Source organism: Blautia fusiformis, from assembly GCF_020686995.1.
GTDB classification, from domain to species: Bacteria; Bacillota; Clostridia; order Lachnospirales; family Lachnospiraceae; genus Blautia_A; species Blautia_A fusiformis.
This window is the reverse complement of sequence record NZ_JAJEPT010000005.1, coordinates 1-115343: the sequence shown is the minus strand read 5'-3', so window position 1 is coordinate 115343 and position 115343 is coordinate 1. Positions and strand designations below refer to the sequence as shown.

102 protein-coding genes, 1 tRNA gene and 1 other annotated feature (1 of these 104 running past the window's edge) are annotated in these 115343 nt (G+C 45.2%); of the genes, 16 read left to right on the top strand and 87 right to left on the bottom strand.

Annotation, left to right across the window (positions count from 1 at the left end):
* A protein-coding gene (locus LKD46_RS06205) for a phosphatase (protein WP_015525208.1) crosses the window boundary here: on the bottom strand, positions 1-55 show its 5' end (the start). The gene continues 668 nt to the left of window position 1, outside the view; 55 of the gene's 723 nt are visible here — the first part of the coding sequence; the start codon lies at positions 53-55; the stop codon falls past the left edge of the window.
* Positions 56-374: 319 nt separating this feature from the next.
* On the opposite strand from LKD46_RS06205, the gene LKD46_RS06200 reads away from it, so the two are divergent.
* The 3 genes from LKD46_RS06200 to LKD46_RS06190 all read left to right on the top strand — a co-directional run bounded on the left by LKD46_RS06200 (position 375) and on the right by LKD46_RS06190 (position 4039).
* Positions 375-1466 carry a prephenate dehydrogenase gene (locus tag LKD46_RS06200; protein WP_015525209.1) on the top strand — a complete coding sequence of 364 codons (1092 nt, stop codon included), beginning with the start codon at positions 375-377 and terminating at the stop codon, positions 1464-1466.
* Positions 1467-1537: 71 nt separating this feature from the next.
* Positions 1538-2812, top strand: a complete 1275-nt coding sequence (gene aroA, locus LKD46_RS06195) for a 3-phosphoshikimate 1-carboxyvinyltransferase (RefSeq protein ID WP_227573936.1) — start codon at positions 1538-1540, stop codon at positions 2810-2812.
* A gap of 240 nt (positions 2813-3052) precedes the next feature.
* Positions 3053-4039 (top strand): 2-hydroxyacid dehydrogenase, encoded by a 987-nt coding sequence (locus LKD46_RS06190; protein ID WP_227573935.1) that lies wholly within the window; start codon positions 3053-3055, stop codon positions 4037-4039.
* An 82-nt stretch (positions 4040-4121) separates the two neighbouring features.
* Here LKD46_RS06190 and LKD46_RS06185 read toward each other — a convergent pair whose 3' ends face one another.
* Together LKD46_RS06185 and LKD46_RS06180 are read right to left on the bottom strand one after the other, a co-directional pair.
* On the bottom strand, positions 4122-4658 hold the full coding sequence (locus LKD46_RS06185) for a ribonuclease domain-containing protein (RefSeq protein ID WP_173722150.1): 537 nt from the start codon (positions 4656-4658) through the stop codon (positions 4122-4124).
* Positions 4659-4661: 3 nt separating this feature from the next.
* On the bottom strand, positions 4662-5507 hold the full coding sequence (locus tag LKD46_RS06180) for a deoxyribonuclease IV (protein ID WP_173760463.1): 846 nt from the start codon (positions 5505-5507) through the stop codon (positions 4662-4664).
* Positions 5508-5855: 348 nt separating this feature from the next.
* Between LKD46_RS06180 and LKD46_RS06175 the strand changes: the two genes are divergently transcribed.
* Entirely contained in the window at positions 5856-6980 is a 1125-nt protein-coding gene (locus LKD46_RS06175; protein ID WP_431833221.1) for a CapA family protein, read from the top strand.
* 102 nt (positions 6981-7082) lie between these two features.
* On the opposite strand, the gene queA is transcribed toward LKD46_RS06175, so the two are convergent.
* The 8 genes from queA to LKD46_RS06135 all read right to left on the bottom strand — a co-directional run bounded on the left by queA (position 7083) and on the right by LKD46_RS06135 (position 12865).
* Positions 7083-8108, bottom strand: a complete 1026-nt coding sequence (gene queA / locus LKD46_RS06170; RefSeq protein WP_015525215.1) for a tRNA preQ1(34) S-adenosylmethionine ribosyltransferase-isomerase QueA — start codon at positions 8106-8108, stop codon at positions 7083-7085.
* A 2-nt stretch (positions 8109-8110) separates the two neighbouring features.
* Positions 8111-8863 (bottom strand): tRNA (guanosine(37)-N1)-methyltransferase TrmD, encoded by a 753-nt coding sequence (trmD, locus tag LKD46_RS06165; protein ID WP_015525216.1) that lies wholly within the window; start codon positions 8861-8863, stop codon positions 8111-8113.
* Positions 8864-9370: a ribosome maturation factor RimM gene (gene rimM / locus LKD46_RS06160; protein ID WP_021652567.1), complete on the bottom strand. Its 507-nt coding sequence runs from the start codon at positions 9368-9370 to the stop codon at positions 8864-8866. It abuts the gene before it with no gap.
* Positions 9371-9429: 59 nt separating this feature from the next.
* On the bottom strand, positions 9430-9660 hold the full coding sequence (locus tag LKD46_RS06155; protein ID WP_021652566.1) for a KH domain-containing protein: 231 nt from the start codon (positions 9658-9660) through the stop codon (positions 9430-9432).
* Positions 9661-9715: 55 nt separating this feature from the next.
* Positions 9716-9961 carry a 30S ribosomal protein S16 gene (gene rpsP, locus LKD46_RS06150; RefSeq protein ID WP_015525220.1) on the bottom strand — a complete coding sequence of 82 codons (246 nt, stop codon included), beginning with the start codon at positions 9959-9961 and terminating at the stop codon, positions 9716-9718.
* A gap of 45 nt (positions 9962-10006) precedes the next feature.
* Entirely contained in the window at positions 10007-11359 is a 1353-nt protein-coding gene (ffh, locus tag LKD46_RS06145; protein ID WP_021652565.1) for a signal recognition particle protein, read from the bottom strand.
* 3 nt (positions 11360-11362) lie between these two features.
* The gene (gene ylxM, locus LKD46_RS06140) at positions 11363-11686 is read right to left on the bottom strand and encodes a YlxM family DNA-binding protein (RefSeq protein ID WP_015525222.1); all 324 of its coding nucleotides are present in this window, start codon (positions 11684-11686) and stop codon (positions 11363-11365) included.
* A gap of 183 nt (positions 11687-11869) precedes the next feature.
* Entirely contained in the window at positions 11870-12865 is a 996-nt protein-coding gene (locus LKD46_RS06135) for a uroporphyrinogen decarboxylase family protein (protein WP_021652564.1), read from the bottom strand.
* A 200-nt stretch (positions 12866-13065) separates the two neighbouring features.
* Here LKD46_RS06135 and LKD46_RS06130 point away from each other — a divergent pair, with 200 nt between their 5' ends.
* The gene (locus LKD46_RS06130; protein ID WP_110104265.1) at positions 13066-14604 is read left to right on the top strand and encodes a PucR family transcriptional regulator; all 1539 of its coding nucleotides are present in this window, start codon (positions 13066-13068) and stop codon (positions 14602-14604) included.
* Positions 14605-14627: 23 nt separating this feature from the next.
* On the opposite strand, the gene LKD46_RS06125 is transcribed toward LKD46_RS06130, so the two are convergent.
* The 12 genes from LKD46_RS06125 to LKD46_RS06070 form a co-directional block, all read right to left on the bottom strand.
* Positions 14628-15452, bottom strand: coding sequence for a TrmH family RNA methyltransferase (locus LKD46_RS06125; RefSeq protein ID WP_015525223.1), 825 nt, complete (start codon positions 15450-15452; stop codon positions 14628-14630).
* 131 nt (positions 15453-15583) lie between these two features.
* Entirely contained in the window at positions 15584-16390 is an 807-nt protein-coding gene (locus LKD46_RS06120) for an alpha/beta hydrolase (protein ID WP_015525224.1), read from the bottom strand.
* 315 nt (positions 16391-16705) lie between these two features.
* Positions 16706-18514 (bottom strand): Na/Pi cotransporter family protein, encoded by a 1809-nt coding sequence (locus LKD46_RS06115; RefSeq protein WP_044962146.1) that lies wholly within the window; start codon positions 18512-18514, stop codon positions 16706-16708.
* Between the two features lie 387 nt (positions 18515-18901).
* The gene (locus LKD46_RS06110) at positions 18902-20620 is read right to left on the bottom strand and encodes a DNA cytosine methyltransferase (protein WP_227573933.1); all 1719 of its coding nucleotides are present in this window, start codon (positions 20618-20620) and stop codon (positions 18902-18904) included.
* 383 nt (positions 20621-21003) lie between these two features.
* Complete coding sequence (glmS, locus tag LKD46_RS06105; protein ID WP_022427034.1) at positions 21004-22842, bottom strand: glutamine--fructose-6-phosphate transaminase (isomerizing); 1839 nt, start codon at positions 22840-22842, stop codon at positions 21004-21006.
* A 107-nt stretch (positions 22843-22949) separates the two neighbouring features.
* The gene (ilvA, locus tag LKD46_RS06100; protein ID WP_015525229.1) at positions 22950-24161 is read right to left on the bottom strand and encodes a threonine ammonia-lyase; all 1212 of its coding nucleotides are present in this window, start codon (positions 24159-24161) and stop codon (positions 22950-22952) included.
* Positions 24162-24167: 6 nt separating this feature from the next.
* Positions 24168-25106 carry a signal recognition particle-docking protein FtsY gene (ftsY, locus tag LKD46_RS06095; protein WP_015525230.1) on the bottom strand — a complete coding sequence of 313 codons (939 nt, stop codon included), beginning with the start codon at positions 25104-25106 and terminating at the stop codon, positions 24168-24170.
* A gap of 18 nt (positions 25107-25124) precedes the next feature.
* Positions 25125-28685 (bottom strand): chromosome segregation protein SMC, encoded by a 3561-nt coding sequence (gene smc, locus LKD46_RS06090; RefSeq protein ID WP_110103256.1) that lies wholly within the window; start codon positions 28683-28685, stop codon positions 25125-25127.
* Positions 28686-28698: 13 nt separating this feature from the next.
* Positions 28699-29379 (bottom strand): ribonuclease III, encoded by a 681-nt coding sequence (gene rnc / locus LKD46_RS06085; protein ID WP_021652555.1) that lies wholly within the window; start codon positions 29377-29379, stop codon positions 28699-28701.
* Complete coding sequence (locus LKD46_RS06080) at positions 29369-29617, bottom strand: acyl carrier protein (protein WP_110103257.1); 249 nt, start codon at positions 29615-29617, stop codon at positions 29369-29371. The genes rnc and LKD46_RS06080 overlap by 11 nt, the downstream gene beginning before the upstream one ends.
* 48 nt (positions 29618-29665) lie before the next feature.
* A complete protein-coding gene (plsX, locus tag LKD46_RS06075; protein ID WP_059085900.1) occupies positions 29666-30712 on the bottom strand; it encodes a phosphate acyltransferase PlsX in 1047 nt (348 codons plus the stop codon).
* A gap of 230 nt (positions 30713-30942) precedes the next feature.
* Positions 30943-32778 carry an ABC-F family ATP-binding cassette domain-containing protein gene (locus LKD46_RS06070; protein ID WP_022427037.1) on the bottom strand — a complete coding sequence of 612 codons (1836 nt, stop codon included), beginning with the start codon at positions 32776-32778 and terminating at the stop codon, positions 30943-30945.
* A gap of 456 nt (positions 32779-33234) precedes the next feature.
* Here LKD46_RS06070 and LKD46_RS06065 point away from each other — a divergent pair, with 456 nt between their 5' ends.
* Entirely contained in the window at positions 33235-33963 is a 729-nt protein-coding gene (locus LKD46_RS06065; RefSeq protein ID WP_110103258.1) for a LytR/AlgR family response regulator transcription factor, read from the top strand.
* On the opposite strand, the gene LKD46_RS06060 is transcribed toward LKD46_RS06065, so the two are convergent.
* From LKD46_RS06060 to pta, 7 genes are all read right to left on the bottom strand, one after another.
* Positions 33902-35770: a GHKL domain-containing protein gene (locus tag LKD46_RS06060; protein WP_110103259.1), complete on the bottom strand. Its 1869-nt coding sequence runs from the start codon at positions 35768-35770 to the stop codon at positions 33902-33904. The two genes, LKD46_RS06065 and LKD46_RS06060, sit on opposite strands and share 62 nt — an antisense overlap.
* 40 nt (positions 35771-35810) lie before the next feature.
* A complete protein-coding gene (locus LKD46_RS06055) occupies positions 35811-36413 on the bottom strand; it encodes a hypothetical protein (protein ID WP_146207149.1) in 603 nt (200 codons plus the stop codon).
* A 235-nt stretch (positions 36414-36648) separates the two neighbouring features.
* Positions 36649-38016: an MATE family efflux transporter gene (locus tag LKD46_RS06050; protein WP_110103261.1), complete on the bottom strand. Its 1368-nt coding sequence runs from the start codon at positions 38014-38016 to the stop codon at positions 36649-36651.
* A gap of 96 nt (positions 38017-38112) precedes the next feature.
* Positions 38113-38295 (bottom strand): 50S ribosomal protein L32, encoded by a 183-nt coding sequence (gene rpmF, locus LKD46_RS06045; protein ID WP_015525241.1) that lies wholly within the window; start codon positions 38293-38295, stop codon positions 38113-38115.
* A gap of 3 nt (positions 38296-38298) precedes the next feature.
* Complete coding sequence (locus LKD46_RS06040) at positions 38299-38826, bottom strand: YceD family protein (protein WP_110103262.1); 528 nt, start codon at positions 38824-38826, stop codon at positions 38299-38301.
* A 251-nt stretch (positions 38827-39077) separates the two neighbouring features.
* Complete coding sequence (locus tag LKD46_RS06035) at positions 39078-40268, bottom strand: acetate/propionate family kinase (RefSeq protein WP_021652542.1); 1191 nt, start codon at positions 40266-40268, stop codon at positions 39078-39080.
* A 27-nt stretch (positions 40269-40295) separates the two neighbouring features.
* Positions 40296-41303 (bottom strand): phosphate acetyltransferase, encoded by a 1008-nt coding sequence (pta, locus tag LKD46_RS06030; protein WP_015525244.1) that lies wholly within the window; start codon positions 41301-41303, stop codon positions 40296-40298.
* Positions 41304-41702: 399 nt separating this feature from the next.
* On the opposite strand from pta, the gene LKD46_RS06025 reads away from it, so the two are divergent.
* Positions 41703-42977: a tRNA(Met) cytidine acetate ligase gene (locus LKD46_RS06025; protein WP_110103263.1), complete on the top strand. Its 1275-nt coding sequence runs from the start codon at positions 41703-41705 to the stop codon at positions 42975-42977.
* Positions 42978-43052: 75 nt separating this feature from the next.
* On the opposite strand, the gene LKD46_RS06020 is transcribed toward LKD46_RS06025, so the two are convergent.
* The 10 genes from LKD46_RS06020 to LKD46_RS05975 form a co-directional block, all read right to left on the bottom strand.
* Positions 43053-44213, bottom strand: a complete 1161-nt coding sequence (locus LKD46_RS06020; RefSeq protein WP_110103264.1) for a pyridoxal phosphate-dependent aminotransferase — start codon at positions 44211-44213, stop codon at positions 43053-43055.
* Between the two features lie 218 nt (positions 44214-44431).
* A complete protein-coding gene (locus tag LKD46_RS06015; RefSeq protein ID WP_015525247.1) occupies positions 44432-45220 on the bottom strand; it encodes an ABC transporter ATP-binding protein in 789 nt (262 codons plus the stop codon).
* A 3-nt stretch (positions 45221-45223) separates the two neighbouring features.
* Positions 45224-46135 (bottom strand): ABC transporter permease, encoded by a 912-nt coding sequence (locus LKD46_RS06010; protein ID WP_138277755.1) that lies wholly within the window; start codon positions 46133-46135, stop codon positions 45224-45226.
* Between the two features lie 72 nt (positions 46136-46207).
* Positions 46208-47236: an ABC transporter substrate-binding protein gene (locus tag LKD46_RS06005; protein ID WP_227573932.1), complete on the bottom strand. Its 1029-nt coding sequence runs from the start codon at positions 47234-47236 to the stop codon at positions 46208-46210.
* 132 nt (positions 47237-47368) lie between these two features.
* Positions 47369-47619 (bottom strand) — a binding site (T-box leader).
* A 58-nt stretch (positions 47620-47677) separates the two neighbouring features.
* On the bottom strand, positions 47678-49042 hold the full coding sequence (locus LKD46_RS06000) for a PFL family protein (protein ID WP_227573931.1): 1365 nt from the start codon (positions 49040-49042) through the stop codon (positions 47678-47680).
* 70 nt (positions 49043-49112) lie between these two features.
* Positions 49113-49385, bottom strand: a complete 273-nt coding sequence (locus LKD46_RS05995; protein ID WP_118514417.1) for an ACT domain-containing protein — start codon at positions 49383-49385, stop codon at positions 49113-49115.
* Between the two features lie 13 nt (positions 49386-49398).
* Positions 49399-50196 (bottom strand): MBL fold metallo-hydrolase, encoded by a 798-nt coding sequence (locus LKD46_RS05990; RefSeq protein WP_022427103.1) that lies wholly within the window; start codon positions 50194-50196, stop codon positions 49399-49401.
* Positions 50183-50782 carry a dephospho-CoA kinase gene (gene coaE, locus LKD46_RS05985; RefSeq protein ID WP_118514421.1) on the bottom strand — a complete coding sequence of 200 codons (600 nt, stop codon included), beginning with the start codon at positions 50780-50782 and terminating at the stop codon, positions 50183-50185. The genes LKD46_RS05990 and coaE overlap by 14 nt, the downstream gene beginning before the upstream one ends.
* Positions 50783-53422, bottom strand: coding sequence for a DNA polymerase I (gene polA / locus LKD46_RS05980; protein ID WP_227573930.1), 2640 nt, complete (start codon positions 53420-53422; stop codon positions 50783-50785). It abuts the gene before it with no gap.
* A 2-nt stretch (positions 53423-53424) separates the two neighbouring features.
* A complete protein-coding gene (locus LKD46_RS05975; RefSeq protein WP_227573929.1) occupies positions 53425-53814 on the bottom strand; it encodes an anti-sigma factor family protein in 390 nt (129 codons plus the stop codon).
* A gap of 186 nt (positions 53815-54000) precedes the next feature.
* Between LKD46_RS05975 and LKD46_RS05970 the strand changes: the two genes are divergently transcribed.
* Entirely contained in the window at positions 54001-54870 is an 870-nt protein-coding gene (locus LKD46_RS05970; protein ID WP_118514427.1) for a DegV family protein, read from the top strand.
* Between the two features lie 73 nt (positions 54871-54943).
* Here LKD46_RS05970 and ftsH read toward each other — a convergent pair whose 3' ends face one another.
* Positions 54944-56809 (bottom strand): ATP-dependent zinc metalloprotease FtsH, encoded by a 1866-nt coding sequence (gene ftsH, locus LKD46_RS05965; protein WP_118514429.1) that lies wholly within the window; start codon positions 56807-56809, stop codon positions 54944-54946.
* Positions 56810-57030: 221 nt separating this feature from the next.
* Between ftsH and LKD46_RS05960 the strand changes: the two genes are divergently transcribed.
* Together LKD46_RS05960 and LKD46_RS05955 are read left to right on the top strand one after the other, a co-directional pair.
* Positions 57031-57112, top strand: a tRNA-Leu gene (locus LKD46_RS05960).
* Between the two features lie 78 nt (positions 57113-57190).
* On the top strand, positions 57191-58567 hold the full coding sequence (locus LKD46_RS05955; RefSeq protein WP_118514431.1) for an MATE family efflux transporter: 1377 nt from the start codon (positions 57191-57193) through the stop codon (positions 58565-58567).
* Positions 58568-58701: 134 nt separating this feature from the next.
* Here the strand turns inward: LKD46_RS05955 and LKD46_RS05950 are convergent, their stop codons facing one another.
* Genes LKD46_RS05950 through LKD46_RS05935 form a run of 4 tightly spaced genes read right to left on the bottom strand, consistent with a single transcriptional unit; the run spans position 58702 to position 63370 of the window.
* A complete protein-coding gene (locus LKD46_RS05950; protein WP_227573928.1) occupies positions 58702-59991 on the bottom strand; it encodes a diaminopimelate decarboxylase in 1290 nt (429 codons plus the stop codon).
* 52 nt (positions 59992-60043) lie between these two features.
* Positions 60044-61480, bottom strand: coding sequence for a pyruvate kinase (gene pyk, locus LKD46_RS05945; protein WP_227573927.1), 1437 nt, complete (start codon positions 61478-61480; stop codon positions 60044-60046).
* A gap of 27 nt (positions 61481-61507) precedes the next feature.
* The gene (locus LKD46_RS05940) at positions 61508-62398 is read right to left on the bottom strand and encodes a DUF1751 domain-containing protein (RefSeq protein ID WP_118514435.1); all 891 of its coding nucleotides are present in this window, start codon (positions 62396-62398) and stop codon (positions 61508-61510) included.
* Between the two features lie 30 nt (positions 62399-62428).
* A complete protein-coding gene (locus LKD46_RS05935; RefSeq protein ID WP_022426904.1) occupies positions 62429-63370 on the bottom strand; it encodes a magnesium transporter CorA family protein in 942 nt (313 codons plus the stop codon).
* A gap of 226 nt (positions 63371-63596) precedes the next feature.
* On the opposite strand from LKD46_RS05935, the gene aroC reads away from it, so the two are divergent.
* Positions 63597-64691, top strand: a complete 1095-nt coding sequence (gene aroC, locus LKD46_RS05930) for a chorismate synthase (RefSeq protein ID WP_227573926.1) — start codon at positions 63597-63599, stop codon at positions 64689-64691.
* 150 nt (positions 64692-64841) lie between these two features.
* On the opposite strand, the gene LKD46_RS05925 is transcribed toward aroC, so the two are convergent.
* The 7 genes from LKD46_RS05925 to hemA all read right to left on the bottom strand — a co-directional run bounded on the left by LKD46_RS05925 (position 64842) and on the right by hemA (position 72474).
* The gene (locus LKD46_RS05925; protein ID WP_227573925.1) at positions 64842-65927 is read right to left on the bottom strand and encodes a lactonase family protein; all 1086 of its coding nucleotides are present in this window, start codon (positions 65925-65927) and stop codon (positions 64842-64844) included.
* Positions 65928-66115: 188 nt separating this feature from the next.
* Positions 66116-67396: a glutamate-1-semialdehyde 2,1-aminomutase gene (hemL, locus tag LKD46_RS05920; protein WP_015525262.1), complete on the bottom strand. Its 1281-nt coding sequence runs from the start codon at positions 67394-67396 to the stop codon at positions 66116-66118.
* Positions 67396-68379, bottom strand: a complete 984-nt coding sequence (gene hemB, locus LKD46_RS05915) for a porphobilinogen synthase (RefSeq protein ID WP_227573924.1) — start codon at positions 68377-68379, stop codon at positions 67396-67398. The genes hemL and hemB overlap by 1 nt, the downstream gene beginning before the upstream one ends.
* A gap of 2 nt (positions 68380-68381) precedes the next feature.
* Complete coding sequence (gene cobA, locus LKD46_RS05910; RefSeq protein ID WP_227573923.1) at positions 68382-69887, bottom strand: uroporphyrinogen-III C-methyltransferase; 1506 nt, start codon at positions 69885-69887, stop codon at positions 68382-68384.
* Positions 69884-70777, bottom strand: coding sequence for a hydroxymethylbilane synthase (gene hemC, locus LKD46_RS05905; RefSeq protein WP_334303262.1), 894 nt, complete (start codon positions 70775-70777; stop codon positions 69884-69886). The genes cobA and hemC overlap by 4 nt, the downstream gene beginning before the upstream one ends.
* Positions 70764-71255: a precorrin-2 dehydrogenase/sirohydrochlorin ferrochelatase family protein gene (locus tag LKD46_RS05900; protein WP_118514445.1), complete on the bottom strand. Its 492-nt coding sequence runs from the start codon at positions 71253-71255 to the stop codon at positions 70764-70766. Before LKD46_RS05900 ends, hemC begins: the two co-directional genes overlap by 14 nt.
* The gene (gene hemA / locus LKD46_RS05895) at positions 71245-72474 is read right to left on the bottom strand and encodes a glutamyl-tRNA reductase (protein ID WP_118514447.1); all 1230 of its coding nucleotides are present in this window, start codon (positions 72472-72474) and stop codon (positions 71245-71247) included. The genes LKD46_RS05900 and hemA overlap by 11 nt, the downstream gene beginning before the upstream one ends.
* A 201-nt stretch (positions 72475-72675) precedes the next feature.
* Here hemA and LKD46_RS05890 point away from each other — a divergent pair, with 201 nt between their 5' ends.
* The gene (locus LKD46_RS05890) at positions 72676-73473 is read left to right on the top strand and encodes a sirohydrochlorin cobaltochelatase (RefSeq protein WP_227573921.1); all 798 of its coding nucleotides are present in this window, start codon (positions 72676-72678) and stop codon (positions 73471-73473) included.
* 121 nt (positions 73474-73594) lie between these two features.
* Here LKD46_RS05890 and LKD46_RS05885 read toward each other — a convergent pair whose 3' ends face one another.
* The 3 genes from LKD46_RS05885 to LKD46_RS05875 form a co-directional block, all read right to left on the bottom strand.
* Complete coding sequence (locus LKD46_RS05885) at positions 73595-74806, bottom strand: NADP-dependent isocitrate dehydrogenase (RefSeq protein ID WP_059085918.1); 1212 nt, start codon at positions 74804-74806, stop codon at positions 73595-73597.
* A gap of 163 nt (positions 74807-74969) precedes the next feature.
* Positions 74970-75794: a S8 family peptidase gene (locus tag LKD46_RS05880; protein ID WP_227573920.1), complete on the bottom strand. Its 825-nt coding sequence runs from the start codon at positions 75792-75794 to the stop codon at positions 74970-74972.
* 148 nt (positions 75795-75942) lie between these two features.
* Positions 75943-76215, bottom strand: a complete 273-nt coding sequence (locus LKD46_RS05875) for a hypothetical protein (protein ID WP_227573919.1) — start codon at positions 76213-76215, stop codon at positions 75943-75945.
* A gap of 128 nt (positions 76216-76343) precedes the next feature.
* Between LKD46_RS05875 and LKD46_RS05870 the strand changes: the two genes are divergently transcribed.
* The gene (locus tag LKD46_RS05870) at positions 76344-76505 is read left to right on the top strand and encodes a hypothetical protein (RefSeq protein ID WP_015525281.1); all 162 of its coding nucleotides are present in this window, start codon (positions 76344-76346) and stop codon (positions 76503-76505) included.
* 36 nt (positions 76506-76541) lie between these two features.
* Here the strand turns inward: LKD46_RS05870 and spoIVA are convergent, their stop codons facing one another.
* The 4 genes from spoIVA to LKD46_RS05850 form a co-directional block, all read right to left on the bottom strand.
* Positions 76542-78011: a stage IV sporulation protein A gene (gene spoIVA / locus LKD46_RS05865; RefSeq protein WP_118514457.1), complete on the bottom strand. Its 1470-nt coding sequence runs from the start codon at positions 78009-78011 to the stop codon at positions 76542-76544.
* Between the two features lie 144 nt (positions 78012-78155).
* Complete coding sequence (locus LKD46_RS05860; RefSeq protein WP_118514459.1) at positions 78156-79853, bottom strand: [FeFe] hydrogenase, group A; 1698 nt, start codon at positions 79851-79853, stop codon at positions 78156-78158.
* 15 nt (positions 79854-79868) lie between these two features.
* The gene (locus LKD46_RS05855; protein WP_118514461.1) at positions 79869-81740 is read right to left on the bottom strand and encodes an NADH-quinone oxidoreductase subunit NuoF; all 1872 of its coding nucleotides are present in this window, start codon (positions 81738-81740) and stop codon (positions 79869-79871) included.
* Positions 81737-82216 carry a complex I 24 kDa subunit family protein gene (locus LKD46_RS05850; protein ID WP_015525285.1) on the bottom strand — a complete coding sequence of 160 codons (480 nt, stop codon included), beginning with the start codon at positions 82214-82216 and terminating at the stop codon, positions 81737-81739. The genes LKD46_RS05855 and LKD46_RS05850 overlap by 4 nt, the downstream gene beginning before the upstream one ends.
* 399 nt (positions 82217-82615) lie before the next feature.
* Here LKD46_RS05850 and LKD46_RS05845 point away from each other — a divergent pair, with 399 nt between their 5' ends.
* On the top strand, positions 82616-84124 hold the full coding sequence (locus LKD46_RS05845; RefSeq protein WP_138277588.1) for a 4Fe-4S dicluster domain-containing protein: 1509 nt from the start codon (positions 82616-82618) through the stop codon (positions 84122-84124).
* Between the two features lie 60 nt (positions 84125-84184).
* Here the strand turns inward: LKD46_RS05845 and LKD46_RS05840 are convergent, their stop codons facing one another.
* The 16 genes from LKD46_RS05840 to LKD46_RS05765 form a co-directional block, all read right to left on the bottom strand.
* Positions 84185-84946 (bottom strand): glucosaminidase domain-containing protein, encoded by a 762-nt coding sequence (locus LKD46_RS05840; protein WP_330575498.1) that lies wholly within the window; start codon positions 84944-84946, stop codon positions 84185-84187.
* Between the two features lie 21 nt (positions 84947-84967).
* Positions 84968-85819 carry a bifunctional 5,10-methylenetetrahydrofolate dehydrogenase/5,10-methenyltetrahydrofolate cyclohydrolase gene (locus LKD46_RS05835; RefSeq protein ID WP_015525289.1) on the bottom strand — a complete coding sequence of 284 codons (852 nt, stop codon included), beginning with the start codon at positions 85817-85819 and terminating at the stop codon, positions 84968-84970.
* 14 nt (positions 85820-85833) lie between these two features.
* Positions 85834-86463 carry a cyclodeaminase/cyclohydrolase family protein gene (locus LKD46_RS05830; protein WP_021651423.1) on the bottom strand — a complete coding sequence of 210 codons (630 nt, stop codon included), beginning with the start codon at positions 86461-86463 and terminating at the stop codon, positions 85834-85836.
* A 98-nt stretch (positions 86464-86561) separates the two neighbouring features.
* Positions 86562-88247, bottom strand: coding sequence for a formate--tetrahydrofolate ligase (locus LKD46_RS05825; protein ID WP_118514465.1), 1686 nt, complete (start codon positions 88245-88247; stop codon positions 86562-86564).
* A 98-nt stretch (positions 88248-88345) separates the two neighbouring features.
* On the bottom strand, positions 88346-89008 hold the full coding sequence (locus LKD46_RS05820; RefSeq protein WP_118514467.1) for a DUF3786 domain-containing protein: 663 nt from the start codon (positions 89006-89008) through the stop codon (positions 88346-88348).
* Between the two features lie 27 nt (positions 89009-89035).
* Positions 89036-90976, bottom strand: coding sequence for a corrinoid activation/regeneration protein AcsV (acsV, locus tag LKD46_RS05815; RefSeq protein WP_118624900.1), 1941 nt, complete (start codon positions 90974-90976; stop codon positions 89036-89038).
* A 148-nt stretch (positions 90977-91124) separates the two neighbouring features.
* The gene (gene acsE, locus LKD46_RS05810; protein ID WP_015525295.1) at positions 91125-91910 is read right to left on the bottom strand and encodes a carbon monoxide dehydrogenase/acetyl-CoA synthase methytransferase subunit; all 786 of its coding nucleotides are present in this window, start codon (positions 91908-91910) and stop codon (positions 91125-91127) included.
* Between the two features lie 110 nt (positions 91911-92020).
* The gene (gene acsC, locus LKD46_RS05805) at positions 92021-93367 is read right to left on the bottom strand and encodes an acetyl-CoA decarbonylase/synthase complex subunit gamma (RefSeq protein ID WP_015525296.1); all 1347 of its coding nucleotides are present in this window, start codon (positions 93365-93367) and stop codon (positions 92021-92023) included.
* 21 nt (positions 93368-93388) lie between these two features.
* Positions 93389-94330 (bottom strand): acetyl-CoA decarbonylase/synthase complex subunit delta, encoded by a 942-nt coding sequence (gene acsD / locus LKD46_RS05800; protein ID WP_015525297.1) that lies wholly within the window; start codon positions 94328-94330, stop codon positions 93389-93391.
* 172 nt (positions 94331-94502) lie between these two features.
* Positions 94503-96632 carry an acetyl-CoA decarbonylase/synthase complex subunit alpha/beta gene (gene acsB, locus LKD46_RS05795; protein WP_021650184.1) on the bottom strand — a complete coding sequence of 710 codons (2130 nt, stop codon included), beginning with the start codon at positions 96630-96632 and terminating at the stop codon, positions 94503-94505.
* Positions 96633-96649: 17 nt separating this feature from the next.
* Positions 96650-97423 (bottom strand): ATP-binding protein, encoded by a 774-nt coding sequence (locus LKD46_RS05790; protein WP_015525298.1) that lies wholly within the window; start codon positions 97421-97423, stop codon positions 96650-96652.
* Positions 97424-97467: 44 nt separating this feature from the next.
* Positions 97468-99360, bottom strand: coding sequence for an anaerobic carbon-monoxide dehydrogenase catalytic subunit (cooS, locus tag LKD46_RS05785; RefSeq protein WP_118369151.1), 1893 nt, complete (start codon positions 99358-99360; stop codon positions 97468-97470).
* Positions 99361-99477: 117 nt separating this feature from the next.
* A complete protein-coding gene (locus LKD46_RS05780) occupies positions 99478-100248 on the bottom strand; it encodes an ATP-binding protein (protein WP_044960447.1) in 771 nt (256 codons plus the stop codon).
* Between the two features lie 112 nt (positions 100249-100360).
* Positions 100361-101293 (bottom strand): methylenetetrahydrofolate reductase, encoded by a 933-nt coding sequence (locus LKD46_RS05775; RefSeq protein WP_059085931.1) that lies wholly within the window; start codon positions 101291-101293, stop codon positions 100361-100363.
* 24 nt (positions 101294-101317) lie between these two features.
* The gene (locus LKD46_RS05770; RefSeq protein ID WP_118369144.1) at positions 101318-101500 is read right to left on the bottom strand and encodes a CooT family nickel-binding protein; all 183 of its coding nucleotides are present in this window, start codon (positions 101498-101500) and stop codon (positions 101318-101320) included.
* Between the two features lie 64 nt (positions 101501-101564).
* On the bottom strand, positions 101565-101957 hold the full coding sequence (locus LKD46_RS05765) for a DUF8180 domain-containing protein (RefSeq protein WP_015525305.1): 393 nt from the start codon (positions 101955-101957) through the stop codon (positions 101565-101567).
* A 346-nt stretch (positions 101958-102303) separates the two neighbouring features.
* On the opposite strand from LKD46_RS05765, the gene LKD46_RS05760 reads away from it, so the two are divergent.
* The gene (locus tag LKD46_RS05760) at positions 102304-103131 is read left to right on the top strand and encodes an aldo/keto reductase (protein WP_022426672.1); all 828 of its coding nucleotides are present in this window, start codon (positions 102304-102306) and stop codon (positions 103129-103131) included.
* Between the two features lie 154 nt (positions 103132-103285).
* Here the strand turns inward: LKD46_RS05760 and LKD46_RS05755 are convergent, their stop codons facing one another.
* Genes LKD46_RS05755 through LKD46_RS05740 form a run of 4 tightly spaced genes read right to left on the bottom strand, consistent with a single transcriptional unit; the run spans position 103286 to position 107640 of the window.
* Positions 103286-104302 (bottom strand): NAD(P)H-dependent glycerol-3-phosphate dehydrogenase, encoded by a 1017-nt coding sequence (locus LKD46_RS05755; protein WP_227573918.1) that lies wholly within the window; start codon positions 104300-104302, stop codon positions 103286-103288.
* A gap of 12 nt (positions 104303-104314) precedes the next feature.
* Positions 104315-104962, bottom strand: coding sequence for a glycerol-3-phosphate 1-O-acyltransferase PlsY (plsY, locus tag LKD46_RS05750; protein ID WP_118624902.1), 648 nt, complete (start codon positions 104960-104962; stop codon positions 104315-104317).
* Between the two features lie 4 nt (positions 104963-104966).
* Positions 104967-106292, bottom strand: a complete 1326-nt coding sequence (gene der, locus LKD46_RS05745; protein ID WP_015525309.1) for a ribosome biogenesis GTPase Der — start codon at positions 106290-106292, stop codon at positions 104967-104969.
* Positions 106255-107640, bottom strand: coding sequence for a DUF512 domain-containing protein (locus LKD46_RS05740; protein WP_118514489.1), 1386 nt, complete (start codon positions 107638-107640; stop codon positions 106255-106257). The genes der and LKD46_RS05740 overlap by 38 nt, the downstream gene beginning before the upstream one ends.
* Before the next feature lie 144 nt (positions 107641-107784).
* Here LKD46_RS05740 and LKD46_RS05735 point away from each other — a divergent pair, with 144 nt between their 5' ends.
* Positions 107785-108957, top strand: coding sequence for a ribose-phosphate pyrophosphokinase (locus LKD46_RS05735; RefSeq protein ID WP_059085936.1), 1173 nt, complete (start codon positions 107785-107787; stop codon positions 108955-108957).
* Here LKD46_RS05735 and pgeF read toward each other — a convergent pair.
* The 8 genes from pgeF to LKD46_RS05695 all read right to left on the bottom strand — a co-directional run bounded on the left by pgeF (position 108944) and on the right by LKD46_RS05695 (position 114958).
* Entirely contained in the window at positions 108944-109789 is an 846-nt protein-coding gene (gene pgeF / locus LKD46_RS05730; protein ID WP_118514523.1) for a peptidoglycan editing factor PgeF, read from the bottom strand. The two genes, LKD46_RS05735 and pgeF, sit on opposite strands and share 14 nt — an antisense overlap.
* A gap of 18 nt (positions 109790-109807) precedes the next feature.
* The gene (locus LKD46_RS05725) at positions 109808-110167 is read right to left on the bottom strand and encodes a YraN family protein (RefSeq protein WP_227573945.1); all 360 of its coding nucleotides are present in this window, start codon (positions 110165-110167) and stop codon (positions 109808-109810) included.
* Positions 110168-110212: 45 nt separating this feature from the next.
* Complete coding sequence (locus LKD46_RS05720) at positions 110213-110968, bottom strand: ribonuclease HII (RefSeq protein ID WP_227573917.1); 756 nt, start codon at positions 110966-110968, stop codon at positions 110213-110215.
* Entirely contained in the window at positions 110968-111825 is an 858-nt protein-coding gene (ylqF, locus tag LKD46_RS05715) for a ribosome biogenesis GTPase YlqF (protein WP_227573916.1), read from the bottom strand. Before ylqF ends, LKD46_RS05720 begins: the two co-directional genes overlap by 1 nt.
* A gap of 42 nt (positions 111826-111867) precedes the next feature.
* Positions 111868-112476: a signal peptidase I gene (gene lepB / locus LKD46_RS05710; protein WP_118369132.1), complete on the bottom strand. Its 609-nt coding sequence runs from the start codon at positions 112474-112476 to the stop codon at positions 111868-111870.
* A 96-nt stretch (positions 112477-112572) separates the two neighbouring features.
* A complete protein-coding gene (gene rplS, locus LKD46_RS05705) occupies positions 112573-112920 on the bottom strand; it encodes a 50S ribosomal protein L19 (protein WP_015525316.1) in 348 nt (115 codons plus the stop codon).
* 138 nt (positions 112921-113058) lie between these two features.
* On the bottom strand, positions 113059-113934 hold the full coding sequence (locus LKD46_RS05700) for a methionyl aminopeptidase (protein ID WP_227573915.1): 876 nt from the start codon (positions 113932-113934) through the stop codon (positions 113059-113061).
* A 325-nt stretch (positions 113935-114259) separates the two neighbouring features.
* On the bottom strand, positions 114260-114958 hold the full coding sequence (locus LKD46_RS05695; protein ID WP_227573914.1) for an energy-coupled thiamine transporter ThiT: 699 nt from the start codon (positions 114956-114958) through the stop codon (positions 114260-114262).
* Between the last annotated feature and the right edge of the window lie 385 nt (positions 114959-115343).

Sequence of the window (115343 nt, the reverse complement as noted above, 5' to 3'; positions counted from 1 at the left end):
CATGTCCGCTGGCTACGGTATGTGTGTGAAGATCCATAACTGACTGATATTTCATGATAAATTCTCCTCTGTATCTTATATTGTTTTTTTCTTATTATATTATACGTCCGAAATCTCCGATTTCTCAAGCCTTTTTCTATTGTTACTGTTCACTCCGTTCTCAGCAACACGCTTCGCGGAATATTACCAATGAACAGTAACTTTCTATTACTCTTCCCTGTTCGCAAAACATTACGGTAAACAGCTATAAAAATGGCCTTCCTGTTTCCGCTAACATTTGTTGACATTTTTCACACTTTCTTTTACAATATAGTCGTGATTTACACTATTAAAGAATAAAAGTAAAAAGTAACCTGAAAGGACTCTGAAGTACTATGAAAACCATAGGTTTTATCGGCCTTGGACTGATCGGCGGCTCCATTGCCAGAACCATACGAAAATTTCACCCGGATTATCGCCTGCTTGCCTTTGACAAAGACAGAAGTGCTCTGGCAGAGGCAGTCAGTTTAAACGTGATCAACGGGATCTGTGATATTGACGATGAGCAGTTATATAACTGTGATTATCTTTTTCTCTGTGCACCTGTAGAATTTAATGTGGAATACATGGAAAAGATCAAAGATTCTCTTGGAAAGAACTGTATCCTCACAGATGTAGGCAGTGTAAAAAGCGTTATCCACGAAAAAGTAACCGAGCTCGGACTTGAAGGACGCTTCATCGGCGGTCATCCTATGGCAGGCTCCGAACGCAGCGGTTTTTCCAATTCCAGTGATCATCTTCTGGAAAATGCTTATTATATCATCACTCCGGGAGGAGAAGTTGCTTTGGAAAAGATTTCTGATTTCACAGAGCTGATCTCCTCTCTTGGTGCGATCCCCCTTGTTATCACTGCAGAAGAACATGATTTCATCACGGCAGGAGTCAGCCACCTTCCTCATATCGTAGCCTCCGCTCTTGTAAATCTTGTAAATCTTCTGGATAACGACGCCCAGTATATGAAAATGATCGCAGCCGGCGGTTTCCGTGATATCACACGTATTGCCTCTTCTTCACCGGTTATGTGGGAACAGATCTGTCTGGAAAATCAGAAAAACATTTCCACGGTTCTGGATGAATTTATCCGTATGCTGATCCAGATCCGCTGTTCCATTGACAACAAAGAAGCTGACAACATCTTTGACATGTTTGCAAGCTCCAAGGATTACCGTGACTCCATTGACATTGTAGACAACAGCCTGATTCCCCGCTCTTATGTCCTTTATATCGATGTGGCAGATGAGGCCGGTGCCATTGCAACCATCGCAACCATCCTTGCAACAGAAAAGGTCAGCATCAAAAATATCGGTATTATCCACAACCGAGAATTTGAAGATGGCGTTCTGAAGATCGAATTTTATACAGACGCAGCTCTGGAGCAGGCTAAAGTGCTTCTTACAAAACGTAATTACAAGATCTGCGAACGCTAATATATAAACGGCAGCAGATATCCGATCTGCTGCCATGTATTTCAAAAATAACAATACAGGCAGGTACTAATATGGAAATCAAAAAAGCAAAAAAATTATCCGGCTCTCTTGCCATTCCCGGAGATAAATCCATTTCTCACAGAGCTGTCATGTTCGGCTCTCTTGCAGAAGGCACTACCAAAATCACAAATTTTCTGGAGGGTGCAGACTGTCTCTCTACTATTTCATGTTTCCGGAAAATGGGTATTAACATTGAAAATACAGAAGGAGAGATCCTGGTCCACGGAAAAGGTCTCCATGGTCTCAGTGCTCCGTCAGAGACTCTTGACGTCGGTAACAGCGGTACTACCACCCGCCTCATCTCCGGGATCCTTGCAGGGCAGGACTTTGTATCAGAGCTTACCGGCGATGCTTCCATCCAGAAACGCCCTATGAAACGGATCATGACTCCGCTTTCCCAAATGGGTGCCGATATCATAAGTCTCAACGGAAACGGATGTGCACCGCTTAAGATCTCCGGAAAAAAGCTCCATGCCATCCACTACAATTCTCCGGTAGCATCTGCCCAGGTAAAATCCTGCGTACTTCTTGCCGGAATGTACTCTGACGGCATTACCCGTGTAACAGAGCCGGTCCTTTCCAGAAATCACACGGAGATCATGCTGAATTACTTTGGCGCCAATGTAACCGCAGAGGGAACAACAGCATCCATCAAACCGGACCCATCTCTTTACGGACGTGAGATCCTGGTTCCGGGAGATATCTCTTCTGCAGCTTATTTTATCGCAGCAGGTCTTCTTGTTCCCAACAGTGAGATCCTTCTGAAAAATGTGGGGATCAATCCGACCCGTGACGGCATCCTTCGTGTATGCAGGGCCATGGGAGCAGATATCACTCTTCTCAATGAAACCACAGAGGGCGAACCTACTGCCGATCTTCTGATCCGCTCCTCTGCGCTTCACGGGACCACAATAGAAGGCGCGATCATTCCTACTCTGATCGATGAACTTCCAATGATCGCCGTTATGGCAGCTTTTGCAGAAGGAACCACTGTTATCCGGGATGCACAGGAGCTTCGTGTCAAAGAGTCCGACCGCATCCAGGTTATGACGGAAAATCTTCGGAAAATGGGCGCAGAGATCCAGGAAACCGAAGATGGCATGATCATTCATGGTGGAAAAGCCCTTCATGGCGCAGAGATCGATTCTCATCTGGATCACCGTGTAGCCATGTCTTTTGCAGTAGCAGGACTGCTTTGTGAGGGAACACTTTCCATCAAAAACGGAGAATGTGTCAACATCTCCTATCCGGAATTCTATTCTGATCTTTATAGTCTGGCAGAATAATTATCTTATATCCAGACAGAGAGCATTTTCATGTATCACAGCGTCTGTTCCATCAGATGACAGTGCATAAAATGCTCTCTTTTTTTATATTTCGTATAATTTTTATTTATTATGGATATCATAATTCCAAAATGAAACCATTTTTTTGATAAATTTTATCGTTTTTCCCACTTTCCAAATTCCTACTATTATGGTATTATTTTTTCGGAAAATAATTATTTCCAGAGAGGAGCAACGATTATGAAAATTTTGTTTTATGACACCAAGAGCTACGATAGGGAATTTTTTGAGAAGCTGCTTCCATCTTATCCAGGTATTGAAATTAAATTCATTGAAGCAAATATCCATGAAGAAACCGCAGCTCTTGCCCACGGCTACGATGCCATCTGTGCATTTGTAAATGCAGATCTCGGCGCACCGGTCATTGAAGAACTTCACCGCCAGGGTGTAAAACTGATCCTGATGCGCTGTGCCGGATACAATAATGTTGATCTGGAAACTACAGCAAAATGCGGGATCCAGGTGGCACGTGTTCCCGGTTATTCTCCGGAAGCAGTTGCCGAACACGCCATGGCACTGGCTCTTACCGCCAACCGGCACACCCACAAGGCATATATCAAATGCCGTGAAAATAACTTTGCACTGAACGGTCTCATGGGCGTTAACTTTTATCAGAAAACAGCCGGAATCATCGGCACCGGAAAAATCGGTCAGGCAATGGCAAAAATCTGCCGCGGCTTTGGCATGAAGGTAATTGCTTATGATCTTTTCCCTAATAAAAATCTTGACTTTCTGGAGTATGTTTCATTGGACGAACTCCTTTCCACCAGTGATCTGATCAGTCTGCACTGTCCGATGACTCCGGAAACAGAGCATCTGATCAACTCCGAAACGATTGCAAAAATGAAAGATGGTGTGATCCTTGTAAATACCTCCAGAGGCGGACTGATCAAAACCGATGACCTGATCGCAGGTATCCGTGATCACAAATTCTTCGCCGTTGGTCTGGATGTTTACGAAGAAGAATCTGCATATGTATATGAAGACATGTCAAGCAGCATTCTTCCTACTTCCACGATCCAGCGTCTTCTGTCCTTCCCAAATGTAACCATAACCTCACATCAGGGATTCTTTACGGTAGAAGCACTGACCAATATTGCGGAGACAACCCTGGAAAACGCAAAAACTTTTATGGATGGAGCTGAAATGAAAAATCTGGTCCACTGATCAGTCTCAGACCTGACATGCAAAATCCCCCGGATACTGATCGTTTATCTGTATCCGGGGGTCTTATTTTGTTCTTTTGATTTTAATAGATCTCGTCAAAAGACTGTCCGTCATCGTCTGTGTAATAAATGCGCTTTGCATCCTGAGTGAAGATCAGCTTCTGTTTCCCTGCATCATCAAGGCTGCACTGCTGATAGGTTACGCCATCCTCTACCGGAAGCATACTGTCTGCATTATCATAGTCTGCAGCAGTCAGATTGGAGGGTACATGGCCATACTCATAAATATACTGGGCCACTTCATCTTTATCTGTATAAGTGCCATTTTCATCCAGTTTCTTTTCGCTCTGCGAGTCTGCTGCATCCGATGAATCGGACCCATCTGTATCTCCTGCTCCTGCAGCATTTTCAGAATCCTGCAGCTGCTCCAGGTCGCTTTCATCAGCTACTGCCATCTCATCGTCACCATTCTGGTCCATGGCCTCCACTTCATCCTCACTCAGAGGTTCCAGGTCATCCTGAAAAGCGGATTCGTCGTATTTTTCCTTATCTTTGCAGCCTCCCAGCATCACTGCCGCCACCCCCGTAACCACCAGGATAAAATATCTGAACTTTTTCATGGATCAATCTCCTTTCATGGAATATCGTTCTCGTAAAAGTGCAATTTCTCTTTTCCATCCTTCATCATCATTTGGTGTCTCCAGAATAAAGGGAATTCCCTCAAGAGCCGGATGGCACACCACATTCACAAGTGCATCCAGGCCGATCTGACCTTCACCGATCTTTGCATGACGATCCTTATGACTGCCCAGTCCGTTTATACTGTCGTTAAGATGAACAGCCTTCAATCTGGAAAGGCCGATCACCCGGTCAAACTCATCAAGAACACCATCCAAATCATGGACAATATCATAACCGCCATCCCATACATGACAGGTATCCAGGCAGACACCCAGTTTATTATTTTTTTCCACCCTGTCAATGATATCACGAAGCTCCTGAAACGTTGCTCCTACTTCTGAACCCTTGCCGGACATAGTTTCCAGAAGGACGGTCGTACTCTGTTCTTCTGTAAGGACATCATTGAGAATTTCCGCAATTTTGGTAATTCCCATCTCAGTTCCCTGCCCTACATGACTGCCCGGGTGAAAATTATAATAATTTCCCGGTGTATATTCCATACGTTTCAGATCATCTGCCATGATCTCTCTTGCAAAATCTCTCAGATTTTCTTTTGCGGCACAGGCATTCATGGTATACGGTGCATGTGCCACCAGCTTTCCAAAATGATTTTCCCTGGAAAGCTCCAGAAATCTTTCCACATCTGCGGGATCGATCTCTTTTGCCTTGCCTCCTCTGGGATTTCGGGTAAAAAAAGCGAACGTATTTCCGCCGTTTTTCAGCATCTGACGTCCCATGGCAGCATAGCCTTTGGACGAACTTGTATGATTTCCGATATATAATACCATATCAGCACCATCTCCCTGTAGTTTATATTTCTGCCTTTTGGCCTAATTATTATATCAAAAACTTCTTTTTCTGAAAAGTCCGCGATTCTTTCTTTACAATACTTACCATTCTTTCTATAATAAAGATATCTTTACATACGAAGGAGAAAAAGAATGGCAAACGACAATCGAAGGCGGCCGCCTCATGGCCATGATCCGGAGCAGGCACGCAGAGAAGCCGCCAGAGCACAGGAAGCACGGCGGAAGCATTCTGGTTCTGCATCCCGTAATTCCCGTTCACATTCCACTGGGACTCGCAGGAATGACATCAGCAAAAAATCCAGATATTACCAGGTACGCCGTCAGAAAATGTTTCTTGCAGCTGGCGGGATCCTGATCATACTTGTTCTTGTGATCATTTTTTCCGCACGTGCATGCATTTCTTCCCGGAAAGCTGCAGAAGCCGCCGCTTTGCAGAAGGCACAGGAAGAGGAGGCCGCAAAAAAGGCAAAAGAAGAAGCTGCTGCTGTGAAAGATCCCGTTTCACTGACGCTCAGCGTAGTCGGGGACTGCACGTTGGGTACCGATGAGACCTTTGATTATGACACAAGTCTGAACGCATGCTACGATAACAACGGCAAAGATTATTTCTTTAAGAATGTAAAAAGCATCTTTGAGGCAGATGACCTGACAATTGCCAATTTTGAAGGAACCCTCACCGATTCCGATGCCAGAGAAGATAAAACCTTTGCATTTAAAGCACCTGCCGAATATGCTCAGATACTCACCAGCGGTTCCGTTGAAGCCGTAAACACTGCAAACAATCACAGCCACGATTACGGAGAGCAGAGCTACACGGATACTCTGACTGCTCTGGACAATGCGGGCATTACACACTTCGGTTATGATGATACTGCAGTTATGGACATCAAGGGAATCAAAGTTGGTCTTGTCGGAATTTACGAACTGAAGGATCATCTTGGACGCGAACAGCAGCTGAAAGATAATATCGCAAAGGTCAAAGCAGATGGAGCAGAGCTTATAGTTGTGATCTTCCACTGGGGCAATGAGACCGAAACAGTTCCCGATACCAATCAGATGACCCTTGGCCGTCTTGCTATCGATGAAGGTGCAGATCTGGTATGCGGCCATCATCCGCACGTACTCCAGGGAATCGAAACCTATAAAGGAAAAAACATCGTCTACAGTCTTGGCAATTTCTGTTTTGGAGGAAACAGTTCTCCAAGTGATATGGACACCATGATCTTCCAGCAGACCTTCACTGTCACCTCAGAAGGCGTACAGGCTGATAACGTGACCAATATCATTCCCTGTTCTATTTCTTCCGCAGATGGCTACAACAATTATCAGCCAACTCCTGCATCCGGAGATGAGGCATCCAGGATCAAATCCAAGATAGAGGAACGCAGTGCTGCGATTCCTGCCGCGGATTCTTCATCCGCTACATCGGAAGGCTCTGACAGTGAAGAATAAATAGCATAACAAAAAATAATATCCCAACAGATCCTGTAATAATGCATGTTTCCATGCTGCGATCCGTTGGGATATTATTTATATAAAAAGTAATTTTAAATCTTATTCGATCATCATGGCATCCCCGAAACTGAAGAAACGATATCTTTCCTTCACAGCTTCTTCATAAGCAGCCATAATATGTTCTTTTCCGGCAAGGGCTGAAACTAACATCAGAAGCGTGGACTCCGGCAGATGGAAATTAGTGATCAGTCCATCGATAGCTTTGAATTTATATCCAGGATAGATAAAGATCTCTGTCCATCCGCTTCCGGCCTTCACGATTCCATCCTCTCCGGCTGCGGACTCCAGGGTACGGCAGCTGGTAGTTCCCACAGAAATCACTCTTCCGCCGTTTTTCTTTGTATCATTGATCAGTTTTGCCTGATCTTCTTCTACAATATAAAACTCCGAGTGCATATGATGCTTTTCTACATCATCCACCTTTACCGGGCGGAAGGTTCCGAGACCTACATGCAAAGTTACATGTGCAATATTCACACCCTTCTCCTTTACTTTCTCAAGAAGCTCCGGCGTGAAGTGAAGTCCTGCGGTAGGTGCGGCAGCAGATCCCTCATTCTTTGCATATACAGTCTGATAACGGTTCTTATCCTTCAGCTTGTGGGTAATATACGGCGGCAGCGGCATTTCTCCCAGCTGATCCAGGATCTCTTCGAAAATCCCCTCATAATGGAACTGGATCAGACGGTTTCCCTCATCTACAATATCAATGATCTCACCCTTCAGGATACCGTCACCAAAAGTGATCTTTGCACCAGGACGTGCTTTTTTTCCCGGCTTTACAAGACACTCCCAGATATCATTTTCGCGGCGTTTCAGAAGCAGGATCTCGATCAGCGCTCCTGTCTCTTCCTTGTGACCATAAAGACGTGCCGGGATAACCTTGGTATCATTGATCACAAGACAGTCTCCCTTATGCAGGTAATCCAGTATATCGGTAAAATGACGATGTTCGATACTTCCATCTTTCAGGGACAGATGCATCAGTCTGGAAGAACTTCTGTCCTCCAGCGGATCCTGAGCGATCAGTTCCTGTGGCAGATCATAATAAAAATCTGATGTTTTCATAATTATTTTTCCACTTCCTCTTTCCACTGTTTGCGAAGCCTGCGGACCTCGTTCCACTCTTTGTTGGTCAGATCAGCTTTTGGTAAAAGATCCGGCCTCCATTTGGCTGTACGGATGATAGACTGCTCTCTTCTCCATTTATCCACATTGGCATGGTGTCCGGAAAGCAGCACCTCCGGAACCTTTTTGCCATGCCATTCCTCCGGGCGGCTGTACTGGGGATACTCCAGAAGATTCCCGGAAAAGGATTCCGTCTCACCGGATTCCTGATTATTCAGAACACCTGGTACCATTCTGGAAATAGAATCCATCATGACCATAGCCGGAAGTTCTCCACCGGTAAGTACATAATCACCAATGGAAACATAGTCTGTTACGATTTCTTCCAGAACACGCTCATCAATTCCCTCATAATGACCACAGAGGAAAACCAGGTCTTCTTCCAGGGCAAACTCTTTTGCCATATCCTGATTGAAGGTTTTTCCCTGAGGAGTCAGAAAGATCACGCGGGGTTTCCTTCCAATACGTTCTGCAATGGATTCATAAGACAGATATACCGGCTCCGCCTGCATCAGCATTCCGGCTCCGCCGCCATAAGGATAATCATCTACCTTCTGGTGCTTATTGAATGCAAAATCCCGTATATTGATCGCTTCCAGTGATAACAGTCCCTTTGTAATGGCACGACCTGTAATACTTGTGTTCATTCCGTTCTCGATCATTTCCGGAAATAATGTAAGTACATGATAATTCATTTAAACAAGCCCTTTCATCAAATGTACAGTCATGGTATTTTTTTCCACATCCACATCAAGAACACAGTCATGGATCGCAGGAAGCAGGATTTCCTCGCCATCCATACGATCTACAATATAAACATCATTGGCGCCGGTCTCCATCACATCACGGAGCACTCCGAATTTCTCCCCATTCTCCAGAAGTACCTCCATTCCGATGAGATCCGCCACATAATATTCGTCCTCGCCAAGCTCCTGTGCCTCTTCACGTGGGATCCAGAGCTCACGGCCCTTATACATTTCAATATCATTGATGTTGTCAATGCCTTCAAACTTCAGGATCGCAAGATTTTTAAAAAACTTTACATTCTGAATATTCAGTCTGCGAAGCTCTTTTCCTGTATCCAGAAGCACATATTCAATATCAAGAAAACGCTCTGCGTCATCCGTTGTCGGAAAAACTTTTACTTCACCACGGACGCCATGGGTCGTTGTAATAACTCCTACCTTTAATAAATCTTCCATTTTTGCTCCCTTTCAGAGTAAAAACAGGAGCCATGGAATCCACAGCTCCTGTCTCTTTTTCATTGCAGAATATCTACAATCACTTTTTTGCTGCTTTTTGAAGAAGCCGCTTTCACAACAGTACGGATTGCCTTGGCAATTCTGCCCTGTTTTCCGATAACCTTACCCATATCGGCCGGTCCGACCTTCAGTTCAACAACAATCGCGTCGTCTTTTTCAGTCTCAGTAACGACTACTTCATCCGGATTTTCAACAAGAGATTTTGCAATTACTTCTACAAGTTGTTTCATTACATACCTCCTTGCTCCTGCCTCATTGAGGCCACAGATCCAAATCTGTCAGGTATTATTTCTCGATTCCGGCAAGTTTAAGAAGCTTAGCAACTACCTCTGTAGGCTGAGCACCAGCTGCAAGCCATTTTTTTGCTGCCTCTTCATCGATTTTGTATACGCTTGGGTCAAGGTTCGGATCATATGTTCCGATCTCTGCGATGCATCTTCCGTCACGTTTGCAGCGGGAATCTGCTACTACGATTCTATAGAAAGGTGCTTTCTTCTGTCCCATTCTTCTTAATCTGATCTTAACTGCCATTTTTGTTTTCCTCCAATTATCTTTCTGAAAATTTATTGTTATTTATTAAAAGGGAAGCTTAAAGCCGCCTCTTTTTCCCATATTCATCTTGCCGCCTGTTAATCCCGGCATCTGTTTCATCATCTTCTTGCTCTGCTCAAACTGCTTCACAAGACGATTTACTTCTGTAATATCCACTCCGGCGCCTCTGGCGATACGGTTCTTGCGTGAGATGTTCAAAATGTTGGGGTTACTTCTCTCCTGAGGTGTCATGGAAAGAATGATGGACTTGGTACGGTCCATAGCCTTCTCATCGATCATACCCTCGATATCCTTCATCTTACCGCCCATTCCGGGAAGCATGTTCAGGATACTGGAAATACCACCCATCTTGTTCATCTGCTCCATGCTGGTAAGATAATCATTGAAGTCGAAGTCCATTTTCTTCAGCTTCTTTTGCATCTCCTGAGCCTGTTCCTGATCCACAGATGCTTCCACCTTCTCGATCAGACTCATTACATCGCCCATTCCAAGGATCCTGGAAGCCATACGTTCTGGATAAAACTGTTCCAGATCTGAAAGCTTCTCTCCCATACCAACATAGAAGATCGGTTTGCCGGTCACGGCTTTAATGGAAAGCGCAGCGCCGCCTCGTGTATCACCGTCCATCTTAGTCAGGATCACACCATCAATGCCGACTTTATCAGAAAAGTTCTGCGCCACATTTACTGCATCCTGTCCTGTCATGGCATCAACTACAAGCACTGTAGCATCTACATTCACATTCGCTTTGATATCCTCAAGCTCCTGCATCATATCCTCATCAATGTGAAGACGTCCTGCTGTATCGATGAGCACAACATTCTGCTGATTGGATTTCGCATGCTCGATAGCTGCTTTTGCAATATCCACGGGATTCTGCTTATCTCCCATGGAAAAGACCTCGACGCCCTGTTTCTCACCGTTTACCTGCAACTGTGTGATCGCTGCCGGACGGTAAACATCACAGGCCACAAGCAGTGGTTTCTTTCCCTTGGATTTCAGTTTGCCTGCCAGCTTGGCAACCGTCGTTGTCTTACCTGCACCCTGAAGACCGACCATCATAAGAACGGTAAGATCCATTCCCGGTTTGATCGGAAGCTCTGTTGTCTCACTTCCCATCAGGTTGACCAGCTCATCATTTACGATCTTGATCACCATCTGTCCCGGATTCAGACCATTCATAACATCCTGTCCGATAGCCTTTTCCTGAACGGATTTCGTAAACTGCTTAACGACCTTAAAGTTAACATCCGCTTCCAGAAGCGCCATCTTAACTTCCTTCAGTGCTACCTTGACATCAGCCTCTGTGAGACGGCCCTTGCCCTTCAGCTTCTTAAATACATTCTGCAGTTTATCTGTTAAACTCTCAAATGCCATTGATCATAACTCCTCTAATATCACATTGGAAATCGCCGCAATATCTTCGGCGTGGTACTTGTCAGCCAGTTCATGGATCTTTATGACCTGACTGCGGATGTTCAGGAATTTCTCGACCAGATGAAGCTTCTCTTCATATTCTTCCAACGTCCGATTGCACCGTCTGATCATATCATGCACACCCTGTCTGCTGATGCCAAGTTCCTCAGCAACCTCACTTAAGGAATAATCCTCAAATACCACACTGGTGTACACCTGCCGCTGCCTCTCTGTCAGAAGCTCTCCATAAAAATCAAATAAAAATGTCTGCTCTACAAATTTCTCCATCTGTAATCACCTTGGCTATCATACACGATTCCGGCACACCTGTCAAGGGTTTTTGCTTTACAATTTTATTTTTTCCTGAATTTCACAAAAAAAGGCCGGAAAAGCACTTTTCTGCTGGGTTTTGCAGGCTTTTCCGACCTTTGTTATTCTATTTACCTCTTATTAATAAGTCTTATGCTTCGATCAAAACATTTCCTTTGTCATTTTATCGATTTCCTTATCCACTGCCTCATATACACCTGGGATACATGAGAAATTCAGGCCATGAGTGGTGCACGGAATAAAATAAAGCTTACCACAGTCTCTGCAAAGCTGATCTGTTGACTCTTCGATCATTTCCTGATTCCAATCAAAGCGATCTACTTTACCGTTATCGATACCACCCATAAATGTGATATCTTTTCCATATTCTTTGATCAGCTTCGGAAGATCATTAACAGACATACAGCCCTGCCATACATCAATTCCCATCTCGATCATTGTCGGAACCAGTGTTGCACTGTAGCTGTCATTATGGTGGATGATCAGTTCAACACCATGATCATGGTAATATCCGTAAATACGTTTGTAAGAATCCATAAAGAACTCACGGAACATATCCACACTGATAAATGTAGACTTCTGTGTTCCCCAGTCATCATGATGGAAGACAACATCCGGTTTCATATAGGTGCAGACCTGCTCTGCCCATTTCAGTTCCCACTCTGTAATATATTCGATCAGTTCATGCATGGCTTCCGGCTCTTCGTAGAAATTGATCATGGTATTCTGGATCTCACAGAGATAATGGCACATCTCAAAAACTCCAGGTGCAACCATTGCAGTAACCATGGTTTCATTCCGGTCAATTCCGGCAACTGTCTCCTGGCATTCTTTCCAGTCCTCTGCCGTGTAGTTGATGTCCGGTGCCTTTACATATTTTTTCCACTCTGCGACGTCCGGACATACCAGATGCTCCGGATCATGGAGCGGAAACGCTCCCGGTGTTCCTGCAGGCCAGGAATTATAATATCCCCATCCGCATTTTACTGTTGGTGCACCAGGTCCTTCCGGCATCATAGGATACTTCGTCTGATATGGAGTATTCAGAACAAATGTCAGTCCCTCATACTGTTTTACAAAACGATCCGGATTTCCTCCGCGGATCACTTCCAGCATATTTTGTCTTTTTGTTAACATAAACGCACCTCCTCTACGTTATTATGCAGGAAAGCCTTTTTTCCGCACTTGTTTTGCCACACCCCAACATAAAAGGCTTGTTTCTGCACTTGTTTTTTCCTTATGATTCTATTATACTGTAAATCAAAAGAATCACAATTCCACATAATATGGCTATTATTCCTGTTTTTTCCTACAAAATATAGGAAGGAGGATTTTCCTTGAAACTCAGTGCAAAACTCATATGCTATCACCTGCAGAAATCATTTTCCATGCATACATCCAGGCTGGATACATCCCCCACCCTTTCCTGCCCTTCCTGCTTTGAAAAGAACACCGTTCTTCAGGATGGACGTGTTTACCTTATCACAGATCCGGATTTTCAGCTCACTTTTCATCATCCCCAAAATATTCTGTTCCTGATGATTGGAAAAATCTATCAGAACTACGAATTAACTCAGCCAAACATGTGTATCATCCCTGAAGATATTCCAGTCAATATTGTCTTTAACAGGATTCAGGATATTTTTATCCTCTATGATCAGTGGAATCAGTCCCTGATGGATTCCCGTCTCCGGAACGCATCTATCCAGGAGCTTCTGGATCTTACAGCTTCCATTATTCCCAATCCAATGATGCTGATCGGTATGGATTTTACTATCATTGCCTCCAGAGACTGGAATCTAAGTGATCTTTCCAATTCTGTTTTGGGTTCCACTGAAAATTCCTGGGCTATTGTGGACAGCCTGAAGCAGGATCCTCATTACGAAGAGGCTTTTTATAAAACCGGATATTTTTATTATCCGGGAAATGGCCTTACTGCTCCTTCTCTTTGCGTAAATATCTCCAATAATGATAAAGCAGTATACAGGCTGATGTTTTCCGAAGGTGAGGTTCCCCTGGATGATACGTTTGGTTTTGTTCTGGAGTACCTTTCCCAGATGGTATCCCATGCACTTTCTACAGGAATCATGCACAGCCGGGATAAAGCTTTTCCTCTGCATCAGATTTTTATGTCCATTCTGACTGATCCCGGAGCTGATTATGTAAAAATCAGTCAGCAGCTGACAAATGTGGGATGGCTTTCTTCCCATATGTATCAATGCATCCTGATCCAGACCGGACTGATCGACCAGAAAAATCTGACCCTTAATGCCATCTGTAACTATCTGGAAAATACAATTCCTGCCACCTGTGCCACGGAACATAAAGGCAATGCTGTGCTTTTTATCAATCTGGATCTCTGCACTCTGACTATCCATGAGATTTCCGATAAGATCGAGGGCTTTATCAAAAGCAGCATGTTAAGCGCCGGATACAGCCGGAAGATGCTTGGACATTTCAATTTCCACCGGCAATACACGCAGGCTTCTGTTACCCTGCAGGTTGGAAAACGCAAAAATCCCGCAGAAAGTATCCACTATTTTGACTCCATCGCTCTGCCCTATATTCTGGAACAGGCAACCAGAAAGCTTCCTGCTTACATGGTCTGTCACGAAAAGCTTCTGTCAATGAAATATAAGGATGAGGCAAAGCAATCTCATCTCTATGAAACACTGCGTTGTTTTCTGGAGCACAACCAGAACATTTCTCATACTGCCAGCGCTTTATTTATCCACAGAAGTACTCTTCTTTATCGTCTGGATAAGATCAAAGCTTTTCTGGATTCAGATCTTACAGACAGAAACGAGATCCTGTATCTGTTGCTTTCTTTTCATCTGATGGATATGGAAGAAGAAAACCGGAATGCAAGATCATAAAAAACGGGAACTCTCTTAAATATTTAGCGTTTTCCCAGCTGCCAAAATGCAACTGCACTGGCTGCCGCCACATTCAGTGAATCCACACCGTGTGCCATTGGAATACATACTGTATAATCACAATCCGCAATGGTCTCCGAAGCAAGGCCATCCCCCTCTGTTCCAAGAACTACTGCCAGTTTTTCTTCTGCCATCAGATGAGGATCATCAATATCAAAGGAATCCTCCCTAAGAGCCATGGCTGCCGTCTTAAATCCCATCGCTTTCAGAGACCGGATTCCTTCCGTTTTCCACTCTGTTTTTTCATCAAAAAATGTCCATGGTATCTGGAATACGGTTCCCATGCTGACACGGATCGCACGGCGGTACAATGGATTGCTGCACCCCGGTGTCAGCAGCACCGCATCCATCCCAAGAGCCGCCGCAGAACGAAAGATCGCGCCTATATTAGTAGGATTTACCACATTTTCCAGAACTGCGATCCTGCGGGCATTTTTGCATACATCGACTATATCAGGAAGCGCCGGCCGGCGCATTGCACAGAGCATTCCTCTTGTCAGCTTGAATCCAGTCAGCTGCGTCAACACATCAAATTCTGCCGTATAAACCGGGATGTCTCCACAACGACGGATCAGTTCTTTTGCCTCACCCTCAACATGTTTATGTTCCACCAGAAAAGAAATCGGCTGGCACCCGGAATCCAAAGCTCTCTCAATAACCTTCGGGCTCTCCGCAATAAAGATCCCCTTCTCCGGTTCTGCCCGGTTCAAAAGCTGTATCTCCGAGATCCTGGCATATACATCCAGCTCCGGAGCGTTGAAATCTGTGATTTCTATGATATTTGACATGGTTATTTTTCTCCTGTTCTGTCTTCTTGTTTTCATCCTGCTATTGTAACAGAATCTCTTTGCAAAAGAAAGCCAGGTGCTATATGTTTCCACCTGGCTTTGCTGCTACTTGTAAAACAATTTGTTTATATTCAGATTCTCACTTCCATCCACCGGATCATATCCCCGATCACTTCATCTTTACAATACTCATTCAGGATCTCATGAAAAAGTCCGCCGTAGATCTTCATCTGCTTGTCTTTTGATCCTGCTTCTTTAAAGAAATCATAGGTATCCTGTACACTTACCAGACCGTCTTTCTCGCCGTGTGTCATAAGGACCGGATAATGGAACTCTGCTTTTTTCTCTTTGAACCAGTCAAGTCCGTCGCAGATCGCATAGCATAACCCCGCTGTAAAGGACTGTTTATTGTATGGATCTTTTCCGTACCAGTCTACCACTTCCTGTACAGAGCATACACCTGAACCCAGCTGATTGGCAAGGCGCGTATGTACATCCATTTCTCCCGGCACACCACGTATCAGATTGCCGTTATCTGCGGTCAGCGCACCACTGGTAATGATCCCCCGGAGTTTTTTGTCCGGATATTTGGCTCCGTACAGAGAAACCGTAAATCCGCCCATGCTGTGTCCCAGAAGAAATACCGGGATATCCGGATTTTCCTCAATTGCCATATCCACAACTACGTTGGTGTCGTCCAGAAGCTCATTGAAATCTGAATAAAAAGTCTCTTCACCTTCAGACCGTCCATGTCCTCTGTGATCAAAACGATAGGTTCCGATTCCCGCCTCATGAAGTTTTTCCGCAAAATAATCGTACCTGCCCTGGTGCTCACAGAGTCCGTGGACAATCACGATCACCGCTTTATTGTCTGCTGCTGTTTCTTTTTTCAGATACAGTTTCGTTCCGTCAAACGATGTGATCATACTTTCACCCATAATAAAACCCTCCCTTTTCTTTCTGCGAGATACATATCCCCATTATATGTCTCACGCTATCTGATAGGTTTATCATATCATGAAATCTGTATTTTGATAACCCCTATTACTAATTATCAGCAATTATATGATTTTTACAAAAAGTAATGAAAAATAGAGGAGTGACATATTTTGTTCTCTGAACTATAATCACCTCAGTACAAAGGGGCTGTCGCACTAAAAAATTAGTGCGACAGCCCCTTCTTTTTTCATTGTTAGGGCAAATCCCTAACAAAAACGGCAACGGAATATCTACATTTCCGCTGCCTGAATTTCTTATTCTACTTCTTCCGGCTCCATGCTGAGCATATGGCCTTCCTGATTTCCAATATCATATTTCTGTCCGTATTCCTTGAAATACTGGTAGTAGTCCGCACTGTTTGTGGGATAGATCTTGGAATCGTGAATATGAAGATCAGATCCTGTCTCTCCGCTCTTCATAAGTGCCACCATAGCACTTGCACAGTGAGTTGCGATACGACAGAAACTGTTAAGGATATCACTAAATACCGTTCCCTCTTCCAGTCCGCATTTGCCCTGGCTCAGTCGCTCTGCATGACGCATCTTCAGTACATCACAAAGTCCTGTGATCACAGCTCCGAGAGGTGCTACTCTCTGTGCCATTTCTTTATCATCTTTCATGAAAGCATTGCAGGTTATATTGATATCCTCACGAACTGCCTCCATAACAACATTCAGCTCATCCCAGGCTTCCTGTGAAAAATTCGTATGGTTATCATGCATTTCATTGGACATATGAGCAATGTAAGAAGCATGATCACCGATACGCTCAAAGTCATTGATCGTATGCAGATACAGTGAAGTCTGTCTTGTCTGTGCAGAATTCATCTCTCTCTTTGTCAGCTGGATCAGATACTCTCCTAGACGACTTTCATACTTGTCGATCAGATCCTCTTTTCGCTGAACCTTATCATACTTATCCTGCTGATAATCATTCAGAAGATTCATGGCTCTGTTGACATTCTTACGGAGCTTCTTGGACATTCCGTTCATTACACGGTGACACTGTGCGATAGCAAGGGCCGGGTAATTCAGAAGACGCTCTTCCAGAAGATCAAAGTCTGCCTCATCTTCCAGATCTTCTTTGTTATCCTTAACAAGCCAGCATACCAGCTTCTCGATCTTTGAAATAAACGGGAACAGCACGATAACCGTTGCCAGACGGAAAACTGTGTTCAAAAGTGCGATCGCTACCGGTGTCATGGTCATATCCATAAATGTAAAATGTACAAACGCATTCACGGTATAAAAGATCACAGACCAGAGAATCAGACCAAACAGGTCATTGATCAGATATACAAGAGCCGTTCTTTTACCGTTCTTATTTGCTCCGATGGCTGAGATCAGAACTGGACATGCAGCACCAACACCGATACCAAGAACGATCGGAAATGCACTTGCAAATGTCAGGATACCGGTTACGGAAAGAGCCTGGAGCACACCGACTGTTGCAGACGCACTCTGGAGTACCGCAGTAAAAGCGATACCTACGAGAATACCTGCGATCGGATTGGAAAACATAGTCAGCATCTTGATGAACATCGGACTCTCACGCAATGGAGATACCGCACCACTCATCATCTGCATACCTGTCATCAGGATCGCAAAACCAAGCATGATATTTCCCACGTTCTTATGTAAGGTACGCTTACAGAACATACGGAAAATAATACCAACTACAGCCACAACAGCAGAAATAGTTGCTGTGGAAAGAACACTAGCGATTCCATTAGATCCTTCAATATAAGAAAGACATAAGATCCAGCCAGTAATACTGGTTCCGATATTGGCTCCCATGATGATACCGATCGCCTGTTTCAGTTTCATCATACCGGAGTTTACAAAACCGATCACCATAACTGTCGTCGCAGAAGACGACTGGATCACACTGGTAACACCAGTACCAAGTGCGACACCCTTCAGCGGAGTATTGGTCATCTTATAAAGAAATGCTTCCAGCTTATTACCTGCTGCCAGCTTCAGACCATCGCCCATTAGGGACATACCAAACAAAAATAATGATACTCCACACAACAAAGATAAGATCATTGAAAAAATTGCCATAATTTTCTCCTTTGTCATACTCGCTTCCTGTCATAACCTGTCAGGAGCCATGTTATCCTGAAAATGCGACTTTACATTTCCTTAATCTGGATTTTTCTTATTTTTAACATTTTCCCATTTATTATGCCACATCAATTTCCATATTACAACAACAGATTTATTTCGAAAATAAAAAAATTCGAAGGCAGCGGATTATCTTCCAAAACTCTGCCCTCGAAATGGGGATTTTTGAGTGATTTTTCACAAAATTTTCTATTTTTCCAGGCGCATCAGCATATCATCCAAAATATCTTCCAAATACCCTCCCGTTGTTTTTTCCCCTTCTTTTTTTATCTGGAGCATCGCTTTCAAATCTTCATCGGACAGGCAGATGATCAGTTTCCCGCTTTACCGTAGACTTCCCCGTGCAGCCATTTTCGCATGTTTATCCGCTCCTTTTCTGGAAATAATGATCGCAACTTTACGGAGAGCTTTTTCGTACAGATATTTTTCTGTAGTGTAAATTTCCCTCTGAGTAATAGGCTTTTCATAGTTTTTAAACTCGAACACGATATACTTCGTAGAAAAATACTTACAGATCGTGTCAAAAAAATCCTGTGTCACCCCGTTTTTGATCTTACAGCACATGTCAAAACGATACAGATCTTCCTCTGTTGTCTTCTGCTGCTCCCACAAAGTCAGATATTCTCCAAGGATATATTTCAGAATAGAAACACAAAGTTCCTCATATTTCTTGAAAGCTGCACTACCGGTCTCCAACACTTTTAACTGCGCTATATAGCTGTCAGCAACCGATTCCGGATCCGTATTCTCCATCTGGCTGCTTTCCTCAAAGATAAAAGGCTCCGGTCTCTCCGGTTCTATGTTTTCCACCGAATAATTCAGAATCGAGATCAGTTCGTTCTTCAGTTCCGGATAGTCCTCAAAGAGCCACAGCACATTTCGGATGTCCCAGACATATCCAAGCTTCGCCTCTTCGTACTTTCTCTTAGTCTCATCAGAGACCAGATTCGCCACTACACAGATATTTTGTAATGGCAGATCCTTTTTCTGATCTGACACTGCTTTTCCAACCAGACGGCTATAACTCTGCAACCGTTTAAGTGTAGCGATTTCTTTGGAATCACTGTACATTCTGGTCATAAAGACCCATTCATCGCTTTGGAAAGAAACCCCTTTATATGTAAGGTATTTTTCAAAAAGCTGCTTAAAGCGGGCCATATTTTCCCAGTTTTTCATCTGCACATCACCCTCTGAATTTATATAGGGTTCTACGCAGAGATTGCGAACGACCTGTTCTGTCACTTTTATGTTCGGCGCATATATCAGGCTTCTGTACATCCGGCTTTTGTTTGGCACAGAACGTGGAAAATCTTCCGGAAATCCCTTTAATCTGGCTATTTCTTTGTGTGTGATCTTATGATAGACGCCATGGATACGGATCAGCGGCATTTTTATCAGATTCAGACGAACCTGCCCGGATTCCCGATAACCGCCTTTTTCCCAACACAAAACGCTGTCACCGGCATGCGAAGCATCAATCTTCTCTTTCGCAAAATCAATTCTGTAATACCAGGAATCCTGTGGATTCATTTCCACCCAGCCATCCAACAGGATACTACTCTTATGGACCTGCACCGGCATGATCATATCCGAAGCATTCACTCTTTTTGAAACAATATATGCAAATTCTTCCCGCAGCGGAAATGCAGTAACCTCCGAACTCTGGATATTTTTATGCGTGATATGGTATCCATATTCTTGCAGCTGAAAAATGTGCTCCTTTATGAACCCTTTCCATAATTGCTTTTTCATAACAAAAAGAATGGCCGGCGGTCGTCTTCTTTGCACCAGGGTCAAACTATAAAACACCTCTTCTGCTTTCGACTGCGTCAGATCAAAAGCCCAGACATCACTGTCCGGAACTGTGGCAGGATCTATGGAAGAAAGGCTGCATGCAGTTACATTTTGACTTATATTTTCCTGATAGATCTCTATCACTTTTCTGTCCGGCTCATATGCTTTCAAAATCTCATAACCGGCATTTTGAAAACCAAGAGTCAGCGCACCGATACCGGCATTAAAGATCACCACTGTATTCTTCATATATTTTTTCCTATCTTATTATTTGTACTGTGACAGCAGCTCCAAAAGCTTACCACTGTTGATTGGTTTGTTATAATTGATCCCCACAAGCCAGGATATTCCCTGTACATTTCTGTAAAGACTCCGGATAATTTTTCTCCTTTATCTGCTCTATGGCTGTCCGGGCACTCTGGTTTCAGTTCAATCTCCTCTCTGGCACTACCGGCATAAGCATGTACCCGTCACCCCTTCTTAATATCCCCTGAAAAGCAAAATAATTTCACAGCATCATATGTCTATATGATACCATGAAACTATTTTTGCGTAAAGATTTTATAAAAAAGCCTCAGAGTATTTTCGCATATACATACTCTGAGGCTTTCTCTATAGTCCATATATATTTTTTACTCCACTGTCACGCTCTTCGCCAGATTTCGTGGTTTATCCACATCCAGTCCTTTGGCTACGCTTACGTAGTAGCCCAGAAGCTGAAGCGGGATCACTGCCAGGGATGTTGCAAAGTGCGGGTCTGTTTTCGGGATGTAGACGGTGAAGTCTGCGGTATCCTCGATATTGTAATTACCAAATGTGGTCAGGCCCATAAGGTAGGCGCCGCGGCTCTTACACTCAACCATATTGCTGACTGTTTTTTCGTAGAGATCCGGCTGGGTCAGCACACCGATCACAAGAGTCCCGTCTTCGATCAGGGAGATCGTTCCGTGTTTCAGCTCTCCGGCAGCATAGGCTTCAGAGTGAATGTAACTGATCTCTTTCATCTTCAGACTGCCCTCCAGGCTGATAGCGTAATCAATTCCTCTTCCTACAAAGAAAGCATCTTTTACATTTGCCTGTTTTGAGGCAAACCACTGGATACGTTCCTTATCTTCCAGGATCTTACAGATCTTATCCGGAAGTGTCTGCAGTTCACTGATATAATTGCTGTAGGCTTCTTCTGTGATCGTTCCTCTTACCATTGCAAACTGGATCGCCAGTGTATAAGCTGCGATCAGCTGTGTGCTGTACGCCTTGGTAGTAGCTACAGAAATCTCCGGTCCGGCCAGAGTATAAAATACATTATCAGCCTCACGTGCAATGGAAGATCCCACTACATTAACGATTCCCAGTGTACGAATACCATTTTCCTTGCATTTACGAAGTGCTGCAAGACTGTCTGCTGTTTCACCGGACTGGCTGATGATCACTGCAAGGCTGTTGGTGTTAAGGGCCATTTTTCGGTAACGGAATTCGGAAGCGAGCTCTACTCTTACCGGGATCTGTGCAAGATCCTCGATCACATACTGTGCTGCCATTCCTACGTGATAAGCGGAGCCGCAGGCTATGATATAGATCTGCTGGATGTTCCGGATGCTTTCTTCTTCCAGGCCAACTTCACTGAGGTCGATCTTTCCATCCTTGAGCACGGAATTCAACGTATCCAGTACTGCCTTTGGCTGTTCATGGATCTCTTTCATCATGAAATGCTCATATCCGGCTTTTTCCGCTGCTTCTGCATCCCATTCAATGGTTTTCAGCTCTTTCTCGATCTCATCTCCATCAAGATTGTAGAAGGTGACTTCGCCTTTTTTCACACGCGCCATCTCCAGATTGCCGATATAATATACATTGCGGGTGTATTTCAGGATCGCCGGTACGTCAGAAGCGATAAAGGATTCATCTTCTGCCACTCCAAGGATCATGGGGCTGTCTTTTCTGGCTACATATATTTCACCCGGATAATCCTTGAACATGATCGCAAGGGCATAGGAACCACGGATACGTACCATGGAATGTGTGATGGCATCCACCGGTGTTCCCTCATATTTCTTGTAATAATAATCGATCAGCTTGACTGCTACCTCGGTATCGGTCTCAGAATAGAAAGTATAGCCTTTACGGGTGAGCTTATTTTTCAGTTCCTGATAGTTCTCAATGATGCCGTTGTGGACTGCTACGATATTACCGTCGTCTGTCATATGCGGATGTGCATTGTTCTCAGAAGGTTCACCATGAGTTGCCCATCTGGTATGACCGATACCACAGGTTCCCGGTACAGTCTCTCCGCCGTTTGTCTTTTCTGACAGAACTTTCAGTCTTCCCTTGGCTTTGATCACTTCCGTCTCGTCCTCGCCGTCACGTACGGCGATTCCAGCGGAATCATATCCTCTGTATTCCAGCTTGGAGAGTCCATCTAAAAGGATCGGAGCTGCCTGGTGTCTACCTGTAAATCCTACAATTCCACACATATTTATCTGTCCTTTCTGTCTATGCAGGTATTTTCGCAAAAGACCGGGCTGTTACATCATATGCAACAGTCCGGTCAGAAGTTTCAGTTATTGCAATATAACACGTCCTACAGTATAGCACGTACCACTCTCGGTTTGCAACCCGCTTTTTCCAGAGCTGCAACGATCTGATTCTTATGATCTGTTCCGAATGCTTCCATAGTGATCCGAAGTTCTACGGCTGCATTTCGGTTGGTACTTACAAACTGGTTATGATCCAGTTTGATAACATTACCCTGATTTTCAGCGATCACACTTGCAACACGTACCAGTTCACCTGGCTTATCCGGAATAAGTACGGATACGGTAAAGATACGGTCACGCTGGATCAGTCCGTGCTGTACAACCGATGACATGGTGATCACATCCATATTTCCACCGCTTAAGATGGAAACGATCTTCTTATTCTTTACATCCAGATGACGGAGAGCTGCTACAGTAAGAAGTCCTGAGTTCTCTACGATCATCTTGTGGTTTTCTACCATATCAAGAAAAGCCACGATCAGCTCATCATCATCGATGGTAATGATATCGTCCAGATTTTCCTGGATATATGGGAAGATATTTTTTCCCGGAGTCTGTACTGCAGTACCATCTGCGATAGTATTTACGTGAGGAAGCGTTACGACCTCCCCTTTCTCCAGGGATGCCTTCATACATGCTGCGCCTGCCGGCTCAACACCGATGACTTTGATGTGTGGGTTCAGAAGCTTCGCAAGTGTAGAGACACCTGTAGCAAGTCCGCCCCCTCCGATCGGTACCAGAATGTAATCTACAAGCGGAAGTTCCTGTACGATCTCCATGGCGATAGTTCCCTGACCGGTTGCTACTGCCGGATCGTCAAATGGATGGATAAAGGTATATCCTTTTTCTTCTGCAAGGGCAAGTGCGTGTGCGCAGGCTTCGTCATACACGTCGCCGTGAAGGATAACCTCCGCACCGTAACTCTTGGTGCGCTCTACCTTGATCAGTGGTGTGGTAGTTGGCATGACAATGACTGCTTTTACTCCATATTTATGTGCAGCATAAGCAACACCCTGGGCATGATTTCCTGCAGATGCAGTGATCAGACCTTTGTTCCTCTCTTCGTCAGAAAGTGTGCTGATCTTGTAATATGCGCCACGCACCTTATATGCACCGGTACGCTGCATATTCTCTGGCTTCAGATAAACCTTATTTCCCGTCATATCTGAGAAATAACTGCTGTATATCAGCTTTGTTTCCTGTGTCACTTCTTTTACTTTTGCTGCCGCTTCCTCAAAGCTCTCTAATGTAAGCATTTGTATTTAGCTCCTTTCTTCTACGTCAAAGAGGGCGTTTACAAATGCGTCTGCATCAAATTTCTGCAGGTCATCGATACTTTCGCCTACTCCGATGTATTTTACTGGTATGTCAAGCTCAGACTGGATCGCTACTGCGATTCCGCCCTTGGCTGTACCATCAAGTTTGGTAAGAATGATTCCGGTAACGTTTGCGACCTCGGCAAACTGTCTTGCCTGGGAAAGCGCATTCTGGCCCGTGGTTCCGTCAAGAACTACCAGCGTTTCCAAATATGCTTCCGGATACTCACGTTCCAGAATACGGTAAATCTTGCGAAGCTCTTCCATAAGGTTTTTCTTATTATGAAGTCTTCCTGCGGTATCGCAGATCAGAATATCTGCATTTCTGGCTTTGGCTGCTGCCACTGCATCATAGACAACAGATGCCGGATCTGCTCCGTCCTGGCCGCCGATGATCTCAACGCCTGCACGGTTGGCCCACTGTGTCAGCTGCTCCCCGGCTGCCGCACGGAAGGTATCTGCTGCTCCGAGGATGACCTTTTTTCCCTGATCCTTTAATTTACCGGCCAGCTTGCCTACAGAGGTAGTCTTACCTACTCCATTGACACCGATCACAAGGATCACGGATTTCCGGTTCTCAAACTCATATTCTGTGCTTTCTACCTGCATCTGTTTTTTGATGCTGTCGATCAGAAGCTGTTTGCACTGGGACGGCTCCTTGATATGCTGCTCAGCAACCTGCTCCTTTAAATGCTCCAGAATAGAGGTGGTTGCGTTAATGCCGATATCTCCCATGATCAGGATCTCTTCCAGTTCTTCATAAAAATCATCATCAATACTGGAAAAACCGCTGAAAATGGAATCAAAGCCGGCAACGATATTGTCTCGCGTTTTGGTAAGTCCGCTTACCAGACGTTTAAAAAATCCCTTTTTTTCTTCTGCCATACTGATTCATCCCCTCTGCTACTGGGTAAGCTGGTTCTCTACTAAATCTACGGATACCAGCGTGGATACCCCTTTTTCCTGCATGGTAATTCCATAAAGCCTGTCTGCTGCATTCATGGTACCACGTCTATGTGTTATTATAATAAATTGTGTGTTCTTCGTCAACTTCTGAAGATATCCCGCAAAACGTCCTACATTGGAATCATCCAGTGCAGCCTCGATCTCATCCAGAAGACAGAATGGTGAAGGCTTCAGATTCTGGATAGCAAAAAGAAGTGCAATGGCTGTCAGTGCTTTTTCTCCACCGGAAAGCTGCATCATATTCTGAAGTTTTTTTCCGGGCGGCTGGGAAATGATCCGGATCCCTGCCTCAAGGATATCCTCGTCTTCCGCAAGTTCCAGAGTTCCCCGGCCTCCGCCGAACAGTTCTTTGAAGGCTTTATCAAATTCTTTCTGGATCTCTCCGAATTTTTCGCTAAACTGCTTCCGCATGCCCTCATCCAACTCCTGGATGATCTGTTCCAGCGTTTTTTCCGCTTCCAAAAGATCGTTGTACTGACCGCTTAAGAACGTATGCCGTTCCAGAAGTTCTTTGTAATCCTCAATGGCATTGACGTTGACAGAGCCAAGAGCTCGGATCTCGTCCTTTAATTTATGGATCTGCTGCTTCATCACATGCCTGTCATTCATTTCTTCTTTCCTGTACTGCAAGGCATTATTCGGAGTGATCTCGTATTCTTCCCACATATAGGAAATCCTTGCTTCCCGGTTCTCTTCGATCTTTTCTGCCTGAGTCTTCAGTCGGAAGCATTCTTTGTCCAGAAGACTGATCTGGCCAGACAGCTCATCACGCTTTTCAAAAAACTCCTTATGGCTTTTTGTGCGCTCTTCCTTTTCCTGCTGCCATTTTTCCAGCTGTTTTGCAGCCGCCTCTTCTTTTGCGGCAAAGCCTTCGATCTCCTTACGGACCTTGTCGATCGTCTTTCTCTTTTCTGCAGTTTCCTGGCTACCTTTTTCCAGAGAATCCAGAATTTCTTCCCTCTCTTTCGAAAGAACTTCGATTTCCTCTTTCAGGCGCCGCAGATTTTCCTTTATGAAGCTTTCCTTCTGCTGGGATGCAGATGCGTCAAGACGGATCCTTTCCAGCTTCTCTGAAGTCTCCGCTTCGTCCTTTTTCCAGTCCTCCAGCTCCTTCTGCCGGGTCTCGATAAACGTTTCCAGCTCTTCCTCATCCCTTTTGGATGCTTCAAGTTCCTGCGTGATCTTTATGTTATCTGCCTGCATGTCTCTTGCCTGAAGACGGATCTCCTCCTGCTCCCTCTCGATCCTGGTATAACCGCCGCGGATCTCCTCCGCTTTTTTCTCCAGCTGTTCAATGTTCAACCTGGCTGTATTCTGCTGAATGGATTGTTCCTGAAATTTCTGCTGCAGCGCCGCCACAGTATCACGCATCTCATTTCTTCTGCTGCGGTTATCTTCCATGGACTGTCGGATCTCATTATACCCGGCTGCCAGCTCTTTTACCTTCTTTTCCAGTTCCTCGATCTCACGACGACGCCCAAGAAGATTGCTGTTGTTCTTAAAAGCTCCACCGGTCATGGAACCACCTGGACTTAAGGATTCTCCCTCCAACGTTACCATACGGATACTGTGTCGGTATTTTCTGGCAATGGCAATAGCATGATCGATATGATCCACCACCAGCACTCTGCCAAGAAGATATCCGATCAGACCGTCATATTCCTTCTCTGCAGTTACCAGGCCACTGGCAAGACCAATAGCTCCCGGTTCGTTCAAAGCACCTCTCTGATTAAACTCGCCTCTTGAAGAAATGCTGTTTAACGGGAGAAAAGTCGCACGACCATACCGGTTTTTCTTCAGGAATTCGATCATCTGCTTAGCAGTCTGCTCGTTATCCGTAACGATATTCTGAATGCTTCCGCCAAGAGCTGTCTCAATAGCAATCTCATAATTTTTTTCAACGTGAATGATATCCGCCACTACGCCACGGATCCCAGGAACATGATTCTTCTGTTCCATGACACGGCGGATACTGTTTCCATATCCATCATAACGTTCTGTGATATTGCGGAGGGATTCCAGTCTGGATGCCTCTCTATGATAGGACGTCTGTTCCTTTTCCAGCTGTGTATTCTGCTGTTTAAGGGTTTCCTGGATGGCATGTATCTCTTTTGTAAGACGGCTGCCTTCTTCTCTGGTTTCCTGAATGGCCTTCGTGATAGTGTCGTATTCCTTCTGTGCCTGATCGATCGCAGACTGCTGCTCCTCTTCCTGGGTTTTCAGGGAAAGGATCCTCTGACTGATTCCTGCTTTCCGGATATCCAACTGCTCCTTCATGGCATCAAAACGCTGTGCCTTACCTTTGGTGTTTGCACGGGAATTAAGGATCTCAATGATCTCATTCTTACCATCTTCCACTGCCTGGGTGCATTCTTCGATGCTGCTCTGGATATTATCCATTCTTTTCTGCTCGTCAGCAAGTTTTCTGTCGATCTCCCGTAAATTTGCCTGAAGATCTACTTTTTGCTCTTCCAGAGCTTCCTGGTCTGCAGATTTTTTCTCCGTATCTTCCTGAACTGCTAAAAGACGGCTGCGATAATGACTGTCATTCTGCTCTCCTGCCAGGATCTGTTCATGAAGAACATTGATCTCACCGGACAGCTGTTGTTTACGGATAGCACGATCCCGGCTTTCTTCCCGCAACGCCTCCATCCGCTCATTCAGCTCTTCCAGTATTTTTTCCAGACGTTCATATTCATCCTTGGTACGACTATGAGCATTCTGGGCTTCTTTTAACTGATTTTCTGCAATCCTGGTTTTTTCTTCCAGCTCGCGGATCAGATTTCCGGTGTGTTCATATTCCAGGAGGAACATATTTATATCCAGCTCTTTCAGATTTTCTCTTTTTGCCAGATATATTTTTGCAGTCTCAGACTGACGTTCCAGCGGTTCCAGCTGCTTGGTCAGCTCACTTAAGATGTCCGTGACACGGACCAGATTCTGTTGTTCTTCCTCAAGCTTCTTCAGTGTGGTATTTTTTCGTCTTTTAAATTTGACGATCCCGGCTGCCTCGTCAAAAAGCTCTCGGCGTTCTTCGGGTTTTCCACTTAAGATCTTATCGATCTGACCCTGTCCGATGATGGAATATCCTTCTTTTCCGATACCGGTATCATAGAACATCTCATTGATGTCCTTTAAACGACAGGAGCTGCCGTTGATGCGGTATTCGCTCTCACCGGAACGATACAGTCTTCTGGTAACGGTTACTTCTTCAAAATCCACCGGGAGCTTGTGATCGCTGTTATCAAGTGTAATAGCCACGGACGCAAAGCTCAGAGGCTTGCGAAGCTCCGTTCCTGAAAAGATAACATCCTGCATATTCCCGCCTCGAAGCTGCTTGGCGCTCTGTTCTCCCAGAACCCAGCGGACTGCATCACCAACATTACTTTTTCCGCTGCCGTTAGGTCCTACGATGCCGGTGATCCCGTTATGAAATTCAAAATTTATTTTCTGTGCAAAGGATTTAAATCCCTGCACCTCTATATTTTTCAGATACATTGGCCACCTGCTGTTATTTTATACTGCGTATTGCCTCTAGGGCTGCAGCCTGTTCTGCTGCCTTTTTTGTATGGCCGGTTCCGGTTCCCATACTTTTTCCATTGATCAGCGCCTCCACAGTAAAGCTCTTGCTGTGGTCCGGTCCCTCTTCTTTCAGAAGACGATATTCCACCGGATGATTTCCGCCTTCCTGTACCATTTCCTGAAGCACTGTCTTGCTGTCATAAAAAATCCTCTTATCCTCCAGATCGTTCAGGATAAATTTCATAACAAAAGCCTGTGCCGGTTCAAATCCACCGTCCAGATACATAGCCCCGATCAGAGATTCCAAGGCATCAGAAACGATGGAATCTCTTTTACGACCGCCCATCATTTCCTCACCTCTTCCAAGGAGGATAAACTCCGGAAGCCCGAATTCTCTGGCACAGTAGGCAAGACTCTTTTCACATACCATGCTGGCACGTTTCTTGGTCAACTCACCTTCCTGATTATTCCGGAATTTTTTGTACAGAAAATCACTGCTGATCAGCTCCAGCACTGCATCTCCAAGAAACTCCAGACGCTCATTGCATCCAAGCTTTCCAAGGTGTTTTTCGTTGGCATAGGAGCTGTGTGTCATTGCCTGCTCCAGTAAAGATTTTGCGGTAAACTGGTATCCGATAGTCTGCTCCAGCTTTTTTAAATTATTTTCCATTTCTTCTTCCCTTCGTTACTCGGCGAAGAGTCTCCACTGCATCGCCGACAGTAACGATCTCCTCGGCTTCCTCCGGGGCGATACGAACATCAAAAGTTTCCTCCAGATCAATAAGAATCTGAAAAAAATCCAGAGAATCCACTCCCAGATCATCCACAAAGGTAGTTTTTTCTGTAATGGCATCCATATTTCTTCTCAGAGTTTTTTCGATGATGGTCTTCAGCATTTCCAGTTCCACGACTGTTCGCCTCCTGTTCTGTCTGTAATATTTCCGGCAATCCCGGTTTTATTTTTTTTCGCTTTTTTCTTCTGCCTGTGCTTTCTGCTCAGCTGCTATAAACTCCTCGATCTTTTCATTGATCTTCTCTTCCTTAAACTGCTCGCACTGAAAGATCGCATGACGGATTTCTACGCTTTTGGCACTTCCGTGGCTTTTGACCACAAGACCTTTCAGACCAAGAAGCGGTGCTCCGCCATATTCACTGGCATCAAATGATTTTAAGGTTTCCTTAAGAGCAGGTTTTACCATCAGAGCTCCCATTTTACTGCGAATGTTTGTCATCATACCTTTTTTGATCATAGATATCAGAGTAGCTCCAACACCTTCATAAAGCTTGAGGATCACATTTCCTACAAAAGCTTCACAGACTACTACATCTGCATAACCTGACGGGATATCTCTCGCCTCAATACTTCCGATGAAATTGATATCCTTACATGCTTTTAACAGAGGGAAGGTAGCCTTTACCAGCGCATTGCCCTTTTCTTCCTCAGCACCGTTATTAACGATAGCAACTCTTGGTTTCTTAATACCCACTACATTTTCCATATAGATGGAACCCATCTGCGCAAACTGTACCAGATGATCTGGTCTCGCATCTACATTGGCACCACAGTCGATCAGAAGGGAAACGCCCTTTGCCGTAGGGATCAGCGGAGCAAGAGGTGGTCTCCGGATTCCTTGGATCCTGCCTACGATCACCTGGCCTCCTACCAGTACCGCACCGGTGCTTCCGGAGGAAACAAAGGCATCGGCCTCCTGTTTTTTTACAAGATTTAATCCCACTACAATAGAGGAATCTTTCTTTTTCTGGATAGCCATGACCGGAGGTTCCGCAGTCTCGATCACCTGAGACGCATGCACCACACGAATCCTGTCCTTAGGATAATCCGGGTATTTCCGAAGCTCTGCTTCGATCACATCCTGTACTCCTGTAAGGATGACCTGGATGTTCTCTTTTTCTTTCACAGCTTCCACTGCGGCTTTTACCGGTTCCTCGGGAGCATTGTCACCACCCATTGCATCTACAACGACTTTTACCATTTCTGACATATGTTGTCCTTTCTCTGTCCGAAATCTTTTCGGAATGCATATGGTACACTGTAGTGAAAATCCTCATACACATCCGTATAAGGATTTTCATTGCAGAGTACCAAAAGTTAAGCGGATATTCGAAATCCGCATTCGCTACCTACTCATAACCGAATAACTGCTTTGCAGTTTATCCGGTTAACGTACCGTTATTTATGATACTAGAGTTTTGCCTGAGAAGTCAATATCTTTTACTCTTTCTGATTTTCAATCTGTTCTGCAAGATCATTTAAATATACCCAGCGATCCATTTTTTCGTCCAGCTTCTGCTGGATTTCCTGCTGCTCATCGGAAAGCTCCCTGAGTTTTCCCGCATTTGTGGCATTGGCAGCCATCTCTTTGTCAATCTGCTCCAGACGTTCTTCCAATGCTGCGATGTCATCGTCAATAGTGTCAAATTCTTTCTGTTCTTTATAGGTAAATTTCAGTTTCTGTTTCCGGTTCTGTTTCCAGGTATCTGCAGCGGATTTCTTTTTCTCAGGCTCAGCTGTTTCTCCCTGTACTGTACCGCCATTCATATCTGAACGCGTTTCCAGAGACTGTCCCTTTCTTTCCTTTGCTTCCAGATAATCCGTATAACCGCCCTCATACTGGACAAGCCGGCCATCTCCCTCAAATGCCATAATACGGTTCACCACATTATCCAGGAAATAGCGGTCATGGGACACTGTGATCACGATGCCGGAAAAAGAATCCAGATAGTCCTCAAGAATGGTCATGGTGGGAATATCAAGATCATTTCCGGGCTCATCAAGAAGAAGAACATTTGGCGCCTCCATCAGAACCTTCAGAAGATACAGTCTTCGCTTCTCACCTCCGGAAAGCTTCTCCACCGGAGTGTACTGCATGGCCGGATCAAAAAGAAATCTCTCAAGCATCTGGGAAGCTGTGATCCTTCCTTCTTTTGTCGGAACATATTCCGCCACCTCACGGATATAATCGATCACCCGCTGTCTTCCATCCATATCCGGAACGTTTTGGGCAAGATACCCAATACGGATCGTTTCTCCGATCTGAATCTCTCCGGAATCCGGCAAGATCAGTCCATCTGCCATTTTAAGAAGTGTGGACTTACCGCAGCCATTTGGTCCGATGATCCCGAGACGCTGATCACGAAGAACAATATGATCAAAATCATTGATCAAAAGACGACCTTCGATGGTTTTACTTACATGATGAAACTCTATGGTTTTCTTTCCCATACGGGTCTCAATGGAATCCATTTCCACATTCTGCTCTTTCAGCGGGGTTTTTCCCGCCTTCAGTGCTTCCAAACGGTCAAGCCTTGCTCTCTGTTTTGTACTTCTGGCACGACAGCCTCTTGCTGCCCATTCCAGTTCCATCCGAAGTACACTGCGGCGCTTCCGGTCACTGGCAAGCTCCATTTCCTCTCTCTGCGCTTTCAGCTCCAGAAATCTGGAATAATCTCCTGCATAGGAATATAATTTTCCGTGGCTGATCTCCAGGATCCGGTTTGCCACACGATCCAGGAAATAACGGTCATGAGTGACCATGATCACCGTCCCACGAAAATTCCGGAGAAAATCTTCCAGCCATATGACCATTTCTCCGTCCAGATGGTTGGTAGGCTCATCCAGGATCAGAATGTCAGCCGGATTTAAAAGCATCCTTGCCAGCGCCACTCTTTTCTTTTCACCACCGGAAAGATTATCCATATTAATATTCTGATCGGTAATACCAAGTGTATTCAGCATGCGTCTGGCCTCACTTTCGGTACTCCAGTCCTTCTGCCATTTGCCTTCTGCCACATAGTCCAGAATGGTCATATGCTGCGGAAATTCCGGAGTCTGGGGAAGCCAGCTGATCCGGATCCCGTTCTGGGTGATCACCTGCCCTTCGTCCGGTTCTTCCTCTCCGGCGATCACGCGGAGCAAAGTAGTCTTACCGGTTCCGTTTACACCGATAATACCTATTTTTTCTCCCTGATCGATGCCGCAGGAGATATCATCAAATATCACCTTATCTCCAAAAATTTTGTGGATATGTTCTATATTAAGAATGTTCATGCGCATTTTCTCCGTTTTCTTCCAAAGTATATAAAAATCATTTCCATGATAGCGAATTTCCACGATTCCGTCAAGAATCACTGTTATGACAGGGGAAAGGGCTGTACCTCAAATCTGGAAGTACAGCCCTCTTGGAGGATTGTTTTTTATCTGGATCTTGGTCAACAGTTTCTGGTGTCGCCAGCTGCTGCCCTTATTTTTCGTATATCCACCGCCTTTCGTATCTTTTGACGCTATTGTAAAAAAAATAGCAGGAAATGACAACAGACCTGTGACAAAATGACAGTTTCCATGAAATATGACATTTTTTATGTTAAATATCTGCTAAAAGCACGTTCGTTCCTGATAATTTTCTACACAATACGTCATTTCAGGCAAAAATCCGATATTGGATATACACAAAAGTTATGATATACTATTTTTACTACTCTTTTATAAACCGGAGGTTATATTATTTTGAATATTGCAATTATTGATGACATCTCAACGGATGCAGAAGCCCTGAAGAATATCGCTGTTTCCTATTTTGAGAAAAAACAGATCCGGGCAGAAATCTGTCATTTCTTCAGCGCAGAAGAATTTTTTGAAGATTATCAGCCCGGAAAATTTCAGATCCTGTTCCTGGATATTTATATGGACGGAATGACAGGTATGGAAGCTGCGCGCAGGATCCGAAGACAGTCCGATAGCTGCATCCTTGTTTTTGTCACTACCAGCAGTGATTTTGCTGTGGAAAGCTATGATGTAGGAGCCTCCTATTATCTTCTGAAACCATTTCAGCCAGAAAAACTCTGTTCCATTCTGGATTCCTTTCAATCCAGGCATTTACTGGCATCCCGTTACATTGAAGTCGTTTCTGACCGGGTTCCCATCCGGGTCCCTCTGCGCAGTATTTTATATGCAGATACATTCCGAAATGCAGTGTGCCTTCATACCGACGCCGGTCCGGTCCGTTCTTATCTTACCTTTCACAAATTTGAGGAGCAGATCCGGGACTGTCCCAATTTTCTCTCCTGTTACCGTGGCTGTGTCGTTAATATGGACCGTATACAGGAAGCTTCTGAAGAAGGCTTCCTTCTGGACAACGGAGAGGTCGTCCAGATCCGGAAACGTGGCTCTTCTGCTATCCGTAAAGCCTATCTTCAGTATCTCTTTGCGTCAGATGAAGAAATATCTCAGCTTTAAAAATGCCATTTTCAGACTGAAAATCCGCAAACCCTCCATAACGTGCCGCAATTTCCATGATCGACGCAGTTCCGATCCCCTGTCCGGAATGCTTACCTGAAAAAAATCCTGTTTTATTTCTGCGTAAGGGATCTGTGCAGCTGTTTTCTTCTTTTATAAGAAGTTTATTATTTCTGGTACGTATCTGTACACGGACAAATCTGGAACTGCCTTTCGGACAAAGCTGTGCCGCTTCTATGGCATTTTCCAGAAGATTTCCAAAGAGACGACAAAAATCTGTATCCTGGATCCCTGTTTTTTCCGGTGCCTCTACCTGACACTGAAAAACGATCCCGTTTTTTCTGCATAGTTCTTCATAATAATGTAAGATCGCATCGGCAACCTGATTTTTACAGTAAGAATGATAGGTCAAACGTTCCTGGAATTCACGGGTATACCGGCAAAGGTATTTCTGCATTTCTCCATACTGCTCACGTTCCAGTAATGCAGACAGAACACGAAGGTGCTGACGCATATCATGACGGACACGGCTGGTTTCTTCCATCTGTTCTTTTAATCGGTCGTAATGATTTTTCTGGGCAAGGAGACGAAGTTCAGTCTGATGACTATATACCTCATAAGTCAGACTGATCTTATATGCTTCTGACAGGTCTCTCCACAGAACACAGCCAAACGCAGCTGTCAGTATCAGCCCACCTGTCTCCGGGAAACCTCCTCCCAAAATCGGCTCATAAAGATACCCTATCCGATCTGCCACAAGGGAACAGGCATAAATCGTTGTTCCCACCAAAACGATCTTTCCATATCTGCAATCTGTTTCTCCAAAAGTATTGAGCAGCATATAGATCGCTGCCACCCATTTGACTGCCTCACTGATCCAGACAACATCATAAAGAAGCCTGGCTGAAGGAAGTATATCCGCAAAAATCTCCAGAAAGAAAGCTACTACGATCCAGAGATCGATCAAAAGAAACAGATATATGCCCCTTTTTTTTCCTATAATACAATCCTCAAGCCGGATCATGCAGGAAAGGATCAGATAATAGATCATAGTTTCCAGGGCATACCAGGGCCTTGTGGGAAGAAGAAAAAAATTATGTACCAGGGAGCATAACGAATATCCTGCCACACAGAGACAGACCAGATTAAAAATAGCAAATTCTTTTGTCCTGGTTCTGACATGTACCATAAGAGTCCCAAACATGATACAGATACAGAACGCAATGGCACAGCCGCTTCCGAGTACCCGCAGTCCTCTCTGTATGCTTACACGGACCGGAGATCCCAAAACCGGAATAGCCTGGATTCCGGATCTGATATGGCTTTTGTCTGCTACTGCTATGACAATCTCCACAACCCCGGATCCCTGAAACGTAAAAACACGGTTCATGACCCGGTCCATATAGGTTTTTTCGTCAGGATTCCCTACTTCCCCGGCCAGTTCTCCATTGATATAGATTCGGTATGCGGAAAAAACCTCCGCCATAGATATAGCCCAGATTTTTTCCTCTTCGGGCAGGATCAGAAACATCCGGTATGTCCCACATCCATACGTAGAAGCCTCTTTATTCCCCAGTTCCATTTCATTACGTTCTCCGATCGAAATATAACAACTGTAATATCCTGGATCCTTTTTCAGCATCTCAGGTGTAAGCAGCTTTCCCGGAAAATATTGCCATTCCCTGGCAAGATAATGTAGCTTTGCCGCCGCATCTTTATCATCCAGACAAAGGATTCCCTGAATGGGCTGCTCGCCTTTCGCTGTATATTCATTATTTATGAGATACATCATAAAAAAAGCAGTCATAGATAACACCACAGTAAGTCCAAAGATCAGGGTCCATTGCCTACTTTTCTCCTTTATGACTGTCACCTCGCTTTCCGGATCTGCTTCGGATTCCTACGATCAGCACTGTTATCATTGTTGCTGTCGTCAGGACTACCACTGCAAAAGGATTCTCTTCTATATCATCTATTTTCCGACCTCTTACGCAGAAGATTCCTGTCTCGTCCGTGTCAACGATCAGAAGATCCTGCTTTTTATCCAGGAATGTCTTTAGTTTTCTTCCTCGGGAATCCGTAATTTCCATAGTTTCCGGACCTCCGTTGGGAAACATCTCTTTTACCGGTATCATGATCCGGCTCCCCGGAATATCCGTGATCTTCTGAGTGCCTTTATAGATCTTTATTTCATATGAATGATTGGAAACCTTTTGTACCAGTGCCTGTATTGTACCATTCTCTGCTACCTTCCAACTTTGTGCCACAGAAGCAGGGATACGAAGACTGATTCCTTCTTTTTCAAAATTTATATCTCCCATATATTTCAGGATCAGATCCAGACGTTTTCCACTGATCACAGTCCATTTTTCAGTAACAACTTCTGTTACCTTTCTGGCCGGCTGCTGTACTTCGGGTTCAGCCCGTACAGTTCTCGCGCTATAAATCATACCGACACACAGCGCAATAACTTCAAGTATCAACCAAAAACCATATCGTATTGTTTTTTGCAGATTATACATATCTGGTCATCCCCATTACATATGTTTCATCTATCTGCATCCAGAATACCTCTTTTTCAGCTTTCAGGCAATCAAATCTATACGTAATAAATCGACATCTTTCGAACAAAACAAAGGTGCTGATCACTGCTATTGCACAGAATCAGCACCTTTTCATATATCGTTATTTCTTTTTCTGCATACCTGGAAATCGCCGGAAATAATAGATGACAAACAGCACCGCAGTAATTATCCAGGACACCGGATAACTGAGCATGATACTTTCGATCCCCGGATGAGATCTTACAAAGGCAAACAACCAGATGATACGTAAAAGACAGACTCCTCCACAGGTCAGGATCATCGGAACCAGTACTCTTCCGGCACCGCGCAGCGCTCCGGAAAGAATTCCGATCACAACATAAATGGCATAAGACGGAATCAGGAAACGGATCATATGCACCCCAATGTCTACAACCACCTGATCGGTTGTAAACAAATGGTAGATCGGATTTGCGAACAGGATAAGTGCTCCGCTTACAATAAACGCCGAAATGTATGACATCACCATACAGACGCGGACACTTTTTCGCATGCGGTGGTATTTTCCGGCACCATAATTCTGTCCCACAAAGGTGGTAATTGAGATGGCAAAAGCATTGCAGACCATCCAGAACACCGCATCAATCTTTCCCATAGTTCCCCAGGCTGCCACTGTGTCAGTCCCCAGTTCATTGACAAAAATCTGAATGGTGAGATTGGCAATATTATACATCACCGATTCCAGTCCTGCCGGAAGTCCAATCCTGAGAACTGCCCCAAAAGACCGGAGATCAAAACGAATCTCATGAAATTCCAGACGATAAATATCCTCTGCGCGCATCAGGAACCAGGTTACAAGGATGGCACTGACTGCCTGGCAGCTGACTGTTGCAAGTGCAACACCGAGGACTCCCATATGGAAGATCACTACAAATACAACATCCAGCAAAATATTCAACAAACAGGTAATGATCAGCACATAGAGCGGTCTTTTGGAATCCCCCACTGCTCTTAAGATACTGGATACCATATTATAGACCAGATTAAAAAATGTTCCCGCAAAATAGATATGCAGGTACAACACAGAATCCGGTATTACTTCTGCCGGTGTTTTCATCAGGTGAAGGATCGGCTCAGCCAGGATAAAACCTGCTGTTCCCACAATAATACTGGCAGCCAGGCAGAAGATCATGGATGTGTGAAGTGCTTTTTTAAGGTTTTTGTGGTCTTTCGCTCCGTAAAACTGAGAAATCACTACAGACGCACCGGAACATAAACCTACAAAAAAACCTACGATGAGATTCACGATCATACTGGATGAGCCTCCTACTGCTGCCAATGCTTCTTTTCCCACAAAGCGGCCTACTACAACTGTATCGGCAGTATTGTAGATCTGCTGGAACAGAGTTCCAAACAAAATCGGAAAAAAGAATATCAGAAGCTGCTTCCAGATCACACCCTCTGTGATCTGGTTCACGGCGGTATTTTTCTGATTCTTGTTCTGTTTCATATTTTTTTATTTCCCCCCAGAGTATAAAAAAAGCCGGTATACTTATCTCAGCATACCAGACTCTTTTCGCATCATATATTGACTGTCTAATTAAAATTAGTCCTCAACTTTGATGATTTCCTTCTTATTGTAGCTTCCGCAAGCTTTGCAAACTCTGTGTGGCATCATAAGTGCTCCACATTTGCTACATTTAACAAGGTTCATAGCGCTCATTTTCCAGTTCGCTCTTCTCTTGTCACGTCTAGCTTTGGAAGATTTGTTCTTAGGACAAATGGACATAGGTTACACCTCCTTAAATTTACTGAATATATCACTGATAGCTGCCATGCGGGGATCCTTAGGCTCCTCCTTGCATCCGCAGGGACCTTCGTTTAGGTTCTTCCCGCAGCGGCTGCAGATACCTTTACAGTCTTCTTTACATAAGACCTTTAAAGGCCAGCATATCAATACCTCAAGATAGACCAACCGGTCCACATCCAGGTTCATACCTGTGAGATAGCTGCTTTCATCCAGATCATTGACACGCTCTTCATCAGAAAGCTTCATATCAAGCTTCTTCTTAAATTCCAGCGGTATCTCGACGACTACTGTCTCAAGACAGCGGTCACAGGGAATGCCCACTGTAATCTTACCGGTTCCTGTAAGCTCAAGAACCTTATCACCAGTATTGGTGATCGTAAGCTCTACCGGTTCCTTCGCAAGTACCGGAAAACTTCCCATCTGAAAATCAATCTTCTCCAGTTCAGGAACAACTGATTCCTGGATCGTCTTGCCATCACAGGAAGAAATGTCTAATAAATGAATCTGCATAAGTCTCTCCTATCCACACTCAATCCATTATACATATGGTCTTGTGATTTGTCAACGTTATTTTCGGGAAAATATTACATTTTTTTAATTTTTTGTTACTGTTGGCTTAATCAGAAATTCGGGGTAAATTACGGGGGTGGACCTTTAATTGTCCGCCCCCCGAATGTATACTGCTGATCCACAGTAATATATAATTCTGCCTGATTACCGATCATGCCCGAACGGTTCTGTACCGGTACTGAAACAGCTGATTATACCAGTGCTACAGTCTCACGGCAGATTGCAAGCTCCTCGTTTGTCGGGATAACTGCAACCTTAACCTTGGAGTCCGGTGTGGAGATCACGATTTCCTCGCCACGATGTCCGTTAGCATCTTTGTCAAGTGTTACGCCAAGGTATCCGAGATAGCTGACAACCTTCTCACGTACCGGGATCGCATTCTCACCGATACCTGCTGTGAAGACGATCGCGTCAACACCATTCATTGCTGCAACATATCCGCCTACGAATTTAGCGATGCTATAGCAGAGAACGTCGATGGCATTAGCTGCATCCTCGTTTCCGCCTTCAGCTGCCTCGTTGAGGTCACGGAAGTCGCTGGAAAGTCCGCCGGAAAGTCCGAGAAGACCAGATTTCTTGTTGAGTACATTCATAACGCCCTCAATGTCCAGGTTCTCTTTCTTAGCAATGAACTCCATGATAGCCGGATCGATGTTACCGGAACGAGTTCCCATAACAACACCTTCAAGTGGTGTAAGACCCATTGTTGTATCTACACATTTGCCATTTACAACTGCGCTGATGGAAGATCCGTTTCCAAGGTGGCAGACGATAACTTTGGAGTTGTCTTTGTCAAGGCCAAGGAAATCAACAGCTCTCTTGGATACGAAGCTGTGGGATGTTCCGTGGAAACCGTATCTTCTTACTTTATATTTCTTGTAGAAGTCAAGCGGAAGTCCATAGAGATATGCTTTAGCAGGCATTGTCTGATGGAAAGCGGTATCAAATACGCCTACCTGTGGTACGCCTGGCATAAGCTCTGCACATACACGGATACCAATGAGGTTAGCCGGGTTGTGGAGCGGTGCAAGGTCATTGCACTCTTCTACTGCTTTGATCATCTCGTCTGTGATCACTGCAGAAGAAGCAAATTTCTCGCCTCCGTGTACGACACGATGTCCAATCGCATTAACCTCTTTAAGGCTTCCGATTGCACCTGTTTTATCGTTTGTAAGAGCATCCAGTACCATCTGGATTGCTTCTTTATGTGTTGGCATAGCTGCCTCTGTGATCTCTTTGTCACATCCGGCTTTCTGATATACCAGTCTTCCGTCAATACCGATTCTCTCGCAGAGACCCTTGGCAAGTACATTCTCTGTCTCAGAATCGATTAACTGATATTTTAATGAAGAACTTCCACAGTTGATAACTAATACGTTCATGATTTAACTCTCCTGATCTTTTAATAATTATTTATCCTCTGCCTGGCACTGTACTGCTGTGATCGCTACAACACCTACGATATCATCTGCAGAGCATCCGCGAGACAGGTCGTTTACAGGTTTTGCGATACCCTGTGTAACAGGTCCGTATGCTTCTGCTTTACCAAGACGCTGAGCAAGCTTGTATCCGATGTTACCTGCATCAAGGTCAGGGAATACCAGTACGTTAGCTTTACCTGCTACTTCGCTTCCCGGTGCTTTGGATGCGCCTACGCTTGGAACGATAGCTGCATCAAGCTGGAACTCTCCGTCAAGTTTAAGCTCCGGATGCTCCTCTTTGGCAATTCTTGTAGCCTCTACGACTTTATCTACGTCAGGATGCTTTGCACTTCCCTTAGTGGAGTGGGAAAGCATAGCTACGATCGGCTCCTCCTGAACAAGAAGCTTAAAGGACTCAGCAGAAGATGCTGCGATCGCAGAAAGCTCATCCGGAGTCGGGTTCTGGTTCAGACCGGAATCAGCAAATACGAATGCACCGTTTGCACCATACTCGCAATCCGGAACAACGATCAGGAAGAATGCGGATACAAGCTTGGTTCCCGGTTTTGTCTTCAGGATCTGAAGGCATGGACGAAGTGTATCTGCTGTAGAATGGCATGCACCGGATACCATACCGTCTGCATCCCCCATCTTAACCATCATTACGCCATAGTATGGGTACTGAGTATGAAGGATCTCTTTCGCTTTCTCAGGTGTCATTCCCTTCTTCGCTCTCAGCTCTACAAATTTATCAATATATGCCTGAGTTCTGTCAGATTTCTCCGGATCTACGATCTGTGCACCGGAAATATCAAAGCCGCCCTCTGCAGCTTTCTTGTTGATCTCTTCCTCATTACCGATGAGGATGATCTTTGCAACTCCCTCTTTCAGAATCTTGTCAGTTGCCTCAAGAGTTCTCATATCCTCTGTCTCTGGCAGTACAATTGTTTTTACGCTTTCTTTTGCTCTTTTTTTAAGCAGTTCAACAAATCCCATGATTAAATGGCTCCTTTCTTGATGTAACAAAAACGCTAGTGTCTGTTCGGGCACTACACTATGTTTATTATACCCCCTTACCCTTTTCTTTTCAAGCGTTTCATTGTCAGAAAATGGCTATACTGCGTATTTTTTGAAGTGCAATTGTTACTGTTTACCGACAATGTTCTGCGATGTGTTTTTTGTGGATAAAGATCACAGATGGCCCGAGGATTTCGGCGCATGATCATAAATTTGCGTGATTTCTGTATCTCCCAAAGGGTGTTGCCGGGCCCAGAGCGGACAGCAGCATTCGGGTTTATGGCAGCAAAACAGATTTCGAATGCCGCTTAACTTTTTACATTGCTTATGTTAAAATAGCACCATTATAATTTTCAGAAACGGCAGGTACTTTTTTATATGAAAGTTGTTGGAATCATTGCAGAATATAACCCATTTCACAAAGGTCACGAATACCAGATCCGCTATGCCCGGGAGATCCTTGGTGCTGATTATATTGTGGTCGCCATGAGCGGGGATTTTGTCCAAAGAGGGGCTCCTGCCCTTATGGAAAAACATCTCCGGGCTGAGATGGCTCTTCTCGGAGGCGCCGATCTGATCCTGGAAATGCCGGTACAGACAGCAACGGCCAGTGCGGAAGGATTTGCCGCAGGTGGCGTAAGCCTTCTTGACGGGCTTGGTGTTGTAGATGAGCTATGTTTCGGAAGTGAATGCGGAGATACAGAGACTCTTATGAATATTGCACAGATTCTTGTAAAGGAACCGTTTGAATACCGCAAACTCCTTCAGCAGAATCTTCGTACCGGAATGAGTTTTCCTGCTGCAAGAAGCAGTGCTTTGATCCGTTACATGCGAGAAAAAGCCACTTCCGTGCATAACACATTCGGCGTTTCATCAGAACATATTGAACTCATTCTTTCTTCTCCCAATAACATCCTGGGAGTCGAATACTGCAAAGCGCTTCTCCGTCTTAGCAGCCGTATCCTTCCTCATGCACTTTTAAGAAAGGGAAGTGGTTATCATGATACGGATTTTTCTCTTCTTTCCGATGAAGAATTTCCCTCTGCTTCCGGCATCCGGAGCCTTATGAAAAAATCCGAAGGAACTGTGCAGTCTGCTGATCTTTCCCGGTTGATCCCTTCTGCTTCCCTTCCCGGATTCCTGGATTCTCTCAAAAAAGGAGCATGGCTTTCTGACTCAGCACTGGATCTTCCTCTGCATTACAAACTGCTTCTGGAATCCGAAGAAACTTTAAAAATGTATCCGGAGCTTTCGGATGCACTGATCCGGCGTATCCTGAAATCCCGAAATCAATATGAAGGTTTTTCCCAGTTTGCGGATCTTTTGAAAACACGGGATATTACCCGTTCTGCTATCTGCCGCAGCCTTGTCCGGATCTTTCTTGACCAAAAAACAAAAGCACCCGGACACATTCCCTATGCCCGGGTACTTGGCTTTCAAAAAAACAGCGCTCCGCTTCTCAGCCAGATCAAGAAAAACTCCTCGATCCCGCTGATCACCAAAGCCGCCGATGCATCTGCGATCCTCGATGAAACTGCGCTTCGACTTTTTAATGAAACCTGTGCGGCTTCCAATCTTTACGAAATGCTTCTCTGCCACAAAACAGGTCAACCTTTCATCCACGAGATGAAAAAGCCGCTGCGGATCATTTAAGATCCACAGCAGCTTGAACGCTGATAAGTAATCTTTTCATGGCTTGAGATCGGATTTTGAACAACTTTCAGTTATTCAGTTTAATCCGCTTTTTCGGATCGCTTCCACTGCTTCCCGGATCTTCTCCGGCGGAAGTACCAGGGCGAAACGTACGTAGCCCTCTCCATGGGGACCAAAGCTTGCTCCCGGAGTCACGATGACGCCGGCCTTTTCCATCAGTTCCATACAGAATGCCATGCTGTCGGTGCGGCCACCCGGGATCTTCGCCCAGACAAACATGGTGCCTTTTCCATTTGGAAGTTCCCATCCGATATCACGAAGTCCCTGGCAGAGAGCATCTCTTCTCTCCTGGTACTTCTGACACTGTTCTTTTACGCTGTCCAGCGGTCCCTGAAGTGCTGCAATAGCTGCTTTCTGAAACGGCAGGAACATGCCGAAGTCGATCTGGCTTCTCAATTTGCGGAGCGCTGCGATCACATCCGACCGGCCTACCAGAAAGCTAAGTCTTGCGCCTGTAACATTGAAGGATTTGGAAAGACTGAAAAATTCCACTCCAATATCTTTCGCTCCCGGAGTGGCCAAAAAACTTCCTCCAAATGCCCCGTCAAAAATAATATCGCTGTACGCATTATCATGAATGATCAGAATATCATATTTTTTCGCAAATTCCACGATTTCTTCGTAAAGTCCCGGAGTGGCAATGCTTCCTACCGGGTTGGACGGCAGGGATACTACCATATATTTAGCCTTATTCGCTATTTCTTCCGGAATTCCCTTTACATAGGGAAGGAAATCATGCTCTGCAACCAGCGGATAATAGTAAGGAACTGCTCCTGCCATCAGACTTCCTGCTGCAAATACGGGATAGCACGGATCCGGAAGAAGTACTGTATCTCCCTCATCACAAAGCGCCATGCCAAGATGCCCCATTCCTTCCTGGCTTCCATAAACAGTCATTACCATGTCCGGTGTCAGTTCCACATCAAAACGTTTCTTATAATAAATACAGACTGCATCCAGAAGCTCCGGCAGATCACGGAGACTGTATTTCCAGTTGTTGTCATCCATAGCTGCTTCCGCTACAGCTTTCTTGATATATTCCGGAGTCTTGAAATCCGGAGTTCCCACACTCATGTTATAGATCTTCATGCCCTGTGCTTCCAGCTCCATACGTCGGTTGTTCAGAGCAGCAAAAATTTCATCTCCAAATCGGTCCAATCTTTTTGAAAACTGCATATCATTCGTCCCTCTTCCATAATAAAATCAAACGGATATTCGCAATCCGCTTCGCTACTTGCTCATAAATGAAATCACAAAGTGATTTCATTTATTTTATCACGGTAACGTGACATACTCAAGAATTTTCATAAAAAAAGAACCATCACCTGTGTAAAGCAGCTATTCATTTTCCACTTTACACATGATCGGTAACGGTTCTTCATTATTTATTCCGTTTATTCAGACAAAAGAATACGGTCATTATCCAAAGCCTTGCCCACTCCCGTTTTAAATTTCTCAAGAAGGCCATCCACGGTCATATCCTTCTTCTCTTCCCCTCCGATATCCAGCACGATATTGCCGGAGTCCATCATCAGGATACGGTTACCAAGATCAATTGCTGACTGCATATTGTGTGTGATCATCAGACAGGTCAGCTGATTTTCTTCCACGATCCGTCTGGTGAGATTAAGGACTTTCTCAGCAGTTCCCGGATCAAGGGCTGCAGTATGCTCGTCCAGAAGAAGTAATTTCGGCGGATTCATGGTTGCCATCAAAAGCGTCAGCGCCTGTCTCTGTCCACCGGAAAGGAGACCTACCGGATGACTCATCCGCTCTTCCAGTCCAATGTCCAGCTTCTTCAGTTCTTCCCGGAAACGTTCTTTTTCCTGCCGGGTCGTGCGGGAAAGCCACCCACCCTTGCCGGCTGCAAGTGCAAGATTCTCTTCGATCGTCATTCCCGGTGCAGTACCACGCATCGGATCCTGATAAAGACGTCCGATCTCTTTTGCGCGTGCATGCTGCGGCATAAATGTGATATCCCTGCCATCCAGCTCGATCGAACCGGCATCTGTAAGAAAATCACCGCAGATTGCATTAAAAAGTGTTGATTTTCCTGCACCATTGGAACCGATGATCGTAGCAAAGTCGCCTTTTTTCAGTTCCAGGGAAAGATCTGTGATTGCCTTTTTTTCGTTTACGGTTCCCGGATTAAATGTTTTTGAAATATGGCTGATTTTTAACATAGATCATCTTCCCCCTTTTGTATGAGTCATTCTTCTTCGGATCTGCGGCCACTGTTTCTTAAGATATGGACCGGAAATTGCAAGAACAACGATCACAGAAGATACCAGTTTCAGCATAAATGCCGGCATGTTGAAACGAAGTGCGATGGTATACACAAGGCGGAAGATAAAGGAACCAAGCACCATTCCCACCGCTCTCACAAAAATTCCTCCATGTCCGAGAAGGGTACCTCCGATCAGCAAGGATGCCAGTGCGATGGTGACCATACCCTGACCGATGTTGATATCTACGGATTTCTGCGACTGAGACAGAAGACATCCGGAAAGTGCGGTAAATGCATTTGCCACGCAAAGGCCGATCACCGTTGTAAAGACCGGATTGATAGAGGAAGATTTTACCATATCGGAATTATTTCCGGTTGCCCTGATTGCAAGACCAAGTCTTGTTTTCAAAAAGAATACCAGAAATACAATCACGAGGATCACTGCGATGGCTGCAATAAGGATATCTTCCCTGCCTTTTAACGGTGTACCTGCAAGCACGTCCTTCATCATGGTAAATACTGTGGTCGTCCGATTCATATTGATCAGGGATGACCCTCCCATGACCGCAATATTTACGGAATATAATGCAGTATTTACAATAATACCTGCAAGCAGGCTATCTACCCCCAGCTTCGTCTGCAGGATAGCCGTTACAAATCCCGATGTAACACCTGCTGCCATAGCTGCCGCAATGGACAAGAACGGATGTCCGCTTACAGCAACTACGGCTCCTACAGCGGCTCCGAAGGTAAAGCAGCCATCTGTAGAAAGGTCGCAGACATTCAGCATGGAATAACTAAGGAACAAGGCAAGAACTGTCAGAGAACAGATCAGTCCAAGCTTCAGGGCTGTCTCCCCGAGGGAGAGCATAGTTGCAATCGTCACAGTGATTTCCTCCAATTGGATTTATTTCATAACTGCTCACAAAAATGAGCGGTTAATTTATTTTGATTCTACTTCATCAAAGCTTTCTGCAGTTGTGATCTCGTTTACCTGTGTGCAGAGAGGCTCAAATGCCTTCTTTACGGTATCGAAATCAAGTCCGAGCGCCTTGCAGGTTTCTGTATTAACTGTTGCAGTACCATTGTCAAAGGTTTCAACAGCTGTCTTAGACGGATCCGCATTATCTACCAGGATGTCAGCGATCATATCGGCTGTTTTCTGTCCCAGATTTGCATAATCAACACCATATCCTACAAAGGCACCATTTAATGCAAAGGAGTCGGCACCTGTGTAGTGCGGGATTCCTGCGTCGATGAATTTTTCATAAATAGAAAGCTCTGCTGTCATGATAGTGTTGTCCGTAGGTGTAAATACGGCATCCACACCGTCAGCGATCAGTGCATCTGCTGCGAGCTGGACTTCATCGGTAGTGGTTCCGGTACGCTCTACATATTCGATTCCCTCTTTATCCAAATAATCTTTTGCTTCCTGAATTGCTGTTGTGGAAGAATCCTGTCCTACATCATAGAGGAGACCGATCTTCTTTACATCCGGATTCTGTGCCTGGATCAGCTTCATAATAGAAGAAGTATCCAGGTAATCGCTGGTTCCTGTGATATTTGCGCCAGGAGCATCCAGAGAATCTACAAGACCGGAGCCAACCGGATCAGATACTGCTGAGAAAACAACCGGTGTATCACTTCCTTCTGTAGCAGACTGCATACGCATTGCTACCGGTGTAGCCACACCTACCATCAGGTCAACCTTATCCGCCTGAAAATCTGAAATGATCTGTTCCATAACACTGGCATCTGCATTACAGTTGTCATAAGACACATCAAATGTAACACCCTTTTCTTTGCCAAGCTCTTCCAGACGGAACTGGATATTGTCTACGATCTGGTTCAGGGAAGCATCATCTACATAATTGCAGATGCCTACTTTAAAATCCTCCGCCATAACCGGACTTGTCATCATCATAGTTGTTGCTGCTACTGCTGCTGCGATCACTAACATTCTTTTTTTCATAATTTTGTTCTCCCTTCTTATTCCGCTTATGATTACTTATTTGTACACCCTGCGGTCTGCTTTTCCGGAACAACTTTCATGCAACAGAATCGCTTTTCCTGTAACACAAAAACCGTCCCAAGCTTATATCATGCTTGAGACGGTAATAAAAGTTCTTTATTATCGCGGTACCACTCAAATTGACGAATCGTCCACTTTCCGGCGTACTAACATACACTCCTCATTGGTAACGGGTTCGGTTCCCGTCGGCGCCTACTGTACAGATAAATAGTTCGGGCCGCCCTCGAAAGTCCATTCAACATCTGGTCCCCTGCGGATTTCCACCATCACCGCTCTCTGTGAAGCTTCCTGAAATGTTTACTTCTCTTTCTCACTGGTTTGTTTTTTAAGTTGTGTTTACTTTAGCACATCAACGTAAGTCTGTCAAGTCCCAAAATAAAATTAATTCTTAAAGCTGTGGATCGGTGCCGGGATCCTTCCGCCTCTCTGTACAAATGCATCACAGGAGAAGGAATTTACAGGCATGATCGGAGCATATCCAAGAAGACCTCCGAACTCAACCGTTTCGCCCACGCCCTTACCGATAACCGGGATGAGACGTACTGCAGTTGTCTTCTGATTTACCATACCGATGGCAGACTCATCTGCGATGATACCTGCCAGTGTGGTCGCCTTGGTATCTCCCGGAACTGCGATCATGTCCAGACCAACAGAGCATACACATGTCATGGCTTCCAGCTTCTCCAGAGTAAGAGCTCCCTCGTTTACCGCATCGATCATTCCCTGATCCTCGCTGACAGGAATAAAGGCACCACTTAATCCGCCCACAGCTGCCGCTGCCATAACACCGCCTTTCTTCACCTGGTCGTTGAGAAGTGCAAGCGCTGCAGTTGTTCCCGGTGCGCCGGCTCTCTCAAGGCCGATCTCTTCCAGGATCTCAGCTACGGAATCACCGATAGCCGGTGTCGGTGCAAGAGAAAGGTCCACGATACCAAACGGCACGTCAAGACGCTTGGACGCCTCACGTGCAACCAGCTGTCCAACTCGTGTAACCTTAAACGCAGTACGTTTGATCATCTCGCAGAGGGTTCCGAAATCCTCTCCACGAACCTGCTCCAGGGCTTTCTTCACAACTCCGGGGCCACTGACACCTACGTTGATGATGCAGTCCGCCTCTGTGACACCGTGGAACGCGCCTGCCATGAACGGATTGTCATCCGGTGCGTTGCAGAACACCACAAGTTTGGCACATCCAAGAGAATCCTGATTCTTAGTAGCCTCTGCTGTTGCAAGGATGATCTCGCCCATCAGCTTTACGGCATCCATGTTGATACCGGTCTTGGTGGAACCAACGTTTACAGAACTGCAGACACGCTCTGTTTCTGCCATTGCCTGAGGAATGGAGCGGATGAGAAGCTCCTCTGCCGGAGTCATTCCCTTGCTTACCAGTGCAGAATATCCGCCGATAAAGTTAACGCCAACTTCCTTGGCACATTTATCCAGTGTTCTTGCAATGGTCACAAAATCCTCCGGTTTCTTACATGCAGCCCCGCCAACCAGAGCAATGGGTGTTACGGAAATTCGTTTATTTACAACCGGAATACCGTACTCGGTTGCGATCTCATCACCGGTAGCCACCAGATTTCTGGCCTTTGTGGTGATCTTTTCGTATATTTTCTGATTCAGTGCATCCAGGTCAGGATCGATACAGTCCAGAAGGCTGATACCCATGGTGATGGTACGCACATCCAGATTCTCCTGCTCGATCATTTTATTTGTCTCGTTTACCTCAAAAATATTGATCATTTTATTTTCTCCCTGATGATTGATGTAAAGTAGATATCATATGCATTCGCAATCCGCATTCGGTGCCTGATCATACTCGATGCATCATGTTAAAAATATCTTCATGCTGGCAGTGGATCACAACACCGATTTCCTTGCCCAGATTCTCAAGTTCTCTTGCAAGTTCACCGCCATCCTTTTCACATTTTGCTGTGTCTGCGATCATCATCATGTTGAAGTAACCCTGAACGATGGTCTGAGAAATATCCAGAATATTAACCTGATTCTCTGCAAGATATGTACAAACCTTTGCAATAATTCCTACTGTGTCGTTTCCTACTACTGTGATAATTGTCTTCTTCATCGTTTTTTCCTTTCTACACTGTGATTATTTCTGATATGTGATCCCTCTTCGCTACCTGGATCTTAAAATCCCTGGAACGGTACGGGTTGTCACCAAGTGTCACCTCCGAGCACACAGTCTCGTAGGCAAGTTCTTCATAATTGTTTTCTCTGCTTAAATGGCCTAGAAAAACCGCCTTCAAATTATCATGAAGGATCCGACAAAGCAGACGTCCTGCATTCTCATTGGAGAGATGCCCACGGTCTCCCAGAATCCTCTGTTTGAGATAATAAGGGTATTTTCCGACCTGAAGCATACGGATGTCATGATTCGCTTCCAAAAGCACCGCATCCAGATTCTCCAGATTTTTTACAATGTAATCATTATATTTTCCAAGGTCTGTGGCAATGCCCACAGAATGCTCTCCACATTCCAGGCGGTAGCCCACCGGCTGTGCGGCATCATGGGGAATGGTAAAAGGATTTACCGTCAGGTCCTTGATCTCAAAAGGCTCATCCTCCCGGATCTCGTGGATCAAGCCCTCCGGCATTTTCCCAAGGGATTTCATACGAAGCATCGCATCTGCCGTTCCACCTGTGGTATAGATGGGAATTCCGTATTTTCTGGAGATCACTCCCAGTCCCTTGATATGGTCAGAATGTTCATGTGTGATCAGGATGCCATCCACATCTTTCCCGGTAAGATCCAGGGAATTCAGGCCTTTTTCGATACTCTTCCCGCTGATCCCCACATCTACCAGAACATGCGCCTCCTCAGAGCCCACATAAATACAGTTGCCGCTGCTTCCGCTGGCAATACTACAAAGTCTCATTTCTCTCTATCCCTTCTCTGATCTGTCTCCGGGTTTCCTTCAGATCTCCATTATTCCCGATCACATAATCCGTATGTTCTCTGAAAACCTGGTCAGATACCTGGTTTCGGATAATGCCAAGAGATTTCTCTCTGGAATAGCCGCGGCTTTCCATCAGACGACGGATCCGGATTTCCTCCTCTGTATACACATACCAGACTTCATCACAGAATTCCTGATAATTCTCTTCCAGAAAAAGAGCAGCTTCCACAACACAGATTCCTCTTCCGGCATCCTTCTGTTCTCCAAGAAGATCCAGGATTCTCTGCTTTACAGCCGGATGAATGATCCCGTTTAATTTCAAAAGCATATCCTTATCTGTGAATACTACATCAGAAATCCGTTTCCGGTCAATAGTTTTATCTTTTTTTATGATTTCTTTTCCAAACAATGCGATCACCGCATCGTAACACTCTTCCCCCGGTTCCATCAGAATGTGACCAAGCTGGTCTGCCTGGATCACATATGCCTGGAAATCTTCTTCTAGGATTCCAAGTACTGTACTTTTTCCGGCCCCTACTCCGCCGGTTACTCCGATCACTCTCATTTATTTCGCCTCATACCAGCTGTCACCCTGGTGCATATCTACGTCAAGTTCCACTGCAAGGTCTGCAGCTCCCTTCATCTCTTCTTCCAGAATACGGGAAACTTCCTCGATCTCTTCTTTCTTTGTCTCGATCAGAAGCTCATCGTGAACCTGCAGCACCAACCTTGAACGCAGTCCCTCTTTTTTCATTCGTTCATAAACATGGTTCATGGCTATTTTGATGATATCTGCTGCAGTACCCTGGATCGGAGAGTTCATGGCTACACGTTCTCCGAAGGAGCGCTGCATGAAATTACTGGATTTCAGCTCCGGCACGGGCCTTCGTCTGCCGAACATAGTTGTCACATAACCGTGTTCCTTGCCATCCTTTACCAGACCGTCCAGAAAACCTTTGATCTTCGGATAGGTCTCAAAATATTTCTCAATATAGGCAGCTGCCTCTTTTCTGGTAATACTCAGATCCTGGCTCAGTCCAAAGGAACTGATCCCATAAACGATTCCGAAATTTACCGCCTTGGCATTTCTTCGCTGAAGGGATGTCACCTCATCCAGCGGCACATGAAACACCTGGGATGCGGTGAGCCGGTGGATATCCTCCGCCTCACGATAAGCCTGGATCAGTTTTTCATCACCGGACATATGTGCCAGCACACGAAGCTCGATCTGGGAATAATCTGCATCCAGAAATACAAAGCCCTCTTCCGGCACAAAAACCTTACGGATCAGCCTGCCCAGTTCCATACGGACCGGTATGTTCTGGAGATTTGGATCTGTACTGCTGATACGACCGGTTGCTGTGATCGTCTGATTAAAAGTAGAGTGGATCCTTCCATCTTCTCCGATCACATTTCCGAGACCATCTGCATAAGTGGATTTCAGCTTGGTCAGCTGACGGTACTCCAGGATATCTTTTACGATGGCATGATCCGGCGCCAGCTTATCCAGGATATCCGCAGCTGTGGAATAGCCTGTCTTGGTCTTCTTTCCACCTGGAAGTCCCAGCTTTTCAAAAAGCATCACACCCAGCTGTTTCGGAGAATTGATATTAAACTCTTCCCCTGCTTCCTGCCAGATGGTTTTTTCCAGCTCCTGGATACGGACTTTAAGTTTTTCGCCATAGCTCTTAAGCTCTTCACCCTTAACGGAAATCCCCCATTTTTCCATAGAATCCAGGGTAAAGACAAGAGGAAGCTCGATCTCATCATAAACCTTACGCATGCCTGTTTCATCCAGTTTTTCAAGAAGAACTTTTCGGGCCATGCAGGGCACAAACGCCTGATAGCAGGCATAATTTCCAAGACATTCCAGCTCCTCTTCCCAGGCCTTTTTCAGAGAAGTCTTTCCAAGAAGGTCTTCCTTTGAGGGGAGCATCATACCATCCAGATATTCTCTGGCAATGTCATCATGGGAATAAGAAGATTTCAGCGGGTTCAGAAGATATGCAGCAACCCCCGCATCAAAAACCTTCTTCGAATCATCAAGGGAAACATGCTTGAGAACTGATTTAATATCCATAGCACAGAGCACCGTACTGTCCGCCAGAGTTTTCAGTTTTCCGCAAAGGTAATCCCCTGTGAGAAGTCCTCCCACCGGAATCTGATAGATTTCTTTTTCATCCAGGACCAATCCCACGGTATACACCTGATCCGGATCTGCAAGAACAGAAATACCCACCTGATCTTTCTGCGCTGCTTTTTCAAACAGTGCCTCCACACCGGAAAGATCATTACAGGTAAAAAATTCCAGTTCCATGGAGGAATCTGCTGTCGCAGCCGGATCAAAACGGTTCAGCATGTTCTTAAATTCCAGGCGTTTACACAATTCATATGCCTCCGGAGTATAGGGATTTTCCACTTTCGCTTTTTCGTAGGAAAATTCCAGCGGACTGTCTGTGTTGATGGTTGCAAGTTCTTTGGAAAGCTGCGCCAGATCATAATGCTCGCGGAGAGATTCTTTCGCCTTATTAGGCTTTACCTCTTCCAGATGCTCACGAGCATTCTCAATGGAACCGAACTGCACGATCATCTTGGTCGCGGTTTTCTCTCCAACGCCCGGGATTCCCGGAATATTATCGGAGCTGTCGCCCATCAGTGCTTTCAGTTCTATGATCTGCGGCGGCGTTACCTGATATTTCTCAAGAACTTCCGCTGTATGGTAGTTTTCAATGGTTGTCTTTCCCCGGACAGTCTTCGGAAGCCGGATCAGCACCTTATCTGTGGCAAGCTGAAGAAGATCCCGGTCTCCGGAAAGAATGGTAACATCCATACCCTTTGCTTCACTTCTTCTGGCGACCGTACCAAGAAGATCATCTGCTTCATAGCCTTCCAGGGACATGATGTTGATTCCCATGGCAGAAAGCATCTCCTTGATCAGCGGAACCTGTTCCCGAAGCTCCTCCGGCATGGGTTTTCGGGTGCCTTTATAGGCTTCATATCTCTTATGCCGGAACGTAGGTGCACTCAGATCAAACGCAACGGTAAGATACTCCGGCTTCTCTTCCTCCATGATTCTGAACATAATATTCAGAAATCCATATACTGCTCCTGTATGACGTCCTTCTGCATTGGTAAGATCCGGCAGACCATAAAACGCACGGTTCAGGATGCTGTGACCATCGATCAGTAATATTTTTTCACTCAAAATCAAATTCCCTCCTTCAGTTCCAGGATCACAAAAACAAGAAAGACCACCAGTGCTGCGATCAGAACACAGACTGCTACTGCAGCGATCGCTCTGTGAAATTTCTTTTTTCGGATATACCTTTTGGATTTTCGGATATCCTCTTCCAGAAGCTCCTTAAAATCCAGAACAGAATCTTCCCGTTTCTCATCCAGCTGCTGCATGGCCTTATGTACAATAAAATATGTGGCAAGCTCATCGTAGCAGGAGGAACACTTCTCGATATGCTCCAGAAAATCCTCCAGATCATTCAACGGCAACGTATGATCGATATACTTATTAACCATTCCCTCTGCAATACGACAATCCATATTTTCCCTCTCTTTCAAAACAGCAGATTCTCTCTTACCCAAAAGCTTCTTCTGAAATTCAGCCCGACAATTTGCCCAGGCCGGAGAAACACTTCCCAGAATGTTACCATTATAGCGAATTAAACGTTGAATGACAAGGGCGGTTTCCTGTGGTATATTTGAGATGTCACGGTCAGGAAACAGAAAAACTGACCAAATATGAAAATCCAGGCAAGGAGGATCACCATTATGAAATCTATAGCAATCGTTACAGACAGTAACTGCGGCATGTCTCCCGCTCAGGTAAAAGACCTTGGCATCTACATGCTTCCAATGCCGTTTTTTATAGATGATAAGGAATATCTGGAAGACATTGACATGAACCAATCAGAATTCTTTCAGCATCTTGAACAAAATCCAGGCTGCAGAGTTTCCACATCCCAGCCCACACCGGAATCCGTCACTACCCTCTGGGACAAGTTGCTCAAAGACTACGACGAGATCGTACATATCCCCATGTCCAGCGGTCTCTCCAGCTCCATGCAAACTGCCCGCATGCTTGCAGAAGACTATGATGGCCGTGTACGTGTCGTAAACAACCAGAGGATCTCCGGAACCTTACGTTACTCTGCCATCGAGGCTGTCCAGCAGGCTAAAAACGGTCTCTCTGCCGATGAGATCGGAACCTGGCTGGAAGAAACCCGCTTCGACTCCAGCATCTATATCACTGTAGCTACTCTGAAATACCTGAAACAGGGCGGCCGCATCACTCCTGCAGCTGCAGCCATCGGAACCATGCTCCGTCTGAAACCGGTTCTGCAGATTCAGGGCGAAAAGCTGGACGCCTTCTCCAAGGCCCGCACCATGACTCAGGCAAAAAACACTATGACTAAAGCCATCAAAGATGACATTGCAGACCGCTTCGGAGAAAAGATCAACCTGGATGTCATCCACTCCCACAACCTGGAAGCGGCCGAAGAATTCCGAAAAGAAGTCCTCACCACCTTCCCAAACATCGGTGAAGTCAACATCTTCCCTCTCTCCCTGAGCGTTTCCTGCCACATCGGCCCCGGAAGCCTTGCTCTCACCTGCTCCAAGGTACACCCGGAAATCTGGTAAATAATCTAAACAATTTATATTTTTACAACAAAAGCGGAGTCTCTCGGACCCCGCTTTTTTCTTGCTATCCTGATTAATTTTCCTGTGTATCCTCAATCTCCACCGGTGCTTCATTCAGGATCTTCATAAACTCCTCACCGGTAATCGTCTCATGCTCATACAGATACTTGGCAATCTCATGAAGCTTTCCGATATTATCCGTCAGGATCTTCGTAGCCTTTTCATGCTCCCGTCTTACAAGCTCCACAACCTTCTTATCCAGAAGCGTCTGCGTCTCAAAGGAACAGGTGAGACTTGCGTCTCCGCCAAGATACTGATTGCTCACATTTTCCATGGCAACCATGTCAAAATCATCACTCATACCATACCTGCTGATCATCGCTCTGGCAATCTTGGTCGCCTGCTCAATATCATTGGAGGCACCGGTAGTAATAGAATGGAAGATCAGCTCTTCCGCTGCACGGCCGCCTGTAAATGTAGCGATCTTATTCTCCAGTTCTTCCTTACTCATCAGGAAATGTTCCTGTTCATCCACCTGCATGGTATATCCCAGTGCACCGGAGGTACGTGGAATGATCGTGATCTTATGGACCGGTGCAGAATCTGTCTGCTTGGCAGCAACCAGTGCATGACCAACCTCATGATAGGAAACGATCAGTTTTTCCTTATTGGAAAGTACACGGTTCTTTTTCTGATATCCGGCAATAACAACTTCGATACTTTCTTCAAAATCCGCCTGTGTGGCAAATTTCCGTCCATCGCGGACTGCACGGAGAGCTGCCTCGTTGACAATATTGGCAAGCTCCGCACCGGAGGCCCCGACTGCCGCCTTGGCAATTTCATCAAACCGGACTGTGTCCGCAATTTTGATCTTCTTGGCATGAACCTTCAGGATTTCCTCACGCCCCTGAAGATCCGGAAGCTCAACCGGGATCCTTCTGTCAAAACGTCCAGGACGAAGAAGTGCAGGGTCAAGGGAATCCGGTCGGTTGGTAGCTGCCAGGATCACAACACCCTTGGAACCGTCAAAACCGTCCATCTCTGTCAGAAGCTGGTTCAGTGTCTGTTCACGCTCATCGTTTCCGCCGCCCATTCCGGAGCCGTCACGTTTCTTGCCGATGGTATCGATCTCATCAATAAATACGATACATGGTGCTTTCTCATTGGCCTGTTTAAAAAGATCACGTACCTTGGCAGCACCCATACCAACAAACATCTCCACAAATTCCGAACCGGAAATTGAGAAAAACGGAACCTCCGCCTCACCGGCAACTGCCTTGGCAAGAAGGGTTTTACCGGTTCCTGGAGGGCCTACAAGAAGGGCACCCTTCGGCATGGAAGCACCGATCTCTCTGTATTTCTCCGGATTATGAAGGAAATCTACAATTTCCGTCAAAAGCTCCTTGGCTTCATCCTCACCGGCAACATCTGAAAATTTGATTCCCGTAGAGGATTTCACATAAACCTTGGCATTGCTTTTGCCAAAGGACATCATTCCTCCCGGTCCTCCGCTGCCCATGGAGCTCATCATCTTCTTGCTGAGCCAGCGTCCCAGAAGAACAAAGATCGCGATCGGAAGTACATATCCCAGGATCAGAGACAAAAGCAATGACTGCCTCTGGGGTGCAGTTCCCTCTATACTTACTCCTGCATCGTAAAGATGTGATACAAGATCCTGATCATCCACAGATACCGTCTTGCAATAGACATCATTTCCATCCACTTTCATAGTATAATAAATGTAATCGGAATTAAGGGTTGCCTCATATACTTTTCCTCTGTCTACGGCTTTCAGAAAGGTGGTGTAATCGGTTTCTTTTACACTTCTCTCAGAAAGAGCAGGAAGAGCAAAAACATTCAGCAGAACAATAATGACGACCGCAATGATATAATATACATACAGCGGCCGCTTCTCTGGTTTTTTGGAATTCAGATTCATGCAGTCTCCTCCGTTATCTTATAGTATATTGCTATATCCACAGTGCTATATCAGGTGGTACAGCCTTGTAGTACACTGTACCACTTTTTTCAGTCAATTTCAAGGATGCCTCATCCGATTTCATAAACATTTTAGAATTAAAAATATTTCCAAATAATACCTTTATTCTGAAAAATTCCTTGCAAACCACCTGATACTGTGCTATTATAATAAATGGTTATGCCGCTGTGGCGGAATTGGCAGACGCACTTGACTCAAAATCAAGCGGAGCAATCCGTGCCGGTTCGAGTCCGGCCAGCGGCATTCGCATAAAAGACCTGACGGAGAAATCTGTCAGGTCTTTATTATATAATACAAAAAAATCACGAAAGGAATAAAAAAATGGAAAAAGACAAAAGCTTTTTAGGAACCGAGCCTGTCGGAAAGCTGCTTCTGCGGCTTGCACTTCCTACAGTTGCCGCACAGCTCATCAATATGCTCTACAATATCGTCGACCGTATCTATATTGGTCATATTCCCGGAGAGGGTGCTCTTGCCCTTACCGGTGTAGGTGTCTGTATGCCGCTTATCATGGTCGTATCCGCCTTTGCTGCTCTTGTCGGAAACGGAGGCGCTCCCAGAGCCAGCATCTTTATGGGTAAAAATGACACGTCAAAAGCCGAACAGACTCTCGGAAACTGCTTCACCATGCAGATCATCATCTCCCTGATCCTGACTGTTATCCTGTTTCTCGGAAACCGCATCCTTCTCCTTGCATTCGGCGCCAGTGCAAACACCATCGACTATGCGGTGGGTTACATGAATATCTATTCAGTAGGAACTATCTTTGTACAGCTGACTCTTGGCATGAATAATTTCATCACAGCCCAGGGATTCGCAAAAACCGGAATGCTCTCTGTACTGATCGGTGCGATCTCCAACATTATTCTGGATCCGGTTTTTATTTTCGGATTCCACATGGGTGTCCGGGGCGCTGCTCTGGCAACGGTGATCTCCCAGGCATTTTCCTGCATCTGGGTCCTCTCATTCCTCTTTGGAAAAAAGACCTTCCTGAAGCTTCGGAAAAGCACCATGAAACTGAAAGCCGATATCATTCTGCCCTGTATGGCTCTTGGCTCTTCTCTCTTTGTCATGCAGCTCAGTGAAAGCGTTATCTCTGTCTGCTACAACTCCTCCCTCTTAAAATACGGCGGGGATGTTGCCGTAGGAGCCATGACCATCCTTACCAGCGTCATGCAGTTTGCCATGCTTCCTCTTCAGGGACTTGGTCAGGGTGCACAGCCTATCATCAGCTACAACTATGGTGCACGTAACGAAAAACGTGTACGTTCTACATTTAAGCTTCTTGTAAAAACAAGTGTTTCTTATTCCGTAATCCTGTGGCTGATCATTATGATCTTCCCGCAGCTCTTTGCCGGAATGTTTACTTCGGACAGTACATTACTTGCTTTCACAAAGACAGCTCTCCGGATCTATATGGCAGTTGTGTTTATCTTTGGTATCCAGATTGCCTGCCAGATGACCTTTATCTCCCTTGGCAGAGCCAAAGATTCCATCATTGTGGCTATTGTCCGAAAATTTGTTCTGGTCATCCCGCTGATCTATATTCTGCCTCATATTTTTCGTTCTGACCGGACAAATGCAGTTTATATGGCCGAGCCGGTTGCGGATATCCTGGCAGTTACATTTACCGCCATCCTGTTTTTCTTTGAGTTTAGAAAAGCCCTGGCAGAAATCTCCGGAAGCCGGAAGCAGTAACCCTGCATTTGACCACCTTCCGCCCTGCTCGCGGTCTTATACCTCTTATCAGACACTTAAACATGAAACAGCCTTCTATGCATCATTACCAGGATGCATAGAAGGCTGTTTTTATATATTTTTGCTATTTTATTTCAATTCAATTCATCTTCATCCTGAAGAAGTTTCTCAAAAACAGGGAAGCAGTCAAATGTTGCAAAATAATCTCTCGGTGTCTCGGCACGACGGATCATCTCAAAGCTGCCATCCTCATGAAGAAGGATCTCTGCAGATTTCAGTTTACCATTGTAGTTGTAGCCCATTGCAAAACCATGAGCACCTGTATCATGGATCACAAGAAGATCTCCCTTATCGATTTTCGGAAGCATACGGTCAATGGCAAATTTATCATTATTCTCACAGAGGGAACCTGTCACATCATATTTATGATCACACGGTTCGTTCTCCTTACCCATAACCGTAATGTGATGATAAGCACCATACATAGCCGGACGCATCAGATTTACTGCGCAGGCATCTACGCCGATATATTCTTTATGTGTATGTTTCTCATGGATCGCTTTTGTGACAAGGCAGCCATACGGTCCCATCATGAAACGGCCAAGCTCTGTATAGATCGCAACATCACCCATTCCTTCCGGAACAAGGACTTCTTCATAAACCTTTCGGACACCCTCACCGATCACACGGATATCGTTTGGCTCCTGATCCGGTTTATAAGGAATTCCGATACCACCGGAAAGGTTGATGAATTTAATGTGTGCACCTGTCTCCTTCTGAAGCTTCACGGCAAGCTCAAACATAACCTTTGCAAGCATTGGATAATAGTCATTGGTCACTGTGTTGCTTGCAAGGAATGCATGGATTCCGAACTCTTTGGCACCTTTGGATTTTAGGATACGGAATGCGTCAAAGATCTGCTCGGTAGTCATTCCGTATTTTGCATCTCCGGGATTATCCATGATACCGTTACTGATCTTGAATACTCCACCTGGATTGTAACGGCAGCTGATCACTTCCGGGATTTTTCCGAGAGCTTTCTCTACGCTCTCAATATGTGTGATGTCATCAAGGTTGATGATTCCACCGATCTCATCTGCATATCTGAACTCTTTCTCCGGTGTGTCATTGGAAGAAAACATGATATCGCCCTTTTTGCAGCCTACTGCCTTGGCCATCATAAGTTCTGTTTCTGAGGAGCAGTCGCAGCCACAGCCATACTCCTGCAGAATATTGATCAGATATGGATTCGGTGTTGCCTTTACCGCAAAAAATTCCTTGAATCCTTTGTTCCATGCAAAAGCCTCTTTCAGGGCTTTTGCATTCTCACGGATTCCTTTCTCATCATAGAGATGGAAGGGTGTCGGAAACTTTTCAGTAATCTCATTGAGTTTCTCAAGTGTCACAAATGGTTCTTTTTTCATAATAACTGCATCTCCTGTTTTTCCGACTGCTATTCCCGAAGAAACCTCAGTCTTATTCTGCCTCGATCACGTGCATCATATTTGTCACTGCACCACGACCGTTTGTCATGTTGGTCGCAGGGTCTCCTGCTGTAAATACAACAAGATCTCCTTTATGTATCAGATGACGGCTGCGGACAACATTCATAGCCTGAGACATGATATGGTCCGTGGTATCTCTCTGATATCCTTTCAGAGGTGTTACGCCCCAGATCAGCTGAAGTTTATGCTGGATGGTTGAGTTCGGTGTGATCGCATAGATCGGAACCTTCGGGCGGAAATTGGAGATCAGTCTGGCTGTATTTCCACTCATTGTCGGTGTTACGATAGCGTTTGCCTTCAGGTTCTTTGCAGTACGCACCGTTGCAAGTGCCACTGCACTGGAGATCTTCTCTCTTCCGTCCATGGAACGATGTTCAATAAACACTTTATAATCCAGATGCGGCTCTGTCATCTCTGCGATATCTGCCATCATCTTAAGAGCATCAATCGGATATTTACCGGCTGCTGTCTCTCCGGAAAGCATGATCGCATCGGTTCCGTCGTAGATCGCATTGGCAACATCAGCTACCTCTGCACGTGTAGGACGCGGATTACGGATCATGGAATCAAGCATCTGTGTTGCCGTAATAACCGGTGTATAATGTTCGTTACACTTACGGATGATCTCCTTCTGGATGTGAGGTACCTGGCTTGCAGGAATTTCCACACCGAGATCTCCTCTGGCAACCATGATGCCATCAGATGCTTCAATGATGGAATCAATATTCTCAACACCCTCTGCATTCTCGATCTTCGCGATAATACCGATATCTTTTCCGCCATTATCATTCAGAAGCTTACGGATCTCACGGATCACCTCTGCGGAACGGACAAAAGATGCCGCGATGAAATCAAATTTCTGTTCGATACCAAAGATGATATCCTTTTTATCCTGCTCTGTGATTCCCGGAAGATTTACTTTTACATAGGGAACATTCACACCCTTCTTCTCTCCCAGCTCACCACCGTTTAAGATATCACAGACAATATCGGTTCCCTTGATTGTCTTAACCTCAAGCTCAATCAGACCATCATCAATGAGAATCCTGTTTCCCGGTTTTACATCCTTGTAAAGTGTCTCATATGTGATAGCGACCTTTGTGCTGTCGCCTTCAAAATCGCCAATTCCAAGTACAAACTGTTTTCCTGCTTCCAGCTTAACCTTCTGTCCGTCCTTTAAAAGTCTGGTACGGATCTCCGGTCCCTTTGTGTCAAGAAGCATGGCAATAGGCATATCAAGTTCCTCACGAAGCTCTTTGATCATATCCACACGGCCCTTCTGTTCCTCGTGGTCTCCGTGAGAAAAGTTGAATCTGGCAATATCCATTCCATTCTCCATAAGAGCCTTCAGAGTTTCCCTGTTATTGCTGGCAGGTCCAAGTGTACAGATAATCTTAGTTTTTTTCATAATAATGCTCTCCTTCGTTTGTGCGTTTTACTGTACGTGTTTATGTGTAAATAAATGATCCTGACAATATTCATAATTTCCGTTGCACTTTGAGCAGAAACGGAACTCCAGATTTGGATCATCCTTTTCGGTACGTCCGCAGATCGCACATTTATGCTTGGCGATCCCATCCGGACCAGAGCCCGTTCTGGAAGGAGCCATCGCCTTCTTAAACTGCTGCCTCCTGTGAATTTCCTTCGGATTGTAACGATTCATATCTCGGGTACTGAAATAAAAGATCACAAAGTTTAAAAGTGATGCTACGATCGGCACCACGCCTACCCAAAGCCCGACTCGAAGATAAGATACGATATCCCACGCAATGAACAGTCCGTATACAAAGGCCATCCATTTCATCCTGATCGGGATCACAAACATAAGAAGCAGCTGAAGATCCGGATATGTGACTGCATAGGCAAGGAAAATGGAAAGACTGATATAATATGTGGTAAAAATATTTCCGCCAAGAGAGTAGGCGATCCCGTTCATCACCACATAACCACCTGTAAATACATGTAAAAGCACTGCTGCGATCACAGTAAACAAAACACCTGAAAAAATATACAATGTGTACCGGAAAGTTCCCCAGGTACGTTCCAGTGAAGTACCGATCGGATAATAGAAGAAAAAGATTGCGAGAAGGAACATCACAAGATTTCCGGTTCCTCCCACACTGGATGGCGGATAGATCACCCATGTCACCAGTCTCCAGATCTGTCCCTTCATGACCATGGACATATCAAGACTCAGCATATTCAAAACTCCCGGAGCAAACATGGCCAGAAAATATCCCAGCACATAGCATCCAATGATGTAAACAGTCAGATTCGGAATCCCAAATCTTCCAAATTTACGTTCCAGCTTATCAATAAATTTCATTAAAATCTCCTTTCAGAAAACTTTTGAAAATCAGAAAAATCGCTTTTTGGAAAGAATGATCGCTGCCACAACACTAATCGCCACAGAAATCAGGATAATGATCAGAAATCCCAATGGACTCCTTGATAAAGGCATACCGGAACCAGCCACATTCATTCCGTAGGCACTGAACACAATGGTCGGAATACTCATGACAATGGTAATGATCGCCAGTACTTTCATAACGATATTCATATTGTTGGAGATGATCGATGCAAAGGCATCCATAGTTCCGTTCAGGATACCGCTGTACACATTGGCCATTTCGATCGCCTGCTTGTTCTCAGTGATGACATCCTCCAGAAGATCGGTGTCCTCCGGATATTTTTTGATACTGTCTATCTTCAGAAGCTTCTCCAGCACAACCTCGTTAGACCGGAGTGACGTAATAAAATAAGTCAGGGATTTCTGCAGCTCCAGAAGCTCGATCAGCTCCTCATTTCTTGTGGAAAGATGCAGTTTTTCTTCCACCTGCTCACTTTTTTTGTCAATGATACGCAGATAACGCAGGTACATGCTCGCATTTCTGTAAAGGATCTGAAAGATAAAACGGGTCTTCATATAGGTAAAAAAGCTCCGGACTCTTCCCTCCATAAATCTGGTAAGAACCGGTGTGTCCTCCAGGCAGATGGTAAAGATCATAGATCCCGTCACAATGATGCCAAGCGGTATTGTCCCATACCAGTCCTTGTCATTACGTTCCTCGATCATAGGAACGTCAACCAGGATCAGTGTATAATTATCCTCAACTTCGATACGTGACCGTTCTTCCTCATCCAAAGGGGATCGTAAATCGTCAACCTCTATATCAAACTTCTCGGAAAATTCAAAAATCTCTGTTGCCGTCGGATTCGTCAGCGCAATCCAGCAGCCTTCCTCCGGTTCCTGTATCTGGTGGATGGCTCCGTCTATTGTCTTGTAAATCCTTACCACGATTCCCACTTCCCTTCTCTTGCTTTTCTTTTGCCAGGGCAAAATTCTTTTTTATTATAAATAGTCAAAATAGCTTTGTCAATTCATACATTTTCTTTTTAAAAAAGCTTTTAATTAATTTCACATGATCTTTACATAAAAATTCATTCTGCATTCCACGTTCTTTACATTTTTTCCGGCTTCCTATATAATGATTCCAGAATTCCAACGAAAGGAAGTTATACAAATGAGTCAGTCATCATTCGGAAAAAAATTCGTGGTTACCACCTGGGGAGAATCTCACGGCAAGGCCATCGGTGCCGTTCTCGACGGCTGTCCCGCAGGTCTTTCTCTCTGTGAAGAAGATATCCAGGTTTTTCTTGACCGGAGAAAGCCCGGTCAGAGCCGTTATACAACTGCCCGTAAGGAAGGCGATCTGGTGGAGATCCTTTCCGGAGTTTTTGAAGGAAAGACTACCGGTACTCCAATTTCTCTTCTGATCCGCAATACAGATCAGCGTTCCAGAGATTACGGAAATATCGCATACTCCTATCGTCCCGGTCACGCAGACTTTACCTTTGAACAGAAATATGGATTCCGTGATTACCGTGGAGGTGGACGCTCCTCCGGAAGAGAAACCGCCGGACGTGTGGCAGCCGGTGCCATTGCCATCAAGCTGTTAAACGAACTTGGCATTACATTTACTACCTACGCAAGATCCATCGGTCCTGTAGAGATCCGGTCCTTCTCAGAAGAAGAGATCCGAAATAATGCACTCTGCATGCCAGATGCCGACGCAGCCGCAAAGGCATCTGCCTATCTCGAACAGTGCCTGAACAGTCAGGACAGTGCCGGCGGCGTGATCGAATGCCGCATCAAAAACGTTCCTGCCGGTCTGGGCGATACGGTTTTTGACAAGCTGGATGCTACCCTCGCTCATGCGATCATGTCCATTGGTGCTGTAAAAGCTGTTGAGATCGGTGACGGCATCAATGTGACACGTCTTACCGGTTCCGAAGACAACGACGGTTTTGTCCAGAAAGACGGCATCATTTCCAAGACCTCCAACCATGCAGGCGGTATCATGGGCGGTATGAGTGACGGCAGTGACATTATCTTCCGTGCCCATATCAAACCAACACCATCGATCAGCCAGCCCCAGTCCACCGTAACCAGCTCCGGCGAAAATCTGGAGCTTGAGATCAAAGGACGCCATGATCCTGTTATTGTTCCACGTGCCGTAGTTGTTGTGGAAGCCATGGCAGCTCTCACCATCACCGATGCACTTTTTGCCAATATGAGCGCACGCATGGACCGCATCCACGAATTCTATCGCAGATAAAACCGCCCTCATTCCCGGCAGATCCGTGGATTCATCCGTAATGCCAAATGTTTTTCCAGCAAAAAACAGACTCAGGGAATCTTATTGCTTATCCCTGAGTCTGTTTTTGTATCCGGATATCTGGCCGTTGCAGTCATTTACCGAAAAGAATTATTTGCAGATGCCATCCACATCTCCCGGCACCGGCCAGATATGGATGCTGTTCGGTGTTTCGATCTTTCTTGGCTTCTCATTCATCATAATAATATTTTTTTCGTAATCTACTGTAAAAACAGTAATACTGTTACTTCCATGATTTGCAACAGCAATATGCTTGTTATCCGGGAAGATCATAAGATCCTTCGGGTAATCACCACTGATCGGAAGTGTAAATTTCTTGGTCAGAAGGCCTGTTTCCTGGTCTACTGCATACATAGTCACAGTATTTTCCCCTGCTGTTGTACAGAAAAGATATTTACCGTCCGCAGAAAGAGACATACCGGAAGCTGCGTTATGAAGCGCATCATTGGAATCCTCTTTTCCAAGAGTGGTAATGCTCTGAAGCAGCTGGAACTCCGGATTCTTACCGCTTCCGCCATAGCTGTATACCTTCACCTCATTGCTGAGCTCAAAAAGAAGATATGCAAATCTTCCGTCATCACTGAAACGGATGATACGAGGGCCGCTCTCTCTCGGGCAGCGAAGAATGTCAACCAGCTCCAGTTTGTCTTTCTTCTTATTGATACGATAGATCTTAACCTGATCGATACCATTATCTACCGCACAGAGATACTTATTATCCGGTGTCGGACGTACACAATTAACATGCGGACGGAAGTTACGCTCTGCCACGCTTCCAAGTCCCTTGTGGAAAACGCCGTCCATAACACTTCCCAGACGGCCGTCTTTATGTGTATGTACAACCGTTACCTTACCATCATGGTACCCTGCCACATAAAGATATCTTCCGTCCACATCTGTTGCAAGATAGCAGCCTCGCATTCCGTTGATATCCACACTGTTGAGGCGGGTAAGATCACCGTTCTTGTCTCTTTCAAATACAGCTACACCTTCATCCTCAATGGAATACAGATATTTACCGTTTTTTGATACCGCCAGATGAGAAGCATTGCTAACTTCCACTTCGCTTCGTTCTGTGAGTGTTCCTTTTTCTACATCTACATCGTATACCTGAATTCCCTTACTGGTTCCATGGGTATATGTTCCCACGTAAGCCACGTACTTCTTTTTTCCCATAAGTTCTGGCCTCCTGCTTTTTACATTGGTTACGTATTTTTGTGTTTATTTTATCACAAAGCTTCTGCAAGAACAAGTTACCATCCTGTTATCTTTTGTGCAATTTTTTACGCAAAGCTGCCGTTCACTATGGCGTTCACACATGATCCACGCAAATGGATCGGCTCCTGCGCATCCATTACGCCTCTTTACAGATCTCCCAAAGCGCCTCTCATTGCTTCCAGAGTTTCATCAATTACTTCATCTGTATGCGCTGTGGAAAGGAACATCGCCTCAAACTGGGAAGGTGCAAGATGAATGCCTCGTTTCAGCATTCCCTTGAAATATTTTGCAAAAAGCTCCAGGTTGGATGTTTTTGCAGAAACATAGTCTTTTACCTCCTGGTCTGTAAAGAAAATACTTGCCAGAGAAGAATCATAGTTTACCTGATATGGAAGACCTTTTTCCTCCACGATCTTCTTCAAGCCGCCGTAAAGCTTCTCACCTTTGGCAGCCAGATCTTTGTAGATTTCCTGATGCTCATAGAGATATTTCAGCTGTGTGAAACCTGCAGCCATGGCAACCGGGTTTCCGCTTAAGGTACCTGCCTGGTATACAGGACCACACGGTGAGATCAGATCCATGATCTCCTTACGTCCGCCATAAGCGCCTACCGGCATTCCTGCGCCGATTATTTTCCCGTAGGTGACAAGATCCGGACGGATACCAAAATACTCTGCTGCTCCGCCAAAGGCAAGTCGGAAGCCTGTGATCACTTCATCAAAGATCAGCAGACAATTGTGCTCATCGCAAAGCTCACGAAGCCGCTTTAAGAAACCTGGTTTCGGAGGAACCACACCCATGTTTGCTCCTACTGCCTCCACGATCACGGCTGCCACATTTCCCTCTTCCTGTTTGAGAAGTGCTTCCACACTGGCGGCATCATTGTAGGTAGCCGTCATGGTATCCTGTGTACAGCCCTTCGGAACACCGGCGCTGTCCGGAATACCACTTGCCATGACACCGGAGCCGGCACTTACCAGAAGGCAGTCACTGTGTCCGTGATAGCAACCTGCAAATTTGATGATCTTGTCTTTTCCGGTAAAACCTCTTGCTGCACGGATGGCACTCATAACAGCTTCTGTTCCTGAGTTTACCATACGGATCATATCTACATGTGGAATATGTTCACAGATAAATTCTGCGATCTCTACTTCGATTCCTGTAGCACAGCCAAAGCTCAGGCCATTTTCGCAGGCCTTGATCACACTCTCGCGGATCTCCGGGAAATTATGTCCCAGGATCATCGGGCCCCAGGAATCAATGTAATCCACATAACGGTTTCCATCTACATCATAGATGTAGCATTTATCTGCTTTTTCAATAAAACGAGGTGCCTCACCGATGGCTCCGTAAGATCTTACCGGGCTGTTTACGCCTCCCGGGATTCTTTTTACCGCACGCTCAAATAACTGTTCTGATCTTGTCATCAGCCGATCCTCCCTTCATCCATAAGTCTTGCCAGAAGCTCCGCATAATAGGTAAGATAGATCTGCGCACCGGAACGGAATGCTCCTGTAGCCATCTCACCCACGATCCTTTCTTCGTCGATCCAGCCGTTTGCAGCTGCTGCTTTTACCATTGCATACTCACCACTGACACTGTATGCGGCAACCGGAACGTTTGTAATCTCCTTTACCTGCCAGATCATGTCCTGGTATGCAAGAGCCGGTTTTACCATGATGATATCTGCACCCTCTTCCACATCTGCAAGTGCCTCTTTCAGCCCTTCTCTGCTGTTGTGAGGATCCATCTGGTAGCTTTTTCTGTCCCCAAAAGACGGAGCAGAATCTGCTGCCTCACGGAACGGACCATAAAATGCAGAAGCATATTTTACTGCATAGGACATGATCGGTGTTGTATAATGCCCTGCCTTGTCCAGACACTGGCGGATCGCTGCAACACGACCATCCATCATATCAGACGGAGCAACCATATCTGCACCTGCCTCCACGTGGGAAAGTGCTGTTTTTGCAAGAAGCTCCAGTGTCTTGTCATTGTCCACATCATGACCGCAGAGAACGCCGCAATGGCCATGGGAAGTGTACTCACACATGCATACATCTGTTACATAATAAAGCTCCGGAAATTTCTCTTTTGCAATGCGAAGAGCTCTCTGAACGATTCCCTCCGGATCATAGGCACCGCTGCCCACTTCATCCTTATGGTCAGGAATACCAAAAAACATCACACTGCCTACACCGGCTTTGGAAAGCTGCTCCAGTTTATATGGAAGACGGTCCAGGCTGTAACGGTACTGCCCGGTCATGGACAGAATTTCTTCTTCCTTATTTTCTCCTTCCATTACGAACATAGGATACATAAGAGAAGATTTATCCATTCTTGTCTCACGTACCATTTTACGAAGGTTTTCGCTGCCTCTTAATCTTCTTGGTCTTTTTGTCAGTTCCATGATCATTCGCTCCTTTTCATATCCTCCACCAGCTTGACAAGACTGTCAATGGTGGCTTTTTCTGACATATATGCTTTCATTCCAAAGCTCTCAGCAGCCGCCTTCGTCTGTCTGCCGATGCAGGCTGCCTTAACCTTTGAATAATCCAGTCCTTTTGTTCCCTCCACAAATCCCTTCACAGTGGAGGCACTTGTAAACACCGCACAGCTGATCTGTCCTGTTTCAAATTCCTTCTTCTCATCGATGAGCTGGCTCTTTTCGTAAAGAGTCTGATAGGTCGGAACATCCTCGATCACAGCACCTGCCTGTGCAAGAAATGCAGTGAGTTTTTCATTTCCCTTTTCTGCCCGCGGGATGAGTATCTTTTCTCCACCGGAGAGAAGCTCTGAAAGTTCCTTTCCAAGAGTATCCCCGTCATATACCGACGGCACAAAATCTGCCAGCAGACCTCTTTCCTTCAGGGCCTTTTTTGTTCCTTCCCCGATCACGGCCAAACGGGCATTTCCCATGGCACGGATATCTTTTCCCTGGCGGATCAGTTCCTCAAAAAATACCCTTACACCTGTAGGGCTGGTAAATACAAGCCACTGATATTCCTCCAGGTGATCCAGTGCTTTATAGAGACGATTCTGATCTTCCATGGGGACAGTACGGATCGCCGGAAGTTCCAGAACCTCCGCGCCTTTTTCACGAAGCTTGTCCGCAGTTCTGGAAACAAGCTCTTTCGGTCTTGTGACAAGGACTTTCCATCCTGAAAGCGGCAGTTCTTCATACCAGCCAAACTTCTCTGCCAGTGTACACACCTTACCCACCACAATGATCGCCGGGGTCTCGATTCCCTGACGTTTCACCTCTTCTTCCAGGGTAGAAACTGTTGCTACGATCCGTTTCTGACCTGCTGTAGTTCCCTTCTGCAGGATCGCCGCAGGCATATCCTTTTCCATTCCTGCACCTATCAGACCCTCGCAGATATCCGGAAGCGCGGACACGCCCATCAGAAACACAAGAGTTCCCTTTGTATCAACAAGCGCACGGAAGTCTATATCGTATTCTTCTCCGGCCCTCTTATGTCCTGTAATGATGTGGACTGAAGAACAGAAATCCCTGTGTGTTACCGGAACCCCGTTATATGCCGGTACTGCAATGGAGGAAGTAACACCCGGAACAACCTCATAAGGAATCCCATTCTCCCGAAGAAGCTCCAGTTCCTCTCCTCCTCTTCCAAAGAGGAATGGATCTCCGCCTTTCAGGCGCACCACACGAAGACCCCGCTGTGCCTCCTCAAGAAGTACCTGATTGATATTTTCCTGACGCATGATATGGTGACTGGCACGTTTGCCTACATTGATCAGCTTGACATTTTCCGGGATTCTTGACAGAACTCCCTGACCTACCAGACTGTCATAGACGACCACATCTGCCTGTTCTAGCACTTTGAGGCCTTTTAATGTAAAAAGGCCGATATCGCCAGGACCCGCTCCTACCAGCCATACTTTTCCTGTTTTCATCTGTTTTCTCCTTTTTTCCGAAGAGTTTCTGCCAGTTCCCTGCCTAAGCTTTCCGCATCTGCCTTATTGCCACGCAGTGTTCCTGTTACATAGGAACCGTCTTTTTCATTATAATAAAGCCCTCTGAGATAGATCTCATCCCCGAGAATTTCCGCATGGGCAGCCACCGGAGAAGAGCATCCTCCATCCAGGAGCTTTACAAAAGCACGCTCCGCACTTCCCGCGGTCCAGGCATCCTTATCACAGTAGCCCTCCAGGAAATCATAAGCTTCCCCTTTTCTTCCCTGTACAGCAAGGATTCCCTGGCCAGCAGCCGGAATGATCTCATCTGCTGTAAAATACCGGTTGATCCTGGATTCCAATCCAAGTCTCTTAAGACCGGCAGCAGCCAGGATCAATGCACTGTACTGTCCTTCATCCAGCTTCCGGAGTCTTGTCTGAAGATTTCCGCGGATACTTCTGACATCCATATCCGGATACAGTTTTTTAAGCTGTAAGGTTCTCCTTAAGCTGGAGCATCCAAGGGGCTTGCTTTTATCAAGTTCAGAAACTCCATCAGGAAGAACCAGTACGTCTCTCGGATCTTCTCTTTTGGAAAAAGCCAGCAGCGGCAGTTCCTCCGGAACCTCCATAGGCATATCTTTCAGGCTGTGCACAGAAAGAATACTTCTTCCATCTATCAGTGCTTTATCCAGTTCCTTTACAAAAAGCCCTTTTCCGCCAACCTTATCCAGTGTACGGTCCAGAATGATATCCCCGGTAGTTTTCATAGTGAGGATTTCCACTTCCAGATCCGGATTTTTTTCTTTTATGTAGTCACGGACCATTTCGCTCTGCAGCACTGCAAGCTTACTCTCTCTGCTGCCGATCACGATCTTATCTCTCTTCATCTTCATCCTGCTCTCCCAGTACTTTTTCCAGCGCTTTCTGGATTTCTTCCCTTACACGCTTTGCTTTTTTATGATCCAGTCCGCTGGCTGTAACTCCAACTACCATTTCATCCCGCATATATACGCCTGGGAAATAAAAATCACAGGCTTCCCGGTCGGAGGCTACATTGACATAAATGCCCTCCTCCTTACAGACACGGTGGATCTCATCATTCAGCTTCCAGTCATTGGTGGCTGCGATCACCATATATGCGTTGGCAAAGTCTGAACGTTTCACGGGACGGATATGTAAAGTTACAGTTCCTGCTTTTCCAAGGTCCATAAGTTCCTGGGTCACTTTTGTAGCCACCACTGTGATATTTCTTGTAAATTTCAGAAGAGTCTTTATTCTTCTGGTAGCAATATTGCCGCCTCCTGCCACAACGATATTTTTATCGGACAGGTCTATAAACATGGGGAAATAAGGTTTATTCTTCATAAAGTTTCTCCAGTCCTTCCACACATTCCAGAAAAGCATCCTGATTCAGACTGTCCCGAAGCCCGAAGATCAGCTTGTTTACAACCTTTCCGGCTGCAGTATCCACTGCTTTTTTCAGGTTTTCTCTATCTGAATCCTCCATAGGAGTTTTCCGGAAGATTTTTTCGATCCTCAGGTTCAGATCTTCCACAGCATCCGCTTTGATCTCCTGGATGCGCGGGATGATATCACGACCTTCCAGCCACTGGAAAAATTCGTTCATCTGGTCCTTCACAATGGAGCCTGCTGCTTCCAGGTTATCTGCAAGTTCCTTCGGTGTCTCGTCGGTTCGGAAGCTGTCCATATCATAAAGTGTGATGTTATCTTTTTTTCGGATCTCCGGATCAATATCTCTTGGAACTGCCAGATCGATAAGGATCATAGGTCGTTCCACACGTACATCCTCAAACAATTCTTCCGTCAGTGTATAATTGGGGCTTGCTGTTGCGCTGACCACCAGGTCACACTCCGGCAGATAGTCCATTCTCTCACCATAATTGATCCTGCTGCATCCAACCGGAATACTCACAACACCACTTCTGTACTGACGGATCGTAACCGTCACATCCGCTCCTGCTTCACGCAGTGTCTGGGCAGCCATCTTCCCCATCTCACCGTTTCCGATCACCATACAGACTTTATTGCGAACATCGTAACCGCCTTCTGCCAGAAAACGGATAGCCTGATGGATCACAGAAGGATTTCCATGGGAAAACGGCACTTCCGTTTTGATCTTCTTGCCTGCAGTTACCGCCATACGGAAAAGCACCTCCAGAACACTGTCTGTGGTAAACTCATCCCTTGACATGCTCAACGCCTCTTTTACCTGGGTCAGGATCTGATCTTCCCCCAGAATCTGGGATTTCAGTCCGCTGGTAAGATAAAAAAGGTGCTCCACCGCCTCTTCATTTTCTCTGCTGGTAAAATACTTCTGGTATTGTTCTCCCTGCACACCTTTCAACGAACAAAGCCACTGATACAGGTCTGGCTTCTTCTCATCTGCAGTACTTACCCACAGTTCCAGCCGGTTACAGGTCGACAGAATAATACACCCGCAGATCCCAGCTTCTTCTTTCAGCCTGTGCAGCGCCTCTCCGGTATTTTTGCGGGTAAAGGCAAACTGCGCTCTGACATCTACAGGTGCCATATTATGATCGATTCCAAGCATGAATATACTCATGTCCTACGTTTCTCCTTTGTTTTCACAATCTTTTATAATGATAAACATTTCCACAGGGAAAGTCAACTACGATTGACAATGTCAGCCCTCCCTTTTATAATATCTTATGGTAGAAATTGCGGATTATCTTTATATTCCAGCGGAGAAATATAAAGAGTTTATCATAATCACCATAATTATCAGGATGGAGGAAATCCCCGTATGAACTCAGCTTCAAAAAAAGCGATCCTAGTAGTAAGTTTCGGCACAAGCTATGAAAACACCCGTAAACTTACCATCGAAGCCATCGAGCACGATATTGCCGATGCATTCCCTGCCTGTCCCACCTACCGTGCATGGACAAGCAAAATGATCATTGCCAAACTGAAAAAGCGGGACGGTCTTACGATCCACACGGTAAAGGAAGCTCTGGAACAGATGCTTCTGGATGGTATCACCGATGTGATCGTACAGCCGACTCATGTGATCAACGGTATCGAAAATGATCAGATGAAAGCCGATGCGCTTTCTTTTCGTGACCGTTTTTCCAGTATTGTTTTCGGAAATCCTCTTCTCACAACAGAAGAAGATAACCAGGCAATCGTCCGGGTAGTTGCAGATGAATTCCGGGACATGGATCCGGACACTGCACTTGTAATGATGGGACATGGAACAGAGCACTACGCAAACACGGTTTATGCTGCTTTGGATTACCGTTTTAAAGATACCGGACATAAAAATATTTTTCTTGGAACTGTAGAAGCCTATCCGGCCCTGGACTCCCTTCTCCGGGCTGCCGACAGCTTTCATCCGAAAAAGATCGTGCTGGCGCCTTTCATGATCGTAGCCGGCGACCATGCACAGAACGATCTGGCCGGTGCAGATTCGGACTCCTGGATGAACCGTCTTTCTTCCGAAGGATATGAAGTCACCCCTGTACTGAAGGGACTTGGAGAATATCCCCAGGTCCGGCAGATCCTTGTGGAACATGTACAGCAGGCCATGAACGCTTCGGTCTGACAGAGATAAGATGATCCACATATATCCCTCATGAAAAAACTGCACCGTGATCCATCCCAGGATCTTCCGGTGCAGTTTTTTATTTTTATGAGATTACTTGAAGTTCTGAAATTTCTGTTATTTATGCCATCAGTTCATCCAGTTTTGTCTTTACAGCAAGGATAAACTCTTTGCTGTTCAATACCTGTACCTCTTTCAGGGAAGTGATCAGCGCAAGATCCTTGGTCATCTTTCCGCTTTCAATGGTATCCAGTGTCGCTTTTTCCAGTTTTCCTGCAAAATCAGCAAGTGCTTCATTTCCGTCCAGTTCACCTCTCTTGCGGAGAGCTCCTGTCCATGCAAAGATCGTTGCAACGGAGTTTGTGGATGTTTCTTTTCCCTCAAGATGACGATAATAGTGTCTCTGAACTGTTCCGTGAGCAGCCTCATACTCAAAATATCCTTTCGGTGATACCAGTACAGAGGTCATCATGGCAAGAGAGCCAAATGCGGAAGATACCATGTCACTCATAACATCTCCGTCATAGTTCTTGCATGCCCAGATAAAACCGCCATCTGCCTTCATAACACGGGCTACGATATCATCGATCAGACTGTAGAAATAGGTCAGGCCGGCTTCCTCAAATTTATCCTTAAACTCTGCATCAAAGATCTGCTGGAAAATCTCTTTAAATCTTCCATCATATGTTTTGGAAATGGTATCCTTGCTTCCGAACCATACATCCTGCTTTGTGTCCAATGCATAATTAAAGCAGCTTCTCGCAAAGCTCTTTACAGAATCATCAAGATTATGCATGCCACGGAGAACACCTGCTCCGTCAAAATGCTGGATCAGCTCCTTACGCTCTTCTCCGTCTTCGCCCTCAAATACAAGATATGCATCTCCCGGCTTGTCAATATAGAATTCTGTATTCTTATAGATATCTCCATATGCATGACGTGCAAGTGTGATCGGTTTCACCCAGTTCTTTACACATGGCTCGATTCCCTTTACAACGATCGGCGCACGGAATACAGTTCCATCAAGAATAGCACGGATCGTTCCGTTTGGACTTTTGTACATTTTTTTCAGGTCGTACTCTTCCATTCTGGCTGCATTTGGTGTGATCGTGGCACATTTTACGGCTACTCCGTATTTTTTGGTTGCTTCTGCTGCATCAATGGTAACCTGATCATCTGTCTCATTTCTGTGCTCAAGACCAAGATCATAATATTCTGTATTCAGTTCCAGATACGGTGTGAGAAGTTCATCCTTGATGATCTGCCACAGGATACGGGTCATCTCGTCTCCGTCCATCTCAACTAAAGGTGTCTGCATTTTGATTTTTTCCATATTATTTTCTCCTTTTGAGGTTTATTCTCCTGTTCGGATTCCAGGTGCTCTTTCCTTTAGAATCTTTCTTCAGCACTTTTACTGTACATTGTACTCATATTTTCCGGTTCCGTCAACGCTTTTGTGCGTTACCACGCTTTGTTTATAAGAATTGTATAATAATTCAACCTGCCAACAGTTTTTCACAGTTAAATTTTCCCCATCCCTGCTGATTTCTGGGAAGTCCCATATCTTCTGCACTTTCTCTTAACAACATCTTTACCTCTACATTAGAAAGCCGAGGATCTTTTTCCAGAAGGCAGGCGATTCCTCCTGACACCAGAGGCGTCGACATGGAGGTTCCGCTTTTGAGCCCATATGAATACGGCAGTCCCGGTGCACAGGCAATGACCTGGCTTCCCGGCGCTACCAGATCCGGTTTGCATACACAGTCAAAGGTAGGGCCTCTTCCGGAAACTGCCTTTCTGCCATTCAGCATATCACTGGAGCCTACGGTAATGATCTTCCGGCTGCTTCCCGGTGCTGTTACCGTGCCGGCCCCCGGTCCCTGATTTCCTGCTGCAGCTACCACCACAAATCCCAGATCCCAGAGTTTTTCCACTCCTTCAAGAAGATCTGTCTGTTCCTTATGATCCCGGGATGTTGTTCCCACTGAAATATTAACGATACGGATATGATAAATACTTCCAAATTCCATGATCCACCGAAATGCCCGCATCACATCCTCCCTGCTTCCGTTCCCGAAACGATCCAGAACCTTCAAAGCAACGATACTGCAGCCAGGTGCAGCCCCTTTATATTTTCCACCTGATGCAGTTCCGTCCCCTGCAAGGATCCCGCTGACATGAGTCCCATGTCCGTTATCATCATATGGGCTGCGTCTGATTCCTGTAAAATCACGGAACACGGAAATACGGCTGCCAAAATCTATATGGGGAAAAATACCGGTATCCAGAACTGCCACGCCTATCCCTTTCCCTGTATACATCCTTTTATACCTTTCCAAAGCTCTCCCGTCGGACAGCTGACCTTTCTTTAGCTTATTCTGCGGCCATCTTTCCCGCTACTCGTTTTATATAAAAAGACCCCGGGATCTTACCTCTGAATCCCCGGGATCTTTGCTGTATATTTTTTATTTAGTTTCCTCTTCCTGTACGGAAATTAACTGTTTTCTGGATCTGATTGTCCATTCCGTAGCTGTAGTTTCCATAAACACCGGTATGCCAGCCCTTAGCCTGTCCTATGTAGTAATAATACTGACCGCCCTCTTTTTTCCAGCCATTTTTAATGGCTGCTTTTGCGGTTGTTGTGGTTGCTGTTGTTGCCGCCTGCGCATACACTGTACCAAATGTCAGGCAAAACAGCATTGTGATCATGAGAACAAGCTGTGCGAATCTTCTCTTTTTCATGGTTTCTTTTCCTCCTGTTTTAAAAATCTTCATACCCGGTGATAATTAGATTTTCTTGCAATATAATGTATAAAATACATTATCTCCTCCAATACTTAACATATCTGAAAAATAAAGGAGGTTTTTCTATGCTTCTCTTTTTTCTTGTATTCTTCGGACTCCAGATCTTTGTTCTTTTCTGCTGTGCCGCTGCAGGAAATGACGCCGCTTCCCAGGAACTATCTGACCAGGAACAGCTTCAGTTTATCGCAGAATGGAAAAAACAACATCAAAAAAAGGACGTCTGCTGAAGAACGTCCTTTTTGCTTTGCAATTCTATTCTCCATTCATATGATGATACACACCAGTCCGCCTTTGCTGTCGTTTACGATCTTCTTCATAGTATCCTGAAGCTTCACCTGACTTTCTTCACTGATCATGGCCAGCTTGTTCCGGATTCCGTCTTCCACCAGCTGCTGGATAGATTTTCCGAAAATATTGGTCTCCCAGATACTTTCCCCTCGCTCCGGGCTTTCTCTGATATACTTTATCAGATCCTCCGCCTGCTGTTCTGTACCAACGATCGGAGCGATCTCCGTTTCGATCTCCGCCCGGATCATATGAATGGACGGACTTTTTGACCGGATCTTTACTCCGAATTTATTTCCCTGACGGATCACCTCAGGTTCCTCAATAGTGATCTCGGAAAGCTCAGGCACAACAACCCCATACCCTGTTCCTTTTACCGCTTCCAGGGCAGCCTGGACTTTTACAAATTGTTCCTTCATACCGGCAAGCTCTTTTATGGTCTGGATCAGTTCATATTCGCTTTCCATGGATATCCCGCTCATTTCACTGAGCATCTGATAATAATAAATGTCTTTTACTGCGATCCGGATACGGACTTTTCCATCGGAAAGACTGACCTGTTCAAGCAATGTATCTTCCACATATGGACATTCCAGATATACCGATTCTCTGCTTACATCCCGCACATGAGTAAGTCTTGTCATCTTTTCCCGAATCTCATTTAACAGAGCCGCCTTTACCTCATGTTCCGGAGAAAGCATCTCCACCCATCTGGGAACAAATAGCTCTATCTCACTAATCGGGAATTCATAAAGGAGCTTCTCCAGGATCCTGGTCACATCCTCTTTTCTAAGCTGTTCACAGTTGACTGCCAGAACGGATACTCCGAATTTCTCTTCCAGATGTTTTACAGTTTTTCCGGTTTCCTCACTGTAGGGAGTCTGGGAGTTTACCAGGATCAGAAAGGGTTTTCCCTGGGCTTTCAGCTCTTTTATCGTCTGTTCTTCTGCCGGAATAAAATTTTCTCTTGGAATTTCCCCAAAGCTTCCATCTGTTGTAACTACAATTCCAATGGTGGAATGCTGGCTGATCACTTTTTCCGTCCCGATCCGGGCCGCATCATGAAACGGGATTGCTTTTTCCTGCCATGGTGTTTTGACCATCCGTTCCCTGCCTTCTTCCACATTTCCGGATGCATCCTTTACCAAAAAGCCCACACAGTCAATAAGCTTTACCCGGATCTTCTGGTTTTCCCCTATGGATACCTCCACCGCTTCTTTTGGAATGAATTTGGGTTCTACGGTTGTGATCATTTTCCCGGCGCCACTGAGCGGCAGTTCATCCTGAAGCTCTGCTCTTTTTCCCTCACTAAGCGCAGGCAGTGCCACCAGTTCCATAAATCTCCGGATAAATGTGGATTTTCCTGTACGGACCGGGCCCACAACCCCTATGTAGATATCCCCGCCCGTCCGTGCCTGGATATCACGGTAAACCTGAAAGTTTTCCATATAAAAAAGCCTCCCTGCATATACTGGCCTGTAAGCTCCGGAAACCATCTGCAAAAGATAGTTCCCGCATACCACAGTATATGCCCGGAAGGCTTCTTATATGCTGCTGTTCAACGAGAACAGCAGCCATTTGTATTCCTTACATCAGTCTTTAATATAAAACTCATTATGAAGCAGATGATGCTCCTTGCCCTTGAGAAGTCCCTCATAAAGCTCCAGAACCAGCGGGTTCTCATCGGATTTCTTGATGATCATGGTATTATCTGCATTATACAGACCCCTTGCTCTGGCTGCCTTGGTCCTGTCACCGGATCTGGTCGGCTGACCACCACCCATGATACATCCACGGCGGCACGCCATAACCTCGATCAGATGATAGTTTGCCTCACCGTTCTTTACACGTTCCATAACGATTCTTGCATTTGCAAGGCCGCTGGCAACACATACATTGATATCCATTCCTTTATACGGCACGGTAAATTCCTTGATTCCCTCTTCACCACGAACACCGCACTCTGCAATCTCATGCATGGCTTCCTTGCTGTGATCCGGGCTCAGTCTTCGAAGAACTGCCTCGGTAACACCACCGGTAACACCGAAGATAACGCCACCGCCGGAACCAAATCCAAACGGCATATCACATGCTTCCGGATCCAGTGTTGCAAAATCAAGACCAAAGTTATCGATCATGCGGAGAAGCTCTGTGGTTGTGATAACGATATCGGTATCCTGCTCGCCATCGGTAAAGCTGTTGGGGCGGATTGCCTCTGCCTTCTTGGCTGTACATGGCATAATGGAAACCATAACGGTCTTCTTGCCTGCTGCATGCTCCGGATCACGGAAGTATTCCTTGATAACCGCAGACATCATTCCCTGTGGGGAACGGCAGGTAGAAATGTTCGGAACATATTCTTTATATTGATCAGTGATAAACTTCACCCATGCAGGACAGCAGGAAGTCAGAAGCGGAAGATTCTCACCCTTCTCCACTCTGTTTAGGAACTCCTTGGTCTCTTCCATGATGGTAAGGTCGGCACTGAATGTGGTATCGTATACTTCGTCAAAGCCCATTCTGTGAAGCGCGTTAACGATTTTACCCATAACACTTCTGCCTTTGGCAAGTCCGTAATGATCACCAACTGCAACACGAACTGCCGGTGCAACCTGTGCAACAACACGAGTATTCTTATCAGCCAGTGCATCCCATACTTCATCCATATGTGTACGGATAGAGATCGCACCTGTCGGACAGTAAACACGGCACTGACCACAGTTTACACACTGTGTCTCAGCAATCTTTTTATTGAATGCAGGCATAACCATGGCTTCTGTTCCACGGAATGCGAATCCAAGAGCTCCGATTCCCTGAAGCTCCTCGCAGGCACGTACACAGTTGCCGCAGAGGATACATTTGTTCGGATCACGGATGATGGACGGTGAACTGTCATCGATCTCATGCTGTTCTCTTGTATTTTCGAAGCGGATATTACGCACACCAAGGCGATGTGCCAGCTCCTGCAGGATACATTCGCCGCTCTTTACACAGGTTGTACAGTCACGGCAATGTGCTGCAAGAAGCAGCTCCACGATCAGTTTACGATATTTCTTAATACGGCCGGAATTGGTATAAATAACCATTCCGTCTCTCGGCTGCTCGGAACAGGAAGCAAATGTCTTGCCTCTGTCATCCTCAACTGTACAGAGACGACAGGCACCAAATGTGGAAACCTCTGAATGATAGCACAGTGTGGGGATATTGATACCGGCATTCCTGATGACTGTCAGGACATTTTTTTCGTCGGTAAATTCTACTTTTCTTCCGTCAATTGTCATTGTACCCATAAGATATCCTCCCTTCTATGCTTCCACATAAATCGCATCAAAGTTACAGTTATCCTTACAGGATCCGCATTTGATACATACGTCGTTGTTGATTACATGTGGATGCTTGATCTTTCCTGAAATCGCACCAGCCGGACAGTTCTTCGCACACTTGCCGCAGCCGATACAGAACTCAGGATTGATATGGAATTGACGGAGCGCCGTGCAGACCTTCGCACGACATTTCTTATCTACGATATGCTCTACATATTCGTCACGGAAACGCTTCAGAGTACTGATGACTGGAAGCGGTGCACTCTTACCGAGGCCGCACAGTGCCATGCTCTGAACCATGTTTGCAAGCTCTTCCAGCTCATCCAGGTCAGAAAGCTCGCCCTTGCCTTCAACGATCCTCTCCAGGATCTCAAGCATACGTTTCGTACCTTCACGGCAAGGAACACATTTACCACAGCTCTCACGCTGTGTAAAGCTCATGAAGAAACGTGCAACCTCTACCATACAGGTATTCTCATCCATAACAACCAGTCCGCCGGATCCCATGATAGCGTCCAGCTTCTTAACGGAATCAAAATCAAGCGGATGATCGATCTGGTCATCGATCAGACATCCACCGGATGGTCCGCCGATCTGTACTCCCTTAAATGCAGCACCACTCTTAAGACCACCGCCGATGTCATAAATGATATGGCGGAGACTTGTTCCCATCGGCACCTCGATAAGACCGGTGTTCTCAATGGAACCGGTAAGTGAGAAGGTCTTTGTTCCGGGGCTTCCTTCTGTACCGATGGTGTGGAACCAGTCAGCACCCTGAAGGATGATCTTCGGTACGTTGGCGTAGGTCTCTACGTTATTGAGAACAGTAGGTTTACCCCACAGACCCTGCTCGACAGTTCTCGGAGGTTTTACTCGAGGCATACCTCTGTTGCCTTCGATAGAGGCAGTCAAGGCAGAACCTTCACCACATACGAACGCTCCGGCACCGCGATTGATATGTAAGTGGAAATTGATACCGGAACCAAGGATATTATCGCCAAGAAGGCCATAGGACTCTGCCTGCTCAATGGCCATCCGGAGTCTCTGTACAGAAAGAGGATACTCGGCACGTACATAAATATAACCATCCTCTGCACCTACTGCATAGGCAGCGATCACCATACCCTCGATCATCTTGTAAGGATCACCTTCCATTACAGAGCCATCCATAAATGCTCCCGGGTCACCCTCATCACCGTTACATACTACATAACGGACTTTTTCCGGCTGGCGTGCAACCTGTGACCATTTCTTGCCTGCAGGGAAACCTGCACCGCCACGGCCGCGGAGGCCGGACTTCGTGATCTCATCAATAACATCCTGTGGGGTCATTTCAAAGAACGCCTTCGCCATTGCGGAAAAGCCGCCTACGGAAATATATTCATCAATGGACTCTGCATCGATCTTGCCACAGTTCTCAAGAACGATCCTTGTCTGCTGGTTCAGGAACGGAATGTCACTCGGATGCGGACAGGCCTCATCATCATGACGATAAAACAGACGCTCAACAGGCAGTCCGCAGATCACGGTCTTCTCTACGATCTCGCGACAGTCATCTACCTGAACATGTACATACTGATAATCATATGGCTCAATTCTCATAAGAGGACCAAGCTCACATAAGCCCTGGCATCCGGTCTTAACGATTCCTACATGAGGAACATCCTTCTGCATCTCAACTGCAACGCCCTCGATTCCCTCGCAAAGTCTTGACATTTCTTCATAAATCTTCTGAGCACCGGAAGCAATACATCCGGTACCGGAACAGACGAGAACACGGCAGGTATAGCCATCAAGATTCTTCTTAACCTCAGCCTGTTTGTTTTTCAGATCTTCCATACTGGTTATACTCATACGCTCTCACCTCTCAATTCATTTAAAAGCTCAACAGCCTTCTCAGGAGTCATCTTCGGGTGAACTTCATCATTTACAGTCAGTGTCGGTGCAAGTCCGCAGGCACCAAGACAGGAGACTGTCTCAACGGTAAACATCATATCATCTGTAGTATGCTTCTTATGACTCAGTCCAAGCTCCTTCAGCATTGCTTCCTTTACAGGCATGGACTTACGTACATGACAGGCAGTACCGTCACATACCTTGATGATGTACTTGCCCTTCGGCTCAAAGGAAAAGTTCTCATAGAAAGTAGCTACACTGTACGCCTTCGCTTCTTTTACACCAATCTGTTCCGCAACATAAGTAAGAAGCTCTCCCGGAAGATAACGGTACTCAGCCTGAATATCCTGCATGATCGGAATCAGTGATGCAGCTTTCCGGCCGTAGTGCTCGATGATCTCGTCCGTTTTCCTGTAATACGTCTGGTCTAACATTCGGTTCCCTCCTTGTTTCTCATAGATTTTCCACTTGATCAACCTGTTCCACTACAGGTTAATGCTTTAACACTCTGTCAGTGCCTCATTTACGTGCCTATCATTATATTGCACTATTTTCGTGCTTTTAATTATAACTTATATCGTCATTTTTCACAAGATATTTTTTCGTTTTTTTCAGAATATATTAGAAAGTTTACAACGTCTTACTGGTTTTGCATCTATTTTTTATAATAAATGTGCATTTTTTAACATTCATGACAATAAAGAAACAAATATTCTTTTTTTGTTTCTGCTAAAAAAACATTTCCTATTGTTGATTTTATTTCTCAATTACTATAAGATGAATAAAAAGTGCGTGGAAAACATTTTAATCATTTTTTGAAAAGGAGAACATTTATGCGAAATCTCGACACACCAGTTAAACAGATCCGGCGAAAAATTTTTACAGAAATTGCAAAGATCGGATTTGAATCCACGGACGAATCCCTTATCCACGATATCGAATCCATTCCTTACAATATTGTAGAAGAACGTGCGAAATACCGCGAGAGCATCTATCGTGAAAGAGCTGTTGCAAGTGAACGTGTCCGTCTGGCCATGGGACTTTCCCTCCGCCCGGAGAACCGTTCTGTACATCTTACTGATGGCGTAAAAGCCAGCAATATTGATGAAAAATATTATGAACCACCTCTTATGCAGGTGATTCCTTCCGCATGTTCCGCATGCGAATCCAACAAATACGAAGTCAGCAACATGTGCCGCGGCTGTGTTGCACATCCCTGTTTACTCACCTGCCCCAAAGGCGCCATTTCCATGGTAAACGGAAAATCCTTCATCGACCAGGACAAATGCATTCACTGCGGAAGATGCAAAGCTGTCTGTCCCTACGACGCCATCGCCCATAAAGAACGTCCCTGCGAACGCGCCTGCGGTGTAAAAGCCATCGAAAGCGATGAACAGGGACGCGCTTCCATCAACCAGGATAAATGTGTATCCTGCGGTATGTGTATGGTCAGCTGCCCATTCGGTGCCATCTCTGATAAATCCCAGATTTTCCAGCTGGCACATGCCCTCCGTGAGGGAACTGAGATTATTGCAGAAATTGCACCAGCTTACATCAATCAGTTCGGTGAAGATGTAACTCCCGGTAAATTCCGCTCTGCTTTAACTCAGCTTGGATTTTCCAATATTTATGAAGTAGCACTCGGCGCAGACATCGGCTGTATTTCCGAGGCCCATCATTATGCAAAAGAAGTAGCCACCGGCAATCTCCCGTTCCTGCTTACCTCCTGCTGTCCGTCATGGTCTGTAATGGCGAAGAAATACTTCCCGGCTATGATTGACAACATCTCACAGGAACTGACCCCGATGGTGGCAACTGCCCGCATTGTAAAAAAAGAACATCCCAATGCGAAAGTAGTATTCATCGGACCATGCGCCTCCAAGAAACTGGAAGCCATGCGCCATTCCGTAAGAAGTGATGTGGATTTTGTTATCACTTTCGAAGAACTTTGGGGATTGTTCGATGCCAAAGATATCATTCCATCTGCATGCGAGGATATTCCGGAAGAAACCCAGGCCGCAACCGCCGCAGGACGAGGATACGCCATCGCCGGCGGCGTAGCTGGTGCCATTGAAGCCTGTCTGAAGGAATATTATCCTGATGTCCCCGTCCACATCGAACACGCTGAAAGCCTCGCTGAGTGCAAAAAAGTTCTCACTCTGGCCAAAGCCGGCAAGATCAAAAACTGCATGATCGAAGGAATGGCCTGTCCGGGAGGCTGCATCGGCGGTGCAGGAACCAATGCCGGCTTCGCAAAAACCTCCAAAGCACTCAAGAAATATGTAGATGGCTCAGACCCTAAGATTCCATCTCAGGAACTTGAAAATCTGGAATTGAATTAATTAATCTTTGACACAAAAAGATGTGCGCCTGTTTTTATTCAGACGCACATCTCCATTTCATCATTTCTCCACAGCCTCTGTGCTCTCCGGCCAGGTATATTCCTCACCTTTCAGATTTGCCAGAAGGCTTCTAAGCTTATATCCATAGCTTCTCCCGGCGGCCCATCCACCGCCGTAAGGATTCTCCTGAATCCCAAGCCATTCCACATAAGGTGCACTCTCCCGGGTCACATACTGAAAACGGTTATCCACACAGACCTGATTCAGTTCATCCGAAGACGCATAAGCCTTCAGATGCTGTACCTGAGCCCGAATCCCGGTCCTGACATCCGGAAAGGAATTTCCGGCAACACCGCCGCCGGTAGTCCCAAGTCCGGAAAAATTAAACTGCCCGGCACTGGCATCTCCGCCAAACTGAAGCCAACCGGTCTCAAGCATCGCCTGCTCAAAAACAACCTCCCCACGGACACCCTCCGCATCCGCTTCCTCTGTCACAATTGTGCAAAACGTATCAATGTCCGGTGCGCCACCCTCTGTCAGGATACCGGAAGGATATTCCACATTCTGCGCCTCATACTGCGCCACCATATCCTCCCCAGTCACTGTGGTACACCCCATGATCGTATAATATCCGTAAGTATTATCTGTGGAATCATCCACAAAACTATCTGCATCACTCTCTCCGGATGGCTGGGGCTTGGAGATCTGTCCCTCCATGGAATGATCCGCTTCTTCTGCAAAAACACCCACAGGCGTTCCGAATACCAGAACGCCTGCAAGCATCATCATCCGTAAACAAAAACTATTTCGGAATCTGTACATATATCAATAATCAATCCTTTATTACTGCGCTTTTCTCATTGCTGCTTCAACTACGTGTCCTACAAGAACAGAAGTTGTAACACTTCCTACTCCGCCAGGAACCGGTGTGATCGCATCAACGATTGGCTCAACTGCCGCATAATCAACATCACCACAAAGCTTACCCTCTGCATTGACATTGATACCAACATCGATAATGGTCTGTCCCTCTCTGACATAATCAGCGCCGACAACACCAGCACGACCAGCTGCAACGATGACGATATCCGCCTCTTTTGCAACAGACGGCATATCAACGGTTCTTGTATGGCAGATCGTTACTGTCGCATTTTTCTTAACAAGCATCATGGCAGCCGGTTTACCAACTACAAGACTTCTTCCGATAACAACCGCTTTTTTGCCTGTGCAGTCGATTCCATAGTGATCAAGGATCTCCATGCATGCCTGCGGTGTACATGGCGGGAATCCGATCTTCTTGCCTGTAAATACACCAGACATGGAAAGATCTGTCATACAGTCAACATCCTTCTCTGCTGCAAGTGCATTCTCGATCACTGCCTGATCCAGATGTTTTGGCAGCGGACGGAACAGAAGAACTCCATGGATCTTGTCATCTTTGTTTACTTTATCGATGGTTGCAAGAAGCTCATCCTGGGAAACATCCTCCGGAAGAAGAATTTTCTCACATGCAACACCAAGAGTCTCACAGCGCTTTGTAGCACCTCTCTCATAGGAAATATCGCTTGGATTCTCACCAACACGGATAATGCAAAGTGTAGGATCTACACCTTTTGCCTGAAGCTCTGCAACGTTCGCTTTGATCTTTTCATTGAGAGCCGCTGTTACTTCTTTACCTAATAACTGCTTTGCCATTTGTCTGGTTCCTCCTATTTCAGTCTTCCGAGAACACTGTCAAATGTCTCGTCTGCGATCTTTGTATATTTCTCAAGCATAGCGTCTGCTTTTTTGTTTAATTCCTCTGCATACGCACGGTCAGCCATAGATTTTGTGTTAATGTACACATTCAGGCTTGCTCCCTTAAGAGCTGCTTTGCAGAATGCAGCACCTACACCAGCATCACTAATTGCAAGCTTAGAACCTTTTGCTCCGAACTCAACGATAAGTTCAATAGCCTCGCAGCATTTCTCCATGATCTCCATAGGAACAGAGCATGCTTCCTTGAGGGCAGCTTCCATTACTCGAGCCTTCTCAGCCTTCTCTTCTTCGGTCTCTCTCGGCATTCCGTAAGCCTTGGAAAGAGGCTCAAAAACTTCCGCATCTCTCTCAATCAGATGAAGGAAATCTTTCTGAAGCTGATCACATTTCTTTTTCAGCTCCCACATTTCATCTTCTACATCTGCATATTTTTTCTTACCGACAGTAAGGCTTCCAACCATATTTCCAAGAGCTGTACCAACAGCAGCTACAAGGGCAGATGCACCGCCGCCGCCTGGAACCGGTGCCTTGGAGCTTAATACCTCGACAAATTCAGTACATGTACTTGTAGAAAATCCCATAGGACTCTCCTCCTTATATTCTTATTTTAGCACTCCTGAGAGCCCATTGGGGGCCTTATAAAAAGCCCCCTCCGGTTGTTTCATATCCTATATTGTGATTAGAAGAGACCTGTGATCTTTCCGGTCTCATCTACATCAATCTTAGTTGCAGCCGGTACTTTCGGGAGACCTGGCATAGTCATGATCTCACCTGTAAGAGCTACGATAAATCCTGCACCAGCAGAGATCTTAAGATTACGTACTGTTACCTCAAAATCTTTCGGCGCACCAAGCTTTGTCTGGTCATCAGTCAGACTGTACTGTGTCTTAGCAACACAGATCGGGCAGTTGCCAAATCCAAGTGTTTCCAGCTGTTTTGCCTGTTTCTGAGCATTTGCTGTAAGAACAACTTTCTTACCACCGTAAACTTTCTGTACGATGTTATTCAGTTTATCCTCGATGGATCCCTCAAGCTCATAAGCATATGTGAAGTCATTCGGCTCCTCAACAAGACGGATTACTTCCTCAGCAAGCTTCATGCCGCCTTCGCCGCCTTTTGCCCATACCTCGGAAAGTGCAACGTTAACGCCAAGCTCTTTACATTTTGCCTCAACCAGGTCAAGCTCTGCCTTGGTATCGGTCGGGAATGCATTGATAGCAACTACACATGGAAGTTTGTATACATTTTTGATATTGCTTACATGTTTCAGAAGGTTTGGAAGACCTTTCTCAAGAGCCTCAAGGTTCTCGTTGTTCAGATCTGCCTTCGGAACACCACCGTTGTATTTCAGTGCACGAACAGTAGCTACGATAACAACTGCGCTTGGATGAAGGCCTGCCATACGACACTTGATGTCAAGGAATTTCTCTGCACCAAGGTCAGCACCGAATCCAGCCTCTGTGATAGCATAATCTGCAAGTTTCATAGCCATCTTTGTAGCTGTTACGGAGTTACATCCATGAGCGATGTTTGCGAATGGTCCGCCGTGTACGATTGCAGGAACATGCTCCAGTGTCTGTACAAGGTTTGGTTTCAGGGCATCTTTCAGAAGTGCTGTCATAGCACCCTCTGCATGAAGATCACCAGCTGTTACCGGTTTCTGCTCGGAAACTTTACCATAGGTATATCCGATGATGATTCTGGAAAGTCTCTCTTTCAGGTCTTTGATGTCACTTGCGAGGCAAAGAACTGCCATGATCTCAGATGCAACTGTGATGTCGTATCCGTCTTCACGAGGCATACCGTTTGTTCTTCCGCCAAGACCATCTACTACATTACGAAGCTGACGGTCGTTCATGTCCACGCAACGTCTCCATGTGATCTTTCTCGGGTCAATGTTCAGGTCATTACCCTGGAAGATATGGTTGTCGATCATTGCTGCAAGAAGGTTGTTTGCCGCACCGATCGCATGGAAGTCACCGGTAAAGTGAAGGTTGATATCCTCCATCGGAACTACCTGTGCATAACCGCCGCCTGCTGCACCACCTTTTACACCGAATACCGGTCCGAGGGATGGCTCACGAAGAGCTACCATTACTTTTTTGCCCATTTTCTGCATTGCATCTGCAAGACCAACGGTTGTTGTTGTTTTTCCCTCTCCTGCAGGTGTCGGGTTGATAGCTGTTACGAGGATCAGCTTACCATCTTTCTTGTCACTCTCTTTTAACAGATTGTAATCAATTTTTGCTTTGTACTTACCGTACTGCTCCAGATATTTGTCGTCAATACCTGCCTTCTCTGCAATCTGTGTGATTGGAAGCATTTCGCACTCCTGTGCAATTTCGATGTCACTTTTAAATCCCATAATGTTACCTCCCTTTAGGTATTTTTACAGTTTTTAATCCCTTAAAACTGCATCTCTATAAAAACAGGTCCCATCCTGTTCTTAACTATTTTTCATTTTTAAAGACATTTCAGAAATGCCTTTAAAGACCCAATGATAACGTCTCCCATAACGGCCATATCCTCAGCCGCAAAGGAAACCGGAAAATTATCAGAAAACAAGATCTGTGAGGACGGCGGAAATTCATCATCCCCCTCCCAGAGGATCATCTGAACTACATATCCTGGAAAGATCTCCACCTGGTATGCAATATCTCCATGATCCACGGGAACCGCATGGATGTGTTCCATGATTTCCTTGAAATCCTTAAGTCTGTTTCCGTATGTGAAAGCCAGGCGTTTGATGCACCTGCCATCAAACTGACGGAGATAAACCTCTCCCCAGGGCATTTCCCTGTATGTTTTAAACCTTCCGCTTCCCTGAGATACATTCCCGTTCAGCAGAAAACGGATAGCAAGGATCTTTGCATAATGCATTTCCTCAAGAGGATAAAATCCCGCATCGTCTTCTTCATGAGTTACCTGAAAATCCGGCCAGGAAATATAATAAACGCTTTCCAGGAATTTCAGAGTCAGTACTTTCTTCTCTTCGTCATAAGGAAGTGAAAGACGTCCGGCAATTTCTGCCGGGTCTGCCTTACTGAACTCCTCTATATAATGCTCCCAGGGCATTCTTTCCTTGCTGTCTTTTTCATAATTCAAGTCATTTATACTAAAAGCCATGTTTTACCTCTGCTGTTTTAGTCTGCTTTATCTCTTCTGCTGTTCTTCCATAACAGACGGAAACAGATTTGTGTCCGTATGTGGAATAAAGCATGCACCTACAAACTCATCCATATAAGTCGGAACTGTAGAAAGCTCCAGATAAGTCATATTGGATGCAAGTTCGTATGTCTTTTTCTCTGCCGGTGTGGAATGAAGCATCAGATAAGCACCTGTAAGAGAAGAGTTACCAATATAGTGGAATTTCTCAAGAGGAATATCCGGGAACATTCCGATATGCACTGCATTAGACATATTGATCCCGCTTCCGATTCCACCGGCAACATATACGTCATCGATCATGGAAACATCGAAATCAAGAGAATTCAGCATAGTACGGATTGCAGAGAAAATAGCGCCTTTGGCACGGATAAAATTATCAATATCTACTTCTGTGATCTCAACATCCTTGGCAGAACCGGCTTCCTCTTCAAACGCGATCACATAGCTTCCCATGCCATAATGATCGTGACGGATTCTTTTGCCTTCACGAACAAATTTGCCCTTCGGATTGATGATTCCTGTCATAAAAAGTTCACTGATCACATCAATGATACCGGAACCGCAAAGTCCTACCGGTTTGGTTCCAGGTTCGCCTACAACCTTATATGTCGGTTCCATAGTTTCTTTATCAATGGTACATGCCTCAATAGCACCGTCTGTAGCACGCATACCGCAGCTGATATCTCCACCCTCAAAGGCAGGACCTGCGGAACATGCACAGCTCATCATAAAATCGGAATTACCGAACACAAGCTCTCCGTTAGTACCAAGGTCGATAAACAGAGAAAATTCCGGTCTGTTCCAGATCATACTTACCAGTGTACCGGCAGTGATATCTCCACCTACATAGCTTCCGATATTCGGAGCCATGATAATATGTGCATCCGGATTGATCTCAATTCCCACATCGGATGCAAATAAGGAATTTGTTTTGAAAAATGTAGGAATATACGGCTCCATGCGAAGCGGATCCGCATTGATCCCTGCAAACAGATGATTCATGGTTGTATTGGAAGCAACACACATCCGGTAGATCTGTTCCTCCGGGAAGTGAATGCTTCTGCACATCTCGTGGATCATCGGATTGATGGTCTCTTTGATCACTGCATCCTGAAGCTTCTTTTTTCCTCCAGGTTTCTGAGATTCAATAATACGGTTGATAACATCCGCACCAAAACGGATCTGTCCGTTTCCGGAAGAGCTTTTGGCCAGGATCTCTCCGCTTTCCATATTGATCAGAACTGCAGAAACTGTTGTGGTACCGATATCTACGGCAAGACCACCGATCACAACATCTTCTTTACTGTCAAAAATATCGTATACAAACATGTCGTTCGGTGTTGTACGAACCACACATTTCACTGAAAATTTACTGTTTCGAAGTACATCCGGAAGTTTTTTCAGCACGGAATAGGGAATTCTGATATGTTTAAGATTCATATATTTCCGCAGTGCCCGTGTCAGTCTCTCATTATCCGGCATGGTATCATCCAGAGATGGTTCCTCCATGTGTACTTCTATAACATCAAGACTGTTTGTAAGTTCTATGCCAGCCATCTCAACTTCATGCTTGGCATTTTCAAAAATAGCAATTTCTTCTTTTGAGCTTAAATCAGCCACTTTCATTCGGCTCTTATATGCGGATGCAATATCCGGAACAAGAACCTCCACATCTGCACTGATCTTGCTCATACAGGCCAGACGCCAGCCTGCGCCATATTCTTCATCCGAAATATGAAGAGTTTTCTTTGAGTCCAGTTCTCCGCTTTTTAACTGTACCCGACATTTTCCACAGGCTCCGTTTCCGGAACATGGTGCATCGATAGCCACATTGGCGCCACGAGCAACCTCCAGTAAATTATCCCCCGCATTGGCAAATGCTTCTACCGTACTGCCATTTTCAAAAGCAAAAGTCACCTTAAACATTCGGCAACCACCTTTCTCGCCTCGTAAAAGTTATTCGTCTTCCACCTGTGGCGTTGGGAGTTAGACTAAACTATATTAGTAAAAAAGAGGCTGAAGGCCGAAGCCCCCAGCCTCTGAAACAGCGCTCCTGTTTTGTTCACACGCCAAATTAGATCTCAAGGTAAGAATCTGCGTAAAGTGTGTTACCCTTGAATACGTCACAGGATTTGATTGTCTCCATAAGACGAAGGTCGTTAGGGTTAACGATTGCAGATGTAAGACCATTCATCATAGCCATAGCTACAAGAGCAGAGTCCATGATCGGACGGATATGTTTTGGCATACCGTTACTGTTGTTGGAAAGACCGCCAGTGGAGTTCAGACCCATCTCGGAGAACATCTTGATTGCCTCAAGAACTTCCATCTGTTTGTCCTGCATTCCTTTTACAACAAGGAAAAGCGGATCAAACCAGAGATCCTCTGCTTCCATACCAAGGCCAAGACCTCTCTCAAGCATGTTCTGGCAATGCATCATACGCTCGTCATTGTCTGATGCAACCATACCGGAAGAGCAAAGTGCGATACAGATCGCATCGTTAGCTGCTGCAAGGTCGATATTGGAAATTCTGTCTCCAGCATCTGCAGAGTTTACGATCGGTTTACCTTTGCTTCTGTTGTATACGGAAATACCAGCCTCAATAGCTTTCTGGTTTGTAGTATCCAGAGCAAGCGGAACATTGTCAAACTCAGACTGAAGGAGCTGTACTGCCCATTTCATAAGGTCCTCGCCATCGTTCTCAGCAGGTCCGATGTTTACGTCAAGATATGTAGCGCCTGCATCAAGCTGCTGTTTTGCTCTTTTGATGATCGGCTCAGGATCTCTCTCAGTAAATGCTTTATTTACTGCCGGTGCTGTTGTTGAAAGTCTCTCCCCAATTGTTACAAATTTTGCCATACTCGTGTTCTCCTTTACATATTAGTAGGATATGGCTGTGCAGCAAACCTGCACAGCCGTTTATAACTGCCGGCGATATTGCCGGACAGCTGATTTCTTAAACCTTAAGTTTATGCATCAAGGTCTTTTAAGAATTTCACAAGCTGTACTGCTTCTCTTGGTCCTACGATGATCTCCCATCCAGGAAGCTTAGCCTCAAGATCGCCCTTAAGAACTGCTACTTTACCAGGAATAACCAGTCTTCTGCATTTAACCTTCGGCTCAACATTCTCTTTGATATACTCGGAGATGCTGTTTCCGGAGAATTTACCTGCTGCCCAGGATGTAAGTACGGAAAGTCCGCCTGCATCATTGATCACCAGGTTAAGCGGAACACCGGAACGCTCCAGCTCGCCAGATACTACGAAATATGTAAGAGCAAAGTCTACTGTTGTTACAACGAGAGAATTCTCGTCTGCTCCGTTCAGAGGATAAATGCCCGGTTCTACCTTCATTGGCTTCTGCGGGTCTGTAAATACGTTCTGACGAAGACCGAACAGCGGAAGTGCCTCTGCATATGTCATCTGCTCCATAACGATGATAGAACCATATTTCATAGTAAACATGGAAGCAAGTGCTGCCTGTAAATGTTTGTCACCCTTCGCTAGTTTAACAAGGTTAACGATAGAAGGATAACCAAATGTTCTGTCCTGATTCTTAAGAGCTGCACGACGAACCTGTACAGTATTTGCAAAGGTCTCTTTGATGTCAGCTCCTGTTGTATCAAGTACGAGATTCTTGTTGCCAAGTTTCTCAATAGCTGCTGTAGTATCATATAACTCATTGATGTCCTTACCGGATACACCGAGAACTACTCCTGCATCTGTAGCAACCTTGCTCATTGCCTCGTAGTTGGAAGCGTTTGCTCCGTTAAGAACCGGTTTGCCGTCCTTACATACTTCAAGGGCAGCTTTTGCGATCTCAGGATCTGTACAGCCAAGGATCAGTGTTCTTCCAAGACCTTTAGCCTTCTCTACAAGTGCTGTAAATTTTGCAGCATCTGCATTCTCATCGCAGTTTACATACACAAGCTCTACATGCATTCTCTCACCGATACGATCATAGTCAACGTGTGGGATCTCTGCAAGTTTTGCTTCTACTTCTTCATCACTCATGCATGTGCAAAGTGATACGGCATATCTTGTTTTGCTTACAAATGTCTTCTCATGTCTGAAAAGAACAGTCTCTCCACCAAGTGTAAACTCTCCATCGCCTGTTCCGATCTTGATAGTTTTCATTGGCGGTGCAGTTGCCTCAGAAAGAGATGCTAATGCATCCTCGGACATATGAGGACACTGCTCAATTTTCATAGCGCCCTGTGCAACTTTCATAGAGAAAGCCATACATGTAGGGCATCCACATTCCTTACAGTTTTTCTTTGGTGTTAATTTAAAGATCTGAATACCATTCAGTGCCATAGCTCTTTATCCTCCTATTTATTACGCAAGTGCTTTGATCAGCTTGGAAATTGTCTTAACAGATTCCGGATGTCTTAAGATAACTGCATCAGAACCAGCTGCAAGATCAGCTGCTGCTGTCTCAACTTCCATGTCGATTCCACGCTCGTCCTGTGGTCCCCATGCCGGCATGTCTGCTTCAGAAGCCATTGCCTCTTTAACATTCCATGTCTCAGCGGATACAGGTGTAATAATAGGCATCTGCAGCATGTTATCATTCTGGCCTAAAGCGGCACCTTTGATACGGTCCATAGTGGATACTACGTACTCATATCCATAACCAACTGCTGCACTACCGATATTCATAACGATCTTCTTTGCATCTACACCAAGCTGTGTAGTAACAACGTTAAGCTGTTTAGCAAGGTTGATATCAACGGCAGACTCAGCGCCTACGATCTGATTGTAAGCAAGACCTGCTGCTGCACCGATCGCTTTGTAGTTCTCCTCTTTCTCGGAAAGGATCAGTGCATTTCTGCCCTGAAGAGCCTCTGCAACCTTCGGAAGGAGCTCTGCATCCTTCTCAACATTCTTGCAGCCCTCTACAACCAGTGGACAGTCAACTGCATCTGCAACTTCTTTAACAACTGCGATCAGCTCATCGATAGATTTGTTAACACCGTTCGGGTCGCCGCCCTCAAGAATAAGTGCAACAAAGTCAGCACCCTCCATAGCTGCAGCCTTCTTAGCAATGTCAGCCATTGTAGTAGCGCCTTCATAGTAAGCTTTGATACCTTCAGATACGCCCTCAAGACCCATATCAGAGATCTCTACACCGATCTTCGGGCAGTTCTCTGACTCTGCGTCAAAGGAATAAAATGGGAATGTACAATCCCCACCAATTGTCACAGTCTTATCTCCGCTTCCGATTGTGACAGCATTAATCTTTGCATTGAACTTTTGTGGTTTCTGATTAAACGGCATTTTTCGTTAGCCTCCTTAAAAATAATAATTAAAAACTACAGAGCTTCTTATATTATACTACATAGCACCAGTTATTGGCAAGATGCAGCACTACATTTCTGTTAAAAAATCAACAAACTTTTTAACAGTTTACAGGAGAAAGGATGTCCGCACATCCTTTCTCCTGGATAAATTACATCATTGGATCAAGTCCGAGAGCCGGATGTCCTTTTTCTGTAAGGAATGCAACCAGTGTCTCTGGATCTTCTGCGATCGTCTCATCACCGATCATGTCTGTAAAGTTATCGATTCCGTAAAGCTCTTTTGCAGTCTTATTAAGTCTGTCAGCTACGAATTCTTTCAGCTCTTTCGGCATCCATACGATACGCTCGATACCGCCCTCAGCCTTCATGAACTTCTTGGAGGAAATGAAATGTTTACCATGTCCCATGAATCCAGGTGTCTGAACTCCACCACCTGTCATGGATGCCATCTCAGGGAATGTCATTCCAAGTGGTGTCATACCTGCATACTCACGGTTAGCAATAACAACACCGTTGGAGAATGGCTCGATACCACAGATACACTCGAAGCATCCGCAGGAAGTCATCGGATCCTGCATGATGGAGTACAGTGTAACATGCTCCAGAGCACCCTGGGAGAATTTCTGAACTGCCTCATCAACGTCCTCATAAGAACCAAGATTCTCATCGATCGGACGCTCTTTTGTAATGATCTGGCAAGGACCAGCCGGGTCAAGCTGATGTGTAGCTTTTGCATCCAGCCATGAAACCGCACCGCAAAGACCAAGTCTCTCAGGTGTTACTACACATACGTGGCTTGGTGCGAATGCCTGGCAAAGGATACAGCTGTAATATACGTCAACAGACTCATCTGTCAGAGTATCAAGACGCTCATCACGTTTGTCAAAGATCGGAATTGCAACCTCATGACGGATTCTTGTACACTCAGCAGGATCTGTATAGATAACAACCTCACATTTATCAACAACTGCATCGAACTCATTTTTAACAGATGCATAAAGAACTTCACCGATATGTTTGATTCTGAATCCTGCATTAAATGCGTCAATGCTGATACGAATACGCTGCATATCACGCTGTCCTGTATGGTATACACCCTCGATACAGTTGATGTAGTTGTGGAATTTACGCTCGATAACCGGCTCAAAGTCAGGCTGCATATTCTTACCTGCAACTTTAACAACATATGCAATGCTGTTCTTGCTGCCGAATTCCATCTCATCTACTTCAGGTCCGATTACTGTGATCTTGTGATCCTCGATCTCAGAAGCATCGCAGGTATGTACAAGCTCTGCACAGTCTACACGGGAGCCATCGAACTCAACCTGCATATCTTTACGACGGATGATCTCACCCTCGAATGCAGATGCGAAAGCAACCGGAATATCAATATTTGTGATCTTGATCTTAATATCACGCGCCTCAAGAGAAGTAGCGTTAAATTTACTTACGTCCTCCTGAACGATAAGGCTCTTCGGTACACGGAAGATATTCTCTGTCTCATTTGTAACAACCGGGAATCCAAGTGCGATAGCGCCTGCACCGCATGCTACGATCACATCATCCAGAGGTTTGAATGCGTTAACAAATGCCGGTACACGATCCATTGTGTATTTCATAAGTGTTCCTGCATCTCCAGGTGTTACGTTACCGAAGATCAGAGCTGCACGGATCGCAACAGAAACTACATGAACAACAGATGTAACATCTTTTCCAAGAGGAATAACACGAACGTTGGCACCTGTCTTCATTCCGGCTTCTGCAACCTGATCAATGATTCCGCCAACAAGTGTTACCAGGATACCCTGTGCCTGATAGCTCTTTACAAGAGCAACACCCTCTTCTGTAGTAGGAGCAGCACCAAGGATAACAGCAACGCCTGGGATATCGCCTGTTACAAGCGGTACACCGAGCTCACGGATAACAGCATCACCAAGATGTCCATAGCATGGCTCTTCGTAAGGAGTTGCTCCGTCGATATATTTCAGAACCTCGATGAACTCTGCGCAGAGTGCTGTAGCAACACCGGACATGAATGCATCGTTCAGTCTTTTCTCTCTTGTCATAAGTGTTTTTACAACGCCAAGAGCTTCTTTTAATTCTTTTAATGTTGTAACTTTTGTTCCTGTTACAGCATAGTAGCAAGGAAGGCTGTAAGCGGTATTCGGGAAGCTGACAGCTTTGTCTTCGCCATACTGAGCGATCGCGCCGTCAATAGCACCCTCTGTTAAACCATATACAGCATCGTTTCCGCCGAATACTCTATCAAATAAAGTCACTGTAATACCTCCTATTTTTACAGAATTGAATTCTGATCAATTTTGTCTTTGATTTTTCTGATTTCAGCTGTTACAGTTTCACTGAAATCGTAGGGAGATTTCCCCTGACGATCAGCATCTATAACTTCTGTATTGTAGTGGATCATTCCAAGCAGATCCTCTGCCGGGATCTTACTCCGAATAAATTCCTCATCCTCCGGATTTCTTACCTTATTGGCCACGACCTTAACCTGAGAAACTCCCAGATCCTTTGCAAGACGTTTAACATTCTTATATGTCTGTACACTTCTTGCCCCTGGTTCGATCACTACAATAAATTCATCCATGCTCTCCGTGGTGCCCCGGCCCAGATGTTCCAGGCCGGCCTCCATATCCATGATCACCACATCATCTCTGTGGATCACAAGGTTATTGATCACTCTTTTAAGCATCACATGTTCAGGACAGACGCATCCGCCTCCACCTGTTTCCACAGTTCCAAGGACAAGCAGCTTTACGCCATTACAGGTTTTTCCATAAGTATCCGGAATATCGTCTACCTTTGGGTTCAGTTTATAAAACTGATTCTGGCTGTTGGCTCCGGTGCGTTCTTCTATGAGCTTACGCATTTTTGAGATTGGAACAATAGAATCCAAGGTTTCCTCGTCAAATCCAAGGGCAAGACCCAGGTTCGCATCCGGATCCACATCCGCCGCAAGGACTTTTTTTCCCTCATCTGCGTATAGTCTTGCAAGTGTTGCTGCGAAAGTTGTCTTTCCTACTCCGCCTTTACCGGTTACTGCTATTTTCATTTTACGTCTTCCACCTTTTATAACATTTTAAAGATCGCAACGGATTAGATTCCTAATGCTGTTCTCTTCTCTTCAATTCTCTCGATCATAAGATCAACTAATTTCTCGATGTCTGTCTCTACTGTGTAAGCAGCACCTGTCCATTTTCTTGTTCCCTCTGTAAGAAGCTCGCACATTTCTGAAGAACCGGAAACATATGGATCAACACCAAGGAATGTATCAATACCAGTACCAACTACGTAGTTACCGATGGATACAGCTTTTTCAGACATCCACTCAGGAGCACATCCTACTACAGGAAGCTGATTGATCTGAAGTCCTGAATCTTTTGCAAGTTCAGCAGCCAGGATCATCATACGGGAGATATCTACGCAGGATCCCATATGAAGTACTGGTGGGATATCAGCCAGCTCACAGACACGTTTCAGACCTGCACCGCAGAGATCTCTTGCGGATTTGTCCATCAGACCAGCTTTAGCAGCTGCCTGTGCGGAACATCCGGAAGCGATGATAATGATATCATTTGCGATACACTTCTTCATCAGTTCGATATGTGCATAGTCAGGACGGATCTTAGGATTGTTACATCCAACCATAGCAACAGCACCACGGATAACACCGGAAGTGATGCACTCAAGTAATGGTTTGGTTGTTCCTGTTACATCAACCTGAGAGTTTGTAACACCATCAAGAACTTTAACGATCGCTTCTACTGAATAACCAACAGTAGCTTTCTGTTTCAGCTGTGGGATATGTACAAGCTCAGGTTTTCTGTTCTTGAAGTTATCGATAGCCATCTTAACGATTGCTTTTGCATTTTCTCCTGCTGTCTCAGCGTTGAATCTGATAAATTCAGAATCCGGCATCTGAGCGATCGGAGAAGTTGTAACAAATTTAGTATGGAAGCATTTGCTCAGAGGTCCTAATGCAGGGAAGATACACTGAACATCAACTACGATCGCCTCGCAGGCACCTGTCAGCACTACGTTCTCCTGCTGCAGGAAGTTACCAGCCATCGGAACACCACGACGCATAGCTACCTCGTTAGAAGTACAGCACACACCGGAAACGGTGATTCCTTTTGCTCCTACAGATTTTGCATAATCGATCATTTCTTTGCTGTCTGCATACTCACAGATCATCTCAGAAAGACTCGGATCATGTCCGTGTACAACAATGTTTACATTCTCTTCAACCATTACTCCAAGGTTAGCCTCTGTATCAATCGGCTTCGGAGTTCCGAATAATACATCAGAGAACTCTGTTCCCATCATGGAACCGCCCCATCCATCAGCCATACCGCAGCGAAGAGACTGTTTTACAAGTGCCTCCGGAAGAGATGAACATCCCATATGAGACATATGCAGGGAGCTTGCAACCTCACGGTCAATAGCACGTGGTGCGATTTCGTTCTCGATCAGTTTTTCTTTCTGTCCTGCAGGCATTCTGTCAAGGAATCTCTGATATCCGAACGGTTTACCATACTCCATAAGACCGATCTCAGCCATCTCATGAGCCAGATCATAGATATCCTTGCCTTCTGTTTCCACGCCCCACTCTTTAGCGATGCGAAGCAGTTTCTCAGGATCTTTTACCTGATAATTTCCGCCCTCTTTTGCACAGTACAGTGTATGGCAGATCTCACGACCATGATCGGAGTGAGTAGCTGCACCACCGGCTGTAAATTTAAGGAAGTTTCTTCCTACGATACCATGGGCATCACATCCGCAGACTCCTCTTGGAGCCTTCGGTGTAATACGACACGGTCCCATTGCACAGATACGGCAGCAGATACCCTGCTCACCGAATTTACAGTGCGGAGTCTGGTTCTTTGCACGGATCTGCCATGCATCTGCTCCTACCTTTGCACCTGTCTCGAGAAGACGGGCTGTAGCGGCTTCAAATTCCTCCACTGTAGTTAATTTGAATTCACTCATTATAGACCTCCTTTAATAGCACATCTATTTTTATTTTTCTTTTTATAATAAGCCCAGGGCAGGAACCCATCCCCACCCATGGGTTATTCTCTTTTATAAAAAAAGGTTTATATTCCATTATAAACCTAATTTATCGAAAATTTCAAAAGCTGCTTTTCTCATCGGATTATCCTCAGGAAGAGTAACGGTTGGTTTACCATCGCAGTCATATTCATAAACTGCCTCATCCTGTGGTACCACACCGATCAGATCGAGACCCTGATTCCGGATCTCCTCAAGGATTCCTGGATTCAGTTCTGCTTTTGGCGCGCGGTTGATAATAAGACCCACTCTGGAAGGCTTCATATCGCATTCCTTAATAAGTTCTGCGATCCTGCCAACTGCCTGTACACCTCTTCTGGAACAGTCACTCACAAGGATTGCTGTCTCCATGCTCGGAAGGATTCCTCTGCTGATATGTTCCATCCCTGCTTCATTGTCCACAACAATATATGGATAATTCTTCTGGTATTTGGCAAGCTGTGCCTGAAGCAGACCGTTTACAAAGCAATAGCATCCTTTTCCCTGGGTTCTTCCCATTACAAGAAGATCGTAATCATCTTCCTCAGCAAGAGCATCCTCGAAACGTACCTCTGCATAATCTGCCTTGGACATTCCTTTGGGGATCGGGCTTTTCTCTGTCATCTCAGCATGTGCGATCTCCTCACGTACATCGCCAAGAGTTGTATCTACTTCTACACCAAGAACCTCGTTCAGATTTGAATTGGCATCTGCATCTACCGCCAGTACAGGTCCTTTTTTCTTTTCGCAGAGATACTGGATCAGCATTCCGCATAATGTAGTTTTTCCAACGCCGCCTTTTCCGGCGACTGCAATAACATGTGCCATAAAACGGGCACCTCCTGATTCTATATCTGTTATGCCGGCGCATAAGGGAGGTGCCTGATACTGTTCTGGCACCTCCGCATCGTGCCGGAATTCTTATTTATTTCGTTGATGATTAGATAAGTGTACGAAGTCCGGATCTGTCAATGATCTCGGATACGTCTTTCCATTTGTTTAATGCATAAAGATGGATACCGTCAACACCAAGAGCGCGATACTCATCGATCTGTCTGATGGTGTATTCGATTCCTTCTTCTTTGAATCGTTTAACCTTGTCCTCATAGAACATGTCAAATGGTTTACCATCAGCATCTTTAGCGTTAAACGGATTCGGGAACAGCCAGTTTCTGGAGATCAGCCTGCAAAGCTCACTGTCCATTACACAGCCGTTACGTGAAAGAGCCATATTAATGGTAGCTGCCTGATCCAGGATCGGCATTACGCCAACATCTACAGGCATTGTCACTCCAGCCTCGCGGATAGCGTCCAGCCAGTATTTAAACTGTTCCATATCCCAGCAGAGCTGGGTCATGATATAATCAGCACCATTGTCCTGTTTCTGTCTCAAAACAGCAATATCAGCATCCAAGCTTCTGCATGCGATATGGCCTTCCGGTGAACCGGCTACTGCGATCTCGAACTTATCGCCAAATTCATCACGGACAAATTTAACAAGGTCTGTCGCATAATTGAAGTCTCCGCAGGTTGTTGTCTCACCAAGTGGAATATCTCCGCGAAGTGCCAGCATATGGTCAACGCCATCTGCCAGATACTGTTCCAACTGCTGTCTGATTCCTTCTTTTGTGTTCTTGATCACTGTGAAGTGTGTTACAGGAACAGTTCCTGCATTCCTGATCATCTGGCATACTTCCCTGTTGGCACCGACATTTCCGCCGCCGGCACCGTATGTACAGGAAATATACTCCGGTCTATACTTCATGAGATGTTCAATGGTTCCCGGCAGATTTGCCATACCTTTTTCTGTCTTTGGCGGAAAAAGTTCAAAGGAAAGCAGCATTTTTTCTCTCATTGCTTCAGATAATTTCATTGATCGTCCCTCCACGTATTTGTATCAGTCACACTGCAGTTTCACGATGCTGTTTGCAAGATCCACCATAAGGATACTGCCTTCTACCTCGCGCTCATCTCCCATGATATCTCGAAGGATCAATTTATTTCCGTCTACATCGATCCGGCTTACATTCTTAAAGATCACAGAATTATCTTCTTCCTTATATACTGTTGCAAGACACATAATCATTCCTCCAAATAAGTGGCATCATTTAACCACTATGCTGTCAAAACTATTCTGTCGGTTTTTATTTCAACTCTTCCTTAACAAGTGTAAGGGCAAGTCCAAGTCTCATATTGCCTTTCTGAAAATCTGCAACTGCCTCTTTGATCGTCTTCGCAGCTGCATCCATGTTAAGCTTCTTAAGATTGTCAGCCATCTGATCAAGTTCTGCGGCATGATGCTCGTTATGCTGCAGCATGTAGGTAAGAAGTGCTACAGTCTCATTCTTGCAGTCACCGCTCTCGCAGGAACCGCAGTGTCCATCACCGTGTGTATGACAATGGTTATCTCCTTCCGCATGGCTGTGTGTATGGCTGTGAGTCACACCGTCCTCATGGGTGTGCTCATGTGTATGTTCATGGCTGTCTGCATGTCCATGCTGAACAAGATTGCCATTCTCATCTTTGATTAAATGCATAAATACCCCTTTCCTGTATCCGCTGGGCGGACACTCTCATGACAAGAATTTATCAATTAAATTTATTATACATCTTTTCACTGTTATTATCAAGAAAATAATTATAAAATATAGCCAAAATTATATGCTGTTTTTCCTATTTTTCCAAAAACTTTGACAGTAAATTAACTCGATTGTTTCATTTTTAACGAAGTTAGTCTCTTCAAACCACAACTTATTACCCAGTCTGCGCGTCTGTCCAACTCTAAGCTTTATCACTTTTGTAATATAATTGATGTGATTCTTTCATATTTTTGTGCTATAATAGCAAAAGCATGGAAAGCAGAACATACAAGGAGGAATTATTTTGAAAGAAACTGTTTTTCTGAACAACGACAGAGAAATGCCTCTTCTGGGGCTTGGCGTATACAAGTTGCCCGATGACGTACAGGCCGAAGCAGCAGTCACTTCTGCTATTTCCGCCGGCTACCGCATGATCGATACCGCTTCTGTTTATAAAAATGAAGAAAGCGTTGGACGTGCCATTGCCAAATGCGGAGTTCCCAGAAAGGATCTTTTCATCACCAGCAAGATCTGGAACAATGCGCAGCGTCTCGGCGATGTCCAGGGAGCTTTTTCCCGTAGTCTCGACCGTCTGAAAGTCAGTTATGTAGATCTCTATCTGATACACTGGCCGGTTCCCGGCTGCTATTTGAGCACCTGGAAAGAGTTGGAATCCATTCTGGAATCTGGACGTGCTTTAAGTATCGGTGTCAGTAATTTTGATATCCGGCATCTGGAAGAGCTTCGTAAGATATCCGGGGTTATTCCTGCTGTAAACCAGATCGAGTGCCATCCTTTGTGTTACCCTGCTGAACTGATCGAATACTGCAAGGCTTTCGGTATTCAGGTACAGGCTTATGCTCCTCTGGCAAGAGGTGCATATTTTGATAATGATGTAATGTGTGTTCTGGGGACCAAATATGCCAGGACTCCTGCACAGATCGGGCTTCGCTGGGCAATACAGAAGGGAATTTCTGTCATTCCGAAATCCATCAACCCGGAACGAATCCGCAGCAATGGAAACATCTTTGACTTCAATATCGAGGATGAAGATATGGCGATCATCGATACACTGAACGAAGATCTGCATACTTCTCATGTTCCAGAAGATCTCCGTGATATTCAGTTTTAATTTCCATAATAACGCAAAAAAGATATCTGTCAGAGCATAAGTGATCTTCTGGCAGATATCTTTTTATTTTTTCTTTTCAGTTGATACGGCGATCCTGTTATTCCCAGCTTAGCATTTCACATATCTGAAACCCGGAAATATTTAACTGATCCGCTCACGCATTTTCCCACGGGAGCATGGGCGTTTCCACTTTTTTATCACGCAGCATCAGGTCCATTACTGCTTCCGCTGCTGATTTTCCTTCAAACAGTACGCGGTTCACTTCCGTTATGATAGGCATCTCCACCTCATATTTCTCCGCAAGCTCTCTTGCAGCTCTTGCAGAATAAACACCTTCCACAACCATCTGCACTTCTTTCATAGCTTCTTCCATCGTATATCCCTGGCCGATCAGATATCCGGCCTTTCGATTACGGCTATGCTTACTTGCACAAGTCACGATCAGGTCGCCAATCCCGGACAGGCCGTAAAAGGTTTCCATCTGCGCCCCCATTTTTTTACCAAGTCTTCCTATTTCCGTGATTCCCCTGGTGATCAGTGCCGCCTTGGTATTATCTCCATATCCAAGGCCGTCGGCAGTACCTGCTGCCAGTGCGATCACATTTTTCAGTGCTCCGCCAAGTTCCACCCCAAGGATATCCGGTGTTGTATACACGCGGAACACAGGGCTCATAAAAATGCTCTGAAGGTATTCCGCAGTTTCCTGTGTATGTGCGCTGATCACACAGGTTGTAGGAAGTCCGCGTCCTACTTCTTCCGCATGGCTTGGACCGGAAAGTACAGCTACATTACCCTGCGGGATTTCTTCTTCGATCACCTCGCTGAGTGTTTTCAGTGTCTTTTCCTCAATACCTTTTGCAACATTGACGATCTTCTGATCCTTGCAGACAAACGGTGCCATCTTGTGTGCAGTACTCCGGATATACGGGGAAGCTACTGCCAGAACTGTCACATCCACGTCCTTAAGTGCACGCTCCATATCCGTCAGGACATCGATCTCATCCGGAAGCCGTACCCCCGGAAGCCTGTCAGGATTTTCTCTTTTTTCCCGGAGTTTCCGGGCATTCTCCGGTCTTGCTGACCAAAGAAGGACTTCATGGCCATTATTATGCAACAGGAGTGCCAGGGCTAATCCCCAGCTTCCCGAACCCAGTACGCTGATTTTTGCCATAAATCTTACCTCTTATTTTTTATTCTTACTGCTTAAAAACACCTTATTCTCTGTTCCATGAAACAGTCTTACAATGTTTGCCCTGTGTCTGTAGAACGCCATTGCTGTAAGAACTGCCATCACAATATAAAGCTCAACGGTATGCGGCTGATCCATCCCATATTTTCCCATATGCCCAAAAGCAAGGACCAGGATAAAAGCCACCGCATATGCACTGAGAGAGCAAAGCGATACATAATGAGTTGTAAAGAACAGCGCAAAAAAGACAACTGCACATACAATAAATATCCGCCAGTCAAAAGCAATGATCATGCCCACAGAAGCAGCAATTCCCTTTCCGCCACGAAATTCCATAGAAATCGGAAAATTGTGTCCAAGGATACATCCTAATGCCGCATAAAGGATAAGAAGCGGAAGGATACCATTCATGGAATTTCCATAAACCATTCTCACGATCGCAATAGCCAGTACACACTTCAGGCAGTCTCCCAGCAGGGTGATCGCTCCCGCCTTCTTTCCAAAGGTCCGGAAGGCATTCGTAGTACCAGCATTCCCGCTGCCATGCTTTCTGATATCTGTCTTGTGGATTTTTCCAATAATATAGCCTGTCTGAAAAAGCCCGCATGCATAACCGATAACAAGACAAATAATACGTTCCATACTTTTATTCCTTTTCCCCGCGCTCGCGGATGATAAATTTCAGAGAAGTTCCAGAAAATCCAAAAGCATCTCTGATCTTGTTCTCCAGATATCTTACATAGGAAAAATGCATCAGTTCCTTGTCATTGACAAAGATAACAAATGTCGGCGGTTTTACCGCAACCTGTGTCATATAGAAGATCTTCAGTCTTCTTCCTCTGTCAGACGGCGGCTGCTGAAGAGCGACTGCCTCAGAAAGGATCTCATTAAGAACACCTGTCTGGATACGGAGTGTCTGATTTTCGATAACTGTATCGATATTCTCGAAAAGCTTCGGAAGTCTCTGACCTGTTTTTGCAGAGATAAAGATGATCTGCGCGTATGGCATAAAGGAAAGGATCTGACGGATCTTTTCCGTATGCTTGTAGATGGTCTTGTCATTTTTCTCAATGGCATCCCATTTATTTACCGCTACGATAATACCCTTTCCTCTGTCATGAGCGATTCCTGCGATCTTAGCATCCTGCTCGGTAACACCCTCGGAGGCATCGATCACAACTACAACCACATCTGCGCGCTCTACAGCCGTCACAGTACGGATAACACTGTAGCGCTCGATCTCTTCTTTTACCTTACCCTTGCGTCGAAGTCCTGCGGTATCGATAAAAATATAATCTTTTTTGTTCCAGGTAACCTTTGTGTCAATAGCATCACGTGTGGTTCCTGCAATATTGGATACGATCACACGCTCCTCTCCAAGAAGCTTATTGATCAGAGAAGATTTTCCCACGTTCGGCTTTCCTACAATGGCGATCTTCGGAATATCATCCTGATCTTCCTCTTCACTCTTATCCGGGAACTCTTTGATCACCTCATCCAGCATGTCTCCAAGGCCTTGTCTGTTAGCTGCGGAAATCGGGATCGGTTCTCCGATTCCAAGATTGTAAAACTCATATACATCCATCATATATTTCTGGTGGCTGTCTACCTTGTTAACTACAAGACGTACCGGCTTGCCGCTGCGGCGGAGCATGTCTGCCACCTTGGCATCGGAATCCACAAGGCCCTGACGGACGTCTGTGATAAAAATAATCACGTCTGCCGTATCAATGGCGATCTGTGCCTGCTCTCTCATTCTGGAGAGGATGATATCGCTGCTGTCCGGCTCAATTCCACCTGTATCGATCAGGGTAAATGTCCTGTCAAGCCATGTGACATCTGCGTAAATCCTGTCACGGGTTACTCCCGGTGTATCCTTTACTATGGAAATATTGTCACCTGCCAGAGCGTTAAACAGAGTGGATTTGCCTACATTAGGCCTTCCCACTATTGCTACTACTGGTTTGCTCATAAATCTGTCTCCTTCTTGTTTGTTTATGTTCCGGAGGGTAGATCACGGCTTCCACCAGATCATGTCCTCCTGTGTCTACGATTACAATTTCTGTGTTCAGTGCTTCCGAAAGTTCTTCCAGTGTCATGTCATCCAGAAAAATCTCCTCATCACCTTTCAGCATGCTGCATGGGATCAGAAGCTTCTCTCCAAGGTCAAGACCGGAAAGCTGCTCTTTCAGATCCTGCCCGGTGATCAGACCGGACACTGTGATCTTTTCACCGAAAAAACGATTCTCGATGGTTGTGACCGAAATCTGCACATTGGGATATTTCTTCTGGATCTCTTTTATATGGCGTGCGATAAAAGGCGCCGCCAGTTTTCCTGTGGCGATCCTGCCTGTCACCTTACGGTCGTCACCGGAAAGCCCCTCCAGCGTTTCTTTTACTTCTGTTTCCAGAAGCCTGAGCATTCCCACACCATTCTCAAGCTGCAGATATCCATCATATTCATCCTCACAGGGAAGCTCCCTGTCTGCCAGAATATACCATTCGTCTGAAGCATGGATAAAATGGATCCCATATTTTTCCATCATGATCTTCTGCCAGCGTTCGATCTGCCCCAGGACTTTTTCAGCATCTTCCTTATTAAAAGGTTCCAGAGGATAGAGACCTTTTCTGTATTTGGTAAGTCCTACCGGTACAACAGAAACGCTCTGAAGGATCGGCGCATAAGCAGAAAGCTTTTCAAGGCTGTATTCCAGCTCGTCTCCGTCATTGACACCCTTACACAGTACGATCTGTCCATTCATGGTGATTCCCGCATTGTACAGCATATCCACCTTATCCAGAGCCTTTCCTGCAAAGCGGTTATGCAGCATTTTACACCTGAGTTCCGGATTCATTGCCTGGAACGAAATGTTGATTGGTTCCAGATGATAGCGGATCACACGTTCAATATCCTTCTCACTCATATTGGTAAGCGTAACATAATTTCCCTGAAGGAAGGAAAGCCTGGAATCATCATCCTTAAAATACAGCGTCTCACGCATACCCGGCGGCATCTGGTCAATAAAACAGAACATACACTTATTTGAACAGGAGCGATAGTCATCCATCAGTCCTCCGTTCTCAAATTCTATTCCAAGGTCTTCCTCATATTCCTTCTCTACCTCCAGCTCCCACTCTTCGCCATCAGGCTTCTCTACCAGAAGCACCACGAGCTCTTCATTCATGAGATACCGGTAATCGAAGACATCTTCCACAGGCTGTCCGTTTACAGACACAAGTCTGTCTCCCGGCTCCAGCCCCAGCTCCTCGGCAATACTGTCGGGCAGCACCCTGGAAATCATATGCTTTCTTAATTTCATCATTATCTCCCTTTTCTATCCCGTATATAATAACAACTTTGCTCTTAAAAATCAACACTTTGAGAAAACACCTTGACTGACACGTGGGTCTGATGTTATAAATAGACTGAGAATTTTTAATGACATACACTTAGGAGGAATATTATGCCAAACATAGAATTGCTGGAAAAGTCTATGCCTGTTGCCCCGATCCGAATCGCCGCACTTGCCGGATGCCGCGAACTGGCCGAGGAGGTTGACAAAAAGCTGGTTAAATTCCGTAAAGAACTTGTAGCCGCCAAGAAATCCACCATCATCCCACAGGGATATGCAGAAAAATCTTTCCTTGTAGACTGCGAATGCCCACGTTTCGGGACCGGTGAAGGTAAAGGTTACATCAAGGAATCTGTCCGCGGAACAGACCTTTATATCATGGTAGATGTGACCAATTACAGTCTTACTTACAGCGTATGCGGTCATGAAAACCACATGTCTCCGGATGATCATTACCAGGATCTGAAGAGAATCATCTCCGCAGCCACCGGTAAAGCACACCGCATCAACGTTATCATGCCATTCCTTTACGAGGGACGTCAGCACAGACGCACTAAGAGGGAGTCTCTTGACTGTGCACTTGCACTTCGCGAGTTAAGTGCCATGGGCGTTTCCAACATCATTACTTTTGACGCTCATGACCCACGTGTACAGAACTCTATTCCGCTGAAGGGCTTTGATAACTTTTTCCCCACATACCAGTTCCTGAAGGCTCTGGTCAAAAATGTCCCTGATTTCAAGCTTGACAATGATCATCTCATGATCATCAGCCCGGATGAAGGTGCTATGTCCCGTGCTGTATACTTCTCCAATATCCTTGGAGTCGATATGGGTATGTTCTACAAACGCCGTGATTACTCCACCGTTGTCAACGGAAAGAACCCGATCGTTGCTCACGAATTCCTCGGAGATTCCGTAGAGGGCAAAGACGTTGTCATCATCGACGATATGATCTCTTCCGGAGAAAGTATGCTGGATGTTGCCCGTCAGCTTAAAGAGCGTAAAGCCGGACGTGTATTCGTCTGCACAACCTACGGTCTGTTTACAGATGGCGTAGCCAAATTTGATGAATATTACGAAAAAGGCTGGCTGGACAGAGTCATCACAACCAACCTTAACTATCGTATTCCTGAGCTTCTTGACCGTCCATACTATATCGAAGCAAATATGAGCAAATATCTTGCAAGTATCATCGATATCATCAATCATGATGTATCTGTCGAGAAGGTTCGTTCCAGCAACGAAAAGATCATGAATCTCATGAAAAAAGTCAACGAACAGTAATAAATGCTCCCAGGTTTCCACGTTTCCCGTGAGAAGCCCTGTGTGAGTAAAGAAAGAGCGGATTACAGCAGGTGCAGATGCCCGGCATTGAGATCCGCTCTTCTTTTATGCCTGCATCCAGAAAGATCCTCCTGTTCGCCTCCCACAGATTCAGCTGATATTTCCCATCTGGTTTTCTGTAAAAAAGCACATCCCAGTATTTTTCTTCAAACGCCTCTCTAAACTGATCGATCACATCTTCACTGACTTCATAGCAATCCTGACAGATAGAAGGACCAATGGCTGCATAAAGCTCTGAAGGATCTGTCTGAAATTCCTCAGTCATCTTTTCCACCGTCGCTTTACCAATCTTTCCTACAGTACCTCTCCAGCCGGAATGAGAAAGTCCCACAGCTTTATGTACCGGATCTATAAAGAAAAGTGGTACACAGTCCGCATAAAACGTTGCCAGCACCAGTCCCGGCACATTGGTGATCATTCCGTCCACATCTGTATAAGGCCTTGGTTTTGTGATCCCATTTCCTCTGTCTTCTTCCGTGACCACACGTACATTGGTGGTATGTGTCTGATCAGAGGTTACGATATCTTCCATGGAAAATCCCATAGCATCAGAAAGTCTGCGATAATTTTCCCTCACCGCAGCCTCATCATCCCCTCTTGTGAAGCTTAAGTTCATAGATTCATAAATCCCCTGGCTTACTCCTCCCAGACGGGTACTGAAGCCATGTACGATCCCGGGAAATTTCTCAAAAGCAGGATATGTAAGCCAGGTAACCTCATTCTTCTGATTTACATTCATTAGCTGTTTATCTTTATACCATTTTATTTTCATCTTATGTGACCAGTCCTTTCAACTGCAAAAATCAAAAGCATTTTTTATCCAGTGGATGTTCTCTCCATCAATTCCTACTACGTCAAAACGGCAGGGAGGCAGCTCCCGGTATCCATGGGCAATCAGATAAAACATTGCCACTTTGCTGATGATCCGCTGTTTTTCTCTCCCTACCGCTGAAAAAGGACTTCCACTCTTTCCGTTCTTTCTGTATTTCACTTCAATAAACACCAGATATCTTCCATCCTTCGCAACAAGATCGATCTCACCACTTCGGCAGCGAAAATTTCTTTCCTTGATCTGCAGCCCCTTTTCTGCCAGGAACGCTGCAGCAATTCCTTCATAATAGCTGCCCTTCTGTCTTCTATTTTCCTTCAGATAAACAAAACCTTTCTGTTTTTGATGTCGGTATCTTAAGTATTTTTATACAAAATGTGTGATAAATGTTTTTCTGTGTATCGGACTTGGTCCATATTTCCTCAGTGCTTCAATATGCGCTGCAGAACCATATCCTTTATTGGAGGCAAATCCGTATTCCGGAAGAACCTTATCATATTCTTCCATCATCCGGTCTCTGGTCACTTTGGCAACAATACTTGCTGCCGCAATGGATACACTTTTTGCATCACCTTTGATGATGGGTACCTGCGGAATCTGGATTTCCGGTATGGTAACCGCATCGTTCAAAAGCAGCTGTGGCTGTACAGAGAGCCTGCTCACTGCCTGACGCATTGCCTCATAGGTTGCCTGCAGGATATTGATCTCATCAATCCTCTCCGGACTTGCCATTCCGATTCCAACAGAAACTGCTCCCTCCAGGATCACATCGTACAATTCGTCTCTCTTCTTAGCTGTAAGCTTTTTAGAATCATTCAGCCATAAAATATTGCAGTCTTTCGGAAGGATCACCGCACAGGCGACTACCGGTCCGGCAAGAGGGCCTCTTCCCACCTCATCGATCCCACAAAGATATCCAAGATGCTCATATTCATGTTCATATTTCTTCATGCTCTCTGTACGTACACACTCATCCTCCAAAGCTTGAAGCTTTTTGTGATACTGCTGGATCAGTTTCTGTACACCGCTTCTCTCATCATTTTCATAATGACGAAAAAGGGCGTTATATTCGCCCTCCTTCGCTGACGCAAAACGCGCCTTGATATCTTTCATTGTTTCCATTACACTTCCTCCGGTCCTTTTGGAAACTCCAGAGTCACTTTTCCCAGTTTTCCGGAACGAAATTCTTCCAGCAAAAGGCGGGATGCTTTCTCATAGTCAAGCTCTTCGCCCTTTTTCAGACATCCTCTTGCTTTTGCAACTGCAGTAAGGATATCCAACGGTTTCAGCTCTTCTTCTACATTGTATCTCTCTCTGATCGCTGCCGGATAAAACTCCTGCAGATATCCGATCAGACCCAGGGCAAGTTCTTCAATATTCAGAATATCGTCCTTGATCGAACCGATATAGGCAAGACGCATTCCAACTTCCTGATCTTCAAATTTCGGCCAGAGAATTCCTGGGGTATCCAGAAGCTCCACACTTTTATTCAGACGTATCCACTGTTTTCCTTTTGTAACTCCTGGTTTATTACCGGTCTTGGCACAGGCTTTTCCTGCAAAGGTATTGATAAATGTTGATTTTCCAACATTAGGGATTCCTGCAACCATCGCACGTACCGGACGGTTTTTGATTCCTCGTCTCCGGTCTCTCTCTGTCTTTTCCTTACATGCCTCTGTGATCGCCGCAGAAACGGCCTTCATAGATCCCTTATTGCGGGAATCAATACTTACCGCATAGATTCCTTTTTCTTTGAAGTATTCCATCCAGGCACGGTTCTGTCTCTCATCGGCAAGATCTGCTTTGTTGAGAAGGATCATACGTGCCTTGTTTTTTCCCAGCTCATCAATATCCGGATTTCGGCTGGAAAGAGGAACTCTTGCATCTACAAGCTCAATGATCAGATCGATCAGCTTGATATCTTCCTGCATCTGACGCTTCGCCTTCGTCATATGGCCTGGATACCACTGTACGTTCATAATTCACCTCATTTATCTGTACTTTAATCTGTTTACTTTGATCTATTTTATAAAACCTATTTTATTTTTCGGAGAAACTGTAAACCAAACTTTCCCGATAATGTACTTCTTACTGATATTTCCGATATCGCTGAAGCGGCTGTCTTCACTGTTATTGCGATTATCACCAAGGACAAAATATTCCCCGCTTTCCAGAGTTATAGCACTATTCGCAAGTCCTCCATCTGTCATATCCTGATAAGCTCCGTTTTCTTCATAAACCTTGCCGTTGATATAGATCTTCCCGTCTTTAATCTGAACAGTCTCCCCAGGAAGGCCGATCACACGTCGGATATGCAGGGCTGCCGAATCACTGGCGCTTGTTTTAAAAACGATCACATCTCCACGTTTTGGTGAACTGATCTTATATAAAGCCCTGTTTACAAAAAACTTTTCACTTACAGAATACGTGGGTTCCATGGCACTTTCCTGCAATGTCACAGTCTGAAATGCAGAGATTGCAACCAGCACAGCAAAAACCAGGGTCACAATAATTTCAAATACCCACTTCACGATTCCTCTTGTCCTGTCATCACGAAGCTTCTCCCTTGCTTCGGAAACAGCTCTGTTTTCCTTCAGATTTTCAATATTTATCTTCTTATTTAATCCCATATTCTATCCCCTGTATGTGCTTTTACACGCATACGCACTGATGTAAAAAGAGGGACAATAGCAAATGTTATTGTCCCTGCCTCTTTACTTATGAAATTATTTTACAAGCTCTTTAACCTTAGCTGCTTTACCTACACGATCTCTCAGGTAGTTCAGTTTCGCACGGCGTACTTTACCATGACGGATAACCTCAACCTTAACTACATGTGGGGAATGAAGCGGCCATGTTTTCTCAACACCAACACCATTGGAGCTCTTTCTTACTGTGAAAGTCTCTCTTGTGCTTCCGCCCTGTCTCTTAAGTACTGTACCCTCGAAGATCTGAACACGCTCACGTGTTCCCTCTTTGATCAGCGCATGTACTCTTACTGTGTCTCCTACGCGGAACTGCGGTACTTCAGCTTTCAGCTGAGCGGACTCAATGTTCTTAATAATTTCGTTCATTTCTTTCTCTCCTTAATTATACTGGATGTTCTTAATACACATATGGTAACAGAGGACCATCTTTTATCACAACATCTGTGATTATACACTAGATAACTTCTCATTGCAAGGACTTTTTTTCCAGATTTTCGAGGGCTTTTACCAGCAAAGGACCTCATGTCCTGTTTCTGTGACAAGGACCATGATCTCCCACTGTGCCGATGGCAGTCCATCCTCTGTCCGCACTGTCCAGTCATCGATCTCATCTGTATAGATTTCATCAGATCCCATATTGACCATCGGTTCAATAGTAAAGATCATTCCTGGTACCATGAGTACACCTGAACCTTCCTTAGATGTGTAGCTTACCCATGGATCTTCATGAAACTCAAGACCTACACCATGTCCGCCAATTTCTCTCACAACTGTATAGCCGTTTTCCACTGCATGTTTGTGTACGGCACTTCCCATATTTCCGATCGGTGTCCATGGTTTTACCTGTTCAAGGCCAAGCTCTACGCATTCTTTTGTCACACGGACAAGCTTCTCCTTCTCCGGACTTACCTTCCCAATACAGAACATACGGGAGGAATCAGAAAAATATCCCTGATAAATGGTAGATACATCTACATTGACAATGTCACCTTCTTTTAAAACAATTTCTTCATCCGGGATTCCGTGGCATACTACCTCGTTGATAGATGTACATACACTTTTTGGAAAACCTTCATAATCAAGTGGTGCCGGAATTCCGCCATGACGTACTGTTTCTTCATGTACCCAGTCATCGATCTGCTGTGTCGTTACACCTGGTCTGATATGCTCTGCAACATAATCAAGAACTGCAACATTAATCTTGCAGCTCTCTTTGATCTTCTCGATCTGTGCAGGTGTCTTGATCAGATCATGGTCAAGAACTGCATACCCCTTCTTTTTCATGAGTTCCATTTTTTCATCAAATGCTTCATGACATTTTTTATATTTTTTTCCGCTTCCACACCAGCAGGGATCATTTCGTTCGATTTTCTTAGACATCTTTTTCTCCTCCTTTTCGCAACTGTATGGCTGCTTTTTCTTTTGTATTTTATATATTCAGATATGTTATATCTGTCTGTAATATTTTAACCGAATCAAGGAAGTCTCCTATGTGGTTGCGAGAAGCAATAAACTGTGGGCGGGGACTTGCATTCATCCGTTTGAATGGGAAATTATTCCGCCTGATTATCATAGCACAACTTTCTTTAGGTGAAAAGTATTCTTTGTGTTTTTGGTTTGTTTTATATAACTTTTTGCGATTTTTCAATAAAAAAAAGATCGTAATAGCTTGAACGATCTCTTTTTATTTATGTGTCTGTATTAATTATTTTTCGGTGGCTGCAGATTGTCGGTTTCCACCAGTTGCCATTATTCGCATTCGCCCAAGTGCACTGGATACTGCCGGAATAGAAATCACTACGATCGTCAGTACACCTTCCAGAAGAATATAACTGTAATTATAAATGATCGGATACAAAGCTGTCAGAGACTTCGGAAAATTATCCGGCATATAATCCATCCAGTAAAGATATCCGCCAAGTGCATGGAATGCCCCTCTTGCCAGAATTGCTATTATGTATGCTTTTAGAAGACCATGTTTTCTGGATTTTGTAAATAATCCTGAAAGTCCCATGGCTCCAAATGCCAGAATGTAATCACAGCATACCTGAAAAAATGAAAGGACATATGGCTCCTGGAGGAACTGAAAAATCCCATATACAAGGCCGGTAAGAATTCCTACCTTAATGCCATACCAGTAACCGATCAGAACAATAAACAGCATACTGAACAAGGTCACAGATCCGCCAAATGGCAGTTTAAATATCTTAATGTAGGAGGTTACATATGCAAGTGCCAATGCTACTGCACAGGTAACCAGCTGCTGTGTGGTAAATTTTAATACAGATGTGTTTTTCTGAAGTAATACTGCTATCAGAATTATCAAAATCAGGACTGCAATAACAGATACGACATATCCTGCCGTTGTTAGACCGCCTTCGGCAGTCACAAGAAAATTAAACATACTCTTTTCTTTCCTCCTTACGATGAAATTACCCCAATCAAGTTCAAAGATCGAAGCCTACACCTCCTCACAGTCTGGTCAGGCTCCTTTGGTCTTACCTATTGTAGCATATGGAAAAGGAGATGTAAATGGTGGGAGATGTATGATCATATACAACAAAATCAGGAGAAAAATCCATGTACTGATTTTTCTCCTGATTTCCTCTTTCCCTTTGTACCTTAAAAACTACATACATGCTTGTTGATGGTTAATCATTTTGTTGAATCAATTCTAACCTGCGTACCGATTCACCTTTTTTCACGGGGCTCGCAGCTAAAGCTGCATCGCCTGTTCTTTAGGCTACTCCAGCGGGGGTCATCTCACGACTCCGTCGTTCGATGTCATT

Excerpts from the sequence above, each read along its gene's own strand:
- LKD46_RS06200 (WP_015525209.1), top strand. The coding sequence starts at position 375 with ATGAAAACCATAGGTTTTATCGGCCTTGGACTGATCGGCGGCTCCATT.
- aroA (WP_227573936.1), top strand. The coding sequence starts at position 1,538 with ATGGAAATCAAAAAAGCAAAAAAATTATCCGGCTCTCTTGCCATTCCC.
- LKD46_RS06190 (WP_227573935.1), top strand. The coding sequence starts at position 3,053 with ATGAAAATTTTGTTTTATGACACCAAGAGCTACGATAGGGAATTTTTT.
- LKD46_RS06185 (WP_173722150.1), bottom strand. The coding sequence starts at position 4,658 with ATGAAAAAGTTCAGATATTTTATCCTGGTGGTTACGGGGGTGGCGGCA.
- LKD46_RS06180 (WP_173760463.1), bottom strand. The coding sequence starts at position 5,507 with ATGGTATTATATATCGGAAATCATACAAGTTCGTCCAAAGGCTATGCT.
- LKD46_RS06175 (WP_431833221.1), top strand. The coding sequence starts at position 5,856 with ATGTTTCTTGCAGCTGGCGGGATCCTGATCATACTTGTTCTTGTGATC.
- queA (WP_015525215.1), bottom strand. The coding sequence starts at position 8,108 with ATGAAAACATCAGATTTTTATTATGATCTGCCACAGGAACTGATCGCT.
- trmD (WP_015525216.1), bottom strand. The coding sequence starts at position 8,863 with ATGAATTATCATGTACTTACATTATTTCCGGAAATGATCGAGAACGGA.
- rimM (WP_021652567.1), bottom strand. The coding sequence starts at position 9,370 with ATGGAAGATTTATTAAAGGTAGGAGTTATTACAACGACCCATGGCGTC.
- LKD46_RS06155 (WP_021652566.1), bottom strand. The coding sequence starts at position 9,660 with ATGAAACAACTTGTAGAAGTAATTGCAAAATCTCTTGTTGAAAATCCG.
- rpsP (WP_015525220.1), bottom strand. The coding sequence starts at position 9,961 with ATGGCAGTTAAGATCAGATTAAGAAGAATGGGACAGAAGAAAGCACCT.
- ffh (WP_021652565.1), bottom strand. The coding sequence starts at position 11,359 with ATGGCATTTGAGAGTTTAACAGATAAACTGCAGAATGTATTTAAGAAG.
- ylxM (WP_015525222.1), bottom strand. The coding sequence starts at position 11,686 with ATGGAGAAATTTGTAGAGCAGACATTTTTATTTGATTTTTATGGAGAG.
- LKD46_RS06135 (WP_021652564.1), bottom strand. The coding sequence starts at position 12,865 with ATGTTAACAAAAAGACAAAATATGCTGGAAGTGATCCGCGGAGGAAAT.
- LKD46_RS06125 (WP_015525223.1), bottom strand. The coding sequence starts at position 15,452 with ATGTCAAATATCATAGAAATCACAGATTTCAACGCTCCGGAGCTGGAT.
- LKD46_RS06120 (WP_015525224.1), bottom strand. The coding sequence starts at position 16,390 with ATGGGTGAAAGTATGATCACATCGTTTGACGGAACGAAACTGTATCTG.
- LKD46_RS06115 (WP_044962146.1), bottom strand. The coding sequence starts at position 18,514 with ATGGCAATTTTTTCAATGATCTTATCTTTGTTGTGTGGAGTATCATTA.
- LKD46_RS06110 (WP_227573933.1), bottom strand. The coding sequence starts at position 20,620 with ATGAAGAATACAGTGGTGATCTTTAATGCCGGTATCGGTGCGCTGACT.
- glmS (WP_022427034.1), bottom strand. The coding sequence starts at position 22,842 with ATGTGTGGAATTGTAGGATTTACAGGTAGACACCAGGCAGCTCCGATC.
- ilvA (WP_015525229.1), bottom strand. The coding sequence starts at position 24,161 with ATGCTTACATTAGAGAGCTTTGAGGAAGCGGCAGCAAAAGTAAAAGAA.
- ftsY (WP_015525230.1), bottom strand. The coding sequence starts at position 25,106 with ATGGCAGAAGAAAAAAAGGGATTTTTTAAACGTCTGGTAAGCGGACTT.
- smc (WP_110103256.1), bottom strand. The coding sequence starts at position 28,685 with ATGTATCTGAAAAATATAGAGGTGCAGGGATTTAAATCCTTTGCACAG.
- rnc (WP_021652555.1), bottom strand. The coding sequence starts at position 29,379 with ATGGAAAATAATTTAAAAAAGCTGGAGCAGACTATCGGATACCAGTTT.
- plsX (WP_059085900.1), bottom strand. The coding sequence starts at position 30,712 with ATGTCAGAAATGGTAAAAGTCGTTGTAGATGCAATGGGTGGTGACAAT.
- LKD46_RS06070 (WP_022427037.1), bottom strand. The coding sequence starts at position 32,778 with ATGAACATTCTTAATATAGAACATATCCACAAAATTTTTGGAGATAAG.
- LKD46_RS06060 (WP_110103259.1), bottom strand. The coding sequence starts at position 35,770 with ATGACTGCTTTTTTTATGATGTATCTCATAAATAATGAATATACAGCG.
- LKD46_RS06055 (WP_146207149.1), bottom strand. The coding sequence starts at position 36,413 with ATGATTTATAGCGCGAGAACTGTACGGGCTGAACCCGAAGTACAGCAG.
- LKD46_RS06050 (WP_110103261.1), bottom strand. The coding sequence starts at position 38,016 with ATGAAACAGAACAAGAATCAGAAAAATACCGCCGTGAACCAGATCACA.
- rpmF (WP_015525241.1), bottom strand. The coding sequence starts at position 38,295 with ATGTCCATTTGTCCTAAGAACAAATCTTCCAAAGCTAGACGTGACAAG.
- LKD46_RS06040 (WP_110103262.1), bottom strand. The coding sequence starts at position 38,826 with ATGCAGATTCATTTATTAGACATTTCTTCCTGTGATGGCAAGACGATC.
- LKD46_RS06035 (WP_021652542.1), bottom strand. The coding sequence starts at position 40,268 with ATGAACGTATTAGTTATCAACTGTGGAAGTTCTTCATTAAAATATCAG.
- pta (WP_015525244.1), bottom strand. The coding sequence starts at position 41,303 with ATGGGATTTGTTGAACTGCTTAAAAAAAGAGCAAAAGAAAGCGTAAAA.
- LKD46_RS06025 (WP_110103263.1), top strand. The coding sequence starts at position 41,703 with ATGAAAGTTGTTGGAATCATTGCAGAATATAACCCATTTCACAAAGGT.
- LKD46_RS06020 (WP_110103264.1), bottom strand. The coding sequence starts at position 44,213 with ATGCAGTTTTCAAAAAGATTGGACCGATTTGGAGATGAAATTTTTGCT.
- LKD46_RS06015 (WP_015525247.1), bottom strand. The coding sequence starts at position 45,220 with ATGTTAAAAATCAGCCATATTTCAAAAACATTTAATCCGGGAACCGTA.
- LKD46_RS06010 (WP_138277755.1), bottom strand. The coding sequence starts at position 46,135 with ATGCTCTCCCTCGGGGAGACAGCCCTGAAGCTTGGACTGATCTGTTCT.
- LKD46_RS06005 (WP_227573932.1), bottom strand. The coding sequence starts at position 47,236 with ATGAAAAAAAGAATGTTAGTGATCGCAGCAGCAGTAGCAGCAACAACT.
- LKD46_RS06000 (WP_227573931.1), bottom strand. The coding sequence starts at position 49,042 with ATGATCAATATTTTTGAGGTAAACGAGACAAATAAAATGATCGAGCAG.
- LKD46_RS05995 (WP_118514417.1), bottom strand. The coding sequence starts at position 49,385 with ATGAAGAAGACAATTATCACAGTAGTAGGAAACGACACAGTAGGAATT.
- LKD46_RS05990 (WP_022427103.1), bottom strand. The coding sequence starts at position 50,196 with ATGAGACTTTGTAGTATTGCCAGCGGAAGCAGCGGCAACTGTATTTAT.
- coaE (WP_118514421.1), bottom strand. The coding sequence starts at position 50,782 with ATGAGAGTGATCGGAGTAACCGGCGGAGTAGGGGCCGGAAAAAGTACA.
- LKD46_RS05970 (WP_118514427.1), top strand. The coding sequence starts at position 54,001 with ATGAAATCTATAGCAATCGTTACAGACAGTAACTGCGGCATGTCTCCC.
- ftsH (WP_118514429.1), bottom strand. The coding sequence starts at position 56,809 with ATGAATCTGAATTCCAAAAAACCAGAGAAGCGGCCGCTGTATGTATAT.
- LKD46_RS05955 (WP_118514431.1), top strand. The coding sequence starts at position 57,191 with ATGGAAAAAGACAAAAGCTTTTTAGGAACCGAGCCTGTCGGAAAGCTG.
- LKD46_RS05950 (WP_227573928.1), bottom strand. The coding sequence starts at position 59,991 with ATGAAAAAAGAACCATTTGTGACACTTGAGAAACTCAATGAGATTACT.
- pyk (WP_227573927.1), bottom strand. The coding sequence starts at position 61,480 with ATGAAAAAAACTAAGATTATCTGTACACTTGGACCTGCCAGCAATAAC.
- LKD46_RS05940 (WP_118514435.1), bottom strand. The coding sequence starts at position 62,398 with ATGAAATTTATTGATAAGCTGGAACGTAAATTTGGAAGATTTGGGATT.
- aroC (WP_227573926.1), top strand. The coding sequence starts at position 63,597 with ATGAGTCAGTCATCATTCGGAAAAAAATTCGTGGTTACCACCTGGGGA.
- LKD46_RS05925 (WP_227573925.1), bottom strand. The coding sequence starts at position 65,927 with ATGGGAAAAAAGAAGTACGTGGCTTACGTGGGAACATATACCCATGGA.
- hemL (WP_015525262.1), bottom strand. The coding sequence starts at position 67,396 with ATGACAAGATCAGAACAGTTATTTGAGCGTGCGGTAAAAAGAATCCCG.
- hemB (WP_227573924.1), bottom strand. The coding sequence starts at position 68,379 with ATGGAACTGACAAAAAGACCAAGAAGATTAAGAGGCAGCGAAAACCTT.
- cobA (WP_227573923.1), bottom strand. The coding sequence starts at position 69,887 with ATGAAAACAGGAAAAGTATGGCTGGTAGGAGCGGGTCCTGGCGATATC.
- hemC (WP_334303262.1), bottom strand. The coding sequence starts at position 70,777 with ATGAAGAGAGATAAGATCGTGATCGGCAGCAGAGAGAGTAAGCTTGCA.
- LKD46_RS05900 (WP_118514445.1), bottom strand. The coding sequence starts at position 71,255 with ATGAAGAATAAACCTTATTTCCCCATGTTTATAGACCTGTCCGATAAA.
- hemA (WP_118514447.1), bottom strand. The coding sequence starts at position 72,474 with ATGAGTATATTCATGCTTGGAATCGATCATAATATGGCACCTGTAGAT.
- LKD46_RS05890 (WP_227573921.1), top strand. The coding sequence starts at position 72,676 with ATGAACTCAGCTTCAAAAAAAGCGATCCTAGTAGTAAGTTTCGGCACA.
- LKD46_RS05885 (WP_059085918.1), bottom strand. The coding sequence starts at position 74,806 with ATGGAAAAAATCAAAATGCAGACACCTTTAGTTGAGATGGACGGAGAC.
- LKD46_RS05880 (WP_227573920.1), bottom strand. The coding sequence starts at position 75,794 with ATGTATACAGGGAAAGGGATAGGCGTGGCAGTTCTGGATACCGGTATT.
- LKD46_RS05875 (WP_227573919.1), bottom strand. The coding sequence starts at position 76,215 with ATGAAAAAGAGAAGATTCGCACAGCTTGTTCTCATGATCACAATGCTG.
- LKD46_RS05870 (WP_015525281.1), top strand. The coding sequence starts at position 76,344 with ATGCTTCTCTTTTTTCTTGTATTCTTCGGACTCCAGATCTTTGTTCTT.
- spoIVA (WP_118514457.1), bottom strand. The coding sequence starts at position 78,011 with ATGGAAAACTTTCAGGTTTACCGTGATATCCAGGCACGGACGGGCGGG.
- LKD46_RS05860 (WP_118514459.1), bottom strand. The coding sequence starts at position 79,853 with ATGGGTACAATGACAATTGACGGAAGAAAAGTAGAATTTACCGACGAA.
- LKD46_RS05855 (WP_118514461.1), bottom strand. The coding sequence starts at position 81,740 with ATGAGTATAACCAGTATGGAAGATCTGAAAAACAAACAGGCTGAGGTT.
- LKD46_RS05850 (WP_015525285.1), bottom strand. The coding sequence starts at position 82,216 with ATGTTAGACCAGACGTATTACAGGAAAACGGACGAGATCATCGAGCAC.
- LKD46_RS05845 (WP_138277588.1), top strand. The coding sequence starts at position 82,616 with ATGCGAAATCTCGACACACCAGTTAAACAGATCCGGCGAAAAATTTTT.
- LKD46_RS05840 (WP_330575498.1), bottom strand. The coding sequence starts at position 84,946 with ATGTACAGATTCCGAAATAGTTTTTGTTTACGGATGATGATGCTTGCA.
- LKD46_RS05835 (WP_015525289.1), bottom strand. The coding sequence starts at position 85,819 with ATGGCAAAGCAGTTATTAGGTAAAGAAGTAACAGCGGCTCTCAATGAA.
- LKD46_RS05830 (WP_021651423.1), bottom strand. The coding sequence starts at position 86,463 with ATGGGATTTTCTACAAGTACATGTACTGAATTTGTCGAGGTATTAAGC.
- LKD46_RS05825 (WP_118514465.1), bottom strand. The coding sequence starts at position 88,247 with ATGGGATTTAAAAGTGACATCGAAATTGCACAGGAGTGCGAAATGCTT.
- LKD46_RS05820 (WP_118514467.1), bottom strand. The coding sequence starts at position 89,008 with ATGGCTTTTAGTATAAATGACTTGAATTATGAAAAAGACAGCAAGGAA.
- acsV (WP_118624900.1), bottom strand. The coding sequence starts at position 90,976 with ATGTTTAAGGTGACTTTTGCTTTTGAAAATGGCAGTACGGTAGAAGCA.
- acsE (WP_015525295.1), bottom strand. The coding sequence starts at position 91,910 with ATGGCAAAATTTGTAACAATTGGGGAGAGACTTTCAACAACAGCACCG.
- acsC (WP_015525296.1), bottom strand. The coding sequence starts at position 93,367 with ATGGCACTGAATGGTATTCAGATCTTTAAATTAACACCAAAGAAAAAC.
- acsD (WP_015525297.1), bottom strand. The coding sequence starts at position 94,330 with ATGCCGTTTAATCAGAAACCACAAAAGTTCAATGCAAAGATTAATGCT.
- LKD46_RS05790 (WP_015525298.1), bottom strand. The coding sequence starts at position 97,423 with ATGAAAATAGCAGTAACCGGTAAAGGCGGAGTAGGAAAGACAACTTTC.
- cooS (WP_118369151.1), bottom strand. The coding sequence starts at position 99,360 with ATGAGTGAATTCAAATTAACTACAGTGGAGGAATTTGAAGCCGCTACA.
- LKD46_RS05780 (WP_044960447.1), bottom strand. The coding sequence starts at position 100,248 with ATGGCACATGTTATTGCAGTCGCCGGAAAAGGCGGCGTTGGAAAAACT.
- LKD46_RS05775 (WP_059085931.1), bottom strand. The coding sequence starts at position 101,293 with ATGAAATTATCTGAAGCAATGAGAGAAAAAATGCTGCTTTCCTTTGAA.
- LKD46_RS05770 (WP_118369144.1), bottom strand. The coding sequence starts at position 101,500 with ATGTGTCTTGCAACAGTATATAAGGAAGAAGATAATTCTGTGATCTTT.
- LKD46_RS05765 (WP_015525305.1), bottom strand. The coding sequence starts at position 101,957 with ATGCATTTAATCAAAGATGAGAATGGCAATCTTGTTCAGCATGGACAT.
- LKD46_RS05755 (WP_227573918.1), bottom strand. The coding sequence starts at position 104,302 with ATGGCAAAAATCAGCGTACTGGGTTCGGGAAGCTGGGGATTAGCCCTG.
- plsY (WP_118624902.1), bottom strand. The coding sequence starts at position 104,962 with ATGGAACGTATTATTTGTCTTGTTATCGGTTATGCATGCGGGCTTTTT.
- der (WP_015525309.1), bottom strand. The coding sequence starts at position 106,292 with ATGAGCAAACCAGTAGTAGCAATAGTGGGAAGGCCTAATGTAGGCAAA.
- LKD46_RS05740 (WP_118514489.1), bottom strand. The coding sequence starts at position 107,640 with ATGAAATTAAGAAAGCATATGATTTCCAGGGTGCTGCCCGACAGTATT.
- LKD46_RS05735 (WP_059085936.1), top strand. The coding sequence starts at position 107,785 with ATGCCAAACATAGAATTGCTGGAAAAGTCTATGCCTGTTGCCCCGATC.
- pgeF (WP_118514523.1), bottom strand. The coding sequence starts at position 109,789 with ATGAAAATAAAATGGTATAAAGATAAACAGCTAATGAATGTAAATCAG.
- LKD46_RS05720 (WP_227573917.1), bottom strand. The coding sequence starts at position 110,968 with ATGGAAACAATGAAAGATATCAAGGCGCGTTTTGCGTCAGCGAAGGAG.
- ylqF (WP_227573916.1), bottom strand. The coding sequence starts at position 111,825 with ATGAACGTACAGTGGTATCCAGGCCATATGACGAAGGCGAAGCGTCAG.
- lepB (WP_118369132.1), bottom strand. The coding sequence starts at position 112,476 with ATGGGATTAAATAAGAAGATAAATATTGAAAATCTGAAGGAAAACAGA.
- rplS (WP_015525316.1), bottom strand. The coding sequence starts at position 112,920 with ATGAACGAAATTATTAAGAACATTGAGTCCGCTCAGCTGAAAGCTGAA.
- LKD46_RS05700 (WP_227573915.1), bottom strand. The coding sequence starts at position 113,934 with ATGTCTAAGAAAATCGAACGAAATGATCCCTGCTGGTGTGGAAGCGGA.
- LKD46_RS05695 (WP_227573914.1), bottom strand. The coding sequence starts at position 114,958 with ATGTTTAATTTTCTTGTGACTGCCGAAGGCGGTCTAACAACGGCAGGA.